This window comes from Devosia litorisediminis, from assembly GCF_018334155.1.
Classification (GTDB): domain Bacteria; phylum Pseudomonadota; class Alphaproteobacteria; order Rhizobiales; family Devosiaceae; genus Devosia; species Devosia litorisediminis.
Genome location: NZ_JAGXTP010000003.1, coordinates 56159 through 169692, shown reverse-complemented (window position 1 = coordinate 169692; position 113534 = coordinate 56159). Strand labels below are relative to the sequence as shown.

Genomic DNA, 113534 nt, shown 5'->3' with positions numbered 1-113534 from the left:
GGGCGGTTTCACCGACGCGATAAGCGGGCTTGTCGAGCGCCACCTGCAGCGTGTCGGGCGTGTCCGACCCCGCATCGGCATAGTAATAGCCGGCATAGAAATCATAGCTCGAGGACGTGGCGCCGGGGGCGGTGCTGGTGACTTCGATCTGATAGCGTCCCCAATCGACATTGGCGCCGATGGTTGCCGGACCATCCTGAGGCGTATCGAGCGTGCCGCTGGCGACCGTGCGGGTTGTCGTGATGGGTTCCCACTGCCAGGCGCTGCCATTGCGGTACCACTGATAGGTGGTTTCGAGACGCGACAGGGTCCAGTTCAAGCCGGTCTTGGCCACGGTCTCGCCCTGCGGTGATACCGCGATAATGTCGAACTGCGCTTCGCTACCCGATGACAGACCGCTGGGGTCGGCGAACACCGGCTTGATGCCGATGCGGTCGGTATCGGCCATTACGGGTCGGGACAGGCTGCGCTCAATGGTGCGGCCATTGGTGTCGACCAGGCGCAGCAGAATCTGGGCCTGGAGGGGGCGCGTGGTGGTCTGGACGGCCGGCAACACGACTTCAGCCACGGCGTGACCGGATTGATCGGTGGTGCCGACAACGCCAAGGGGTTCGCGCGTGGTCTCCATGGTGTCGTCGAGGCGGCCAAAGGTGTAGCCGGGGAAGCCTTCGAGCGTCTTGACCGGACGGATCACCGCATCGGCCTCGATGTCCAGATCAGGCGCGGTGGCGCCATAGAGATATTTGGCCGCGACGCTGATTTCGGTCACTTCATCGGTGACCAGCGGGGCCTGGTCGGTGGTGCTCAGCACAAAGGCCAGCCGTTCGGGCTCGAAATCCTCGACCAGAAAGCTGGTGCTGGCCAGCGCATCGGCATTGGGGTCCGAATAGAGCCGCAGCGTCCAGGAGCCGCGCATGGCACCCTCGACCATGGGCAGGGCGGTGAAATAGCCACCAGCTCCCTGATCGCTGAGCAATTGCGTGCTGGCCACCACGCCATCGGGGCGCTCGACTTCCATGGTCAGCGGCAGGCCGGACACGGCCGCGGCGCGATCATCGCGCAACAACGCAGTCAGGAACACGGTTTCGCCGGGGCGATAGACGCCGCGTTCGGTGGTGGCGAACAGGTCGAGCGGGCCAGGTGAAGGACGGCCTTCGACACCGCGATCGGTCAGGTCAAAGGCGGGTTTGGAGAGGTCCAGAAAGGCATAGTCGCCATCGGTCGTTTCAGCGACCAGCAATTGCGGGGCCGCGCCACCGGTGCCGCGGGCGAGACCGGGGGCAAACCGGGCCCGGCCCGTCTCGTCGGTGGTGGCTTGGCCAAGCACGTCATTATTGACCGCAATCAGCCGCACGGTTGCATTGGCCACGGGTTGGGCGTCGGTCAGGCCACGCACAAAGGCATGCACACCGTCATCGCCGGCAATGCTGGTCAGACCCAGATCGGTGATGATGAACCACTGGGTCGCCTTCTCGCTCCAGTATTCGTCGTCGACCTCGCCCTTGATGCGGGCGGTGACGACATAGGCACCGGGTTCCATATTGCCCAGCGCGTCGGCAACGGGAATGGCGGTGGTGGTCAGGATATTGGCCTGACCGCGCGCCAGATCGATTTCGCCGCTCCAGACCTGCTGGCCGACGCGGTCGGCAATGTCCTGGGCGCCATAATCGGTCAGATTGCCCTGAAAAATGCCATCGCGCACGGCAGCGGCAACGCCGCGGTCGCCAATGCGGTAGATTTGCAGTTCGGCCGTATCGGCATTGATCGAGGTGATGGGCAGACCGCCACCCAGACCGGCGGGCATGACATAGGCATTATTGGCAAAGCCGACAAAGGGCGAACGGTCGGGCACATAGATGTCGAGATCGACCTCCTTGCCCAGCGTCTCGCCATCGGCCGAGGGCAGGCCGGCGCGCAGCTTGATGGCATAGCGGCTGCCATGGCTGACGCCCTCCACGCAGATCTGGTCGGCTTCGGTTTCAACCGAGGTCTGGGGCGCATTGGCTACCACGACATAAGCGGACAGATCTGTGCTGCCGAGCGGATCGGAAAACACCGCGCAGATGCGGGGGGCCGCGGCCTCGGCATCGACCACATGATTGACGACGCGGAAGCCATGCTGGGCGACGACGTCTTGCAGATGGGCAGCGACATCATCACTGGGCCACAGTTGCTGGCTCAGACGGTAGGTGGCAATCACCTCGCGCCAGCGCCCACCATATTCCATGCCATTGGCGAGCGCCCGCAGGGCCAGGGCGCGGGCATCGGTCTCCTCGGCCCGCAAAAAGGCATTGAGCGCGGCCGAGACGGCGGTGCGCGCCAGATCGCCGCTATTGTCATTGTCGGCGCCGGCAACGGCTTCGGCGCGGGTCAGGGTGGCAATGGCCAGCGCCTGCCAGACATGGGCGGCATTGGGGTTGATCGCCAGCGCCTGGCGATAGGCGGTGATGGCACCGGCGGGGTTCTGTGCGGCGCTGGCGGCATCGCCATCGGCGACCAGATCGGCGTAACCCACCTTGGGCGGTGGCGCATCGGTCTGGGGCAGTTCATTGGCAAAGCGGCGGGCGGCGTCGATCAGGTCCTGGGCCGGGAAGGGGATTTCGGACTGGCGGATGGCGCTCAGGGCAGCCGGGGAGGGCGCGTGTTCGATTGTACCGGATACCGCGCCCTTGAAGGCGGTGGGTTCGCCAACAGCGCCCTTGAGGAAGCACCAGTTGGATTTCTGGTTGAAGGTGAAGGCCTGGCAGATGCGATCATCGGCACAGCTGGCGCTGCAGGCGTCCAGATCGGTATTTTTAAGGATGGCATAGTCATAGCCGGGCAGGTCAGAATCCTGCAGCAGGGTGATTTTGGGGTCGGCAGCCTGCGCTTGGGCCATACCCAGAGCCAGGATCAGTGCAGCACCCATAAACCGGATAACGCCAAGACCGTGCCGCATGCTGCCCTCCCAAGCTTCATTTGACTGGCGGGGACGATACGCCCGCCCCCATGCCGAGTCCACACACTGCCCCATGCTGGTTTTGGGGTGATGACAGTGGTTTGACACGGGGGCGGCGTGCGAAGCAATTGACCCGCAGGGCTTGGGAGGCATTGCGTGTTGGTTTATGAAATGTTCTCGTCTGGCCGGTGATTCAGACGCAAGCGGGAGAATAGGGATGGAATATCGGTATCTGGGCCGCTCGGGCCTGAAAGTCTCGGTGCTGACCATGGGCACCATGACCTTTGGTGGCTCTGAACGGGTGGGCCATACCGACCAGGCCGATGCCAATCGGCAGATCGATCTGTGCCTGGATGCCGGGATCAATCTGCTCGACACCGCCAATGTCTATAATGCCGGGGTCTCCGAGGAGATGATCGGGGTGGCGTTGCGTGAAAACGGCCGCCGCGAGCGCGCGCTGGTCGCTACCAAGGTGCGCTTCAATATGGGCGATGGCCCCAATGAAGGGGGCCTGTCGCGCCACCACATCATTGCCCAGGCCGAAGCCAGCCTGCGCCGCCTCAAGACCGATGTGATCGATCTCTATCAGGTGCATGAATGGGATGGTCAGACCCCGGTTGATGAGACCATGGCGGCGCTCGACACGCTCGTGCAGCATGGCAAGGTGCGTTATATCGGCTGCTCGAACTATTCGGGCTGGCACATCATGAAGGCACTCCAGGCTGCCGATAAGCGGCAGGCCGAGCGTTTTGTCAGCCAGCAGATCCATTACACGCTGCATTCGCGCGAAGCCGAATATGAGCTGGTGCCGATCAGTCAGGATCAGGGGCTGGGCATGCTGATCTGGTCGCCGCTGGCCGGTGGTCTGCTCTCGGGCAAATATCGCCGCGATGGCGGCCCTCAAAGCGGGCGACATGTCGGTGGTTTCCGCGAGCCCCCGGTTTATGACTGGGACAAGCTCTACGACATTGTCGACGTGATCGTGGCGATTGCCGATGCGCGCGGCGTGTCCGGCGCGCAGGTGGCGCTGGCCTGGACATTGGGTCGCCCCGGTGTCACCTCGGTGATTATTGGCGGGCGCAGCCAGGCGCAGTTCGAGGACAATCTGGCTGCCGCCGATCTCAAGCTGAGCGCCGAGGAACGCGCCCGGCTTGATGCGGTCAGCCAGCCGCCACTTATCTATCCCTACTGGCATCAGACCTTTACGGCCAATGACCGTCTGGGCCCGGTCGATGCCGATCTCCTTGCCCCCTATGTGGAAGAGTTCAAGCGTGGCTGATTTTCTGTTTGCGCCGCATGCGCCCGTCAGTGTGCCGATTGCCCGTGGCGGCCTGTTCGCCGTGCGCCGGGTCTATTGCGTTGGCCGCAATTATGCCGAGCATATCGTCGAAATGGGCAATGATACGCGCGAGCCGCCATTCTTCTTTGCCAAGCCGGCCGATGCGGTTGTGGTGGGCGGCGCGGCCATGCCCTATCCGCCCCAAACGAGCGATCTGCATCATGAGATCGAGCTGGTTGTTGCCATTGGCAAGGATGGCAGCGACATCGCGGTGGGCGATGCGCTGAGCCATGTCTATGGCTATGCGGCGGGGCTGGACATGACGCGGCGTGACCTGCAGGCCCAGGCCAAGAAGGCCGGACGCCCTTGGGAAATGGCCAAGGCCTTTGATTGTTCGGCGCCCATCGGCACCATCGAGCCAGCCCAAACCATCGGCCATCCCGACAAGGGCGCCATCACGCTGTCGGTCAATGGGGTGGAGCGCCAGCGTGGCGATCTGGGCGATCAGATCTGGAGCGTGTCCGAAGCCATCGCCTATCTCAGCGGCTTCGTGACGCTCAAGGCTGGCGATCTGATCATGACCGGCACCCCGGCCGGGGTTGGCGCGGTGGTGGCAGGCGATGTTCTCGAGGGCCAGATTGCCGGTGTCGGCAGCGTGCGGACGACGATCGGCTGATGACGGTTTGGTCTCCCCAGCAGGACGCGGCCCTGGTCGCGGTATCGGAATGGCTCAAGGACCGCGACGGCCCGCAGGTGTTCCGCCTGTTCGGCTGGGCGGGCACCGGCAAGTCGACGCTGGCGGTGCATCTGGCCCAGGATGTGCGCAAGGTGCGGTTTGCCGCTTTTACCGGCAAGGCGGCGCTGGTGATGCGCAAGCGGGGCTGCAAGGGCGCCCAGACCATTCACAGCCTGATCTATACGCTGGTCAGCGAGAAGGAGGGCGAGCCGCGCTTCGTGCTCGATGATGAAAGCCCGGCAGCCGATGCCGACCTGATCGTGATCGACGAGGTCTCGATGGTCGACGAGCAATTGGGTAAGGATCTGCTCAGCTTCGGGGTCAAGATTTTGGTGCTGGGCGATCCGTTCCAGCTGCCGCCGGTACAGGGCGCAGGCTTTTTCACTGCTGACGAGCCTGATGTGATGCTCACCGAAATCCATCGCCAAGCGGCGGACAATCCGATCATTCATCTGTCCATGCAGGTGCGTGAAGGCGGGTTTCTTGAGCGCGGCAGCTATGGCGAGTCCATCGTGGTGGGGCGCGAAAATGTCGACCGCGATGCCGTGCTGGAAGCCGATCAGGTGCTGGTGGGCCGCAACAAGACGCGGCTGCAATACAACGACCGGTTACGCGAACTGAAGGGGCTGCCCTTCCACGAGCCCGTGCTGGGCGATCGCATGGTCTGCCTGCGCAATAATGCCCGCAAGAAGCTGCTCAACGGGCAGATCTGGATTGTCACCGAAGCGACGCGGCGCACCAATGGCAAATGGAGCCTGCTGCTGGGGGCCGATGAGGGCAAGGGCGAGGCCAAGGTGCTTACGCACAAGGCGTTCTTTTCGGGCGAAGAGGATGCGATGAGCTGGCCCGAACGGCGGCAGTTCGACGAGTTCACCTTTGGCTATTGCCTGACCGTGCACAAGGCGCAGGGTAGCCAGTGGGACAGCGTCTATCTGTTCGATGAGAGCTTTGTGTTCCGCGAAGAGCGGGCGCGCTGGCTCTATACCGGCATCACCCGCGCCGCCGAAAAGATCACCGTGGTTTCCTAATCCTGCGTGCTGACCGCGTCGGTGGTCCATTCGGCGCTGGTGTTCTGGTCCAGTGCATTGGCCCAGACATAAACGTTCTGCGGATTGACCGCGCCAAAGATGGTGGCAAAGGCGGTGTCGGCGGCGTCACGGCCACAGGCTATGCGCACCATGCCGTCAAGCGTGGCCATCCGCGTTGGGTCGAACAGATACCAACGGTCGCCCAGATAGGCTTCAAACACCGCGTGAAAATCCTGCGGTTCGAGCTGCCAGGCGTAGCAGCTGACAAACCGCGCCGGGATGCCCAGGGCGCGGCAGAAGGTAATGCCGAGATGGGCGAAATCGCGGCACACGCCAGCGCGCGTCGAGAACGTGCCGGCGGCGGTGGTGGCGCTGTCGCTGGTGCCAAACTGGTAATCGACTTCGGCATTGATCCAGTTGCAGATTTCCACCACGCGGCCAAAGCCAGGCGCGATATTGCCGAATTCGCGGACGGCGAACCGGGCCAGTTGGTCCGAGGGGCAATAGCGTGACGGATTGAGGAAGGGCAGGGTTTCGAGCGGCAGCGTGGCCACTGGTACCTCACCGATAAAGGCCGGTGCGCGGTGCAGCGGATCGAGCTCGATCTCGGCAGTATAGCGAACATGCAGATAGCCGGGCGGTGCGGTCAGCCGCAGATAGCGATTGCCGCTTTCATGGGCGGTCTTTTCATCGGCCGTGACATTGGGCGAGATCACCAATTGTTCGTTGAGCACCTGCTGGCGCCCGCCGCGCATGGCTTCAATATTGAAGATCAGCGTAGCTGTCTCGAGCACGTCATAGCCGACTTCGCATCCCAGAGATAAACGCACGGCGCATCCTTTATGGTCGGGTGTCAAACGCGGCACCAACGATCTGGTTCATCGAGCCGGCCAAATAGTTGGCTTGAGGATGCAGGCCCGACCAACTCAGCTTGGACCAGTGCGGGCGCAGAACAAAGACAATCTTGCCAGATCGCCGCAATCTTGACCGCTTGTGCGGCCAAGTCAGTCGAATTGCTTAACTTTCGGTCCGCCGTGCCGCTTGCGCATGGGGAACGGATACTCCATTTTATCACTAGAGATTTAGCGGCAACGCTTTTTCAACGCACGCAGGAGACAAGATGCACCACGACACCCCCCTGATCACTACGATCGTCGCGGGTCTGGTGCTGGCCTATATCTTCGGCATGATTGCGCATCGGCTCAAGATGCCACCATTGGTGGGCTATCTGTTCGCAGGCGTGCTGGCGGGTCCCTACACACCCGGATTTGTCGCCGATCAGGCGCTCGGCGCCGAGCTGGCCGAGCTGGGTGTCATCCTGCTGATGTTTGGTGTGGGCCTGCATTTCTCGCTCAAGGATCTGATGAGCGTGCGCGCTCTGGCCATTCCGGGTGCGCTGGCACAAATCGCGCTGGCGACCCTGCTGGGGCTGGGTCTGGCGCTGATCCTGGGTTGGGGCGTGGGGGCCGGCATTCTGTTCGGTCTGGCGCTGTCGGTCGCTTCGACCGTGGTGTTGCTCAAGGCATTGCAGGATCGTCGCCTGATCGAGACCGAACGCGGTCGCATCGCGGTGGGCTGGCTGATCGTGGAAGATCTGGCCATGGTGCTGGCGCTGGTTCTGGTGCCCGCCATTGCCAGCCTGGGCGGCAATGACAGTGGCGTGCATGATCCATTCGTGTCCTTTGTCAGCCGCATGGCCGGGATTGAGCTGGGTATCTGGGGCGTACTCAGCCTGACCCTGGTCAAGGTCGCGGCCTTTGTCGGCTTCATGCTCATTGTCGGACGCCGGATCATTCCATGGGCGCTGCATGGCACCGCACACACCGGCAGCCGCGAACTGTTCCGTCTGGCGGTGCTGGCCATTGCGCTGGGCGTGGCGCTGGGTTCGGCACTGCTGTTTGGCGTCTCGCTGGCGCTGGGTGCCTTCTTTGCAGGGATGATCCTGTCGGAAAGCGAATTGTCTCATCGTGCGGCGCAGGAAACCCTGCCGCTGCGCGACGCTTTTGCCGTGCTGTTCTTTGTGTCGGTCGGCATGCTGTTCGATCCCATGATCATCATCACCAACCCCCTGCCGGTGCTGGCCACGGTGTTCATCATCATTATCGGCAAGTCTGCCGCGGCGTTCGGCATTGTGCTGCTGTTCAAGCGGCCCATCGCCACCGCGCTGACCATTTCGGCGTCGCTGGCGCAGATCGGTGAATTCTCGTTCATTCTGGCCAGCATGGGCGTGGCGCTCGCCATTCTGCCGCGCGAGGGACAGGATCTGATCCTGGCCGGTGCGCTGATTTCCATCGTGCTCAACCCGGTGGTGTTCTGGGCCATTGATCTGGCCAAGCCAAAGCTGGAAGCCAAGTCGGCGCGCCGCAAGGCCGCGCGCGCCGAGCGCAATGGCGAGCGGATTGAACCTGATAGTGTCGAGCCCACCGAAGCGGTTGCCAGCGAAGAGGTCACCGAGGCCGATGTGCTCGAACTGGTCGAAGAAGATGTCATCGAGCCATCGCAAAAGACCGGCCACACCGTCCTGGTGGGCTTTGGTCGCGTGGGCAAGGTGGTGGGCGAGAGCCTGCATAGCGCTGGCGCGCCGCTGGTGCTGATCGAAGACACCGACCATTTCGTGGCGGTGGCGCGCGAAATGGGCATTGAAACCGTGCTGGGCAATGCCGCCAGCGAACAGGTGCTCGAGCTGGCCAATCTGGCGGCGGCGGAATGCCTGCTGATCGCCATTCCAGACGGCTTTGAAGCCGGTACGGTGTGCGAAGTGGGGCGCAAGCTCAGCCCCTCGATCCGCATTATTGCGCGGGCGCATTCAGCTGAAGAAGAAGAGCATCTGCGCAGCCTGGGCGCGGATGTGGTGATCATGGGCGAGCACGAAATCGGCATGGGCATGCTGGCCTGGCTGCGCGGCGAGCGTGTCGCGCCGGTTGTGGCCGAGGCGGTGGTTGTCGAGCCCAAGCTGGCGCCGGTCGATAATCTGCTGGCGAAGGCGGCCACGACACCTGCCGCGGTGGCTTCTGCCGTCGCCACCACCGATGAGAGGGAAACGCCTGAAACAGCAGAACGGACGACCGAGACTGAGCCTGAAGGCGAAATCCCCGTGCTCGAAGCTGTTGTTGTCGATGATGTCATCGAGCTGGCGCCCCCGGCCGAGCAAGCCGACACACCAGCGTCCCAGGACGATGCTGCCGAAGTCACGGTGGACGAGGTCGGCGCGGACGCGGCAGCGGAACTGGATGAGCAGAAGGCCGATGAGGTCAGCGAAGGCGGCCCGGCACCCGCAAGTGAGGATGCCGATACCGCTGAAGACGGGGTGGCGCCAGAGGTGCAGCCCGAGCCCAAGAGCTGACAGCTTGCGGGCGGGCAATGTTGGCTGGCGCTGTATTTTGGCGCAAGCTGGAGGGGTGCGCCGCGTCAGGGCGCAAGGAGTAGTTTGGTTAGATGATTTCGCAAAAGGCCAAATACGCGCTGCGGGCGCTGGTATCGCTGGCACGCGTGGATCGTGGTGAGACCATGATGATTGGCGAGATTTCCAAGGCGCAGTCGATCCCCAAGAAATTCCTCGAACAGATCCTGCTTGAACTCAAGCGGGCCGGGTTCGTCGCCAGCCGGCGGGGCCGCTCGGGGGGGTATGAACTGATCAAGGCGCCCGAGGAGATCATGTTCGGCGAAGTGCTGCGCCTGATCGACGGGCCCATCGCGCCGCTGCCCTGTCTGTCCAAGATTGCCTACAAGAAATGCGCCGATTGCCAGGACGAGGGTGCCTGCGAAATCCGCCACGTCTTCGAGCGCGTGACACTGGCCACTCGCGCCGTGCTCGACAGCACCACACTGGCCGATTCCCTGCGGCTTGAGGATTTGCCGGTTTAGGTTTTGGCGCTGTCGTGCGCAAAGCATGCGGCCCATTCGGCGCTGATGCCGTCGGCCAGGCGGGCGGTCTGGGGCTTTAACTGATCGGCCAAAGCCGGGTTGCGTCCGAGTGCATTGAGCACGCCGCGCAGCGCCGTTTTGGGATCGGCCGCCAGTTTCTCATAGGTGATGGCATGCGGGGTAATGCCATGTCTGGCAAACCAATTGTTCCAGGCATGGTCATCGGCCTGAGCCGCAGCGATGAAGCCTTGCAGTGCCGCAAAGTCATAAACTGGCTGTCCGGGCGTGTCGCTGCCCTCGCGCACACTGCCATCGGCGGCGCGGTGCCACAGCCCGCTCTGCTCGGCCTTGAGCCGGGAGATGGCCTGAGCCAGTTTGTCGCCGCGTGACAGGTGCAGATAGGTTACCGACCCCAAGGCGGCTTCAAGCAGGCCTCGATCACGGGATTGATCGGGGTAAATCAGCGCGAGCCGGGACAGGAGTTCGGCCAGAGACCCATACATTAGGCGCAGGCCAAAAGTGCCCGTGCCATTGCTGGCGTAACGCTTGAGGGCCTCGAGATAGGCGCGCTCAAATGCGGGGCCGTCCGGCAGGCCAGCAGGCACCTGCATCTGGTCAGCCCAATAGGTGATGTCCTGAGCGCGATAATATGATGCGGGGCGACCGGCGACGTGTGTTGCGGTCAGCAAATCACACAGCATGGTGCTGCCCGAGCGCGGTGTGGCGCAGATGATGTAGGACGATGCCGACATGGCGTTATCCTTTCTGTCTGCATCCGAGATCAAACTAGCCCACCAGACCAGCGAGGCCGTCGAGCATGGCGCGGCGCATCTCCGGATTACTCCAGAGCACGAAGCCGCCAATGATCAGGGCGGCCAACACCGCCAGACCCACGACCTTCTTGAGCAGCGAGAATGCCAGCCAGACGACGAACAGCCCGGCCAGACCAAGGCCGATCAACGTCATATCATCTGTGGGCATTACCAATATCCTGAATAGTTGGCTGTCGCGCGCTAGCCGAAGACGACGGTCTTCTTGCCGTTGAGCATGACCCGGTTTTCCAGGTGCAGCTTGACGGCGCGGGCCAGCACGCGGCTTTCGATGTCGCGACCGGCGGCCACCAGATCCTCGGCACTCATGGCGTGGGTGACGCGAGCGGTTTCCTGCTCGATGATCGGGCCTTCATCGAGATCGGGGGTCACATAATGCGCGGTGGCGCCGATGATCTTGACGCCGCGCTCATGGGCCTGGTGATAGGGCTTGGCGCCCTTGAAGCTGGGCAGGAACGAATGATGGATGTTGATGACCTGCCCGAACAGCCGGGTCGACAGGTCATTGGAGAGCACCTGCATATAGCGCGCCAGCACCACCAGATCGGCCCCGGCCTTCTGGATGATCTCGAGCACCTGCGCCTCCTGGGCGGCCTTGGTGTCCTTGGTCACAGGCAGCAGGTGATAGGGGATGCCGGCGTCCTCGGCGATCTTGCGCGCATCGGGGTGGTTGGAAATGATCGCGGCGACGTCCGCATCGAGCCAGCCCACGCGAATCTGGTAGAGCAGATGGAGCAGAGTGTGGTCAAATTTGGAGACCAGAATGACGATACGCTTGCGCTGGCTTTCGCCCACCAGGCTGGTCTTCATGGAAAACCGTTCAATCGGCGCCTTGAGCGCGCGTTCAATGGCGTCGCGGCCCACGCCCTGGGGCGCGGTAAAGGCCAGGCGCATGAAAAAGCGGCCGGTTTCGCGATCCCAGAACTGGTTGGATTCAGCGATATTGGCGCTCAGCGCGGCCAGCTCGGTGGTAACCGCGGCGACGATGCCGGGGCGATCGGCGCAGGACAGGGTCAGGACAAAATTGGCCGCGGACATTGTGCAAACTCCAGAAATCTCGCCAGCGGTATCAATGGCTTGGGCGCTCGCGTCAAGGGTGCACGTCGGGGCAGGCGCGCCGATGCGAAAAAGGGCCGCCCTTGCGGACGGCCCTTTCCGAGCTTAACGGCCTCGAGTGCCGAGGAGATGGGTGCTAGTCGAGATCACTCCCGCTCGCTACCAAATATCCAAGACCTGCTTCGAGAACCACAACCTCAAAAGACACTGGATCACCTCCTATTCGTTCGTTGAACATGAGGGGATGGTGCGCCGATTTTTCGCGTCTGTCTAGAGCGGCGACTTTTTGGGACGACTGCGCAATTGCACCAGGGTTGCGGCGAACACGCCCAGCGCCACCAGACCGATAATGATGGTGGCCAGTGCGTTGACGTCGGGCGACACCCCCAGCTTGACCTTGGAGAAGATCACCATTGGCAGGGTGGAAGAGCCGGGGCCCGATACGAAGCTGGCGATCACCAGATCATCAAGCGAGAGTGTAAAGGCCAGCAGCCAGCCCGAAATTAGCGCCGGGGCGATGATGGGCAGGGTGATGTCAAAGAATACCCGGACCGGGGTGGCGCCCAGATCCATGGCAGCTTCTTCCAGGCTGAGATCGAGATCGGAGAGGCGCGACTGCACCACGACGACCACATAGGCCATGCAGAATACCGAATGGGCGATGATGATGGTCATCAGGCCGCGCCCGGCAGGCCAGCCAATGGCGCTTTCCATGGCCACAAAAAGCAACAGTAGCGCCAGGCCGGTGATCACGTCGGGCATCACCAGCGGGGCCGAGACGGTGGCCGCCAGGGCGGTGCGCCCGCGGAAACGGCGGAAGCGGACCAGCGCAACGGCACACAGCGTGCCCAGCACCAGCGCAATGGTGGCAGCGGTGAAGGCCACCTGAATGGAGAGCCAGGCGGCGTCGATCAGCTGTGGATCGGCGAAGACCTCGGCGTACCATTTGGTCGAAAAGCCCGACCACACGGTCACCAACCGGTTCTCGTTGAACGAGAAGATCACCAGCGACATGATCGGCGCGTACAGGAAGGCAAAGCCCAATACGGTAGCGGTGAGGAGCAGGCCGTTGCGGCGCATCAATTGGCCCTTTCCTTGTCCAGCGTGCTGTCCTGTGCCCGCTGCAACAGCATGATCGGGATCACGACAACCACCAGCATGGCGATCGCCACGGCAGCCGCGCGCGGCCAGTTGGAATTGGCGAAGAACTCGTCCCACAGGACGCGCCCGATCATCAGCGTGCCGGGCCCGCCGAGCAGGGAGGGAATGACGAATTCGCCGATGGCGGGAATGAAGACCAGCATGGAGCCGGCAATTATGCCGGGTATGGAGAGCGGCAGGGTGATCGAGAGGAAGGTGCGCCAGGGCCTGGCGCCCAGATCGGCGGATGCCTCGAGCAGGGCGCCGTCCAGCTTCACCAGATTGGTGTAGAGCGGCAGGATCATGAAAGGCAGATAGGTATAGACGATGCCGACATATACAGCGAAATCGGTCTGCATCATCACCAACGGCTCGATGCCAAACAGGCCCAGAAACTGGTTGATGACACCATTGCCGCGCATGAAGCCGCTGAGCGCATAGACCCGCAGCAGGAACGAGGTCCAGAATGGCAGGATAACCAGCATGAGCAGGATATTGCGCCACTGATCGGGGGCGCGCGCCACCGTATAGGCCATCGGATAGCCAATGAGCAGGGCGATGATGGTGGAGATCAGCGCGATTTTGATCGAGCTGAGATAGGCCGCGACATAGAGCGCGTCAGTGAACAAATAGAGATAGTTGTTCAGGTGCAGCGTCAGCTGCAGCGTGCCGTCTTCATTAGTCAGCAGCGGCGAATAGGGTGGGCGCCCGAACTGCTTGACGGTCAGCGAAATGCCGAACACCACCGCCAGCGGCACCAGAAAGAACAGTGTCAGCCAGATGGCGGGGGCAAAAATCACAAGCGCCCGGCCGGACAGGCCCATGGCCGCCAGCGTGCGTTCAACACCGGACCAGACACGGCGCTTGGGCAGCGGTGTATCGCCCTCAAAGCTGCTCATACCGTCAGCACCGAACCAGAACTGTCGCCCCAGGTCACATAGACCTGCTCATCCCAGGAGATGGCGTCGGGGTTGGATCGGGTGGTGTTGGTCTGGGTCACGCGCAGGCGTTTGCCGCTCTGCAGCACCACGCGATAGACGCTGACATCGCCGAGATAGCCAATATCCTCGACCACGCCCTGGGTGACATTGGCGCCATGGGCGTTGTCGGGTTTTTCGCGGCTGAGCATCAGTTTTTCGGGGCGAATGGCCCAACTCAGGCGCTGGTCGGGGGCGCATTCCACGCCGTGGCCGACATAGATATCGCAGCCCAGTTCTTCGGAGCGGATGCGGATATAGGCGTCCTCATCCTCGGTAACCACGCCGTCAACCAGATTGACCGAGCCGATAAAGCCGGCCACGAATTTGGAGTTGGGGAATTCGTAGATGTCGGTGGGCTCACCGATCATGGCGATTTCGCCCTGGTTCATCACCCCGATGCGGGTGGCCAGGCTCATCGCCTCTTCCTGATCATGGGTCACCACGATGAAGGTAACGCCAAGTGTCTCCTGGATCTTGACCAGTTCGAACTGGGTTTCCTCGCGCAGCTTCTTGTCGAGCGCGCCAAGGGGTTCATCGAGCAGCAGCAGTTTGGGGCGCTTGGCCAGCGAACGGGCCAGCGCCACGCGCTGGCGCTGGCCGCCGGACAGCTGGTGCGGTTTGCGCCGACCATAATCAGCCAGCTTGACCAGGCTGAGCAGTTCAGCGACGCGGTCATTGATTTCGGCGCGGGGCAGGCCATCGCGCTTGAGGCCATAGGCAATATTCTGCTCGACATTCATATGCGGGAACAGCGCATAGGACTGGAACATCATGTTTACGGGGCGGTTATAGGGCGGGACATGAGACATGTCCTGACCGTCGATTTCGATGGTGCCGGCGCTGGGTTCTTCAAAGCCGGCCAGCATGCGCAGCAGGGTCGATTTGCCCGAGCCCGATCCGCCCAGCAGGCAGAACAGTTCGCCCTTATAGATATCGAGCGAGACGTCGGACACGGCGAACACGTCGCCAAACCGCTTGGTGACATTGGCGATGCGGACGAAGGGTTTGGCATCGCTTTTGCGCCAGGGGCGGGTATCAGCGGCGATTTCGGGCTTTTTGGCCATGTCAGTCCTGGTGGTGGAAGCGGGGCGAAGTTGTGGCTTCGCCCCGTTTGCAGTGAGCGCTTACAGACCGGTCTTGATGCGGGTCCAGGAGCGGGTCATCAACTCGCTGAATTCAGGCGAGGTGGCCTTGCGCGGGTAGAGCTTGGCGGCGACATCGGCAGGTGGGTAGATCGCCGGATCGTTCTTGATCTCGTCATCAATGAACTCGACAGCGGCCGCATTGCCCGAGGCATAGAACACGTAGTTGGTGTTGGCTGCGGCCACTTCGGCTTTCATCATGTAGTCGATGAACTTGTGGGCGTTGTCGGGGTGTGGTGCGTCACCGGGAATGGCGAACAGGTCGAACCACTGCAGCGCGCCTTCCTTGGGAATGAAGTAGGCCACTTCAACGCCCTGGGCAGCTTCGGCAGCGGCATCGCGGGCGATGAACACGTCGCCGGAATAGCCCACGGCCAGGCAGATTTCGCCATTGCCCAGATCGTCAATGTACTGCGAGGAGTGGAAGTAGCGGACATAGGGGCGCACGCCCTGCACCAGCTCTTCGGCCTTGGCCAGATCGTCAGCACTTTCCGAATTGGGGTCGATGCCCAGATAGTTCAGTGCCGCGGCAAAGATCTCATTGGGTGCGTCGAGCATGGCAATGCCGCAATCGGCCAGCTTGGCGGCCAGTTCGGGCTTGAACACGATATCCCAGGTGTCGATGGGCTGATCGGCGCCCAGCGCTTCGGTAACCTTGCCAACATTGTAGCCAATGCCGGTGGTGCCCCACATATAGTCGATGGAGTGGGCATTGTCGGGGTCATGGGCGGCGGTGCGCTCCATCACGCCGGGGTCCATATTGCCCAGATTGGTCAGCTTGGACTTGTCGAGTTCCTGATACAGGCCCGCCTGCACCTGGCGCTCCAGGAAGAAGCCGGAGGGGACCACGATGTCATAGCCCGAATTGCCGGCCAGCAGCTTGGCTTCGACGACTTCATTGTTGTCGTAGACGTCGTAATTGACCTTGATGCCGGTCTCCGCCTCGAAATTGGCGATGGTGTCTTCGGCGATATAGTCGGACCAGTTGTAAACGTTGAGGACGGCTTCTTCCTGGGCCAGCGCGGGGCTGGCGACCATGAGGGCGCCGAGGGCAAGTGCGAGCGACTTGTTCATCTGGACGGGAGCTCCTGTTGGGGTCGTTTTGGTCTTTTTGGTTTTGGGTGTGCGGCACAGGCGTGCGGCTGGGCGTTGGTCCACCCCACCGGGGCAGACAGGCTCGAAAAGCCAGGGCTTATCTTTCAAGGCCCGGCTGATGGGGCGCAAAATCACTCTGCGGTGCAGAAAAGGAGCGCTCGGAAGCGCTGGACAACTCGACTGAACGGGGCCCGGTGGGGGGCGCATATCGATCTGCGGCCATGGCAAGATCAACGATGAAGGTGTTCAGCGAAGTGCCCTTTCTCGGTTCGAGGTAAGCCAAAGCGTAAATTGAAATGCCCCGGTGGACAAGGGATTTACCGCCATGGTCTGGTAGGGGTTGACGCTTTGCCGCATCAGGGCGCAAAACCCGCGCCGACAAAGGCCCGCGGGCCTGCATGACCATAGCAGTGAAAAGCAATTATATGACCGCCAAGGCCTATCTTTCGATCACCCCTGAAGTTGCACAGGCATTGGCCGACGGTCAGCCCGTGGTGGCGCTGGAATCCACCATCATCACCCATGGCATGCCTTATCCGCAAAATCTGGAGATGGCCAAGAATGTCGAGGCGGTGATCCGCCAGAACGGCGCCATCCCGGCAACCATTGCCATCATGGATTCCAAGTTCTGTGTCGGGGTGTCGGGCGATGATCTGGAGCGGCTGGCGCTTGAAGGCGGCAAGGCTGCCAAGGCAAGCCGGCGCGATGTCAGCGCGCTGCTGGTCAAGGGCGCCATTGCCGGCACCACTGTTGCCACCACCATGCAGATTGCCGCGCTGGCGGGCATCAAGGTGTTTGCCACGGGCGGTATTGGCGGCGTGCATCGCGGTGCCGAAGAAACCTTCGATATTTCGGCCGATTTGCAGGAGCTCAGCCGCACGCCAGTGGCGGTGGTCTGTGCCGGTGCCAAGTCGATCCTGGATATCGCCAAGACGCTTGAAGTGCTTGAGAGCAATGGCGTGCCGGTGCTGGGTTATGGCACCGATGAATTCCCCGCCTTCTGGGCGCGTCAGAGCGGCCACAAGGTCGATCACCGGTTTGACGATGCCGCCGATATTGCCAAGGTGATTGCCCATCAGGTGGCGCTGGGCATGGGCGGCGTGCTGGTCGCCAATCCGATCCCCGAAGCCGATGCGCTTGAGCCCGCTGCCATTGAGGCGCGGATTGCCGAAGCCATTGCGGGCGCTGAAGCCGAAGGCGTCTCGCGCAAGGATCTGACGCCATTCCTGCTCAAGCGCATCTTTGAATTGACCGATGGCAAGTCGCTGGTCGCCAATATTGCGCTGGTGGAAAACAACGCCAAGGTTGCTGCCAGGATTGCGGTGGCCCTGGCAGCAGACGCGGCATGAGCGGCAAAATTCTGGTCGTCGGGGATGTGATGACCGATGTCATCGTGGTCCCCGAAGGCCCTATGGTCAAAGGCAGTGACCGGCGCGCCACCGTGCGCAGCCGGCCCGGTGGGTCGGGCGCCAATCAGGCGGTCTGGCTGGGTGCCATGGCGGCCGATGTGGTGTTTGCCGCGCGGGTCGGGCAGTCCGACCGGGCCATGTATGAGAACTATTTCCGCGGGCTCAGCGTGGTGCCGGTACTGGCCGGTGACGCCGAGCAACCCTCGGGCGTGCTGGTGACCATTGTCGATACCGATGGCGAGCGCAGCTTCCTGACCGACCGGGGCGCCAATCTCAATCTGAGCGCCGATGATCTGCCCGACAGCCTGCTCGACGAGGTCAGCATGATCATGGTGTCGGGCTACAGCTTTTTTGCGCCCGGCCCGCGTGCGGCGGTGCAGTCGCTGTTTGCCGCCGCCAAGGATCGCGACATTGCTATCGCGATTGATCCCGCTTCGGTGGGGTTTCTGGCAGAGGTTGGCGCTGATCAGTTTCTGGACTGGACGAACGGGGCTGACTGGCTGTTTGCCAATGCCGATGAGGCGGCCCTGCTGACCGGGCTGGATGATTATCAGGCGCAGATGGTGGCGCTGGGCGCCCACTATGGGAATGTCGTGATCAAGCGTGGACGGGATGGTGCGGCGCTGGGCGGGCAGGCCGGTCTGCGCGTCGAACTGCCCGCGCCCAGCGTCACCGTGGTGGATTCCACCGGGGCGGGCGATGCGTTTGCGGCGGGCTTTCTGGCGGCGCTGCTCGATGGCGAAGATGAAGCCTCGGCAATGGCCGAAGGCATCGCTTCGGGGGCCAAGGCCGTGCAGACCATTGGCGGCCAGCCGGGCTAGCCAAATCCCTGGGCCACCGTTACATCTGCGGCCAATCGAGGGAGACAGATATGAGCGGCAAGAAAGTGCGTTGGGGCATTCTGTCCACGGCCAATATCGGCATGGCCAAGGTCACGCCCGGCATCCAGAAATCAGCGCATTCCGAGGTGGTGGCGATTGCCTCGCGCGATTTGGGCAAGGCGCAGGCGGCAGCCGACAGGCTGGGCATTGCCAGGGCCTATGGCTCCTATGAGGAGCTGTTCGCCGATCCGGAAATCGACGCGATCTACAATTGCCTGCCCAATCATCTGCATGTGCCCATGACGGTGGCGGCGGCCAAGGCGGGCAAGCATGTGCTGTGCGAAAAGCCCATCGCGCTGAACGCGGCCGATGCCGAAGCCCTGCGCGAGTGTCCGGCCGACCGGATTGTGCTCGAGGCCTTCATGGTGCGGTTCCATCCGCAGTGGGAGCGCGCCCGCGCGATCATTGCCTCAGGCGAGCTGGGTGATATCCGCTCGATCAATGCGGTGTTCACCTATTTCAACGCCGACCCCAATAATGTGCGCAACAAGGCCGATATTGGCGGTGGCGGCATCATGGATATTGGCTGCTATCCGATCACCGCGGCGCGCTATCTGTTCGAGGCCGAGCCGACGCGCGTGGTGTCGCTGATCGAGCGCGATGCCAATTTCGGTACCGACCGGCTGGCCAGCGTGATGGCCGATTTCGGCGGCGGGCGGCAGCTCAATTTCACCTGCTCGACCCAGACCGTGCCGCATCAGCGGGTGCAGGTGTTCGGGTCCAAGGGCAAGCTCGAGATCATCATCCCGTTCAATGCGCCCGCCGATACGCCAACGGCGATCACGGTCGATACTGCCGCGGCGCTTGATGGCTCGCTGGCGCGGCGCGAAATCCTGCCGGCGGTCGATCAATATACCGCGCAGGCCGAAGCCTTCGCGCTGGCCGTGCTGGGCGAGAAGCCGCTGGCCTGGGGGATTGAGGATGCGATTGCCAGCATGAAGGTGATCGACGCGATCTTTGCCAGCGAAAAGAGCGGCGGCTGGGCGAACGTCTAGGCGATCTCGGGGGCAATCAGCCGTTCGCACAGCATCATAATGCCGGCGCGGACGGCGGCTTCGTCGATCAGCTTTTGCGCCACGCCATAGCAGGCGGCCTGGACCACACGGCTCAACTCGGTGGGTTCGGCCACCCCGGCCGCGCGCAGGGCATCGACGATCTGCGCATTGGTATTGGTATCGAGCGCGCGCAGGCGGTCCGAGATGCGGCCATGGCTGCTGAACAGTTCCTGGGCGAAGGGCGAGCCCTCAACGATGGCGGCGATGACGCCATATTTGCCGGCCATGGCGGCGCCGATGCGCCGGGGCAGCGGGCCCGGCCCGGCCATGCCGGCGTCAAAGGCCTCGGTCAGCGCCCCGGTCAGTTCATCGAGAATGCCGGCGAACACGGCTTCCTTGTCGGGATACTGGGCGTAGAGCGTGGCCTTGGCGATGCCGGCCTGGCGGGCAATGGCTTCCATGGTGGTGCCGCGCAGGCCATCGCGCAGCATCAGAAAACGCGCTGCATCAAGGATGCGACGGCGTTTTTCGGCAGCTCTGGCATCGGCGGCGGCACTCAAAATAAAGGCGCTCCACTTGAACGAACTGAACGAATAACATATCTATCGTTCAATTGATAACGGAGACTGACATGTCTGATCGCGTTTTGCTCACCGGGGTTTCCGGCTTTCTGGGCGGCCATGTCGCTCTCCAATTGCTCAATGCTGGCTACACCGTTCGCGGCAGTGTGCGCAAGCTGGCCAAGGCCGACAAGGTCCGCGCCACGCTGGCCAGGGCGGGTGCCGATATCTCCCGGCTGGAATTGGTGGCGCTAGACCTGCTCAGCGATGATGGCTGGGCCGAGGCGATGGTCGATGTGCGCTATGTGCAGCATACCGCCTCGCCCTTCGTGCTCAACACACCCAGCGATCCGCAGGAGCTGATCCGCCCCGCCGTCGAAGGCACGCGCCGCGCCATTGCTGCGGCCCTGGCGGCCAAGGTCGAGCGCATTGTGCTGACCTCCTCGATTGCCGCGATCCAGTATGGCCAGAGCGATACCAGCCGCGCCTTTACCGAGGCCGACTGGAGCAATGTCGACAGTCCCCATATCGGCGCCTATGCCCAGTCCAAGACGCTGGCCGAGCGCGCCGCCTGGGAGATGATGGAGGCCGCCGGTCGGCATGATGATCTGGCGGTAATCAATCCGGCGGGGATTTTCGGGCCGCTGCTCGATGAGGATCCCGGCACGTCTTCAATGCTGGTGCAGCGCCTGCTCGATGGCAAGTTGCCTGCGGTGCCCAAGCTGGCCATGTCGATGGTGGATGTGCGCGATGTGGCGGCCCTGCAGGTTGATGCCATGACCAACCCGGCAGCGGGCGGGCAGCGCTGCATCGCCTCGGAGGGCACCTATATGATGGCCGAAGTGGGCAAGATGCTGGTTCCAGCCTTTCCCGATCGCCGCGTGCCCACGGCCGAGCTGCCCAATTGGGTGGTACGCATCGTGGCGCTGTTTGATCGCGATGTGCGCGACAACATGCATGAAATGGGCACCGTCAAACATGTCGATGGCAAACGCGGCAGCGAACGCCTCGGCCGCCCCCTGATCGGCACCGACGTGTCCAGCATCGCGACGGGCAAGAGCCTGGTGGAACACGGGCTGGTCTAGCATCGAAACGCAGCTGCAACGCGGAATGGCGTCAGGGTGACACTCCCGGCCATCCCCTTGCAGGGCACAACCGCGCGGTTCTATCATCTTGCCTGTGTGGGGCTGTAGCTCAGTTGGGAGAGCGCGTCGTTCGCAATGACGAGGTCAGCGGTTCGATCCCGCTCAGCTCCACCATGTTTCACAGATCATGGCAAAGCACCGTACTACTGCGGCCAGTTTTTGAGAGGGCGGTCGATGTCGGAGTTCGTATCATGGCGGGACTACTGGATATTTGCATCGGACGTTATCCAAAAACGTCGGTTCTTGCGAACTGATAGAGGAGAAGCCTTCCTAGCTGCAGTCACGGAGAGCAGCAAGAAACGAGTCAACTTGATGCCAGCCGGCACGGAGCTTTGGCGGGCGCAACGTGGATGCAACTATGCACCTGATTCTGACAGTGGAACAGAAAGACCAGTTCCGTTCCCTGCAGAACGTATGAAGCCTCTCGCCGATAGGGCGCAAGAAGGACGAGTGAACCCAAAGGGAATTGCGTGCCTATATCTCGCAAATGGTCCAGACACAGCCATTTCGGAAACACGTGCGGGCATAGGCGAGCGTGTCTCGCTTGCCAACTTTAGGACGAAGGCCGATTCGCGGCTTGTTGACTGTATTCACCAGCAGGAAGAGCCCCTCTATCTTGATGAGCCAGACAGTGCGTCGAAGGAGCGTGCTGTTTGGTCATATATGAACCGGGCATTCTCAAGCCCGGTTGGCCGCGCTGAAGATCGGGCCGACTATGCGCCAACCCAGGTACTCGCAGAAGTCTTCAAGGGTCTTGGCTTTGACGGGATCATCTATAGGAGTGCGTTTGGAACAGACGGGTACAATCTCGCACTATTCGACCTGGACTCCGCAGACCCTGTGGGCAGATGGGTCTACAGGGTCGATGATGTAGCATACAAAGTCTCAATCGACCGCTAGGAGAACTGGCGTCCTCAGTCTTCAGCAGGAATCGCGATGCAAGCTTATTGCCATCGCCCTCACCGCGCCTTCATCTGCCGATCCAGCCCCTCTGAAATCACCGCCTTCATCGCCACGCGTGCTTCTTCGGCGTCGCCGGCCTGAATGGCTTGGGCGATGCGGCTATGGGCCTTGACGGTAGCGGCCATGGCCGTGGGGTCCTTGATGGGCGAACTGATGGTGAAGGCGGCGGTCAGGGCCAGCTCGACCAGCGTGCTGATCGAGGCCATGAAGGGGTTGGCCGAGGCCTGGGCGACGGTGCGGTGGAATTCGAGATCGGTGCGGGCAAAGTCTTCGGGCGTGGTGGTTTCGCCCATCGCCCTTGCGCAGTCGATCAGCGCCTGCGCCTGCTCATCGGTGCGGCGCAGCGCGGCCAGCGCGGCGGATTCCAGCTCCACCCCGATGCGGATTTCGGCCAGGCTGCGCAAAAAGGCTTCATCCGGCCCGGTCTCGAAATGCCAGGCCAGCACATCGGAATCGAACAGGTTCCAGCGGGCGCGCGGCAGCACGCGGGTGCCGATGCGGGCGCGGGCCTCGATCATGCCCTTGGCGGCCAGCGTTTTGAGCGCTTCGCGCAGCACGGTGCGCGAGACGGCAAAGCGCTGCAGCAATTCGGCATCGGATGGTAGAATGCTGCCCTCGGGAAAATCGCCGCCGACAATGGCCACGCCGAGCTGCCAGAGCACCTGGGAATGCAGATTGCGCATGGGCACGCGGCCGGCGATCGAGGCGATCAAATCACCCGATGTTCGTGGTCGCGCGGTGCGCAGTGTCATGCCGGTATCCTCCGCCCGATGGGGCGGTTGACCTAAGCATGGTGCCATTAGTGTTACAATATGAATTGCCGCCTTGCCCTGCCCTAAGGCATGCAGGCTCTGGACAGCGTCATGCGGCTTGGCCAAGGGTAGCGGCAAAAAGGAATCGCCCCCATGACCGACCATGTCACACCCGATCAGATCGACGCCGTTCTGGCCCATGTCGATGCCGGGCTCGATAGCAGCCTTGAGCGGCTTTATGCGCTGCTGCGCATCAAATCGATCTCGACCGATCCCGCCTTCAAGGCAGAATGCCAGCAGGCGGCCGACTGGATTGTCGGCGAGCTCAAGACCATTGGTTTTGATGCGGCCGCGCACGCCACCGAGGGGCATCCGGTGGTCTGGGCCAGGGGCCCCGAGCAGACCGGCGCCCATGTGCTGTTTTATGCTCACTACGATGTGCAGCCGGTTGATCCGCTCAATCTGTGGCACAGCGATCCGTTCGAGCCGGTGCTGAAAACCGATGCGCAGGGCCGCAAGATCATCGTGGCGCGGGGCGCCTCCGATGACAAAGGCCAGATGATGACCTTCATCGAAGCCTGCCGCGCCTGGCAGGCGGTGACCGGCAGTTTGCCGGTCAAGATTTCGCTGATGCTCGAAGGCGAGGAAGAAAGCGGCGGCAAGAACCTGCCGCCCTTCATGGAAGCCCACAAGGCGCAATTGGGCGCTGCCGATATCGCGCTGGTCTGCGACACCGATATGTGGGACCGCCAGACCCCCTCGATCACCACCATGCTGCGCGGCATGGTGGGCGAAGAGATCGAGATCACCTGCGCCAACAAGGATCTGCATTCGGGCATGTTCGGCAATGCCGCACGCAATCCCAACCAGTTGCTGGCCGAGATCATCGCCAGCCTGCGCGCGCCCGATGGCAGCGTGACGCTGGAAGGGTTTTATGACGACGTCGCCGAGGTCAGCCCCGAGATCAAGGCGCAATGGGCGTCGCTGGGTTTTGACGAGGCCGCCTATATGGGCGAAGCGGGGCTGTCGATCCCCGCTGGGGAAGCGAACCGCAGCCTGCTCGAAATGCTGTGGGCGCGCCCGACCTGCGAAATCAACGGCATGAGCGGGGGCTATACCGGCGATGGTTTCAAGACCGTCATTCCGGCCAAGGCCAGCGCCAAGATTTCGTTCCGGCTGGTGTCGGGCATGGACCCCGACAAGATCCGCGCCGCCTTCCGCAGCCATGTGCAGGCGATGATCCCGGCCGACTGTTCGGTCCGGTTCACCAGCCATGGCGGCGCGCCCGCCATCACCGTGCCCAGCGATGGCACGCATTTGCAGCAGGCGCTGAACGGGCTCAGCAGTGAATGGGGCAAGCCTGCGGTGATCACCGGCTCGGGCGGTTCAATCCCGGTGGCCGGGGATTTCAAGCGCATTCTGGGGCTCGATACGCTGCTGATCGGTTTTGCCCAGATCGACGATGCGATCCACAGCCCCAATGAAAAATACGATCTGGCCAGCTATCACCGCGGCATCCGCTCCTGGGTCCGCGTGCTGGCGGCTTTTGCCGGCTGATTGTCTGGCTCTTGCTGGAGAGAGGCGGCCTAGCCCCGATCTCTGCGCATCCACCGAACGCCACCTCCCCCTTGATGGGGGAGGCCGGGAGGGGGTGCCCGCTTCACCCGGTTACGCGATGTCAGGCGAACATCAGCGCCAGCATGGCGATGACCGCCGGTACGGTCTGGATGAACAGGATCTTCCGGCTGGCGGTGGCGGCACCAAAGATGCCGGCAATGGCAATGCAGGCCAGAAAGAACATCTGGATCTGCCAGGCAAAGCCGGGCAGCGGATAAATCAGCCCCCAGATCAGCCCGGCGGCAAGGAAGCCGTTATAGAGACCCTGATTGGCCGCCATTGTCTTGGTCTGAACCGCAAAATCGGGCTTGAGGCCAAATGCCTTGGCAGCGCGCGGCGTGGTCCACAAAAACATCTCGAGCACGAGAATGTAGATGTGCAGCAGCGCAATCAGGGCGACGAGAAGCGTGGCGATCAAGCTCATGGGACAGGCCTTTTGTGGGGCGTGACGCCGATCGAGCCGAGCGGCGTCCAGAGGGGATTGGCCTCCCTCATCTCACGCCGGCACGGCTCAGAGCAAGCGCGTGAGACCTAATGGTCTTCCTGCGCGTCGGCAGTACCCAGCAGCCAGTAGCCCGCGGCCTTGACATATTCAGGGTCAAAGCCACGGTCGTCGGTCAGGTGCGCACGAACCGCCTTGCTCATGGAGGCCTCGCCCGCGACATAGGCATAGGCGACCCCATCGGGGAAGCTGGTGGCCTTGATGCGGTCCAGGATCAGGCTGGTGCTGCCCGCCGGGGCGCCGTTGCGATAGACATAGCTCAGGCTGACATCGGCAGCGCCGGGGAAGGGCTGGTGTTCGTCCGGGTTGTCCACCTCGATCACCGCGATCACCCTGGCATCCTGGGGTAGCTCGGCAATGCGACGGGCCAGCGCGGGGATGGCGGTTTCATCGCCCGCCAGCAGATACCAGTCAAACGCGGTCGGCACGATCAGCGAACCGCGCGGGCCCCCGATCACCAGCTTGTCGCCCGGACTGACCTGCGCGGCCCAACTCGAGGCAGGGCCATCGCCATGCAGCACGAAATCAATATCGAGGGTGCCGGCACCGACATCATATTGGCGGGGGGTGTAGTCGCGCATTTCGGGGCGCTCGCCCTCGGCGAATTCGGCACCGCGCGGGCCGATCGGCACGATCTTGGGTTCAACGCCCTCGGGAAAGAAGAACGCCTTGATGTGGTCGGCATGGCCGGGCGCGGCAAAGCCGGTCATGTCACCCTTGAAACTGATGCGGCGCATTGTGGGGGTGATGTCGGTCACGCCGGTCACTTCGAGCAGGCGCATACGGGTTTCGTGGCGAACGCGCTGGGGTGCGCGCGGATCAGAGGTCACATCCATGGCTTGTATCCTGATTAATTTAGTCAGGATTTAGCGGTGGCGGAACGGAAAATCAAGGCATGTGCCGTTCGATGCGCACAGTGTGTGCACCAGTTCGGCCCTGATGCTACATCAATCCGAGCATGGCATCCTGCGCCTGGCGCAGCGCAAACAGCCGCGTGGAGGTGTCCGGCTGGCTGTTGAACTGGGTCAGCAACTCGCCCTTTTTGACCGCCGCAGTGACCTTGCCGCCCTCGAGCAAACCGACCGGAACGGCCCTGGCAGCGCGGCTGTCGGTGATGGTCATGGTGTAGCTGCGATAGCAGGTTTCCCCAATGGCATCAAAGGTTTCGCCTGCCTTGAGGTCGCGCTTGGCGACCGCGCAGACCTCGGCAACCGGGCTGGGCAGCGGCACCATGTCGGGCTTGCCATGCAGCATGATGCGGGCGCAGGTCAGCGGCACTTCCAGGCTGGTCAGATGATAGGGCCGGAAGAAGGCATAGTATGGCCCGTGCCCGATATGGAGATCATCCATCCGCTCGATGATCCGCGGATGCTCCGCCTTGACGATCACGAACACGCCCGGCGCGACGCCCTTGCCGACGGTAAAATCGACCACGCCGCTCTTGTTGAGAATTCCGCCATCTGCCTTTGGAATCAACACCTTGGCCATGTCGTCGCGGTCTGTTCTGGGGCCGTGCATGCCCGGTACGTCGGGCACCAGCCCGGTGGCATTGGCGATGGCGGCCATCTCGACCATGGTCTTGGAGCCATCGACAAACTCGACCAGCATGCGCGGGTTCATGTTCCGGCGCGTCGCCTCGGCGCGGTAGTCATCGGGTACCGCATCATGCTTGAGCGGGTTGTTCTTGCCCTTGCCGGCGGCGACGATGGGCAGACCCAAAGCGCTAACAAATTCAATCAGTTCCATGCAGGAGCTGGGTTCATCACCCGCGCCGACCGAATAGACAACACCAAGCCGATCGGCCTGTGCCTTGAGATAGGGGCCGATGGTGACATCGGCTTCGACATTCATCATCACCAGATGCTTGCCGTGTTCCATGGCCAGCAAATCGTAGTCGGCAGCCACGCCGGGCTTGCCCGTGGCGTCGATGACAACATCAATGTTGGGCGTGGTGACCAGAGTTTCGGCTGAGGTGATGGCGATCTTGCCCGCTTCGATGGCGGCAGTGGCCTGGCTGGGCGAGTCCGCCACGCGGCCTTTTGAATCCTCGCCATAGGCAATGGTCATGGCATCCAGCGCGGTGTGCGGGCGGCGGGTGGCAATGGCCGCCATCTCGATGCCCTGCATCAGCGACATCTGGGTGACCAGGTCGGTCCCCATTTCGCCGGACCCGATAACCCCCACGCGAATCGGCTTGCCGGAGTCGGCGCGCTGGGCAAGTTCGCGCGCCAGGCCAGTGAGGGCGATTGGATTGGTCATGGTGGGTCCGTTCTCGTCTCGTGCCCCTGCGTTACCCCTCAGCCGAGGATCAAGGCAAGTGAAACAGCAGGTTAAGAAGTCAGCGCGCCAGAGGAGAATGAAATCTCCCGCAGCGGAACTTTATTGTCAAAATGACCATATTGCGTGGGTTGAGCGCACCCCGGCTGGGCAATTTTAGCACTTCTTAAACCGTTCGAGTGGAAACTGAGGCTTGGAGAAACCTCCCGGGGCACACGTAAGACATGAGCACTAAGGCCGATAACACCATCGCATTGCCAGCGGTCATCGACCTTGATTCGCTTGACGGCATCAGGGACGGGCTCCTTGACGCCATCGAAACGGGCCCGGTGACGATCGCAGCGAGCGCGGTTGAGCGTGTCAGCACAAACGCGCTGTTCATGCTGATCAGCGCGGCTGAGACGGCCCGGAGAAACCATTTCGAGTTCGCTATTGAACAGCCGAGCGCGGCCATGACCAGCGCAATTGAGCGTCTGGGCCTTGGCGCTCAGTTTTCGGAAATGATGAGAGGATGACGACTTTGCGGGTTCTAACCGTGGACGATTCGAGGACTATCCTCGCCATGCTGCACCATACCTTGAGCAATGCGGGATTTGAGGTCCTGCAAGCTGAAGATGGCCAGCAGGGTCTTGATGTACTCAAGACTGAAACCGTTGATGTGGTGATCACCGACATCAACATGCCGGTGATGGATGGTATCGAGTTCATCAAGAATGTCCGGGCAACCGGTAATCACCAGAGCTTGCCGATCCTGATCCTGACGACGGAAACGTCGCAGGACAAGCGTGATCAGGGCAAGGCAGCCGGAGGGACCGGCTGGATCGTCAAACCATTCGATCCTGAAAAGCTGATCTCCGTCATTCACCGCGTGGTGCACTAACAGCAAGCCCAGAACGGTTGGACTTTCCCGTATGAGCGATCTCGACGACTTCAAAGCCACCTATTTCGACGAATGCTCCGAGCTCCTCAACGAGCTGGAAGAGCAATTTGCTGCGATCGAGGCGGGCGAACGCGATGCGGACCGGCTCAATGCGGTGTTCCGTGCCATCCACTCGATCAAGGGCGGTGCCGGGGCATTCGGCTTCTCGGCGCTGGTGGGCTTTGCCCATGCCTATGAAACCCTGCTCGATTATGTGCGCGATGGCCGGGTTGAGCTGACCGATGATGTGGTGGTGCTGTGCATCCGCGCCAATGACATCATCGCTGACCATGTCAATGCAGCTCAGACCGGGGAAGCCCTGGCGGCTGACTACGGCATGGAAGAAAAGAACCGTTTTGATGCCCTGGCGCGTGGCGACAAGGGCGAAGACGAAGATCTCGGCGGCGAGATGGTCGAGGAATTCGACCTCGATTTCACCCCCGTGATGGTCAATCTTGGTGGCGATGACGCCGCTGAAGACTCGGCGGACGAAACGGCCATGGCGCTCGATAGCGACCTGACCAGTGCGCTCGACGAGACGCCGATTGCAGCCGAACCGACTGCTGGCGTTGCAGACGAAGTGGCGCCCGATGACGCCTTTGATGCGTCGCCGATGCAGATTGAATCGGGCCATTGGGAAATCAAGTTCACCCCGCATCGCGCGCTTTATGCACGGGCCAATGATCCGCTGCTGCTGTTCCGCGAACTGGCTGTGCTGGGCGAATTTCACGTGCGCGCTGTTCTTGGCGACGTGCCACCGCTTTCCGATTTCGAACCGTTTGCCGTTTATTGCAGCTGGGAAATCACGCTGGTTTCTTCGACGCTGAACGAAGCCATGATCCGCGAGGTCTTCGAGTTCGTCGAGGGCGATTGCGATATCTCGGTGGCGCAGCTTGGTGCCAGCGTCATGCTGGATGTCGAAGATGAAGAGGCCAGTTTGCCAGACGCAGAAGCGCCGGCACAAGCGGCCGATCCGGCCAATGATGCCGATGATCTGCTTGCGCTTGCCGATGATGAAGTCGCCGGCCTGCTTGATTTCGATCAGGAGGAGACGCCAGAGCCGACACTGGCCGCGACCGCTCAGGACAGTTTTGAGGAGCCACCGGCTCTCAGCTTTGCCGAACTGGCGGCCTCGATTGCGCCGACACCGGTTGCCAAGGCGCCGCCGCCACCAAAGCCCGTTGCACCTGCTGCCCCGGCCTCGGCCGAAGGCGAGGAAAGCAGCGGCCGCAGCGTTGGCGTGCAGTCAATCCGCGTTGATCTGGACAAGGTTGACCGTGTGGTGAACATGGTCGGTGAACTGGTGATCACCCAGTCCATGCTGACCCAGCAGATGGATGAGAATTTGCGCGTGCGCTACACCGAACTGGTGCGCGGGCTCGAAGTGCTGGCCCAGACCACGCGTGGTCTGCAGGACTCGGTGATGGCGATCCGCGCGCAGCCGGTCAAATCGGTGTTCTCGCGCATGCCCCGCCTGGTGCGTGAGCTGGCCACTAAGACCGAAAAGAAGATCAAGCTCGAGACGATCGGTGAGAACACCGAAATCGACAAGACGGTGATCGAGCAACTCAGCGATCCGCTGACCCACATGATCCGCAACTCGGCTGACCACGGCATTGAGAGCCCGGAAAAGCGCGCGGCCAACGGCAAGAGCGAGATCGGCACCATCCGGTTGTCAGCCGAGCAGGCTGGCGGCAATATTCTGATCATCGTCGAGGACGATGGTGGTGGCATTAATCGTGAGCGCGTGCTGCAGGTTGCACGCGACAAGGGCATTGTGGCGCCGGATTCCAATCCATCCGAGGAGCAGATCGACCAGTTGATCTTTGCCCCGGGCTTCTCCACTGCCAGCGAAGTCAGCGATCTGTCCGGCCGTGGCGTCGGCATGGACGTGGTGCTGAGCAATATCAAGAAGATCGGTGGTTCGGTGCATGTGCGCAGCTGGACTGGCAAGGGTACGCGGATGACGCTGCGCCTGCCGCTGACGCTGGCTGTGCTCGATGTCATGCTGGTGCGGGTGGGTGGCAGCCCTTATGTGGTGCCGCTGTCCTCGATCGTGGAAACCATTCAGTGCTCGCGTGCCAGCTTTGAGCGCGTGCCCAGCGGTGGTCAGGTGCTGCAGGTTCGGGGCGAATACGTTCAGGTCATCGATCTGGTCGAGCGCTTCGAGCTGGTCTCCGATACACCCGAAGAGAACCGCTTTGTGGTCCTGTGCGAAGCTGAAGGCAGCCACAAGGTTGCTTTGGTGGTCGATGACATCATTGGTCAGCAGCAGGTCGTTATCAAATCTCTGGAAGAGAACTTCCAGAGCGTGGAAGGCGTCGCCGGCGGCACAATCCTGGGTGACGGCAATGTTGCACTGATTGTTGACGTTCAGGGCCTAAAGTCCACGATAGTGCATAAGAATGCAGCCTAAGGGCTGATTGTAAAAGTGTAGGTCGTCCAGAACAGGCGACAGAAAGGCTAGAGAATATGGAAGCGCTTGGTATGCGCGACGAAATCGGCGACAAGGCCGCCGTCGCCGCTCACAATTCCCTGCAGTTGATCGCTTTCTCGATCGGCGAACAGACTTATGGGGTGGAAATCACCACAGTGCGCGAAATCCGCGCCTGGAATGGCGCTACGCCGCTCCCCAACACCCGTGAGTTCGTTCGTGGTGTGATCAATCTGCGCGGCACCATCGTGCCGATCTTTGACCTGCGCGCCCGCTTTGGCGACGGCCCGACTTCGCCCACCAAGAACCACGTTGTGGTGGTGATGAGTGTTGGCGACAAATGGGTTGGCATTCTGGTCGACGCCGTCAGTGATATCCTGACCGTGTCGCGCGATGACATCCACAATGTCCCCGAAGGTAATTCGGTTGATACCGAATTGCTCAACGGCATTGTCACCCACGACAGCCGCATGGTTGGTCTGATCGATCTGCACGCAGTGGTCAGCGGCGCCAAGCTGGACGGCTAGTCCGCCCGATATTCGTGATTGTGTTGAAGGGCGCCGCGAGCGCCCTTTTTCGCGTCTGGCCAATGCGGACCCAAAACGCTTTTTACCGCGACGCGGCAGCGGCCGGGTGCGGTGGATCAGTCTGGTAATGTGGGGAAGGTGGGCCCTGGTACGTATCGCGGCGGCAAATCAAAAACCAGATCAGCCATTCCGGATAGGCGGTGGGCGGTGCCAGCGCGGCTGGCAGACAGATCAGAACAGCTCGGCGTCGCCGTGGTTCTGGTGTGCCGCGATGCCCGAAAGCGAGGGGACGCGAAGTTCGTCAAGCGTCAGGGTCGACCAGATTTCGTTATAGACACTCTCGGGGGCCGATGCTGGCAGCAGCGCAAATTGCCGCGTCGCCAGCGCCATGTTGTGGCACCTTTGCTCGATGCGATCCTGACCCTGCAATGCTGTGATGATGACCGCAACGGCATCGCGCACCGAGGGGTCCTTGTTGAGTTTGCCATCAGCAAGAATCTCGAGAGCCTCGGTGATGCCTTCCAGCATCGAAGCCGATTGGCGCGCGGTCTCGTCGAGTTCTTTGGCGAGTTTATGCAGTGACATACAATCTTTCCCTAGCCCTGAGGTCGCAGACTAACGCGGGATTCCTAAAGCAGTTCTTGCAAAGGACCGTTCTTATTTCGTCCTTGGTCTTTGTGGTTAGCGATTGGCTAACGAGTTTACCGCTACGATCGGAACAATAAGGACCACTGGGGTACGAGCGCGATAGATGGCACTGGCGAATTCATTACCGCCCGAATTTGATCGCGGCGTGGTCACAACCGTCCATCAGGGCGACTGTCATGTTTCCAACGCAACGGACCTGACGTTCTCCACGGTGTTGGGTTCGTGCATCTCTGCCTGCGTGCGCGATGTTGTCGCCAATGTGGGTGGGATGAACCACTTCCTGCTCGCCGAACAGTCCGGAGCCGCCAAGGATCGCTACGGCGCATCGGCGCGCTATGGTGCGTTCGCCATGGAGCAATTGATCAACAAGGTGCTCAGCCAGGGCAGCGGCCGCAAGGGAAACCTGGAAATCAAGGTGTTTGGGGGCGGCAAAATCAATGCGGCGCTCGACGATGTCGGGCTCAAGAATATCGAGTTCGTGCATGAGTTTCTGGCAGCAGAAGGTTATACGGCTGCCAGCAAGGATCTGGGCGGCACCTACGCGCGTCGCGTATTGTTCAAGCCACATTCGGGTCGCGCCTTCGTCAAACGCCTGGATAGCGATTCCGGTGCCAATGTGGCGCGCGAGGAAATCGCACTGGCCAAGCGTCGTGTGGTCATTCCGGCACCGGTGGACGATATCGAATTGTTCTGATTGTCGCGCTGGTTGCCCTCCGAGGCAGACCGCGCGCCCTTCGTTTTCCAAGTTATGGCACTAAACGGGTCAGCGGCAATTGTCGCTGGCCCGTTGTTGTGTCTGACCCGGGCTGTATCAAAATGAGCCAAGTGTTCAGCTTCTGACAATCTGCGTTAGCAAAGCCTTTCAAGCAGGTGCCGGCCGATAGATTTGGTTAACCATTGCGCGCGTATGGTTGTTCATGTTGCCACGCGCCCTGCCAACCCCTGTTTCAGGCATGTCATGCCCAGCCTGCGTCTAGTCCTGATATCCGCCGCGATCTGGCTTGGTGCCGGCGCGCTGGGGCTTGGCTTCGCTGGCGCATTCGAGCCTGGCTGGCAGCAGATCAGCTTTGTTGCGGTGCTGGTGCTGATTGCTGTGGTGGCAAGTCTGGCAGTTGCGATCCGTGCCGATATGGCTGCAGCCAATGCGCTGGCCGCCATTACCCGCGCGGCAGGTCTGGCAGAACGCGCGGGCGAGGTGCTGTCCATGGGCGAGATCGTTACTCGCCTGGGCACGCGTCTGGAGCGGGCACATCAGTTCAAGCTGGCAGTTTCGGCCATTCACCAGCCTCTGGTGGTGGTTGATGAAGGCGGGCAGATAGTGGTGGCCAGTCTGGGCATTACGCGGCTTGTTCGCGAAGCCGTCGAGGGGGCGTCACTCGATGCCCTGTTTGGCGAGGGCTATCTCAGTGCGGGTGGTGGCGCGCCCGAGCAAAGCCTGGTGCTGCTGGCCGATCAGCGTTTCGAGGTGCGGCGCCATCCTTATGCAGCGAAACGATTTTTACTTGAGTTTATTCCCGCGGGCACTTTTGTGCAGGACGATGATCTTGATGCCTTTGTTGGGGCGCTGGGCAGCGGCCAGACCGGCTTTCGATTCGAGGCCAAAGCCGTGGCTGCCAACCCGGCGCTGGCAGCGCTCAATGGTGGGCTGGCCGAACTTGATGGCGGGCTGCATCAGCTTGAAAGCCTGATCAGGGCGGGTGGCGAACTTCCCGACGCGCTGGATGGGCCCTTGGGCGCCCTGGCGCAGCAGATCGACGACTTCGCCCGTTCGATGGATGATCAGCTCGAGCAGGAACGCCAGACGCGGGTGCGTCTCGAGGCGAGGCTGGTGCAGATCGGGCAACTGGTCGAGCGGTTTGAGACGCGCATGGCCGCGATCAATGGTGCGGCGGCCGATAATCTCAGCGATGCCCAGGAGGCCAATGCGGCGCTCAAATCGGGCGGTGCGCAACTGCAGCGCGCGCGCACGATTGGCCATAATGCACACAACCTGGTGGGCGCCGCCGATCAATCTGCCCAGCAGACCCATCTGGTGGTCAGCGAGGTCGACAGAATGACCAGCGAAATCGACAAGATGGTGCAGGCGATCGAGGACGTTTCTTTCCGCACGAACCTGCTGGCGCTCAATGCTGCGGTGGAGGCTGCGCGGGCTGGCGAGAAGGGCGCGGGGTTCGCTGTTGTTGCCGACGAAGTGCGCCAACTGGCCCAGCTGATCAACCGTTCGGCCAAGGATATCCGCGCCGTGGTCAGTCGAGGTCGTGTTCAAGCGGAAAATGGGGTCAATGAATCCAAGACCTTACAGAAAATGATTGCCGATCTTGAGGTCCATTTACGCAATCTAAGTAATGAAACCGACACTATTACAACGACCCTGAGCCTGGGCGAGACGGCGATGAGCCGATTGAGTGGGCGAATGGGGTCGTTCGGCGACGTCGCTACAGTCGAAACCCGACCGCAGCGACGCGCGAGCGCTTAGACAGGCGTCCAGTAGGGGCGTCTGGGGCAATTGGGGTAGTCTGTATGGAACAGGGGGAAATCTCCCTTAGCGAACGTGAATTCGCGCGGATCAAAGGCCGCGTGTATCAGGTCGCGGGAATATCGCTGAGTGATGCCAAGCGCACGCTGGTCATCTCACGCTTGTCCAAGATTGTGCGCGCGCTGGGTCTGCCCAGTTTTGACGCCTATATCGATTTTCTCGAGCGCAAGGGAACGGCCCAGGAAGGCCAGGAATTCGTCAATGCGCTGACCACGAACCTGACGCGCTTTTATCGCGAAGACCATCACTTCGATCATCTGCGCAAGCATATCGAGGCGCTGGTGGCATCCAAGCCACGTGGCAGCCGTCTGCGTATCTGGTCCGCCGGATGCTCGACCGGGCAGGAGCCCTATACGATCGGTATGGATCTGCTGGGGGCCTTTCCCGAGCTCAAGCGCTGGGACTTCAAGATACTGGCCACCGATATTGATACGGCCGTGATCGAGAAGGCCGCGCGGGGCATCTATCCCGAAAATGAACTCAACGGTCTGTCGCGTGAACGCGCCGCGCCGTTTGGCAAGCCGGGAGACGGGACCATCGTGATCCCCGAGGCGGTGCGCAATCTGGTGTCGTTCAAGCCGCTCAATCTGATCGGGCCTTGGCCGATGAAAGGGCCATTCGATGCCGTGTTCTGCCGCAATGTGGCGATCTATTTCGACAAGCCAACGCAGGGCGAAGTGTTCGGCCGGTTCAGCAAGCTGATGGCGCCCGAAGGCTATCTCTATATCGGCCACTCGGAGAATCTGGGCTCGGGTGGTGATGGGTTCCGTCTGGTTGGCAAGACCATCTACCAATCCAAACTGAAACTGAACAAGCAGGAAGCGGCATGAGCATCAAGGTCCTTGTCGTCGACGATTCGGCGCTAATCCGTGAAGTCCTGACGCGCATGCTGTCGCGTGACGGGGACATTGAGGTGGTGGACACCGCCACCGATCCCATTGATGCGCGCCAGAAGATCAAGGACCTCAATCCTGATGTCGTGACGCTCGATATTGAAATGCCCAATATGAACGGGCTGCAGTTTCTCGAAAAGCTGATGCGGTTGCGTCCGACACCGGTAATCATGGTGTCGACCCTGACCAAGAAGGGGGCCAGCGAGACCCTGCTGGCGCTTGAACTGGGCGCGGTCGATTTTGTGGCCAAGCCCAGTGCCGAGTTTGCTGGCGGTATCGAGGCGTTTGGTGTCGGTCTGCGCGAAAAGATCCGCGCCGCCGCCAAATCCGATGTTCGTGGTCGTTCAGCCAGCCGGGCCGAGCCGCCCAAGCTGGCCGTCAAAACGGCCGCGGCGCCAAATGGTGCGCTGATTGCAATCGGGGCATCGACCGGTGGCGTTGAGGCCATCCGTGCCGTTCTCTCGCAAATGCCTGCTGACTGTCCGCCAATCGTGATCGCCCAGCACATGCCGCCAGGCTTTACCGGTCGCTTTGCGGCGCGCCTGGATGAAGTATGCGCGATCAAGGTGATTGAAGCCGAAGACCGCATGCCTTTGCTGCCGGGCCATGCCTATGTGGCCAAGGGCGATTTCCACCTGCGGGTGGAGCGTTCCTCAGGCCAGCTCAAATGTCGCCTGACCCAGGACGAACTGACCTCGGGCCATCGCCCCAGTGTCGACATCCTGTTTGAGTCAGTGGCCAAGACCGTGGGCAATATGGCCGTCGGGGCCATCCTGACCGGTATGGGCCGCGATGGGGCGCGGGGGCTCAAGCTGATGCGCGATGCCGGCGCCTACACTGTTGGCCAGTCCAAAAGCTCGGCCCTGGTGTACGGAATGCCGCGAGTCGCGTTCGAAGAAGGGGCCGTCGTCGAGCAGGCGCCGGTCGAAGATATTGCGAGCCGTCTGGCTAACGCCTTGGTACGGCTCAAATCTGCAGCGTAAGGGCCAGGGTATACAATCACTCAATGCGGATTGAGAGATTTGTAACGCTTCTTGCCTAGTGTTTGATGCAAGCCCGGGGTTGGTATTTCCCCGGCACCAGGAAGGTGAATTCGAACATGCCTAAAGCCAGCGCAGTCAGTGTTCTCATCGTCGATGATCAGCAGTCCATGCGCGGTATCTGCAAGTACATCCTCACGCAGCTCGGCTTCAAAGACATCATTGAGGCCAAGAGTGGCCGTGATGCCTTGGGAAAGCTCGAAAAAGCCAATGTCGATCTGATCATTTCCGACTGGAACATGGAAGACATTGACGGGCTGACCCTGCTCAAGGTGATCCGCAAGCATCCGCGTACTCAGGGCATGCCATTCATCATGGCAACGGGCCGTTCCGACAAGGAGCAGGTCAAGGAAGCCATTACGTGTGGCGTGAACAATTATATCATCAAGCCATTCGACGCTTCGACCATGAAGAAGCGTATCGAGGCCGTGATCGGGGCACTGAGCTAGTTCAGCAGCCGCGCCTACTACAAGCCTGAAGTTGAGCCCCCGCCCCCCACAAGGGTCGGGGGCTCAACTGTTTTCGGCTGCTTCGCCGCGCGTAAGAAGTGGTTAATGGAGCAGGAGTATCGTTTCCACAGATCGGCCTGATCCGGTCTGGGGAGGACTGCCGCTATACCCGTCAATTGCCGATGGGGCCCGATGACGCGATTACGCGCCGGGCATGGCAGTCATTGAGGAAAGCTGGAGTGTTCAATGGGATTTCTGCCACAGTTGAAGATCGCCCAAAAGTTGCCACTGGCGCTGGTCGGGTCGGCCTTGTTGGTCAGCGTTGGCGTGGGGATCGCCAGTTACCTGATTGGATCGGCAACGGTCGATCAATTGTCGCGGCGGCAGATCGATACCATTGCCCGAAATTCAGCCTCCGAGCTTGAAGCCTATTTCAGCAGCATTGCCGAGGATCTGGTGATCACCGCGACCACTGAATCCACGCAGACGGTCCTGCGCGACTTTAACATTACCTGGGGTCAATTCCTGACGGCAAAGCCGCCACAGGAACCCAAAGATGCGCTGCAGATGGCCTACATCACCAACAACCCTGACCCGGAGCAGCGCGAACTGCTCGATGTCTCGCTCGAGACCAAGCGGACCAATTACGACTTTGCACATTCCAAGGTGCACCCGGCATTCCGGCGCCAGCAGGATGCGCGTGGCTATGCCGACCTGATGCTGATCGATCCCGATGGCAATTTGATCTATTCGGTCAAGAAACGCGACGATTTCGCCACCAATCTGGCGAGCGGTGATGGCGCCGCGTCCGGTCTTGGTCGTGCTTACCAAGCTGCAGCTGCCATGACTGAAGCAGGGCAGGTGGCGTTTGTGGACTTCTCGCCCTATGCCGCGGCAGCCGGGGCGCCGGAAAGCTTTGTGGCGACACCTGTTTTCAACAACCGCGACAAGCTGGTTGGGGTGCTGGCGGCGGCCCTGTCGACGGCCTCGGTTGATGCGATCATGGCCAAGTCTGATGGGTTGGGTGAAACCGGCGAGAGCTTCTTTGTCGGTGCCGATTATCTGATGCGTTCGGATTCCCGTTTTTCCGATACGCCAGACGCCCTGATCACCAAGTTCGAGAACCCCGTGATCACAACCGCGCTTGGCGGTACCGCAGCCAGCGGCGTGTCGAGCGATTATCGCGACATGAATTTGATCCTGACGGCTCAGCCGCTCAGTTTTGGTGGGGTTAACTGGGCCGTGGTGACGGCAATCGGCGAGGACGAGGCCTATGCCCCGATCACCGATATGCGCAACATGATGCTGGCCATTGGTGGCGGCCTGTTGGCTATTGCTGCCATTGCCGGGTACTTCTTTGCCCGCTCGGTCAGCGGCCCGATCAGCCGGCTGACCACGACCATGGAAACACTGGCCGAGGGTGATCTGGCCGCCGAGGTGCGCGGGGCAAACCGCACTGACGAAATTGGCGCGATGGCCCGCGCGGTCGAAGTGTTCCGCGAGAATGGTTTGAAAGTCGCGCAGATGACGGAGGCCGAAGCGGCCCAGATCGTGCGCAGTCAGGCCGAGCGCGCCGCCATGATGCAGGACTTGCAGCGCGCCTTTGGTGCGGTAGTCGATGCGGCCATTGCAGGTGACTTCAGCAAGCAGGTGGACGCTCAATTCCCCGATGATGAGCTCAATACGCTGGCTCGCTCGGTCAATAATCTGGTGGCCACGGTCAACCGCGGCGTTGGCGAAACCGGCGACGTTCTCGCCGCCCTGGCCAATACCGATCTGACGCAGCGCATGACGGGTGATTATGAGGGGGCGTTTGCCAAACTCAAGGTCGACACCAATGCGGTGGCCGACAAGCTCACTGAAGTGGTGGGCCAGCTCAAGGATACCTCGCGGACGCTCAAGGCCGCCACGGGCGAAATCCTCAGTGGTGCCAACGATCTGAGCGAGCGGACCACCAAGCAGGCTGCCACGATTGAAGAAACTTCGGCGACCATGGAGCAGCTGGCAGCAACAGTGCTGGCCAATGCCGAGCGGGCCAGCGAGGCTTCCACAGTGGCGTCGAGCGTGACACGCACCGCCGAAGAGGGTGGTCAGGTGATGCACCAGGCCACGGAGGCCATGGCGCGCATCACCGATAGCTCGGCCAAGATCTCCAATATCATCGGCATGATCGACGACATCGCCTTTCAGACCAATCTGCTGGCGCTGAACGCCTCGGTGGAAGCAGCCCGTGCTGGTGACGCAGGCAAGGGATTTGCTGTGGTGGCCGTGGAAGTGCGGCGCCTGGCGCAGTCGGCGGCTTCGGCCTCGGCGGATGTAAAGGTGCTTGTCGAGCAGTCGGCGAACGAAGTGCAGGGCGGCTCGCGTCTGGTGGCCGATGCGGCGGTCAAGCTGGAGTCCATGCTCAGCGAAGCGCGGTCCTCCAATGCGCTGATGAACGGAATTGCCAAGGAAAGCCGCGAACAGGCCTCCTCGATTGACGAGGTCAATACAGCGGTCCGCACTATGGACGAGATGACCCAGCACAATGCGGCTCTGGTCGAGGAGATCAATGCCGCCATCGAGCAGACCGAAGCGCAGGCCACCGAACTGGACCGCATCGTGGACATTTTTGCCATTGATGAGGCATCGGCCAAACAGCACAGCCGGGCGCCAATGGCACCTGCGGGTCAGGCGGCCCCGGGCAATGGTTTTGCCGAAGGCGCACGCGGGCTGCAGAACAAGCTCAAATCGGTGGCCAAGTCATACCTGTCCAACGGCAGCGCTGCGGTGGACCGCGACTGGAATGAATTCTAGGGGCGCATAACTGGAGATCACGTAACGGGGCCCGCGGGCCCCGTTGTCATGACGGCCTTTGCAACCGGTTTCGGGCGGCAACCTGACGTTAAGAACCCTTGGCTTAACTTGTCTACCATACAAGTCGACGTGTTTTTTCGTCGGGGGGAGCGAGACGTTTTATGAAAGCCATTTCCGGATTTTGGGGTAACATCAAGCTGACAACGGCGATTGCCGGGCTGGTGTTGATGAGCATCACGGTCACCATCGTGGCCTATTCGGTCAACGGCTATTTTGATCTGCGCAAGCAGTCGGTCAATCAGATGATCGCGCAGCAGGACGCCAATTTGCAGGTGGCCGGCACGATCCTGGAAAAGCGCCTGTCCGGGTCGGTTGTCACCTGGGCCGAGGACGGCTCCATTGAGGCGTTCCAGACCTACAACATCCCGTTCTTCCATGATACTGGCGCCATCGACTCGGTGACGCGCATCACCGACGGTGAAGCCGTGATCTTCGGGCTCGACACCGAGACCAATCAGTTCATCGCCAAGTCCACCAGCTTTGAAGCCGAAGACGGCTCGCGGGTGATTGATTTTGCGCTCGATACGAGTTCGCCCGAGCACGCAGCACTGGCGGCCGCTGAACCCTATTTCGGCACAGTGACGATGCAGGGTACCCGCTTCTTCGGCGCTTTCGAGCCTATCAGCAATCTCAAGGGTGATCTGCTGGGCGGTTTCTTTGTGGGCAGTGATGCAGCACTCGCCGAGGCCGCCGCCAATAGTGCCGTGCCCGGCATGGTGGTGATGGGGCTGGTCCTGATCGCGGTGATGGGCGCAATTTGTCTGGTGATCACACGCCTGCTGATGCGCCCCATTCCCCGAATCGCGGCAGCCATGGAGTCCATTGCTGATGGCGATTTTGCCACCGAAGTGCCCTATGTGACCCGCGGCAATGAGCTGGGCGCCATGGCCCGTGCCGTTGAAGTGTTCCGGGCCAATGGCCTTCGGGTGAGCGAAATGACCGAGGCCGAGGCGGCACGGATCATCGCCGATCAGAAAGATCGTCAGGCGATGATGACCGAGTTGCAGTCCGCCTTCGGTCAGGTGGTTGATGCCGCCGTCGCCGGCGATTTCAGCAAGCAGGTGGAAGTCGAATTCCCCGATCCCGAACTGAACGGACTGGCGCGCAGCGTCAATTCGCTGGTCAAGACATTCAATCGTGGTGTGGTGGGCATCGGCCAGGTGCTGGGCGCATTGGCCAATACCGATCTGACCCACCGCATGGAAGGCGAGTATGAGGGCGCCTTTGCCACGCTGAAATCGGACGTCAATGCCGTTGCCGACAAGCTCAATGAAGTGGTTGGCCAGTTGCGCGAGACCTCGGGTACGCTCAAGACAGCGACCGGAGAAATCCTCAGTGGCGCCAATGATCTGAGCGAGCGCACCACCAAGCAGGCTGCCACAATCGAGGAAACCTCCGCCACTATGGAGCAGCTCGCGGCCACGGTTCTGGAAAACGCCCGCAAGGCCGATGAGGCCAGCCGCAAGTCGCAGACTGTTTCGCACACCGCTGAAGAGGGTGGTGCGGTGATGAGCCAGGCGACCGGCGCAATGGAAAAGATCACCAGCTCGTCGGGCAAGATTTCCAACATTATCGGCATGATCGACGACATTGCCTTCCAGACCAATCTGCTGGCTCTGAACGCCTCGGTGGAAGCGGCCCGTGCTGGCGACGCCGGCAAGGGCTTTGCCGTGGTGGCCGTGGAAGTGCGTCGCCTGGCACAATCAGCGGCCTCGGCTTCGGCTGATGTGAAGGTGTTGATCGAGCAGAGTGCCAGCGAAGTTGCTGGCGGCTCCAAGCTGGTGGCCGATGCCGCTGGCAAGCTAGAGGCCATTCTTGAAGGCATTCGTGAGAACAGTCTGGTGATGGAAGGGATTGCACACGACAGCAAGGAACAGGCGTCTTCGATCGAGGAAGTCACTGTTGCCGTGCGGCAGATGGATGAGATGACCCAGCACAATGCGGCGCTGGTCGAGGAGATCAATGCCGCCATTGAGCAGACCGAAGCGCAGGCCGTCGAGCTTGACCGGATCGTTGACGTGTTCGCTGTTGGTGATGATGGCATCCGCCACGTGCGTGCGCCAGAACGCCATCGCGCGTCCGAGCGCCGTGTTGAAGCGACCCCGGTGCGGCAGAAGGCGGCGGCCAAAGCCTATCTCAGTCATGGCAGTGTGGCCATTGATCAGGACTGGAACGAGTTCTGATAGCACCCAGCAACCAAAACGACTTCAAGGGCGCCCACTGGGCGCCCTTTTGACGTTCACGCCAAGTCGATCTGCCGCGCGATGCAGACGTTGCGACGAAAGACCAAGATGAAAACAACTCCAGGTACGACTGAATTGCGAAATGCAATCGTTTGCGGCGCGTTGTGGACAACGAACAGTTAATGCCTGTGTCGTATTTTGCGGTCTGAGGGTTTAATCTACGGGCGCTGTCGAGCGCCGTTTCAGCCCGGTCCGGGGGGGATTTGACATGCGTAAATTTAGCCAGATTTTTGGCAATATCAAAATGACCACAGCAATTGCGGCGCTGGTCATCACATCCATCATTGGCTCGATTGCCGTTGTCTCGGGGGCGATCTATCTCAATCTTCATGCCCAATCGGTCGTCGACAGCGAATTGCAGCAGGATTCCAATCTGGCCGTTGCTTCGACAATTCTGGAGCGGCGTATTTCCGGCTCGGTGCTGAACTGGGCCGAGGACGGGACGATTGATGGCTTCCAGAGCTGGGCCATCCCGCCATTCTACGACAGTGAAATCATTGACTCGGTGACGCGTGTCACCAAGCAGGATGCCACCATTTATGTGCTGGATTCAGCCGCCAACACCATGGTCAGCAAGACCACCAGCCTGACTGCCCCTGACGGCGAGCGCGTCGCGGATATGGTGCTCGATGAAGGCAACCCGGCCTATGCGCCGCTGATGGCTGGCCAACGCTATGTTGGCGAACTGAGCGTCAACGGGGTCGAGTATTTTGGGGCCCTGCAGCCGATCGAGAAAATGAGCGGCGAAATCATGGGTGCCATATTTGTTGGCACGCCAATGGCTGCGGTGCAGGCGACGGCAAATGGTGTGCTCACGCTGATCCTGATCGTGGGCGGTGCGGTTACCGTGGCGCTCAGCCTGGTGGGGCTTGTGGCCTCGCACCTGATCACCCGATCCATTCCACGCCTGGGCGGTTCGATGGATGCGATTGCCGAAGGCAATTTCGAGGTTGATGTTCCCTATACCGAGATGGGCAATGAAGTGGGCAATATGGCTCGCGCCGTCGAGGTGTTCCGCCAGAACGGGTTGCGCGTCAGCGAAATGACCGAGGCCGAGGCGGCCCGCATTATCGTGGACCAGGAAAACCGCCAGAAAATGATGAGCGAGCTGCAGGACGCCTTTGGCGTGGTGGTGGACGCCGCCGTCGCGGGCGATTTCACCAAGCAGGTCACCGTCGAATTTCCCGATCCGGAGCTGAACGGGCTGGCCTCGGGCGTCAACAATCTGGTGTCGACGTTCAATCGCGGTGTGGCGGAAATGGGTGAGGTGCTTGGCGCCATGGCCAATACCGACCTGACCGAACGGATGGAAGGCGACTATGAAGGCGCGTTTGCGACCCTAAAGACCAACATCAATGCTGTCGCTGACAAGCTGACCGAGGTGATCAGTCAGCTGCGTCATACATCGGGCTCGCTCAAGACGGCGACCGGCGAGATACTGTCGGGTGCCAATGATCTGAGCGAACGCACCACCAAGCAGGCCGCGACAATCGAGGAAACCTCGGCTGCCATGGAACAGCTGGCGACCACTGTGCTCAAGAATGCTGATCGGGCCAAGGAAGCCAGCAGCAATGCGGCGCAGGTTACCCGTACCGCTGAAGAAGGCGGCGAGGTGATGGACAACGCGACGCTGGCCATGGAGCGGATCACCGAATCCTCGGGCAAGATCTCCAACATTATCGGCATGATCGACGACATCGCCTTCCAGACCAATCTGCTGGCGCTGAACGCCTCGGTTGAAGCGGCCCGCGCTGGTGATGCGGGCAAGGGCTTTGCCGTGGTGGCCGTGGAAGTGCGCCGTCTGGCGCAGTCGGCGGCCAGCGCATCGAGCGAAGTCAAAGTGCTCATCGAGCAGTCGGCGGACGAAGTCAGTTCTGGCTCAAGGCTGGTCAGCGATGCTGCCGGCAAGCTGCGCAGCATGCTTGAAGCGGCCCGTGGCAATAACAGCCTGCTGGAATCGATCTCCAATGACAGCCGTGAACAGGCGTCAGCGATCGAGGAAGTGACCACCGCGGTGCGGACCATGGACGAGATGACCCAGCACAATGCGGCACTTGTCGAGCAGACCAATGCGGCGATTGAGCAGACCGAGGCGCAGGCAACCGAGCTGGATCGCATCGTGGAGGTGTTTCAGATCGGACCCCTGCAGGGTCAGGGCGCGCAGCGCGAGCCGCAGGACGCGCGGGCCCTGCAGAACCGTCTGGTCTCTGCTTCTCCTCATCTGGGTACACACGGCAATGCCGCCCTGGCAGAGGATTGGGACGAAATCTGACCGCTCCAACAATTGCACGATGATCGTCCCCGTTATGCCTCAGGCATGGCGGGGATTTTCTTTTGAGGCCAAGTCTTTCGGAATTATTTGTTTTTTGCCAGCACGATAGAGCGCTGCTTGCGCGCGCTAGCCGTATTAAACACTCAGTTAATCGGGACCTGATAATTTTGCACATTAATTAGGCGCGACACTTGAGTGCAGCGCGCAGGTTTTAGGGCAAATGGTATGATCAAGCGCGTTGGCCAATTCTTTGGCAATATCAAGTTGACCACCATGATCGCTGCTTTGGTGATTTCAGCGATTATCGTTTCGGTGTCGGTTGTTTCGGCGGCGATATACATCAATCTGAGCGCGTCGACCAATGATACGGCGATGGCGCAGCAGATCACCAATCTCAAGGCGGCGGCAACCATTCTTGAGGGCAGTCTGCCGGGCGCAGAAGTGCAATGGGCCGAGAACGGCGATCTTGCCGGGATCCAGACCTGGAGCATGCCGCGCCGCTTTATCGATAACGGGCTGGTGGATTCCATCGCCCGGGTGACAGGCGAGGCTGCCACGATCTTTGGCTGGGATGAAACCGAGCAGGATTTCATCCGCATGACCACGACCATTGAAGATGCCGCTGGCGAGCGCATTCTGGGTACGCCGCTGGGCAAGGATGGTGCTGTCTATAAATCGATGATGGAAGGCGTCACCTATTTCGGCGAGGCTTCGATTGTCGGGCGCCCCTATTTTACCGCCTATCAGCCGATCCTTGATCAGGGTGGCGTGGTTTCGGGCATCCTGTTTGTTGGTATCGACAAGGCTGCGGTTGAAGCGGTGATCTACGATACGCTCAACGTCTTGCTGGTGGTTGGCTTGGCCGCGCTAGTGGTGCTTGGCGCGATTGGCTACATGCTCTCGCGCCTGATGATGGCGCCGGTGCCACGCCTGGCAAAGACCATGAAAATTGTTGCCGATGGCGATTTCGCTGCCGAAGTCGCCTATGCCGACCGCGGCAATGAAATTGGCGAGATGGCCCGGGCCGTCGAGATATTCCGTCAGAACGGTCTCAAGATGAGCGAAATGACTGAAGAAGAGCGGGCCGCCTCAGTGCGTCGCCGCGAAGAGCGGACGGACATGATGGTGGCGCTGCAGGCGGCGTTTGGCGAAGTGGTCGATGCCGCTATTGCGGGCGACTTTTCCAAGCGCGTGCATGCCCAGTTCCCCGATGAGGAGCTCAACTCGCTGGCGACCAGCGTTAACAGCCTGGTTGAGACAGTGGATCGCGGTATTGGCGAGACCGGCACAGTGCTCGGCGCCCTGGCCAATACGGACCTGACCAAGCGCATGACCGGCACCTATAACGGCGCCTTTGCGCGGTTGCAGACCGACACCAATGCGGTAAGCGAAAAACTCACCGAGGTGGTTGGCAATGCCAAGCAGATTTCGGGTGCGCTCAAGCAGGCCACGGGTGAAATCCTTTCGGGTATGAACGATCTGAGTGAGCGGACCACCAAGCAGGCCGCGACCATTGAGGAAACCTCGGCCGCCATGGAGCAATTGGCTGCGACGGTATCTGAAAATGCCCGCATGGCCGAAGACGCCAACAGCAAGGCACAGACAGTGTCAGGCAGTGCGACCCAGAGCGGCGAGACAATGGCTGAGGCCAATGCGGCCATGGAGCGGATCACCAATTCGTCGGCCAAGATCTCCAACATTATCGGCATGATCGACGACATCGCTTTCCAGACCAATCTGCTGGCGCTGAACGCCTCGGTGGAAGCGGCACGGGCTGGCGATGCCGGCAAGGGTTTTGCCGTGGTGGCCGTGGAAGTGCGTCGTCTGGCGCAGTCGGCCGCCAGCGCATCGGCCGACGTCAAGGCATTGGTGGAGCAGAGCGCCAGCGAGGTTTCCGGCGGCTCCAAGCTGGTGTCCAATGCGGCCAACCAGCTGACCGCCATGCTCGATGCTGTCAACGAGAACGCAGCGCTGATGCAGGCCATAGCCAAGGCCAGCCGCGACCAGGCTTCGGCCATTGACGAGGTGTCGGTTGCTGTGCGGACCATGGATGAAATGACCCAGCACAATGCGGCGCTGGTTGAGCAGACCAATGCGGCGATTGAGCAGACCGAGGCTCAGGCCAGTGAACTGGACCGGGTCGTGGATGTGTTCACCATCGTGGAGGGTACGGCGCGACCGGTGGTCCGCAACTCCAGGACAGATACAGTGGCGCCGACGGGCATCGTGGACAAGGTCCGTTCGGCGGCGCAGTCCTATCTCAGCAATGGCAATGCGGCGATCGCCAAAGACTGGAACGAGTTCTGATTACCCTACATATGACTGCACGAATTATGGGCGCCGCGAGGCGCCCATTTTTTTTGCCCTATTACCACGTGGTTTACCCAGCCTTAATACCGCCGTGGAATATTTAGCAAGATGAATTTCATGATCCTACTGACCAAGTAACCTCCCGGTATGAAGGCAGAGTAGGCGGCAGCGGTGCCGAAGACTGGAGAACAGCATTGACACAATTATTCACTGGCAGCATTGGACGCCGCCTTTCCAGTCTTCTAATTATGTTTGCCCTGGGTTTGACGGGTATCGTGGCCTACCAGCTGGTCTCCCTGCGCTCCAATCTCGGTGACTTCAAACGCACCGAAATTCAGAGCGTGGTGCAGGCCGCCGTCGGTGTTGTTGAGAGCTATTACGCCCTTGCCGAGAGTGGCACTTTACCTGTCGAAACAGCCCAGAACGGTGCACTCGATGCGCTGCGCAGCATGCGCTACCAGGGTGATGAGTACCTGTTTGTCGACAACTATGACTACATCAATGTCATGCATGCCTATCAGCCGGCCAAGGAAGGCACTGAACGTCGCGACGTTACCGACGGTAACGGTAAGCGCTACATGGAAGAGATGATCAACGGCGCCAAGGCCGACGGCAGCTACTTTGTGAACTATGCGTTCAAAGACAAGGATGGCGTGTTCAAGGACAAGGTAACCTATGCTCAGGCGTTTGAGCCCTGGGGTTGGACGATTGCCTCGGGTGTGTTGTTGACCACGGTTGATACCATCTTCTGGGAATCTGCTCTGACCAGTGCGGGCATCGCAACGGGTGTGATGGTACTCGTACTGGCGTTGGGATGGTTGATCGGACGCTCAATCAGCAAGCCAGTGGCAATGCTGACCACCAATATGGAACGGCTTGCTAATAATGACTTCGATATTGATCTCGAAGGCGACAAACGCGCCGACGAAATCGGCAATATGGTGCGCGCCGTTGCGGTGTTCCGTGAACAGGGGCTCAAGGTCAGTCAAATGACCGAAGCCGAAGCTGCCCGCATTGTCGCCGACGAAGCGCAGCGCCGGACCATGATGACCGAGTTGCAGGGTGCCTTTGGTGATGTGGTGGACTCCGCGATTGCGGGCGATTTCACCAAGCGGGTGGATGCGGAATTCCCGGATCCCGAACTGAACACGCTGGCAGGCAGCGTCAACAGCCTGGTGGCGACAGTCGAGCGTGGTCTGAACGAAACGGGCCACGTGCTCAAGGCTTTGGCCAATACCGATCTGACCGAACGCATGACCGGTGACTACAAGGGTGCCTTTGCGGCGCTGCAGTCTGACACCAATGCGGTGGCTGATCGGTTGACCGATGTGGTTGATCGTCTGCGCAATACTTCGCAGTCGCTGCGTACGGCAACGGGCGAGATCCTGGCCGGTGCCAATGATCTGAGCGAACGCACCACCAAGCAGGCTGCTACCATTGAAGAAACCTCGGCCGCCATGGAACAGCTGGCCAGCACCGTGCTGCAGAATGCCGATCGCGCCAAGGATGCCAGCGTCAATGCGAGCAAGGTCACCCAGACTGCCGAAGAGGGTGGTCAGGTGATGGAAAAGGCCAACCAGGCCATGACGGCGATCGAGACCAGCTCGGGCAAGATCTCCAACATTATCGGCATGATTGACGATATCGCCTTCCAGACCAATCTGCTGGCGCTGAACGCTTCGGTTGAAGCGGCACGGGCTGGTGATGCAGGCAAGGGCTTTGCCGTGGTGGCCGTTGAAGTGCGCCGTCTGGCGCAGTCGGCGGCCTCGGCTTCGGCTGATGTGAAGGTGCTGATCGAACAGTCGGCTGGCGAAGTGGATCTGGGTTCGCGCCTGGTGTCGGATGCGGCAGCGCGACTGACCAGCATGCTGGATGCGGCCCGCGCCAATAACCAGCTGATGGAAGGCATTGCCCGCGAAAGCCGCGAACAGGCCTCGGCCATTGAAGAGGTCACCGTTGCCGTCCGGTTGATGGACGAGATGACCCAGCACAATGCGGCGCTGGTGGAAGAAACCAATGCGGCCATCGAGCAGACCGAAGGTCAGGCGAGCGAGCTCGACGAGATCGTAGCAGTATTCACCACTGCCGGCTCATCAGCCAAGCGCGTCACGCCCAAACTGGCACCTGCAAGCAAGGCGCCACCGAGGGCGGAGGCGCCGGTCCGCAAGGCCGCAGCGCAATATCTCAGCCACGGCAACGCTGCAGTGTCCACGGACTGGAACGAGTTCTAGGGTCGGTCCAGACCAGAGCATTTTCAGTGGGCGCCGACAGGCGCCCACCTTTTTTTTGCGGAGAGCCAGAGTTTACCGGGATTTAAGGCGGATTCGATAAATTGTTCCCGAGGGGAAATTTAAACGTCGGTGTTCAGCCGGTTCGTGTCAGTTGCGACCCTTGTCGTGAATGTCGCCGACTGCGGTGGGCCCTCGCAACTCAAAGTCTGAACCGAATGCCAAAACTCAGTATCGTCAGCCGAATTTATGCTTTGGTGGCGCTTTCGCTCGTCACCCTGGGCCTGATGGCCTTCATGGGCACCAGCCAGCTCAACTCCACGCGCGAAGATCTGCGCCATGCCGAGCTGGAATCCATCACCGAGGCGGCGATGTCGATCGTCAAATCACAGTACGAACTGAGTGAGTCTGGCGCGGTCAGCGTCGAGCTTGCCCAGGCCACCGCAAAGGAAGCCGTACGCGCCATGCGCTATCGCGGCACCGAATACCTGTTCATTTTTGATGATGCTGGCCAGTTGGTGATGCACCCAATCGCTCCGCAATTGGAGGGCACCAGCCAGCTTGAGCTGGAAGACCCCACCGGCAAGCGGTTCTTCGCCGAGATCCTCGCCAAGACCAAGGCCAACGGCACCGCGTTTGTCGATTATCTCTATACCCGTGGGCAAGAGGAAGAACCTGTCGAAAAGGTGACCTATGCGTCCCATTTCAAGCCCTGGGGCTGGTCGATCGCGACCGGTATCTACGTCGATGATCTTAAGGAAGCTGCCTTGGAAACCAATGTGATGCAGGGCGCCATTGGCGGCAGTATCTCGTTGATTGTTCTGCTGGTAGCCGGGTTGATCGGACGCTCGATCACCAAGCCACTCTCAAAGCTGACCAAGACCATGCGCTCGCTGGTGGCCGGTGACTTCAGTGTTGAAGTTGAAGGCCAGACACGCGGTGACGAAGTCGGCGATATGGCGCGGGCGGTGGAAGTGTTCCGTGAGAATGGCCTGAAGGTTAGTGAGATGACCGAGGCGGAAGCGGCGCGTATTGTCGCCGACGAAGCCCAGCGCCGCACCATGATGACTGAATTGCAGGGCGCCTTTGGTGAAGTTGTGGATTCCGCGATTGCTGGTGACTTCAGCAAGCGCGTGAACGCTGAATTCCCCGATCCCGAGCTGAACACGCTGGCGGGCAGCGTCAATAGCCTGGTGGCGACCGTCGAACGCGGTCTGGACGAAACCGGTCACGTGCTCAAGGCACTGGCCAATACCGATCTGACCGAACGCATGAGTGGTGAATATCAGGGCGCTTTTGCTGCCCTGCAGTCTGACACCAATGCGGTGGCTGATCGCCTCACCGATGTGGTGGATCGCCTCAAGAGCACCTCGCAGTCGCTGCGCACGGCAACAGGCGAAATCCTGGCTGGTGCCAACGATCTGAGCGAGCGCACGACCAAGCAGGCGGCGACCATCGAGGAAACCTCTGCGACCATGGAACAGCTGGCCAGCACCGTGCTGCAGAATGCTGATCGCGCCAAGGATGCCAGTGCCAATGCCAGCGCAGTTACCCGTACCGCTGAGGAAAGCGGCGAGGTGATGCAGAAGGCCAATGAGGCGATGACGGCGATCGAAACCAGCTCGGGCAAGATCTCCAACATTATCGGCATGATTGATGACATCGCCTTCCAGACCAATCTGCTGGCGCTGAACGCTTCGGTTGAAGCGGCGCGCGCTGGTGATGCGGGCAAGGGTTTTGCCGTGGTTGCTGTCGAAGTGCGCCGCCTGGCGCAGTCGGCAGCGGCCGCATCGGCTGACGTGAAGGTGCTGATCGAGCAGTCGGCTGGTGAAGTCGGCCTGGGTTCGCGTCTGGTTTCCGATGCAGCTGGTCGTCTGACCAGCATGCTGGAAGGCGCTCGCGCCAATAACCAGCTGATGGAAGGCATTGCCCGCGAAAGCCGCGAACAGGCCTCGGCCATTGAAGAGGTCAATGTCGCTGTCCGGCTGATGGACGAGATGACCCAGCACAATGCGGCACTGGTTGAAGAAACCAATGCGGCAATCGAGCAGACCGAAGGTCAGGCGAGCGAGCTCGACCAGATCGTGGCGGTGTTCACGACGGCGGGCTCGTCCGCTCAGCGGATGGCGCCAAAGCCAACTGCCGCACCAAAGGGAGCGCCTCGCGCTGCCGCGCCTGCCCGCAAGGCTGCCGCGCAGTATCTCAGTCACGGCAACGCAGCGGTTTCGGCCGACTGGAACGAATTCTAGACTGATCGAAAATTTGACCTGACGGGCGGCGGTTGTGGATATCCACAGCCGCCGTTTTTCGTTTGTTTTGTGATGGTTGGCTGACAAAGCTGAAAGCGCTTCGTTAACCAATAGCTGAGTAGAGTTTTAGACGACATGACCGCGGAGAGGAGCTGCGGGCATGCCTTGTTACAAGGCAGTATTGCCGCAACTCCGGAAGTCTCCATGCCCCAGTTGAAACTTGCCTTCAAATTGCCCGCCATGGTGGTGATCATCGCTTTGGCGACAGGTGCCGGTCTGGGTCTGGCGGCCTATTTTGCTGGCAATGCCATTGTCACTCAGCAGGCTGAGCAGCGTCTGTCGGCGGCCGCGTCAAATGCGACGTCGGCGCTGTCGGCCTATCTCAAGGAAGTCTCCGAGGATCTGACGCTGTTTGCGGGGCGTGCCGAAATCGCTGCCAATATCGATCTGTTCTCCGGCGCCATGCGCTCGCTCAAAGGTCAGGGTGAACCGACTGAGCTGCTGCAGGATGCCTATATTACGCAGAACCCAAACGCCGCTGGCGAACGCCTGCTGCTCGATAGTTCGGACAAGTTGCCGGTCTATGATCTGCACCACCGCGCGCTGCATTCCGATTTCCGCGACTTGCTGCTCAAGCGCGGCTACTACGACATTTTCCTGTTTGATACCGATTTCAACAATGTCTATTCGGTCACCAAGGAAGCCGATTTCGGCACCAATTTTGCCGAGAACGGTGGGCCATGGGCTGAATCTGGATTGGGCAAGGTGGTGCGCGCCGCCATGGCCGCAGAGGCCGGTCAGGTCTTCCTGACCGATTTTGCGGCCTATGGTCCGAGTGCGGGAGCGCCAGCAAGCTTTATCGCGACGCCGGTTTACGATCAGGGCTGGCTGATCGGGGTGATCGCCTATCAAATGTCCTCAACCCGTATTGGCGCGGTGCTGAACCGTACGCAGGGGCTTGGCGAAACCGGTGAAATGTTCCTGGTTGGCCAGGACAATCTGGTGCGCAATGACGCGCCGGGCACGCCTGAGAATGACGTGTTTACGCTCAAGCTCGAAGGCTCTGCGGTCACTGCGGCCCTTGGGGGCACGGCGGCAATGGCGCCGCTCGAGCATCATCAGGGCGCTGCCTATGTGGCGGCCAGTGAACCGCTGAGCTTTGGCGGCGTTGACTGGGCTGTCGTGGCGCTTGAAAGCCAGGCCGATATTGCGGCGCCTTCGGCGGGTCTGCGCAATACCATGCTGGGGATTGGCGCGATCATGCTGGTGCTGGCGGCCATTGTGAGCGTGCTGCTGGCCCGCACCATTACCCGGCCTGTTTCGCGCCTGACGGATGCCATGGCTGAGATTGCCGATGACAAGTTCGAGCTGGTCGTGCCCGGTCTCGAGCGCGCCGATGAGCTGGGCTATATGGCTGAAGCGGTCGAAGTGTTCCGCAGCAATGGCCTCAAGATGCGCGATCTGCGCGCGGCCGAGCTGGACATGAGCGACGAACGCGCCGGTCAGGTGCGGGTTATCCAGAATCTGCAGCGCGATATCGGTGTTGTGGTCAGTGCTGCGATTGATGGCGACTTTTCACAGCGTCTGGCGGCTGATCAGACTGACGCCGATCTGCGCCAGCTGGCCAGTAACGTCAACGCGCTGGTCGATACGGTCGACCGTGGTCTGAATGAAACCGGCACCGTGCTGGCGGCACTGGCCCGTGCCGACCTCAGCGTGCGGATGCATGGCGAGTACAAGGGTGCTTTTGGTCAGCTCAAGTCGGACACCAATGCCGTGGCCGAGCAGCTGAGCGATATCGTCATGCAATTGCGTGACACCTCGGGTGCACTCAAGACGGCGACAGGTGAAATTCTATCCGGTGCCAATGATCTTTCCGAGCGCACGACGCGTCAGGCAGCGACTATTGAAGAAACCTCAGCGGCGATCGAGCAGCTCAGCCGCACCGTGCTGGACAACGCCAATGAGGCCGATGCGGCCAGCCGTCAGGCACATTCGGTTTCCGGCGATGCGGAAGCCAGTGGCGCGGTGATGGGGCAGGCGACGGCCGCGATGGATCGCATCACGCAGTCTTCGGCCAAGATTTCCAACATTATCGGCATGATCGACGATATCGCTTTCCAGACCAATCTGCTGGCGCTGAACGCGTCGGTTGAAGCGGCCCGCGCTGGCGATGCCGGTAAGGGTTTTGCCGTGGTGGCGGTGGAAGTGCGGCGTCTGGCACAGTCGGCAGCGTCCGCTTCGGCTGACGTCAAGGCACTGATCGAACAGAGTGCTGTCGAAGTCGATGGCGGGTCGCGTCTGGTGGGTGATGCCGCTGAACGTCTGGTGGCAGTCCAGGAAGCGATCAAGTCCAACGCCCTCTTGCTGCAGGGTATCGCCCGCGCCAGCCGCGAGCAGGCGTCCTCGATCGACGAAGTCACGGTCGCGGTGCGGCAGATGGACGAAATGACCCAGCACAATGCGGCGCTGGTTGAGGAAACCAACGCGGCCATCGAGCAGACCGAAGCCCAGGCCAGCGAGCTCGATCGGGTGATCAGCGTGTTCACGCTGGAGCCACGGGTTGGTGATGAACATGGCTACGCACCGCCACCGCGCCTCAAATTTGCCTCGGGTGGCTAATCACCAGCGCGCGTTCTGAACGACTTAAAGGGTGCCTTGGGCACCCTTTACTTTTGTCTGCTACCGGCGCCTTCACTGAACATTAACCACGCTGCAATAGCTTTCATGGTGGACGCAGATCTTATCGCTGCGCAGGTCGCCCTGCGCTTACGGATCGATCGTTCATGCTCAATCCAATGCCGATACAAGCCAAAGCCCACCGGACAGTATTTCGTCCGGCGGCCCGTCATGACGCGCTGGCGGCGCGGATCCTATTTCATAGCTATTCGATTTTCTTGGACCGGTTGACGCGCCAGTGCTTGTCGGCGGCCGGGGGCTGGAGGGCCTGTAATGAATGGACTTTTTTCGCGTATCAACAATGACGAACGCGCCAAGGTTGACGCGATCATGCGCAGCCAGGCGGTTATCGAATTCCAGCTGGATGGGACGATATTGAGCGCCAACGAGAATTTCCTCGGCGCGCTTGGCTACAGGCTCGATGAGATCGTCGGCAAGCATCACCGCATGTTTGTTGATCCAGACGATGCGAAATCAGCAGCGTACAAGCAATTCTGGAGTGATCTGGCAGCGGGAAAGTTCCAGTCTGCAGCCTATAAGCGGATTGCCAAAGGTGGCCGCGAGATCTGGATTCAGGCGACCTATAACCCGGTTCTGGACAAGGCGGGCAAGCCGATCAAGGTCATCAAGTTCGCCACCGACATTACGGAACAGACCAACCGCGCCGCAGACCATGAAGCGCAGATTGCGGCCATCTCGCGCGTACAGGCCGTGATCGAGTTCAATCTTGATGGCAGCGTGCGCAACGCCAATGAGAATTTTCTCCAGACGGTGGGTTATGGTCTCACCGAAATTGTTGGCAAGCACCACAGCATGTTTTGTGACCCAGGCTACGCCAAGTCGCCGGAATACAAGCAATTCTGGGAGCGATTGCGTGCCGGCGAATATGTGGCGGCCGAGTTCCAGCGCTTTGGCAAAGGGGGGCGGGAAGTCTGGATCCAGGCGTCTTACAACCCGGTCCTGGATGCACGCGGCAAGCCGGTCAAGGTGATCAAGTTTGCCACTGACATCACGGCCCGCAAACGCGATGAACGCATCTGCGGTGAACTCACCAGCAGTCTGACCAAGATGGCGGAAGGCGATCTGACGGGGCGGATCGATACCCAGTTCTCGGGCCAGTTCGAGCAATTGCGATTGGCCTTCAACCAGTCGCTGATGCGTCTGACCGATATTGTCGTCAGTCTGCGTGGGACATCGAGGGCACTCAAGACCGCGACCAGCGAAATTCTCAGTGGTGCCAATGACCTGTCTGAACGCACCACCCGGCAGGCAGCCACAATTGAGCAGACATCGGCCTCGGTTGAGCAGCTTTCGGCTGTCGTGCTCGACAATGCCAAACGGGCAGCTACGGCTAGCCAGAAAGCACGAGACGTTTCGAGCAATGCCACCCAGGGCGGCGCGGTTATGAAGGATGCCAATGGGGCAATGGCGGCCATTGAGCTAAGTTCAGGCAAGATCTCCAACATTATCGGCATGATCGACGATATCGCCTTCCAGACCAATCTACTGGCGCTGAACGCGTCGGTTGAAGCGGCGCGTGCCGGTGATGCCGGCAAGGGCTTTGCGGTGGTGGCTGTCGAAGTGCGCCGGCTTGCGCAATCGGCAGCTGATGCGTCCAACGACGTCAAAGCACTGATCGAGGCGAGCGCCAAAGAGGTCTCGACTGGCTCGCGGCTAGTTGGTCAGGCCGCCGAGAAGTTGCTCGATATTCTGAACGGGGCGCAGGAAAGCTCAGCGTTGATCGATTCCATCGCGCAGGCCAATCAGGCGCAGTCGTCCTCTTTGGACGAGGTCTCGATTGCGGTACGTCAGATGGACGAAATGACCCAACACAACGCTGCACTGGTCGAGCAGACCAATGCGGCGATCGAGCAGACCGAAGCCCAGGCCAGTGAGTTGGACGTTATCGTCGACGTTTTCAAAATGGCTGACAGTGCCCGCTCGGCTTCACGCAAGCCACGCTCGATCGCGGCATAGGCAGGGCAGATGCCAACCGGCGCTGTTGCTGACAGGTCTTGTCAGCAGCGGCGTTGGAGGGTGAGATGCGGTCAGTAGCGCCGCGTTCCGTCCAAGCCGGGAGCACCTGTCATGCTGACCACTGTTGTCGACCCGGTCTATTCCGATGATTTTGCCTGCCTGGTGGCGCCGCTGCCGCCCGCCATCATTGAGCGAACGGCGCGACTGGTTGCAGTGATCGCCGCCCATCCGGGGTTGAGCGGCAAGGTGATGAAGGGCTGGAAGTCGGTCAATTTCCGTCACGCGATTGCAGGGCATGTCTGTTCGGTGTTTCCCCACGATGATCGGGTGTCGCTGTATTTCGAACATGGGCGCCAACTCGACCGGGCAGAGGGGTTGCTGGAAGGGGACGGGCTCAGGAAGGGGCGCTATCTGCGGCTGATGCCCGATGATGACATTCCCGTCGATGCCATCGGCATTCTGCTCAGCGAAGCCATTGCCCTGTTTGCCTGAAGCTGCTTGAACAGCGTCATACGCTGGAGGATGGCATGGCAAAGATTGGTCTGGTGGCGCATGACGACAAGAAGGACGAATTGTGCGTCTGGGCGGCGCGTCACAAAAGGAAGCTCTCCGAGCACCAATTGTGGGGCACCGGTACAACCGGCAGCCGGATCATCGAAGCCACGGGTCTGCCGGTAGGCCTGCTCAAGAGCGGTCCACTGGGCGGCGATCAGCAATTGGGTGCGATGATTGCCGAGGGACGGCTGGACGTTCTGATCTTCTTTATCGACCCGCTATCGGCTCAGCCGCACGATGTCGACGTCAAGGCACTGACCCGCCTGGCGACCCTTTACGACGTGATGTGTGCCAATAATGAAGCCACTGCCAACGCTGTGCTGGCGTATCTGTGACCACAACCCCCCGGTTTGCGCTGGCTTTAGGTTGACCGTTTGTCCGCCTTATGAGCAGATGCCGCAAAATCGCCCGGATTAAACCGGGCACCCTTGGCTTCAGGAATCGGGACGGATTTGGTGTCCTCTGACTTGGTTATCGACGTTCGCAACGTCACGAAACATTTCGGCGGCCTCACCGCCGTCAACAATTGCTCGCTCTCGGTGCGGCGCGGATCAGTCACCGGACTGATCGGGCCCAATGGCGCGGGCAAGTCCACGTTGTTCAACATCGTGGCCGGCAATATCGTACCTGATGAAGGCGCGGTGATCTTTGACGGCGCTGATGTAACCGGCCTGGCGCCGCATGAGCTATTCCGCACCGGCATGCTGCGCACCTTCCAGATTGCGCATGAGTTTTCCAATATGACGGCGCTGGAAAACCTGATGATGGTGCCCGGCGATCAGCCTGGCGAGTATCTGGGCAATGCCTGGTTCCGTCCCGGCATTTCCAAATCGCGCGAGACCGAAGTGCGCAAGAAAGCGCTCGACGTCATCGACTTCCTCAAGCTGGGCCATGTGCGCAACGAGCTGGCAGGTAATCTGTCGGGCGGGCAGAAGAAGCTGCTTGAGCTGGGGCGCACCATGATGGTGGACGCCAAGGTGGTGCTGCTCGACGAGGTGGCCGCTGGCGTCAACCGCACGTTGCTTAATGATCTGGCAGCCAATATCGAGCGGATGAACCGCGAGCTGGGCTACACCTTCTTTGTCATCGAGCATGACATGGATCTGATCGGGCGGCTTTGCGACCCAGTGATCGTGATGGCGCAGGGTGAGAAGATCGCCGAGGGCCCGATGGCCGAAATCCGCGCCAACCCGGCCATTGTCGAGGCCTATTTCGGCACCCCGGTGGAGACTGCGTAATGGCGTTGATTGAACTCAAGCACGTCGTTGGCGGGTATGGCGGCGCGCCGATCCTCAATGGCGTGGACATGGCTATCGACCAGTCCGATATCGGCGTGATCGTGGGGCCCAATGGCGCGGGCAAGTCCACCACGCTCAAAGCAATCTTTGGCCTGCTCAAGGTGACTGGCGGAACGATTGAATTTGATGGCGAGGATGTCGCCAATTCGCTGCCCGACAAGCTGGTGCCCAAGGGGCTGAGCTTTGTGCCGCAGGAAAAGAACGTGTTCACCTCCATGAGCGTGGAAGAAAACCTTGAAATGGGTGCCTTCACACGGCGGGACAGTTTCGCCGAGACCATGGAATGGGTCTACGAGATGTTCCCCGTGTTGGCCGAGAAGCGGCGCCAGCCAGCGGGCGAACTTTCAGGCGGACAGCGGCAGATGGTGGCCATGGGCCGCGCTTTGATGAGCAAGCCGCGTCTGCTGATGCTCGATGAACCCTCTGCGGGCCTATCACCGCGCTATGTCATCGAAATTTTCGAGACCATTGTGCGCGTCAATGCCGAAGGCGTCGGCATCCTCATGGTCGAGCAGAATGCGCGCCAGGCGCTGGCATTTGCCTCCAAGGGCTTCGTCCTTGCGGGCGGGCAAAACCGTTTCACCGGCACGGGGGCTGAACTCATCGCCGATCCCGAAGTCGCCAAAAGTTTCCTCGGGGGCTGAGCCGTGACCGAATTTATCTTCTTTCTCAATCAGGTGGTGATTTCCGGCGCCGTGCTGGGCTGCATCTATGCGCTGGGCGCGGTGGGGATCACGCTGATTTTCGGCATTCTGCGGTTCGCCCATTTTGCCCATTCCGAGCTGATGACGTCAGGCGCGTTCTTTGCCTTTCTGCTGGCCGGGCTGTTTGCCAGTTGGGGTATTGTTACGCCCATTCCAACCGGCTTCGTCGTGCTGCCGCTGGCCATGGCGCTGACGGCTCTGCTGGCTCTGGGGATCGACAAGGGCTTTTATGCGCCGTTGCGCAAGCGGGGCGCCAAGCCCGTCATCCTGCTGATCGCCTCGATCGGCGTGACGCTGATGGTGCAGGGCCTGATCCGCCTGTTCTTTGGTGCCGGCAGCTATTCGTTCTTTGAAAACGAGAGCAAGGAAATCTTCCGCATCGATACCAGCTTCCTGGGGTCCACCCGGCCTCTGGTGATGACCGAGCCTCAGGTGCTGATGATCGTGGTCACCATCATCTCGGTGCTGGCGCTGCATCTGTTCCTGACGCGCTCGCGTCTGGGCAAGGCAATGCGCGCCATGGCAGACAATGCCGATCTGGCCCAGGTGTCAGGCATCAACACCGCGCTGGTCGTGCGGGTAACGTGGATCGTGGCGGGCGCTCTGGCCTGTATGGCTGGAACCATGCTGGCGCTGGACGTGACGCTGAAGCCCGATCTGGCCTTCAACATCATCATTCCAATCTTTGCCGCGGCCATCGTTGGTGGCCTTGGTCAGGCCTATGGCGCCATTGCCGGTGGCCTGCTGATCGGCTTTGCGGAATCGCTGGCGGTGTTCAACTGGACCATGGTGCTGCGGCCGCTCAACGGGGTGCTGCCGGACTGGCTGCAATTGCCCAATACGCTGGCGCTGGTGCCGACTGAGTACAAGCTGACCGTCGCCTTCGTTATTCTGGTGGTTGTGCTGCTGGTGCGCCCCACGGGTATCTTCAAGGGAGCCTCGTCATGATGCGGCGTTCGCTGACCCTGTTTGCCGGCCTGTTCGTGTTGATCCTGGTGATCGGCTGGATGATGGGCCTGCCCTTCACCTCAAGCCGGCTGGTGGAAGCCACCGCCTACTCGCTGATCGCGCTGGGCCTGAATATCCAATGGGGTTATGGCGGGCTGTTCAACTTCGGCATTATGGGTTTTCTGATGCTGGGCGGGTTTGCCGTCACCTTCATCTCCTATCCCATCAATCCTGATTTCTGGGGCTCGGATGGCCCCATGATGCTGGGCCGGGCAGCGCTCGCATTCGGCGCCGGTGCCTTGCTGATCTATGGCGCGCGGCAGAGCCATCGTCTTGGCGTGCGCGGCGGCTGGAAGACTTTTGTGACCGTGCTGGCATGGTTTGTTGCCTATTGCGTCTATCGTAGCCAGATCGACCCGGCAGCGGCCTATATTGAAGACACGGCGGGCTTTGTCGGCGGCCTTGGCATCAATCCGGTCGTTGGCTGGCTGTTCGGTGGCGTCCTTGCTGCTGGCGTGGCTTATATCGTGGGCAAGATCGCGCTGGGTCTGCGTACCGACTATCTGGCCATTGCCACGATCGGCATTTCGGAAATCATCCGTGCGCTGATCAAGAACATGGACTGGCTGACCCGCGGTACGCTGACCGTGTCGCCGGTGCCCTGGCCCACGCCATTGCCACAGGATTATCAGGCCAGTGGTGTTGATCAGATCAGCGCGCTGCTGCTGGCGCGCGGTGGCTATCTGGCGCTGGGGCTGGTGGTGCTGGCCGCAGTCATCTGGCTGGTGTCACGTGCCTATGCAGGTCCCTGGGGCCGCATGATGCGGGCCATTCGTGACAACCACATTGCTGCAGCGTCGATGGGCAAGAATATCAAGGCGCGGCAGCTCGAGATCTTCATCCTTGGCTCGGTGCTGATGGGTATCGGCGGAGCCATGCTGGTCAGCTTTACGCAGATATTTGATCCGTCGAGCTATCAGCCGATCAACCACACCTTTCTGATCTGGGTCATGATCATTGTCGGCGGTGCTGGCAATAATTGGGGCGCGGTCTTTGGTGCGGTGCTGATCTGGATGGTCTGGGTGATTTCCGAACCCCTGGCCAAGGCGATCTTTGAGACCGTCAGCTTCTGGTCCACCAGCATGGGCTGGCCCGAGATCCCGGAAATCGAGTCACGCTCAGCGCAGATGCGGGTGTTCGTGCTGGGGCTGGTGATTACCATCGCCCTGCGCTACGCGCCAAAGGGTCTGATCCCCGAACAGGTGCGGCGCGAGGGCTAAGGCCCTGGCGCGCCCGCTACGCGCGGGCACTCACCCAAAGCCAGCTCGTTGGCAGCTTGTCATAGCCGCTGCCAGGGCGTGCGCTGATGCTCAGGCTTTGCCAATTGGCGGCCGCTTGGAAGTGGCTCTCAAGCGTGGCTTGGTCGGGATAGTTGTAATAGCGCCCGAACTTATCACGACCTTCGCCAGTACCGGCCTTGAAGCTGGAAACAAACAATCCGCCTGGTTTGAGGGCGCGGTGAATCCGCGTCAGATCCTCGGTGAGTTCATCTGCTGGTGCGTGCAATAGGCAGGCATTGGCCCAGACCCCGTCGTAGCAGGCGGTCGCTGCCAATTGATCAAAGCGCATAATGGAGACGGGCTGGCCGATACGGCGTTCCGCCTCGGCGGCCAGTTCTGGCGAGCCGTCGGTAGCATCAATCGCGATGCCCTGGCCCAGCATGAAAGCGGCATCGCGGCCCCCGCCTGTGCCCAGTTCAAGAACCTTGGCGCCAGTGGGCAATGCGACAATGAAATCACGCAGGTTCTGGTCGGGCTCGTCCGAGCCATGCTGGGCATAGGCTGGCGCGGTCTCGGCATAAAACTTCAGCGTTTGGGCGTCTGCGATGACCTTGCTCCAAAACAAAAGGCCCGGGCTTACTGCCCGGGCCTTCGTATTCATACAGGTTGATCGGAATTAGTCGATCAGGCCCTTTTCGACGAACTTGCCGCCTTCAACGGTGAGCTCGACAATGATGCCGTCAACGTCGCCTGCTGCGTCAAAATCGAGAACGCCACCGGCGCCTTCATAGTCGATGTCGGTGCCGGCCTTGATCAGCTCGACAGCCTTGCTCCATTCGCCGGGCAGGATCTTTTCGCCGGGTGCGGAAGCAACTTCACGCAGGGCAGCGGAGAGACCTTCGCGCGAAGCCGAACCGTTCTTCTCGATGGCCAGAGCCATCAGGAAGGCCGCGTCATAGGCCTGTGGGGCATAGGTTGCGTTGGCGGTGAAGCCGTCGCTATCGAAGCCGTTATAGATGTCGACGGCTTCGCCGCTGGGGGCGCCAGCGCGGGTTGCGATCAGGCCATCAACCGAAGCGGCGTCGATGCCGGTGAGCAGGTCGTCGCCAACCATGCCGTCGCCACCGATATAGGTGGTGAAGTTGCCGGACTCGACTGCCTGACGCAGGATCGTGTTACCCGAAGAGTTGGCATAGGCCAGGATCACCAGGTTCTGCGAGGCAACGAGGTTGCCCAGCTCGGCGCGGTAGTCAGCCTTGCTGTCTTCGTGGGAAACGTTGGCTGCAACAGTACCGCCACCGGCGGTGTAGGCAGCTTCCAGCGCTTCAGCGAAGCCCTTGCCGTAGTCGTTGTTCACGTAGGTGACGGCAATGTCGGTGATACCCTTGGCCAGCAGCAGGTTGGCCAGCTTCACACCCTGGAGCGCGTCCGAAGGGGTGGTGCGGTAAACGAGGTCGTTGTCCTCAAGGGTGGTCAATGCTGGTGCGGACGATGCTGGCGAGATGAACACTACGCCGCCGGACAGACCCGAACCGTTGAATGCGCCAATAGTTTCGCCGGTGCACAGAGCACCCACAATACCGGTGACGTTGTCGGTGTTGATCAGCTTGTCGGCAGCAGCCGCAGCAGCGGTTGCGTCGCATGCGCCGTCAGCGGAGATCAGGTTCAGTTCGCCGCCCAGGATACCGCCCTGTTCGTTGACCTGCTTCACGACCAGTTCAGCACCAGCGAAGATAGGTGGAGTCAGCGATTCAATGGGGCCGGTGAAGCCGCCGATGAAACCGATGGTCGCGCCGGTGTCCTGTGCGATGGCTGGCGCTGCTGCAACCAGAGTGGTAGCGGCCGCGGCCAGGGTCAGCGTTTTCTTGAGATTGAACATGTACGTCCCTCTGCTTGGTTGTTCCGTGGAGCGGCCCTTGCTTGGACCGTCTTGCCAGGCGAAACAACGCGTAAAAGGGGGCGCAACCCGCGCCCCGCTGGGCAGACTGTTGCACATATCGGGCTGGTGAGTCACCGGGTATCGCGCTGATATCGGCGTGGTCGTTGCTGTTGCTTAACGGGGGCGCTTTTTGCATAGATTGAACTGTTGAAGGGGAGCGCGTGGTGCACACAGCAGGCCGAACGAAGTTTGTCGCATTGCTGTTGCTGGGTCTGATGAGCGCGCCGGCGCTGGCGCAGTTCACCGTGCTCGATCAGGCGCAGGACAATCTGGGGTCGGGCGTGACCGACACCAGCACGCCGCCGCCCTGCGGAACCCAGACCATCAGTATCGCCAGTATGAACTGGCCGTCGGCGCAATTGCTTGCCGAAATCCATGCGCAACTGCTCGCCGAGACATACGGGTGTGCTGTGCGCGTGACGCCTGGCGATCTGGCGTCGACCGGCTCGTCCATGGGCTCAAGCGGACAACCGGCCGTAGCCCCGGAGATGTGGCCAACCCGCGTCGCCGATGTGTGGAACACGGGTATCAGTGCGCAGATGTTGCGCCCCGCGGCCTCCACCTATGTCGAGGCAGGTTTTGAGGGCTGGTTTGTCGCCAATGCGATTGTGCAGGCCCGCCCGGCCTTGCAGCGCGCAGCCGATCTGGCGGCGGTGCTGCCCATGCTCAATGCTGGCCGTAAAGTGCAGTTCATTTCCTGCCCGGCGGACTGGGCCTGCGCCGTGATCAATCGCAATCTGCTCGCGGCCCATGGGGTGAGCGAAATGGTGAAACTGGTCGAGCCGGGAAACCGGTTCGAGATGGACTCCCTGATCGCCGAAGCAGTCAGCCTGCGTGAGCCAGTGCTGTTCTATTACTGGCAACCCAACGCGGTTCTGGCGCAGCTGGATCTGTTTGCGCTCGATATGGGCGAGTACGATGCCGAGGCTGCCAAATGCCTGGCGCAGCGAGTTTGTGCGACGCCGCAGCCCAGTGCCTTTCCGCCGGAGACCGTTCTGGTAGCGCTTAGCGAGTGGGTGTTCACCGACATTCCGGCGATCGCGGGCTATTTTCAGCGCAGCAGCCTGCCGCTGGCCGAGATGAACGCCTTGCTGGCCCAGCTCAATGCGCCGGGCGCGACGGTGGCCAGTGTGGCCGAGAGATTTGTCGCAGAACGCGACGATATCTGGCGAAACTGGACAGGGGCTGGCGCGCCATAATGGTCAAGAGCGGCCGGCGGGCAGATGTCATCGCTGTCATTGCTCTGTCACAGAGCGCGGCTAGTTTGTCTGGTTCTGTAGCCGTTTCCGTGTAACTGTTTGGTAAATAACGGCTTTTATTGTATGACTTTACGGATTGTTCACCTCTGAGGGCCAGTTTTGCGGTGGACCCGGCTGTATCGGGCCGGACCGGATAAGTTTGCCATGCGCCGCAACCCTGCGCTTTCCAGAATTCTCGACGGCTATCGCAGTATCGCGATCGTGGCCGCGATGGTGGTCATTGCCATTTTTACGGGCAGCGTGATGGCGCTGCTGGGCATGATGCCCAGCGTGGGCGTGACACTGCCGGTTGCCTCGCTGATGTGTGGTGTGCTGCTGCTTGGGCTGCTGGCGGGCGGGCACCGCATGGTGCGACTGCGCATCGCGGCGGCCAGCCAGGCGTCCTATGATGTTCTGGCCTCGGTGCACCGCGATGCGTTGACGGGGCTGGCAACCCGCTCGTTCTTTCTCGAAACGCTGAACAACGAAGTCTATCATGGTTCCAAGCGGGCGGTGGGCTATCTGCAGCTCGACATGGACAATCTGAAAATTCTCAATGATAGCGCGGGTCACGGTGCCGGTGATGCGGCGCTGGTGCATCTGGCGGCAACCATTCGCGAAATGCTGCCCGATGCGCTGGTTGGCCGGCTGGGTGGCGATGAGTTCGGCATTGCGGTGTTCGGGCATGACAATCGTCCGGCGCTGCGCCGGCTAGGCGAAGAACTGCTGCGGCGGCTGGAGCGGCCCGTTGGCATTGCGGGGCGCCCGGTGCGCCTGGCTGCCACGATCGGGATTGCCCTTGCCCCGCTTGATGCCACCGATGTCGACGAGCTGATCTCCAAGGCAGATCTGGCGCTCTACAAGGGCAAGCGCAGCGGTCGCAATGTGGTGGTGCCATTTGATCCCGACATGCTGGGCGACGAGCGTCATCGGCGTTTTGTCGAACGAGAATTGCGCGCCGCGCTGCTGCTTGACGAGCTTGAGCTGTATTATCAGCCGGTGTTTGATGCAGACCGCAAGGTCCGCTCGCACGAGGCGCTGGTGCGCTGGCGCCACCGCGTGCGTGGCATTATCTCGCCGGCCCAATTCATTGCCATCGCCGAAGAGAGCGATCTGATCGACAAGGTCGGCGAATGGGTGGTACGGCGGGCCTGCATTGATTTACCGCAACTGGGCACGCCGGTGGCGGTCAACGTGTCGCCAGCGCAATTGCGACATGCCGATTTTGCGCCCCGCTTCGCCGCCCTGCTGGCACAAAGCAATACCGACCCCGCCAGCATCATTGTCGAGATCACCGAGACCGTGCCTTTGCAGGCCAGGGGAATCGAACTGGCCAATGTCGATGCGCTGCGGGCGCTGGGCGTGCGGATTGCCATTGATGATTTCGGCGCTGGCCACGCCAGCCTGCAATATCTGCGCAGCTTCAGTTTCGATGTGATCAAGATAGATCGCACCTATGTGTCCAATCTGGGTGATAGCCGGATCGACGCCATCATTGTTTCGGCCATCTGTGACATTGCGCGATCACTGCCCGTTGATGTGGTCGCCGAAGGGATCGAGACCGAGGAGCAGTTCGCCCTGCTGCGCGAGGCGGGCTGCACGCGGTTCCAGGGTTTTCTGCTGGGACGGCCGCGTCCGCTGGACGAACTGCACGTCGCCAGCGCTGCCTGATCATCCCTTTGCCAGTCACAAGTTGACAGCTTGGCGACAGCTTCTGCGTTGTCGCAGTTGCGTCACGTGCCAGCGCACGGATATAAGGGGCTGGGGAAGCCTTTGCTGGCAACGGGAGTAGTGACTTGGACTTGAAGCGGATCAACGATCACGTCAGCGTATCGGGGCAAATTCGGCCCGAGGACGTCGCAGCGCTCAAAGCCGCGGGTTTCGTCGCCATTGTCAATAATCGCCCGGACGGGGAATCCCCCGACCAACCGGCAGGCGCCGAAATCGAAGCGGCAGCAAAAGAGGCCGGAATGGCCTATCACAGCATTCCGCTGGGACGCGAAGGCGTCTCTCCCGAAATGGTAGAACAGACCAAAGCTGTGCTCGAGGGGAGCGCAGGGCCGGTGTTCTGCTATTGTCGATCGGGAACGCGTTCGACCACCCTGTGGGCGCTGAGCCAGGCTGGACAGCGTGATGCCAGTGAGATCATCGCGCAGGCGGCTGATGCCGGCTACGATATGAGCCATCTCGCAGGCCATCTGAGCCGCCGTTAGATATCTTTTTTCGCCGGCGCAGGCGGGAAACCGTCCGTGCTGGATGCATATAGCTGAGCCGGACCGTCAAGGTCCTCCACCCCTCCTGCTCGGACGGACATAAATGACCATCAAGAAAATTCTCGTCGCCAATCGCAGCGAAATCGCCATTCGCGTTTTCCGCGCCGCCAATGAACTTGGCCTCAAGACGGTGGCCGCCTATGCCGAGGAAGACAAGCTGGCGCTGCATCGGTTCAAGGCCGATGAAGCCTATCTGATCGGCAAGGGCAAAGGGCCGGTCGAAGCCTATCTGCAGATTGACGAATATATCCGTATTGCGCGGATTTCAGGCGCAGATGCGATCCATCCCGGCTATGGCCTGCTCTCGGAAAGCCCCGAGTTTGTTGACGCCTGCGAAGATGCGGGCCTGATCTTTATCGGCCCCAAGGCGCAGACCATGCGCGATCTGGGCAATAAGGTCGCTGCCCGCAACATGGCCATCGCCTCTGATGTACCCGTGGTGCCGGCCACGGAGCCACTGCCCGACGATCCGGCCCTGATCAAGTCAATGGCCGCCGAGATCGGCTATCCGCTGATGCTCAAGGCAAGCTGGGGCGGCGGTGGTCGCGGCATGCGCCGAATCATGGACGAATCCACGCTGCTTTCGGAGGTGTCCGAGGGCAAGCGCGAGGCCAAGGCGGCGTTCGGCAAGGACGAGATGTATCTCGAAAAGCTGGTCGAGCGGGCCCGCCATGTCGAAGTGCAGCTGATCGGCGACGATCATGGCAATCTGGTGCACCTGTTCGAGCGCGACTGCTCGGTGCAGCGACGCAATCAGAAGGTGGTCGAGCGCGCGCCGGCCCCCTATCTCAGCGACGAAGTGCGCAAGGATCTGACCGATGCCGCGGTGCGGCTGGGCAAGGCGGCCAATTATCGTGGCGCCGGCACGGTCGAGTTCCTGATGGATGCCGATACCGACAAGTTCTACTTCATTGAAGTGAACCCGCGCATTCAGGTCGAGCACACCGTCACCGAAGAGGTCACCGGTATCGACATCGTAAAGGCGCAGATTCATCTGCTTGACGGTGCCGTGATCGGCACACCAGAGTCGGGCGTGCCCGATCAGGCAGACATCAGGCTGAACGGCAATGCCATCCAGTGCCGGGTGACGACCGAGGATCCCGAAGAGAACTTCATTCCCGATTATGGCCGCATCACCGCCTATCGCGGCGCGACCGGGTTCGGCGTGCGGCTCGATGGCGGCACGGCCTATGCCGGTGCCATCATCACCCGGTTCTACGATCCGCTGCTCGAAAAGGTGACCTGCTGGGCGCCGTCGGCCGAAGAGGCGATCGCGCGTATGCACCGCGCCCTGCGCGAATTCCGCATTCGCGGCGTGTCGACCAATCTGGCGTTCCTTGAGAACATCATCACCCATCCCGACTTTGTCGAGAACCGCTACACAACGCGTTTCATCGACACCACGCCCGAGCTGTTCAACTTCAAGCCGCGCAAGGATCGTGCGACCAAGCTGCTCAGCTATATCGCGGATGTGACGGTCAATGGTCATCCCGAAGTGCGTGACCGGCCCCGCCCGCCTGCCGAGGCAGCCGAACCCATGGTGCCCGAATTTGGCGTGCTGACCGAGATCGATGGTAGCCGCCAGGTGCTTGAGCGTGACGGTCCGGCCGGTCTGGCGCAGTGGATGAAAGACCAGTCGCGGGTGTTGATCACCGACACCACCATGCGCGACGCGCATCAGAGCCTGTTGGCCACGCGCATGCGCAGCTTCGATATCACGCGCATTGCCCAAGCCTATTCGAACGGCCTGCCCAATCTGTTCAGTCTGGAATGCTGGGGCGGGGCGACGTTCGACGTGTCGATGCGCTTCCTCAACGAAGACCCCTGGGAGCGCCTGGCCAAGGTGCGCGAAGGCGCACCCAATATCCTGACCCAGATGCTGCTACGTGGCAGCAATGGCGTGGGCTACACCAATTATCCCGACAATGTGGTCAAGTACTTCGTAGCTCAGGCAGCCAAGGGCGGTGTCGACATTTTCCGCGTGTTCGATTGCCTGAACTGGGTCGAGAACATGCGCGTCTCGCTCGATGCGGTGGTCGAGGCCGGCAAGGTGGCCGAGGGCGTCATCTGCTATACCGGCGACATGCTGGACCCCGATCGGGCCAAGTATGATCTGAAATATTATGTCCGTCTGGCCAAGGAGCTGGAAAAGGCTGGCGCGCATGTGCTGGGCCTCAAGGATATGGCGGGTCTACTAAAGCCTGCTGCGGCCAAGAAGCTGATTGCGACGCTGCGCGAAGAAATCGGTCTGCCGATCCATCTTCATACCCATGACACTTCGGGTGCGGCGTCAGCCACGGTGCTGGCAGCGGTAGATGCCGGGGTTGATGCGGTCGATGTGGCGATGGACGCACTGAGCGGTACGACCAGCCAGCCAACGCTCGGCTCGATCGTGGCAGCGCTGCGTGACGGTGACCGCGACCCGCTGCTGGACGCCGGGGCCATTCGCCAGATCTCGTTTTATTGGGAAGCGGTGCGGACGCAGTACCGCGCCTTCGAGAGTGATCTCAAGGGCGGCGCGTCGGAAGTCTATCTGCACGAAATGCCCGGTGGTCAGTTCACCAATCTCAAGGAACAGGCCCGCTCGCTGGGACTGGAAACGCGCTGGCACGAAGTCGCCCAGACCTATGCTGACGTCAACCAGATGTTCGGCGATATCGTCAAGGTGACGCCAAGCTCCAAGGTGGTGGGCGACATGGCTCTGGCCATGGTGTCGGCCGGCCTCAAGCGTGCAGATGTGGAAGACCCCAATCGCGACATCGCCTTCCCCGATTCGGTCGTGGGCTTTTTTGCCGGTGATCTTGGACAGCCTCCAGGCGGCTTTCCGCAGGCGCTGCAAAAGAAGGTACTCAAGGGCAAGGAAGCGCTCACCGAGCGCCCGGGCTCCTATCTCAAGGATGTTGATCTTGAGGCCGAGCGCGCCAAGGTCGCCGAGGAAGTGGGTCATGAGATCGATGATTACCGGCTCGCCTCCTATCTGATGTACCCCAAGGTCTTCACCGATTTCGAGAAGACCCAGGAGCTTTATGGCCCCACCGAGGTGTTGCCGACGCCGGTCTATTTCTACGGGCTGAGCGAGGGCGACGAGATCCTGGTCGATATCGAGAAGGGCAAGACGCTGGTCCTGCAATATCTCGGCCGGGCGCCGACCAACGATAAGGGCGAAGTGCGCGTGTTCTTTGACCTCAATGGTCAGCCGCGCACCATCGTGGTACCCGATCGCCTCAAGGCCGGGGATATCAAGGTGCGTGCCAAGGCGGCGCTGGGCGATGCCAAGCAGGTGGGGGCCCCGATGCCGGGCGTTGTCTCGTCCTTGCACGTCAAGGAAGGCCAGAACGTTGCGGCGGGCGATGTGATCTGCTCGATCGAAGCGATGAAAATGGAAACTGCCATTCATGCCGAGACGGATGGCGTGGTCGCCGAAGTGCTGGTCAAGCCGGGCGATCAGATCGACTCCAAGGACCTGCTGGTCCGCTTTGAATAGACAAAAGGCCCGGAGAGATCCGGGCCTTTTTCCTGTCAGCGGGCGTTGAGCTTGACGCTGATACTGCCGTCGCTTTCGAGCACCAGAAACTGCACGTCGGCGATATCGCGTCCCCCCTGGGCGCGCACCACGCTGAGCGCTTCGTCGCGCGTGACGCGTTGACTGGTCAGGGCCGATTGGCAGAAGCGGCCGTCCTTGGCCAGCAGGGTGGGCTCGCTGCGTACGATCTGGGCAAAACGACTGGAGCGGACCGAAAAGAAAGTCACGAGGAACTGGGCAAAGATCAGCAGGGCCAGTGCGACGGCTCCTTCGGCCAGCGAGATCGATTCCTGGAGCAGAATTGCCGACAGGGTCGAGCCCAGAGCCACGGTGACGACAAGATCAAAGGCATTGAGCTTTGCCAGCGTGCGCTTGCCCGAAATGCGCAGGAACAGCACCAGCACGATATAGGCCAGCGTGCCGACGATCAGGGTCCGCACGATATCCTGCATGTCCTGAAAGAACATTTCTGACCAATCCATGGCGGCCTCCGCTGCAAAAACAAAAGGACACCGGGTGAGCGGTGTCCTTTGTATGCAACGTCAGATCGTCGGGATGGTTCAGTCCGGCAACGGCCCGTTTCTAGCGGCGGCGCGCGGTGCCATCGATAGTGGGGCCGTTGCGGTCATTACGCTCGCGGTGATCGGCGCGGGCCTTGATGGGCAGGCGCGCCACGATCCAGCTGACCATCAGCGGCACCAGAATGATGTCATCAACCCAGCCCAGGAACGGGATCAGATCGGGAATCAGATCAAACGGGTTCACCAGATAGAACGCCACGAACGCAGTGGCGGCCTTGAGGTAGAACGGTGTTTCGGGGGCAAAGAAAGCCTGCCAGAGTTGGACAACTTCCTTGCGGAACAGAACGATACGGGGGAGGAGCGTTTTGAACATGATCTATAAATGGTCAGTGCTGGCGCAGGTTCAAGATCGCGCTGATCACATTATTGCATATCAAAGACTGATGAGCCCGAGTGGCGCTCTTCGTTGCGATCACGCAAGCGTAACATTGCTCTTCTAGCCTCGGCAGCCTATCTCTCCGGTGAGAAAAGCAAGAGGTGTTTGATGGCTGGCCCGGCAATGCGCAGGCAATCAATTGGTGTCAATGTTGGCGGCGTGATGGTGGGCGGTGGTGCCCCCATTGTCGTGCAGTCCATGACCAATACCGATACCGCCGATATTGATGCGACCGTCAAGCAGGTCATGCAGTTGTCGCGCGCCGGCTCGGAAATCGTGCGCATCACGGTGGACCGCGACGAGTCTGCGGCGGCCGTGCCGATCATCCGCGACCGGCTGGCGGTGCTGGGCTATGACGTGCCGCTGGTGGGTGACTTCCACTATATCGGCCACAAGCTGCTGACCGATCACCCAGCCTGCGCCGAGGCGCTGGCCAAATATCGCATCAATCCGGGCAATGTCGGCTTCAAGGCCAAGCGTGACACGCAGTTCTCGACCTTGATCGAGCTGGCGCTGAAATATGACAAGCCGGTGCGCATTGGGGTGAACTGGGGTTCGCTCGATGAAGAACTGCTCACCAGACTGATGGATGAAAACGCCGCGGCCGGGAGCCCGTTGGGTGCTGCTGCCGTGCAGCGCGAAGCAATCATTCAGTCGGCGCTGATGTCAGCCCAGCGCGCCGAAGAGATCGGGCTGGGCCGCGACAAGATCATCCTGTCCACCAAGGTCAGCGATGTGCAGCATCTGATTGCGGTCTATCAGGATCTGGCGGCACGTTGTGACTATGCGCTGCATCTGGGCCTGACCGAGGCTGGCATGGGCACCAAGGGTGTGGTGGCGTCCTCGGCCGCGCTGGGCATTTTGCTGCAGCAGGGCATTGGCGACACGATCCGGATTTCGCTGACGCCCGAGCCGGGTGGTGATCGCACCACCGAGGTCAAGGTGGCGCAGGAATTGCTGCAGACCATGGGCTTCCGCCAGTTCGTGCCGGTTGTGGCAGCGTGCCCGGGTTGCGGCCGCACCACCTCGACCACCTTCCAGTCGCTGGCCAAGGATATCGAAGAGCATCTGTCGAGCTCGATGCCCGAGTGGAAAGAGCGCTATCCCGGCGTCGAAACGCTATCGGTGGCGGTAATGGGCTGCATCGTCAACGGCCCCGGGGAATCCAAGCACGCCAATATCGGCATTTCACTGCCGGGCACGGGCGAGACACCTGCTGCACCTGTGTTTGTCGACGGCCAGAAGGTTGCCACGCTGCGCGGGGCCGATGTGGCGGATCAGTTCAAGGTGATGGTAGCCGACTATATCGAAAAAAAGTTCGGCACCGGCGAACAGAGTGCCGCCGAGTAGCTACTCGGTCGGCACCGTCGGCGGCAGATCAGGCGCGTTTTGCGGCACCGGGTTGTTCTCCAGATCCGCGATCAGCGCTTTCATCTCGGCAATCTCGCGCACCTGCGCCTCGATAATGTCATCGGCGAGTTCGCGCACCCGCGGATCGCGGATATGGGCGCGACTGCTGGTCATGATGGCAATGGAGTGGTGCGGGATCATGGCTTTCATATAGTCGATGTCGCTGACGGTTTCCTGGCTGCGGACCAGCCAGAGCGAGCCGGCAAACACAGCAATGGCGCCCACGAAAATGGCGATATTGGCGGTACGATTCTTGTACATTGCGAGCATGAACGCGAGCATGATGATCGCCATGACGGCGCCCATGAGCAGCGCCATCCACATGCGGGTCTGGCTGAACAAAATATGATCGAGCGCGAAGGTGTTGAGGTACATCAGGCCGAACATGACAATGGTGGACACCACGATCATGGCGGCAAAGCGCATATAGGACATGGGCGTTCTCCTTGTTGGTGACCCAACGAGTGAGTGCGCGCTTGGTTCAGTCCCTAGGGACCACACCTGACCAGCTAGCCGGTCGTCAGCCTGTCGCGACCGCTCGATTTGGACGTGTAGAGCAGCTGATCGGCCCGGTCGTAGATGGTGTCGAGGTCTTCGCCAGAAGTTGGGCTGGTGGCGCCGATGCTGATGGTGAGGGGGGCAGCCTCGCCGGGTGACAGAGCGATATCGCTGACGCGCCCGCGCAATGCCTCGAGCACGGGGCGGGCACGGTTCATATTGCAGTCGTAAAGCAGCAGGGCGAATTCCTCGCCGCCAAGGCGGGCTGCCATATCCATGGGGCGGCGTGCCGCCTGGTGGATCACACTGGCCACCTGGCACAGTGCACTGTCGCCAGCGGCGTGGCCGAAGCGGTCGTTGAACGCCTTGAAGTGATCGATGTCGATAATGGCCAGGACGATCTCATGGCCGTTGCGGGCGGCATGGGCAATGGCAGTATCGGCGTGGCGCTCAAACAGGCGTCGATTGGCCAGATCGGTCAATGGATCGGCCTGGGCTTGCCGCGAGAGAATCGCCGTGAGCAGGAACTGGTGACGATGCGCGCGCTCGCGCAGATAGGCGCCGACAGCGCCGACAGGGACAGCAATGAAAAGCATGACCACCTGCCCCAGATGCTGGGTGAACTGGCTGGTGTCGAGCCAGATAATACCTGCCAGTGTGGCGACCACAGCGGGGATCAGTGCGGCAATCAAAGCGGCGTAAAAGGTCATGGCCAGCGGCAGGAAGGCGGCCATCACAACAACTACCAGAGCCGTGTCAGCGGCCTCCATGCCATGCGATTTATAGATGACGGCATTAAGCGCGGCGATCAGACCGACAACCGAGAAGACCCAGAAGGCCACAACGCCCACCGGCAAGCGCTCACGCAGGGGCGTGGACACTGAAATCAGGGCCATGGCGAGCACGAGCAGGACACTCCAGCGGCCAATCAGCAGCAGCCACATATCGGCATAGGCTACACCCTGATTGAAAACGTCGAGCCGGATCAGGTCATAGACGACAAAGCCGGTCCAGATGAACAGGGCGAGCCAGGCGCAGATAATGGCGGGGCCAAGCTGCTCCCTGCCAAGGCTCTGTTGGTATTCGGCTTCAAGTGCCGGCTCGAACCGCAAGGCGCCAAACCCGTCGCTGAGTTGACGGGCATGGGCTTCATCTGGCGCTGGCTGAGACGCCAAAGCGTCCTGGCTGGTCAGGGATTGTAGCACGGCGTATCTCCACGCACCGACCACTGGACAGGTCGGAACGGGCACAAGCTATTGGCAGGGCATTGCCAACAGGTAAATTAGTGTTGTTCTTGAGGTGGTTGGCAGGCATCCACCCACTGATCGCCGCACAATTGGGCGAGCTGGTCGACCGACATGCGCACCGAGGCGTGGGTGTCGCCGCCCGCCGGTATCACCAGATCATAGACCTTGAGCGACACATCGAGCCGAATGGGGAGCGGACCAGGCAGACCAAAGGGGCAAACACCACCGACCCTGTGGCTGGTCAGTTGCTCGACCTCTTCGGCCCCCAGCATGCGCGGCCGCCCGCCAAAGGCAGCCTTGGACTTCTGATTGTCGAGCCGGGCGTCGCCACGGGTCACCAGCAACATCACCTCGCCGCCGATGCGAATGCACAGTGTCTTGGCGATCTGGCCGGGCTCGACGTCGTGCACGATCGCGGCGGTCTGCACGGTGGCGGTGGAATCGGTGGTTACCTCGACGGTGAGGTCGGGCGCGCGTTTGGCGAGGTCATCAGTGACGGATTGCAGGCTCATCGGCATACTTTCAGAACAGGCGGGCGAGGCGGTCTTGATAGTCCTCGCGCGTTTTGTAATGCACAGGCGTGGTCAGCGCCCGGCGCATGAAATCGGGATCGATCTCGCGTCTTCCGTCAAGCGCCATCATTTCGGCCACCGTGATGCGCTCACCAGCAAAGGGCTCATGGCGCACGGGCTCACCGGCATGGAAGGCGCCTTCCTTGATCACCCGGCAATAGGCGCCGGGGCGGCCTGCCTGATGAAAGCGCTTGGCGAATCTGGGGTCACCCATGCGGGCGGCAAAAACCATGCAGGGGGTGCGGTGTGAGGTCACCTCAAGCACCACTTCATCGATGATGAAGCGGTCACCAATGGCGACCTTGCGTCCTTCAACGCCGCCAATGGTCAGGTTCTCGCCGAACACGCCTGGGCCGATTTCGGCGTCCAGTTCCTTGGACCACCAGTCATAGTCGTCGCGAAAGTACAAATAGACCGCCTGATCCTTGCCGCCATGATGCTTGCGGTTGAGAATGGCGTCGCCAACAAGGCCGTCGCGGGTGATGGCGACTTCACCATCAATGGGGCGCTTGAAAATCCCGGTCTTGGCTGACTTGCCCGGAATGGGTTCGGGTTGACCGATATTGATGCTGGCAATGATGGCCATGGCTAGTTTTCCCGGCTGGCGAAATATCGCGCTGTTGCACGCAGCCCGTCGGCCTTGGGGCCAAAGGTGCGTAGCGCTGATAACGCCGATGTCACGGTATCGTTCAGGTGCTGGCGCGCACCGTCAACGCCCAGCGTGGTGACCAGGGTCTGCTTGCCCAGCGCTGCATCCTTGCCGGTGGCCTTGCCCATGGTGGCCGCAGAGGCCGTGACGTCGAGAATGTCATCGGCTAGCTGGAAGGCGCGACCGGCCGCCTCCGCATAGGCGGTCAGTACGGCGAGGGCGCGGGCGTCGGCCCCGCCCAATATGGCCCCCATGCGCACGCTGGCGCGGATCAACGCGCCGGTTTTCATGGCCTGCATGGTAGAAATATCGTCGCCGGAAAAGCCGCCCTGTTCTCCCTCGATATCGCGCATCTGGCCACCCACCATGCCGCCGCCGCCTGACCCCTGTGCCAGTTCACGCACGAGGGCGATGCGTACAGCCGGGTCGGGATGGCAGGCCTGGTCAGCCAGCAAATCAAAGGCGTGGGTCAGCAGCGCATCGCCGGCAAGAATGGCGGTGGCCTCATCGAAGGCCTTGTGTACCGTCGGGCGACCCCGGCGCAGGTCATCATCATCCATGGCGGGCAGGTCGTCGTGGATCAGCGAATAGCAGTGCACCATTTCAACGGCGAGCCCGGCTATCAGGGCGGCATCGGCGGGCACGTGAAAGATCGCGGCGGCCTGACGAACCAGCAAGGGGCGCAGGCGCTTGCCGCCTTCCAGGCTCCCATGGCGCATGGCTTTGACCAGTGTATCGGCGGCCGGACCCGGCCCCGAGAGCTGGGCAACGCTGAGCCGGGTGCCTAGCACTATTTCCACGGCCTTGGCGCAATCGGTCATGTCGGCAGAAAAATCATACATGTGCTGTTGCTAGCCGGTTTGGTGGCGGGGCGGCAAGTCACCTGAGCAAGTCAGCGCACTGCACGAGCTTCATGGCTGTCCAAAGCCGATAATTGTGCCTTTCGTGCGCCTATCTTGATGGCTATGGAATGGCCATGGCACGACGCAAACTCAAAGGCATCTGGGCGCTGCTGCGCAATCTGGGCATTGCGCTGGCCGTGGTGATTGCCATGCCGATCGTGCTGACGCCGCTCTATCTGGTGGTAAACCCGGTTTCGGTGCCCATGGCCTCACGGCTGCTGACGGGGCGGCCGATGGACCGCCAGTGGCGCAATATTGATGACATCTCCGACCGGCTCAAGGCGTCGGTGATCCTGTCCGAGGATGGGCAGTTCTGCCGCCACTGGGGTGTCGATGTAGGGGCGCTGCGCGATGAGGTCGAGCGCTTCATGGCGGGTGAAGATGCGCGTGGCGCCTCCACCATCACCATGCAGGTGGCACGCAATCTGTTCCTGTGGAACCGGCAGAGCGTGGTGCGCAAGGCGCTCGAAGTGCCGCTGGCGGTCTATATAGATCTGGTGCTGCCCAAAAAGCGCATCATGGAAATCTATCTCAATATCGCTGAATGGGGCCCTGAGGGGCAATTCGGCATTGCTGCGGGGGCCGAGCGCGCCTTTGGCATTGAGCCGCAAAACCTGGACTGGCGCACGGCCACACTGCTGGTGACGGCGCTGCCCAATCCAATGTTGCGGCAGCCCGGGCGACCCTCGGCAGGCATGGTGCGAATTGCGGGCATTATCGAGACCCGGGTGCGCGAGTATGGTGCGCGCGCCAGTTGTGTAGGCAAGGACGGGCAATTGGCGCTATAAGGCTGGTGTCGGGTGCCTGTTTGCACTCTTGTTGGATTTGTCGCGCGGAGTCGCCAACAACCCTCTAGCCAAGGGGCCAGAGTTGCTCTATAGAGCCCACCAATCCCTTCAGAGATAAGTCTCTGGGCCGCTCATTGGCGGCGCAACGATATTGAATTCGGAGTACCGACCATGGCAGTGCCAAAACGAAAGACCTCGCCGATGAAGCGCGGCTTCCGCCGCTCGGCCGACGCTCTTGCGAACCCAACCTATGTCGAAGACAAGGATTCGGGCGAGCTGCGCCGTCCGCATCACGTCGACCTCAAGACCGGCATGTATCGCGGTCGTCAGATTTTTGAAGTCAAGAAGTAGTTCTTGAGCCTGGCAGCGCCATGCGCTCCCTTCTGATATGCAAACGGCCGATCCTGTAACGGGGTCGGCCGTTTTTCTTTGCCTTGCCGCCATGAGGAGCGGCCCAATTTTCCGGAGTTTGCCATGACGATGCGCGTTGAATCGGACACTATGGGCACCATCAATGTGCCTGCCGACAAGTATTACGGCGCCCAGACGGCGCGCAGCCTGGCCAATTTCGATATTGGCGGCGAAAAGATGCCCAAGGAAATCGTCACCGCGTTCGGCATTCTGAAAAAGGCCGCGGCACTGGCCAACCACAAGCTGGGCCTGCTTGATGAAGCCACACGCGATCTGATCGTTGCGGCGGCTGACGAAGTCATTTCGGGCAAGCTCGAAGCCCATTTCCCACTGGTGGTATGGCAGACCGGTTCGGGCACGCAGTCCAACATGAACGTCAATGAGGTGATCTCCAACCGCGGCATCGAAATGGCCGGTGGCACCATGGGGTCGAAAAAACCAGTGCACCCCAATGACCACGTCAATATGAGCCAGTCGTCCAACGATACCTATCCAACCGCCATGCACATTGCAGCGGTCGAGGCCGTCGAAGGTTATCTGCTTGAGCGCGTTGGCCTGCTGCGCGATACGCTGGCCGCCAAGGCCGAGCAATATATGGATGTGGTCAAGATCGGGCGCACCCATCTGCAGGATGCAACGCCGCTGACGCTGGGTCAGGAAATTTCCGGCTGGGTTGCCCAGATCGATTACGCGCTGGCCAATATCAAGGTGACGCTGCCCCAGCTCAAGGAACTGGCGCTGGGCGGCACGGCCGTGGGTACGGGTCTGAACGCGCATCCCGACTATGCCGTTGCGGTGGCTAAGGAGATCGCCACGCTGACCGGACGCGATTTTGTGACCGGTCCCAACAAGTTTGCCCTGCTGGCCGGCCACGATGCCTTTGTGGGCTCTTCGGGCGCCCTCAAACAGCTTGCGGTCGCTTTGATGAAGATTGCCAACGACGTGCGCTGGCTGGCCTCGGGCCCGCGTTCTGGTCTGGGTGAAATCACCATTCCGGAAAACGAACCCGGTTCGTCGATCATGCCGGGCAAGGTCAACCCGACCCAGTCCGAAGCCATGACCATGGTTGTGGCGCAGGTGATGGGCAATGACGCAGCGATTGGATTTGCTGCCAGCCAGGGCAATTTCGAGCTGAACGTGTTCAAGCCCGTGATCGCCTACAACTATCTGCAGTCGGTACGGCTGCTGGCTGATGCGGCCAAGTCGTTCAACGATCACTGCGCAGTGGGCATCGAACCGGATCGCGCGCGCATCAATGAACTGGTCAATAAGTCGCTGATGCTGGTGACCGCGCTCAATCGCAAGATCGGCTATGACAATGCCGCCAAGATCGCCAAGACCGCGCACAAGAATGGCACCACGCTGCGCGAGGAAGCCATCGCCCTGGGCCTGCTGACCGGCGAAGAGTTCGATGCCGAGGTCAAGCCAGAACAGATGGTGGGCCCGCTCAAACTCAAGAAGTAGAGCCCCCGTTACAGTCTTGAAATGCCGGAAGGGGCATGCGGGCGCGTCCTGCATGCCCTTTGCGCTTTCAGACAGGTCTGGCATGGTGCGCTGCCGCCAGTGGAGAGCCCTTCAATGACCGAGACCGTGATGATGCCCACCCATAATGCCCCACGCCGCAATGGACGTTTCATCCCGCCGCTGCTCAGCGTGCCGTTCGTACTCTATAACGTAGTGGCGTTTCTGTTCTTCGCTGGCGTGCCGCAGGGCTGGGAGCAGGGGTTGTTTCTGATCCCCATGGTGTCGGGCACGCCCTGGGCGATCACCGCCGGCGATTTCCTGCTGGTGGTTGGCATCATCATGCTGTTTTTCGAGGTGTTGAAATCCACCAATAGCGGGCGCAATTCCATTGTCGAGCATATGCTCTCAATGGTGCTGTTTGTCGCTTTCCTGGTCGAGTTCCTGCTTGTCGGCGCCGCCGCGAGTTCAGTGTTCTTCCTGCTCATGGTCATGGCGCTGATCGATGTTGTCGCCGGTTTCACCGTCTCGATCACCAGCGCCGGGCGCGATGTGACGATGAATTAGTCCTCAGGCCACAACCGTTTTCCGGTATCCAGCAGGCATACGCTTGACCGCGATGCTGGCGCCGCTGGCGTAGGCACCGATGGCGCCTTCGGCACTGGTGCGGCGGCGGGCGCGCTGGGGCGCCATATTGGCGCGCGCTGCCAGCAATTGACTGACAAAAGCAGCACCGGTCTGGGTGCGTTTGAGCGAAGGACGTGGGCGCGATGCTCCGATCAGCATGGGGAGCCCGGGTGTATGTGTCTCATTAACGGCCATAATCGCCTCGTTTGTCTCGAAACGGGCCGGAGTGTCTCAAAATGAAACAGAACAACTGGCCCTATACCCCCTAAGGGGCAATCGGTGTGCCAGATGATAACGGTTTGTTAATGATTGGGGATGCGAACGCTGGGCGTAGTTAACATTAAAGATTCGTGAACAAGGGCTTTGCAAAGCTGAAGACGCGCAAAAACGGCGCCCCGAAGGGCGCCGCTGGCAGGCTCAGATAGTGGAGCGGGTAGCGCTAGAAGTTGTCTTTGCCCTTGCGGATCGCGGCAAACACCTCGGCGGGGTCGGCGCCTTCAAGGCCATAGTGCCTGGCCAAAGCCGGCTCGTCGGCCCGCATGAAGGGGTTGGCGGCCTTGTCCTCACCCAGCGGGAAGGGAATTGTCGGCTTTCCAGCAGCCCGCAATGCTGCGACCTCATTGGCGCGCTTTTGCAGTGCGGTGTTGTCGGGGTCGACCGAGAGCGCGAATTTGGCATTGCTGGCGGTATATTCGTGCCCGCAATAGACGAGCGTGTCGTCGGGCAGGGCGCGCAGCTGCTTGATGCCTTCCCACATCGGGCCGGGCGTTCCCTCAAACATACGGCCCACACCCAGTGAGAACAGTGCGTCGGCACTGAACAGGTGCTTGCCGACAGGATCGTGGAAAACGATGTGACCCAGTGTGTGTCCGGGCGTGTCGTAAATGTCGAAGCTTGTTTCGCCCAGCGTGACCGTGTCGCCGCCGGCCACCAGTACATCGAGATCGGCAATCTTGTCCGCCTCGGCCTTGGGGCCCACCACGCGGGCGCCAAACTCGGCCTTGAGTTCGGGAATGGCTTCGACATGGTCGAGGTGGTGGTGGGTGATGAAGATATCGGTAAGATCCCAGCCGCGACGGGCCAGGGCCGCCTTGATGGCCGCGGTTTCCGGGGCATCGATGGCGGCGGTGCGGCCGCTCGCCGTATCGTGCACGAGATAGCCGAAATTATCGTCTCGCGCGCCAAAGACATCAACGATCACAGCCACTGCACTACTCCGAAAAAGAACCAATTGGTTGAAAGCTAGGGAGCGCGCGACGACATGACAACCAGCGATTAGACAAGTCCGGGGGAAACCGGCAGAGTTGTGATCATGACTGCAGACGTCAACCGCCTCATTGCCTTCTATAAAACGCCTCTTGGCCGGATCTGCCGGGCATTGGTGCGCGAGCAGGTCATGGGGCTGGCCGATGATGTGCGCGGCAAGCGCGTGCTGGGGCTGGGCTTTGCCACCCCCTATCTGCGCTTCACCCTGAGTACGGCCGAACGGGTGCTGGCGTTCATGCCCGCGCGGCAGGGCGCCTCGGCATGGCCGCGTGAGGGTCCGTCGCACACGGTGCTGTGCGATCCGCTCGAAATGCCGCTGACCGATGCAGCGATAGACCTGACCATCGCCATTCACGCGATGGAACATGTGGCAGATGCCGAAGAGCTGATGCGCGAACTGTGGCGGATCACTGCCCCCAATGGCGATCTCATCCTGGTGGTGCCGCGTCGGCGGGGCATCTGGGCGCAGCGGGACAATACCCCGTTTGGACAGGGCAATCCCTATTCGGGCGGACAGCTCGACAGATTGCTGCGCGAATTCGGCTTTGTACCGGTGGCGTGGCGCGATGGCCTGTTCCTGCCGCCGTTTCAGAGTTCGCTGGTGCTCAAGTCCACCCGGTTGTTCGAGCGTGTGGGTCGGCTGTTCGGGCCGGCCATGAGCGGGGTGATCTGTGTGCGGGCGCGCAAGCAGGCGTTCCCGGCGATTCCCCGCCGCAAACGCGCGGAGCGATTCGTTCGCGTGCCCGGCATGAGCGCGGCAACGGCGCGGCAGGGCTGAGGCGGGCGTGTCACTGTGCCGTTCCGGGACAATTAGCACCGATCTGGCAGCGCCATGTTCAGCCTTGATCCAAAAGGGGAACGAACAGGGGGCGAATCGAGCGTCGTGCATAAGTGCTCGTTCGTTCACGGCGATATATGGTGTGCTTGAATGGGGCCGACCACTTGAGCGGCTGTTTCGTTGCGCTGGATCCCGCCGCACAGCCGAAACCGGTTCATCTTGGTAACCAACCCCTTAATTTCGGGCAAAATCGGACAAAGATTGCTGTCTGGTTCCGTCTGAAAAGACGAATTAACTCAGCCCATTAACAGTTCAGGCCCACCAATTGGGGGCCTGAAAGCGATCTGTTAGCAAAACAGCGATTGACCGTCCCGAAGCGGGACTTGGCTGCGGCCTGTCGGGCGCTAGAAACGCATCCCGGTCAGCACCATGGAGAGATCGCCCATATTGGTGCCCAGCAGAACGCGATAGGGGATGAAATAGCCGGTCGGGCCCAGCGGGGCATACCAGATGATGATGCGATCACTGTCTGCCAGGTAATTGGTGATCTCGGAGCTGGTGAAGTGGCCCGAAACAGGGCTGTAGTCGACCGAGCACAGCACAACCGGGCCCTGATAGCCCGTGCGGGCCGAGGTTGCCTTGTCGGTGCCGGCAAAGCGCATGGCAATGTTGAAGCGTTCGACGCCGGTGAAAATGCCGACGCGACGATCGCATAGCGATTTGTCGAGCGCCCCGCCCTTGAAGACAAAGGCCGACAGAAAATCGCTGACCCCGGTCAGGTGCCGGCGCTCCAGCGGAACGCGGTCATAGTTATCAAGAATAGGCGGCTCGACCTTGAACGAGCCGACATCGCGACCCGAGAAGGTCACGTCCACATCGAAGGTGTCGCCATTGGCCCTGGTTTCAAGACTGAAGGCGCGGGCGGCCAGGCGATTGCTGGTGGAACTGCCCGAGGCGCTGGCCTTGGCCGTGCCGCTGGCAACCATGGCGCCCAGCCCGGCCACATTGGCCGACAGGTCCAGGCTGTAGCGCGACCCGTCATCGGTCAGGTCCACATTCATGGTGGCTATATTGATACCACCCAGGGTCAGCACATAGCCGGCCTTGGCGTCGATTTCGGCGGCGCTGGTGGGCAGGCTTGCGAACAGGGCCAGTGCGGCAAGGGTGGCAAATCTAAACTGGGTCAAGGTCGGGCGTCTCTGCAATGGGCGGCGCGAATCAGACTAGGGTTCGAAAGTGCCGTCTGGAATGGTCCTGTGCAAGCCGCTCGCGCTGGATTGAGCCCGCGTTTGTCTTGACGGGGCCCCGCATATTCTCTAAAGAGCCCCCAGATTTCAGGACAAGATAGGCCTGCTGCAGGACATGTTCCCGCAATACAGGCCTTTGCAACAGGATAGAAAACCATGGCACGGCGCTGTGAACTTACTGGCAAGGGCGTTATGGTTGGCAACAACGTTTCGCACGCTCTCAATCGTACCCGTCGCCGGTTCCTCCCGAACCTGCTGAACGTGACGCTGATTTCGGAGGCACTCAACCGCCCCGTCAAGCTGCGCATCTCGGCTTCGGCCCTGCGTACCGTTGAGCACCGCGGTGGTCTGGACGCCTTCCTGCTCAAGCAGAGCGACGACACCATGTCGACGCTGGCTCAGGGCCTCAAGAAGGAAGTTCGCGCAGCTCTGGCTGCCTAAGCGAACGCCTTCATCGACGAATTGACCGCGTGGGGTTATGCTCCACGCGGTTTTTGTTTTGTGCCAATCTCGGCACATCCCGCCCCGGTCTGATGCCGGTTCGCGGTTACATAGAGGTGCATTCTGATGCTGGCTCGTTTTTCGGTGGCTCTGGCCGCCATGGTTGCGGTTGTCGCGGCCTCAAATTTTCTCGTTCAGTTCCCGGTCGATATCCAGATGGGACCGATCCATCTCGGTGATATTCTCACCTGGGGTGCGTTTACCTATCCGGTAGCGTTTCTGATCACCGATCTGACCAATCGCACCTTTGGTCCGGCCCGGGCCCGCGTGGTTGTGATGGCCGGTTTTGCCGTTGCCGTGCTGATTTCGATCTATCTGGCAACGCCGCGTATCGCCATTGCCTCTGGCACGGCGTTCCTGACCGCCCAGTTCCTCGATATCTCGATCTTTGACCGGTTGCGCACCAGCGTGTGGTGGAAGGCCCCTGTGGTCTCCTCACTGATCGGCTCGGCGATCGATACGGTGATCTTCTTCTCGCTGGCCTTTGCGGCGCCCTTCGCGGTGCTCGACAGCCTGTTTGGCCGCGAAGATGGCTCGCTGGCCTTCCCCGCGCCGCTGCTGGGCGTTGGTCCTGAGGTTGAGCTGTGGGTGTCGCTGGGTCTGGGCGACTTCCTGGTCAAGCTGCTGCTCGCAGCACTGCTGCTGGTGCCCTATAAGAGCATCAGGGACTGGCTGGCCGGCCGTGAGGCCGTCGCAGCCTAGATCACAGGTAGGAGGCGGCTGAAGCGATCAGTCGCCTTCGCCGGGCGCTTCGGAGAAGTATTTCTCGAACTTGCCGGATTCGCCGTCCTTGTCCTTGGCCTCTGGCAGCGGATCGCGCCGCTCGGTCAGATTGGGCCAGACGGACGCAAACTTGGTGTTGACCTCGAGCCAGTGATCGAGCCCGCTTTCGGTATCGGGCTTGATGGCCTCTGCCGGACATTCAGGCTCGCACACGCCGCAGTCGATGCACTCGTCGGGGTGGATCACCAGCATGTTCTCGCCCTCATAGAAGCAGTCCACAGGACACACTTCCACGCAGTCGGTGTACTTACAGGCGATGCAGTTATCGGTGACGATGTAGGTCATCTAGGCGGCAATCCCGAACAGGAGCCCGGTCCGCACAAGGGGTCGCGGCGGGGCAAGTCTCAACAGTCCGGTGCTAAACTTTTTTTCCGTGCCCTGCAAGGCTGGCGGGTGGCAGGGTTTGGCGTGATTGGCACGCTAGAAGGCAAAATTTATCAAGCGCTTGGGCTGGGCCAATGCCGAAACACCAGATCTTCGGGGTCCTGACCCCTGGCGTCAGGGTCGTGCATGGCGCCCATGCGCCGGGCAAGCGCGATCGAGCGCGTATTGTCTTGGTCGATATAGCTGACCAGATTGGGTAACCCCAGATGCTCAAACGCCCAGTCGCGCAGCTCGACTGCTGCTTCGAAGGCATAGCCATGCCCTTCGTGGCCAGCATAGACAAACCAGCCCAGTTCCTTTTCGGGAAAAAGCGGGCCGTGATTGATGCCGACCTCGCCGACGCAGGCTCCGGTGGCGCGTCGCTCGATCATCAGGCAGCCATGGCCGAATAACTGCCATTGGGCCACATCATTGCAGAACATGCCCCAGGCGGCGCGCCCATCAAAGGGGCCGCCCATATAGCGTGCGCGCGGCGACGCCATCAGCTCAGCGTAGGCGTGGAAGTCCGTATGTACCGGCGGGCGCAGGATCAGCCGCTCGGTCTGCAGCGTGGGGATGGGTTTCATCGCTCATCCTGGGTGCCGCGCAGGCGGTCAGTCTCGCGCCGTTCCTTTTTGGTGGGGCGACCGGCGCCTTCATCGCGCGGAGCGATGGCAGCGTCATAGGGCGACAGTTCGGCTTTGGGCAGGGGTGGCGGGGAGAGGTCTTCGTAGAGTCCCTGAGCCTCGCTGGCTGGGCCGCGACGGGTGCCGGGATCAATGATGCGCCACACCGTGATACGATTGTGCAGTGACATGGTCAGCACATCGCCGGCGCCGACCTTGTAGTCGCTGCGCTGGGTGGGTTCGGAATTGATCCGGACACTACCTGCTTCGATGAATTTCTGGGCCAAGGTGCGCGATTTTATGGCGCGCGCAAAGAACAGGAACCTGTCGAGCCGCTCCTTGCGGGCGGCGGGCTCGACAGGCCCCCCCAATTGCTACTTGGCCTTGCCGTCGCGCAGGGCGGCAAGCTTGGCGAATGGGCTGTCGGGATCGAAAGCCTTTTCGCGCTTTTCTTCACGCGGCTGCTGGAACTTGGCGCGCTCACCCTTCTGGCTGTCGGGGCGGCGATTGTCGTTGCGACCACGCCCTTCGGGCTTGGCCTTGGGATTGAGGTGCTGGGCCTTGGTCAGGTCCTGCACTTCGCCCTCAGGGCGCCGCTTGGATGGCGTGCTGCGCTGACGCTCACCCTCGGGCCGGCGACGGCTTTCATGCCGCTTATTGTCCGGACGCTTGCCGCTGGGGGACCAGATCTCATCGTATTCTGGTTCTGCTGGGGCTGTCTCGCCTGCCGTTTCGGGCGCATCCTCGACAATGGTGGTGGCGGGAATGGGCGCCGTCTCAGCCAGTGTTGCGGGGGTGGTGACTGCCTCGAGAGGGGCCTCATGGGTGGCGTCTGTCGAGGCGGGATTGTCGGTCAGAGTTTCCTCAAGCGCCGGCGCTTCTGCGCTGGCCTCGGCAGGCACCACCGGCGCCGCAACCTTTGGCGTGCGTTTGACGCGATAGCCAAGCGAGCTCAGGATCGAGGCGAAATCTTCGCCCGAGCAGCCCAGCAGCGAGGTCATTTCCACGGTGACGCGGAAGCCGTTGCCCTCGGCTGCACCAGCGGGCAGGTCGCCCTGGCTGCGGGTTGGATCAAGCGCAATGAGCGGACGGATGATGTCAGCCAGACGTTCGAGAATGTCGACCCGGACGGCGCGCTTGCCAGCAACCTTGAAGCCGGCAATCTCATACAGGCGCGTATCGACTTCGGGATCGACCACAAAGCTGGTGCGGCCCGAGAGGACGATATGGGGAATGTCGGTCACGCCAGCCTGGCGGATGCCGCCATTCTTGAGCGCAAACAGAATCAGTGCCAGCTCGCGCGGGGCGGGCTTGAGCGAAAGCGGCAGATAGATGTGATAGGCGCCGAACTTGATGCCCAGCTTACGCATCTTGCCGCGGACGTCCTGATCGAGATTCTTGACCTCGTCGGCAACCTGCGGACGCGGGATCAGGCCCAGATGCTCAAACAGCTGGAACGCGATGCCACGTGCCGTGCCATCGAGATCAGCTGGAGCCTCAAGCGCCATGACGGGTTCGAGGATGGTGTTGACGTGGTGGCGCAGCCACAGGCCGAGACGATCCTGCACACGTTCCAGATCCGGACCGGTCAGGGTTTCGTCAGCCAGGATCAGAATGCGCGGCCGATAAAGGGTCTCGCCCTCGATCAGTTCGGCGACAATGTCGCCCTTCCAGCGCAGGCGACCGTCGGTGGCCAGCACAAATTCTTCATTGGGCGCGCCAGCCAGGCGTTCGGCCCGGTGGTGTATTTCGGGCGCCACCACTTGATCGGCGGCGGCGCGCAGACCCTTGGTGTCGGCGTCGCCATCATTGCGCGCCAGGGTGAAACGGAAGCCTTCGAGCGTGCCGATGAGGTGGCCTTCCAGCCGTACTTCGCCGCGCTCATTGATCTCGGGAGATGCCATACGTTTGTCTTTCAGGTGACGAAGCAGCACGCTGGTGCGCCGATCGACGAAGCGTTGAGTAAGCCGCTCGTGCAGCGCATCACTCAGTCGGTCTTCAATGTCTCGGGTCTTTTCGCGCCAATGTGAAGGGTCTGCAAGCCAGTTTTTGCGGTTCGCGACGAAGGTCCATGTTCGGATCTGCTTGATCCGGTTGCTCAAAGTGTCGATGTCGCCGCTCGCATTGTCGCAAAAGCGGACCTGCTCGGCAATCCAATCTGCGTTGACCTTACCATGCTTGACTAAGTCAGAGTAAATACGGGTAACGATTTCACCGTGATTGCCCGGTGAAATGCCCTGATAATCAGGGATTTGGCAACATTCCCAGAGCAAACGCGCGCCGTCCAGCCCACGCGCCAGTTTGCCGGCTTCATTGCGTGAGACAAATTCGAGCGCGCGTTGATCCTTGGCGATGGGCACACGGGCCAATGTGCGGGTGTCCGACGTCGCTTCGAGACTGTTGAGCAAGGCGGGGATCGACGAATAATCCAGCCGATTGTTGCGCCATTGCAGCACTTTGACGGGCGCAAAATCGTGGGTTTCGAGCGCCACGACCATTTCTTCGTCGAATCCCTGGGTCCCGCCGGTCACGCCAAAGCTGCCATTGCGGGCGTGACGACCGGCGCGGCCGGCGATCTGGCCGAGCTCGGCGGCGGTCAGTGGGCGGCTGGTATGGCCATCAAACTTGCTGTCATCGGCAAAGGCCACGTGGTGGATATCGAGATTGAGTCCCATCCCGATGGCGTCGGTGGCGACGAGAAAATCAACATCGCCATTTTGATAGAGTTCAACCTGAGCATTACGGGTGCGCGGGCTCAGGGCGCCCATCACGACTGCTGCGCCGCCACGCTCGCGACGGATCAGTTCGGCAATGGCGTAAACCTGTCGCGCCGAAAAGGCGACAATGGCCGAGCGTGCCGGCTGGCGCGAAATCTTCTTGGAGCCCGAATAGGTCAAATGGCTGAAGCGGGGGCGGTCAATGATCTGGGCATGGGGCAACAGGCTGCGGATCACTGGCGCCATGGTGGCGGCGCCCAGCAGCAAGGTTTCGTACATGCCGCGCGCATGCAGAATGCGGTCCGTAAAGACGTGACCGCGGTCAAAATCGGTTGCGGTCTGGATTTCGTCAATCGCCAGACAATCCACACGGATATCGGTGGGCATGGCCTCGACCGTGCAAACCCAATAGCGCGGCTTGGCGGGAACGATACGTTCCTCCCCGGTAATTAGCGCCACCGATTGCTCTCCCACCCGTTCAACAACGCGCTGATAGACCTCGCGCGCCAGCAAGCGCAAAGGAAGGCCAATCATCCCGGTGGGATGGGCCAACATGCGTTCAATGGCAAAATAGGTCTTGCCGGTATTGGTGGGGCCAAGGATCGCCTTGACGGATTGGGCGGGCGCGGAGGTCATTTCGCATCAATGTAAGGGGTCGTTGCGACACTTGCGAGTGGTTCACGCAAATGTCCCAAGAAAGGACAGCATACAGGACCTTTGTGTGGCAGGTCTTAAGTCTTGGAACAAGGGGCGAACGAAACGGAACCGAATCGGCGCGAATCGGATAATCCGGCTTCGTTCACGGCTAGGGGTGGTGGGTGTGCAGCGCCAGCACACACAAGAGCCGTCGAGTTGGGCTGAAATGACACAAAGACGGCCCCGATTGTCTTCAACTTCCCTTACAGCTGGTAAAGATCGGGCTCTTAGCGGTGTTTGTGACCAGAAGCTTAACGGCACTGCGCCGGATTTTTCTGCGGCGTTTTTGCCTGTACGCCCGCCATTGCTGGGCTGGTTGCGACCATCTTCATCATAAAGCTGATTGACGTCCTGTTCCGGGACAGGCGCCTGGTGGTGCTGCAGGGGAGCGGACGCGACGAGAAGCGCTTTGCCATCTTGGTGCAGTTTGACTATGGTCCGCGCGGTTTTTCAGCCCAGAAATGGCATCATGTCAGACGATATTCGCCCCGTCCCGCAGCCCGGTATTCTTGATATCGCGGCCTATCTTCCCGGCAAGTCAGGCGCAGCGGGCAGCAATGCCGTCAAGCTGTCGGCCAATGAGTCCCCGCTTGGCGCCAGCCCCAAGGCAATTGAGGCGTTCCAGTCGGCAGCAGCGCAGCTGGAGATCTATCCCGAAGGCTCCTCCAAGATCCTGCGCACGGCACTCTCGGAAGTCCACGGCGTGGATGCGGACCGCATTGTGTGCGGCAATGGCTCGGACGATCTGCTGCATCTAATTGCCCAGTGCTATCTGGGCGAAGGCGATGAGGCGGTGATGAACCGCTATGGGTTTTCGGTCTATCCGATCATTACGCGGGCCGCCGGTGCGCGCATCGTTCTGGTCGATGAAATCAATTATACCGCCGATGTCGACGCCTTGCTGGCAGCGGTCACGGCCAAGACGAAAATCGTCTGGCTGGCCAATCCGAACAATCCCACAGGGACCTATGTCAGCGATGCAGAAGTGCGGCGGCTGCATGCCGGCCTGCGCCCCGATATCCTGCTGGTGATCGACAATGCCTATGCGGAATATGTGACTGCCGAGGATTACGACGTCGGCCAGAAGCTGGTGGCCGAGGCCAATAATGTGGTCATGGTTCGGACCTTCTCGAAGATGGGACTGGCAGCGGCCCGTATCGGCTGGCTTGTCGGTTCGCCCGAACTGGTCGATGTGCTCAACCGTGTGCGCGGGCCGTTCAATGTCAATCTGCCAGGGCAGTTGGCCGCGGCGGCAGCAACGCGCGACACTGAATTCACCGCGCGTCTGCAGGCGCACAATGCGCAGTGGCGTGACTGGATCGCCCAGGAGCTGGATTCAAACCACATGCATGTGGTGCCCAGCCAGGGCAATTTCGTGATGGTGCTGTTCCCCGACGCCGAACATGCCCGGCTGGCTTTCGACACATTGGCCGAGCGTGGGCTGATTGTGCGCGAGATCGGGCCGTCCTATGGCATTGAGGCGGGGCTGCGCATTTCCATTGGTTCAGAGCAGGCGATGCGTGGCGTTGTCGGCATTCTCAAGGCATTGGTCGAGATTTCATGAGCGTTCATTTTCGCAAGCTGGCCCTGATCGGCATTGGTCTGATCGGTTCTTCGATTGCTCTGGCCGCGCGGCGGCAGGGGCTGGTCGAGGTGATCTCCATTGCCACCCGCAAGCAGGATACGCTGGATGAGGCACGCGAATTGGGGCTGGGCGATATCTATACGCTTGATGCCGCCGAAGCCGTGCGCGGCGCCGATCTGGTCATCCTGTGCACGCCGGTGGGGGCTTATGAGAGCGTGATCAAGACGATTGCGCCTGCGCTAGAGCCGGGTGCCATCGTTTCTGATGTCGGTTCGGTAAAGGGCCATGTGATCAAGGCGCTGGCGCCGCACATCCCCGAAGGTGTCAGCCTTATTCCAGGCCATCCGCTGGCGGGCACCGAGCATTCGGGACCCGCAGCCGGGTTTGCCGAGTTGTTCACCGGGCGCTGGTGCGTGCTGACCCCGACCGAGGATGTCAATCCGGCACAGACCGAAAAGCTGGCAGCATTCTGGCGCGCCATGGGCAGCCAGGTTGAAGCCATGGACGCGGCTCACCACGACATGGTGCTGGCAATTACCAGTCATATTCCGCATCTGGTGGCCTACAATATAGTAGGCACGGTGGCCGATCTCGAAGCGGCGACGCAGTCAGAAGTGATCAAATTCTCGGCTTCGGGCTTCCGCGATTTCACCCGTATTGCCGCGTCCGACCCGGTGATGTGGCGCGACGTGTTTTTGACCAATCGCGATGCCGTGCTTGAAATGCTGGGGCGGTTCACCGAGGACTTGAGTGTGTTGCAGCGCGCCGTTCGGACAGGCGATGGCCCGGCGCTCGAAGCCATGTTCACCCGCACCCGCGCTATCCGCCGCTCGATCATTTCGGCGGGGCAGGAGACGGCTGCGCCAGACTTTGGCCGGCCGCATGAAGCGCCGCCAGCCTCGCCCCTACCGATTGTGCGCGAACATGGTGGCGGCGACGACGCCTAGGCAGGTGGAGGCCTAGTAGAGCGGGGGCAGGGCGGCGATGGGTATCAGACCCGAATAGATGCCGCCGGACCGGAAGTTGATCTGGTTGGCATAGGAGCCGTCAGGTGCCGGGGCGCCCAGTACCAGCGTGCGCCAGGGTTCTTCAAGCAGCGGACCGATACGTTCGGCCACCCCGGTCGAGGCAATGGTGATCTGACCATCGATCTGGCCCTGCGCGTCGAGTGCCAGCGCGCCCTCCGCATCCAGCGTCGAGCCGGCGTCAGTGCCGCGCACGGCGATGATCTTGAGCTGGCCATCGGCAGCCTGCAGGCTGGGCAGCAGATTGGGATCGCCCCAATTGCGCACATCGTCAGGCAGCCCGGACAGTTCGAGCTGCACTTCGGCATTGGTGTCGCTCAGGGTCAGGGCGGGATAGGCCAGATCATTGGCCAGCATGTAACCGGCCAGCGCAGCGGTCTGGCGCTGTGCGTCGTGCTGCTCGGGAATGTCAAACAGGTGCAACTCGACCAATGGGGTCGCCGCGATCTGGCTTTGGCCAAACAGCGTATCGGACCACACCACATCCCTGGCCGAAACCGATGCGCGGGCAATGCGCCAGTCGGACAGGCGCACACTGGCTTCGAGTGTCGACCAGGACACGCTATTGCGCGTGCCGGTAAAGGTGTCGCCCACCTGCAGCGGGCCAAGGGCTGAGGCCAGCATATGGGTGGGAGCATAGACGCGGACGGATGCGCGCAGGCCGGGCAGGTCGAACACCATGTCGCCGCTGACGATGCTGGCCTGGGTGCAGTCGGCGTCGAAACGGAAGGGAAAGCCACCCACATCCAGTGTCTGGCAGGTGATCTGCGGGCTGGTGATGCCGTCAGCCTGCGCCTGGGCGGCGATCTGCTGTTTGACCAGACCGGCCAGAACGAGCCAGGCAAGGCTCCAGGCCACGACGACGGCGAGCACGACACTGCCCAGAATGATGATTCGTTTCTTCATGGCTGGCACTCTTAGCGGTGGGGATGGCAAAGCGCTATCGCATCATGTGGCGCCGGGGTGGTGCAAACCGGGTCGCCCCTGAAATGCAGGGCCGCTATCGCTGGATGGCAATTGTCTTGGGCGGCAGGTTTGCCTAAGTTTCTGGTCAGGATATGGCAATGACAGAACACAGCGACGAGAACACAAACTGGGTCTTTGGCTACGGCTCCCTGATCTGGAATCCCGGCTTTCCTCATATTGGCGCGCAACAGGGGCTGCTGCGCGGCGCGCATCGCAGCCTGTCGATCGTTTCGCATCATCATCGCGGTACGGTGGAGCGTCCGGGCCTGGTGTTTGGTCTGGCGCGCGGTGGTTCATGCCGCGGCATGGCCTTTGAGGTGGCTCGGCATGACTGGGCCGATGTGCAGGCCTATCTTGAAGAGCGTGAACAGGTCACGGCGGTCTATCGTGATGTGACGCGGCCGGTGCATCTGGCCGACGGGCGGGCGATCCGGGCGCTGACCTTCGTGGTCGACGAGCGCCACGAACAGTTTGCCGGCAAGCTCAGCCTGGAGCAGCAATTGGCGATGGTGCGGGCAGGGGTTGGCCTGTCAGGGCGCAATATCGACTATGTGCTCAATACGGCGACGCATTTGCAGTCACTGGGCATAACCGACCGGCAATTGCAGGCGCTTGCAACAATGCTGCGCGAGGAAGAAGCCGCGGCGGCTTAGGCCGCCTGCGCTTCAGGGAGCGGTTCAGCGCCCTCGAGATCCCAGATTGTGGAAAGTCGTTCGGCATCGGCGCCGGGGGTCAGCAGGCGGAACACGCGATCTGCGCAATCAAGGGCCAGACGGAACCGGGAGCGGCTGAGTGGATCGTTGACCAGTTCGCTGGTCGAGCCCACCCACAGCACATGCGCCCCCTTGGCGATGATATAGAGTTCGGCATCACCCATGCAGAAATGGTCGATATTCTCGCTGGCCAGATCATAGGCGCGGCCCGAACGACCCTGCCAATGGCTGTGGCGGCCAAAATTGTGACTGACGACTTTGCTGTAGTTCCCGGCCATATCACGCCATCCTGATAGCGAGCATTGCATTAGAACAAAAATAGAACAAAATGCAATCTATGTCAAGCCCGGTGCAGGCTTGTATCTATATCTATGGTTCTGTTCGCTCCTGCCGTCAATATATAGTGCTTAGACGTCGGGTGTCGCGGCTTTCTTGAGGGCATCGAACTTGCTCCGAAGATCGGGCCCGATCGGGCGCGACAGACCTTGCGCTTCAGCCTTGAGGGCCAGTTCGTTGGACTGTGATTCGATGGCTTTTTTGAGTCGATCCATAAACACGTCGGGGGCCAGGCCCGCTTCAATGGCGGGCAGGAACTCAGCTTCGGCAGTGCCGGGCCAGATAACGGGGCTGTTGCGGCCCCAGAACAGGCCAGAATTGAGCGCTACGGGCACCACGGGCACATTGAGTTCCATATAGAGCCTGACGATTCCCTGGCGGTAGTCGGCGGGCGCCAGGGCAGCGCGGCGGGTACCCTCGGGGAAAATGACGATGCGGCAGCCGCGTTCAATGGCGGCGTGGGCCTGGCGCATCATGGAGGGGATGGCCTCGGCGCCCTTGCGGCGGTCAACCTCGATACAGTCGAGCGAGCGGGCAGCCCAGCCGAAGAAGGGAATGCGCATCAGCTCCTTCTTGACGATATAGGCCGGGCGACCGGTATAGGGGAACAGAGCAAAGACGTCCCAGTCGCTCTGGTGCTTGGCCGCGATGATGCAGCCGCCCTCGGGGATATTGTGCTGGCCGCTGACCTTGGTTTTGACGCCGGTGAGCCAGCGCAACAATTGCAGGCTGGAAGCGCACCAGTAGACCGCGATGGCCCAGCTGGCCTTGGTGCGGCCGGTGATCAGCGCAATGGTGCCCAGAATGATGGCGACGATCGCGGTTTGACCGATGAACAGCGCATAGAACACTGCGGTACGAATTGCCTGAATGACCACTCGAAAAATCTCCTTCGGCGTCCTGCCGCTGTCAGCGTCATAACGGGCAGAAGTGCTTTTGGCGAGGCGTTTGCTGGCGTTTGTGGCCAGAAGCGTCGTGGTTCAGGAGGTCTGGGCGAGGTAGCGCCGGACCGTGTGGCGCGAGGTTATGGCGGTCAGGGCAGCAATCACCGGGATGACGGCTGCAATCGAGATCATGCCATCAAGGCCCAGCGCAAAGCGCCCGAACAGCACGCCGACCTGGGTACCTGCTTCGCTGGAGAGCATATTGCCCGCAGCGGTGCCCACCAGAACGAAGAACAGCAATGCGGCGACCGCGCCAAGCAGGCCGCCCTGCAAGCCAATCGAGAGAAAACGCCCCTGAAATTCGCCAGCGATGAATTTGTTGGAGGCGCCAATATAGTGCAGCACGTCAACAATTTCACGGTTGGTCGCCATGGCGCCGCGGGTGGCAAAGATGATGGCGAGCACGGTCGCTGCGCCAATCAGCAGCAGCACCAGCAGGCCCGAGAGCACAATGGTGCCGGCCATGGTGTTGAGCTGCTGGCGCCAGACGGCGTGGGTATCGAGGCTGGCCCCGGTGACGGCTGCCAGATTGCGCTCGAGCCCGGCAATATCGGCATCCTGCGGGTCGGCGAGCTGCACCACGACAAGCCGGGGGATTTCGATCGCCGTCAGATCAAGCCCGGCGCCAAGCCAGGGCTCAAGCAGCTTTTCGCTCTCTTGCAGCGTCAGGGCGCGCGCCGAGGCGACACCTGGCGTGGCCTGCGCCAGCGAGACGGCGGTGCGCAGATTGGACTCCATCACTTCGCCCTCGACAGGACGGATCTGGATGGTCACTTCGCGACCGACATCGGCCGACCAGGCGATGGCAGATTTCTGGACCAGCACAACGCCACCCAGAGTGACCGCCGAGAGAAAGCCCATAATGGTGATCATCAGCAGCAGGGTGCGACCGGCGACGCTTTTTTCGGGGACGATGGGGGCGGCGCCGACGCGGCGTGGCAGCAGAGCCAGAATGCGCTCAATCATGAATGGCCAGCTCCCCATTGCTCAGCAGCATGCGTGGATAGTTGAACTTGTCGAGCAGCGGCAGTTCATGGGTGGCCAGAATGATGGTCATGCCCAGCGTCCGGTTGAGTTCGGCAAACAGGTGCACCAGCCGGCTCGACAGATCGGGGTCGACATTGCCGGTGGGCTCATCAGCCAGCAGCACTTTGGGCCGGGCGATCACGGCGCGTGCAATGGCGGCACGCTGTTTTTCGCCGCCCGAAAGCAGGGATGGCGGGGCGTTCATCCGTTCGCCCAGTCCCACCCATTCGAGCAGCTCGGTGACATTGGGGCGATATTCGCTCTCGGGCTGACCCAGCACGCGCAGTGGCAGCGCGACATTTTCAAATGTGGTCAGGTGATCGAGCAGGCGGAATTCCTGGAATACGATACCGATATGACGACGCATCTGCAGCAGGCGGTCCTGGCTGAGATCGCTGACGTCTTCGCCAAACATGGTGACGCGGCCGCGCGATGGCTTGAGCGAGAGCAGCAGCAGGCGCAGCAGGCTGGTCTTGCCGGCGCCCGATGGCCCGGTCAGGAAATGGAACGAGCCCGGCTCCACTGAGAAACTCAGGTCACGCAGTACCTCGGGGCCATTGCCATAGCGCAATCCCACATCGGAAAATTCGATCAAGATTGCAGGCTCCCACTTGCTCGGCTTGGTTCAGGCGAATCAGGCATTGGCCGCATCATAACAGCGGCGGTGGTCTGATGCGGCACGCGCACCTGCTTGGCCGCACCAAAGCGGCATAAATGTGGTGGATTTCGTGTGGCGGCAGCGAGGTTTGAGGAGTCTTAACACCCTGCCGCTAATTTGAACGACGTCATTCCCTTGTTCTGCGTCATCAGTCTGGCCTCATGATCATTTCCTGTCCCCATTGCCAGACCAAGTATCAGGTCACCTACGAGGCTATCGGCTCGGCTGGCCGCAAGGTGCAGTGCGCCCATTGCCAGCAGGCCTGGGACCAGGGCCCGATCCCCAAGGACGAGCCGCCGCCAGAGGTCAAAAAGGCCGAGCAGGCGATCAGTGAAGACGGTCTCGATGATGCCATGGGCGTCGAAGAAAAGGCTGCAGCGGCGCTGACGGCTGCCGCGGTTGCCGCCAAGGCTGAAAAAGAACGCGTGGCCAAGGCTGAAAAGGAAAAGGCGGCCAAGGCCGCCAAAACCAAAAAAGCCACCGATAATGAAGATTCCGCTCGCGGTCAGGCCGCGGCAGGCAAGCTTGATCCCGCCATTGTACGCAAGCGCCGCAAGGCGTTTTCGGATGGTGAGGATCGTGGTGCGGAAGAGCAGCCGCTGACCCGCTTGCGCCTGGCGCTGCGGATCGTTGGCGCTACTGCCCTGATCGGGGTTCTGGGCTTTGCCTATTTTGGCCGCGTCGAGGTGGTACAGCGCTTCCCCGCCATGGCCGGGGTTTATGACGCCGTCGGGCTGGGCATCAATGTGGTGGGGCTGGATTTTTCTGACGTCTCGACGCTGCAGACCCTGCGCAATGGCAAGGAAGTGCTGATTGTTTCCGCTCAGATCGTGGGTCGCTCGCCGACCCCGGTCAAAGTGCCCGCCGTGGTGGTGACCCTGCTGGGGCCGGATGGCGAAGGCGTTTATCAGTGGAGCGTTCAGCCTTCCGTGCGCGACCTGATGGCGGGCGAACGCTCGACATTTGATACCCAGCTCACCCTGCCGCCGGGCAATGCCTCGCGGGTCCGCCTCAGCTTCGCCGGCGGCTCAGGCGCCAAGGGCCTGTCCAGCGGCAAAGCGCCGACCCCGGCCGCTGCCAATCATGGCCCGGTTACAACTGATCCTGCTGCCGCCGATCATGGCGCGCCAGCCAATCCCGCTGCTGAAGCGTCTGCCGAAACCGATCACGGCGCCGCCGCCGCTCCTGCAAACGCCAGTTCGGAGCATCATTGATGGCCCGCATTCTTGTTGCTGAAGACGATCCCTCCGTTCGCGCCTTTGTGGTGAGCGCCCTGACCATGAAAGGCCATGAAGTCGTGGCTGAAGAGGATGGGGGGCTGGCTGCCGAGACTGCCGATGCGGAAAATGGCCGTTTCGATTTGCTGTTGAGCGATATCAAGATGCCCATCATGGATGGCATCGCCCTGGCGCTAGACGTCGCGGCCAAATATCCCGACATCATCATCGTGCTGATGACCGGTTTTGCCGATCAGCGCGAGCGGGCTCATGGGCTCGATGCGCTGATCTACGATGTGATCGTCAAGCCATTCACCCTGGCTGATCTGCTGGCCAAGATCGACGATGCCCTGGCCGGCAAACCGGTCGAGGTGCTGTCGCTGGGTCGGCAGGCGCGCGAGAGCTAGACCCAGTCGGGTACGCTATCCATGCCGATCAGTTCGTCCAGCGACTTGCGCGGGCGGATGACGTGGAACTTGTCGCCGTCCACCAGCACTTCGGGGATGAGCGGGCGCGAATTATAGGTCGAGGCCATCACGGCGCCATAGGCGCCAGCGCTCATGATGGAGAGCAGATCGCCTTCCTGAACCCCGGCAATGGTGCGCCCCTTGGCGAGGTAGTCGCCGGTTTCGCAGACCGGGCCCACAATATCGGCAGTGATCGGGGGCAGGTTCGAATAGGTCACCGGCACCACATCATGGTGGGCTTCATAGAGCGTGGGGCGCAGCAGATCGTTCATGGCCGCATCAACGATGATGAAGCTGGTGCTGCCTTCTTTGACGTATTCGACCTTGGTGACCATGATGCCGGCATTGCCCACCAGCAGGCGGCCCGGTTCGATCACCAGGGTGCAGCCGAGCTGGCCGATCTTGTCGCGGACCACCGAGGCATAGGCCTCGGGGTGCGGCGGGGCTTCCTGATCATGATGATAGGGAATGCCCAGACCGCCGCCGATATCGATGTGACGGATATTGTGACCATCAGCGCGCAGCTCGGTGACCAGTTCGGCCATCAGGCCAAAGGCATTGCCGAAGGGTTCCAGATCAGTGATCTGGCTGCCGATATGCATATCTACACCGACGGCCTCGACGCTGGGTAGCGCGGCGATGCGGGCATAGACCTCGCGGGCCCGGGCAAAGGGAATGCCGAACTTGTTCTCGGCCTTGCCGGTCGAGATCTTGGCGTGGGTGCGGGCATCGACATCTGGATTGATGCGCACCGAAACCCGGGCGGTCATGCCCATTTCCGAAGCGACCATGGAGAGGCGCTCAAGCTCGGGTTCGCTTTCGAGGTTGAAGCACTTGATGCCGGCGGTCAGGCCGCGGCGCATTTCGGTGATGGTCTTGGCGACACCGGAAAACACGATCATTTCGGGCTTGATGCCGGCCGCAAGGGCGCGTTCGAGCTCGCCCAGCGATACCACATCAGCGCCAGCGCCCTCCGAGGCCATCAGCTTGAGCACGGCCTGATTGGAATTGGCCTTCATGGCGTAGGCCAAAAGGGTGGGAATGCCCTCAAAGGCAGCTTTGACCACCCGGACATGGCGGCGCAGCGTGGCGCTGGAATAGACGTAAAAGGGCGTTCCGACCTTGTCGGCAAGTTCGCTCAGATTGACGTCTTCAGCATAAAGCGTGCCGTCACGGTGTTCGAAATGGTGGACCAAGGTGCTGCCCTCAAATGTGTCTGGTGCCCGCCATGGCCGGCGCGGCGCGCCAGGGATCATCGGGGGTGTTCAGGAAATTAGCGCCCGAGGTCTAAGGCAGACGGGCACAAAACGAAAGCAAGACTTATCGATCCGGCTCATAAGCGGCTTCGATCTGCTGGGCGACGAGCGCCTGCAACTGCCACAGATGGGGATCATGAATGCCCACATCCTCGAGATGCTTGACGGTTGAGTAGAGATACTCGGCCATCGATCCGCGATTGCCGACCGCCTTGGCGAGCACTTCGGCGATCTGTTCGGGGGACAGGCCGGTGACATAGCGACCGGAGTGGCGATCCATGCAGAAGGTCAGGGCGCGGATGGTTCGCTCGCCGGTGCGGGCATTGACCCAGCGGGGTGGAAAGGCCGAGGGCAGCCAGCCCATTTCGCGTTCCAGCAATTTGGTCATGCACTGAGCCAGCCGATCGGGTGGCAGGCGATAGAGCACGCCATTGCAGGCGCCGCCGCGATCGAGTGCCAGCATCAGACCAGGGTTCTGTTCGGAGCCGCGGAAGCGCGTGTTCCAGCCCAGACAGAAGGCGCGGTGCCAGCCATGGACCAGCGCGGTGCGCATTTCAACAAAATCGCAGGCCGGCTTCCAGATCAGCGAGCCATAGGCAAAGACCCAGACCTCGTCATTGGCGAAGGGCTCGGGTCCCAGCAACTGGGTCAGGGTCGCCGCATGGTCTTGGGGCGTTGCGCTGTGCATGCCCTGGGGCGGCGGCGGCATCTCGTCGGAAATGACGTCAGGCTGCAGATAGGCGACGTGACGCTCGGTGAGCTGCATCTGTCGCGTTCTGCCAGCCATAAGTTCGGATCCAAATCAGTCGGTTGCAGCTCAAAATATGCCGGGGCGCAGACTATGCAACCCCGCCATCACCATGGCCGCCATGCTTCTTGCGGGCGGGGGCCCGGGGTTCGTGCGGCTTGCCGGTCAGTTCGGTTTTCCAGCGCGCCGCCTGGATCAGCACATTGGCGGGCGCGGTGCCGCCATAGCTCTGGCGGGCCGCCACCGAAGCCTCGACAGTGAGCACCTTGTGGATGCGGCTATCGATGCGCTGGTCGATGGATTTGAAATCCTCAATGGTCAGCCCTTCCAGGCCGCAATCTTTCTTCTCGGCCAGTGCCACGACCTGTCCGGTAATGTGGTGGGCGTCGCGGAAGGGAATGTCGAGTTCGCGCACCAGCCAGTCGGCAATATCGGTGGCGGTCGAGAAGCCGGCAGTGGCTGAGGCGCGCATCTTGTCGCGATTGGCGATCATGTCGCCGACCATGCCGGTCATGGCAGCCAGCGACAGCGACAGGGAATCAAGGGCGTCGAAAGCGACTTCCTTGTCTTCCTGCATGTCCTTGGAATAGGCGAGCGGCAGTCCCTTCATCACGATCAGCAGCGAGTTCAGCGCGCCGACAATGCGCCCGATCTTGGCGCGCACCAGTTCGGCGGCGTCAGGATTGCGCTTCTGCGGCATGATCGAGGAGCCAGTGGTGAACTTGTCGGACAGTTTGACGAAGCCGAACTGGGCTGAGCTCCAGATCACCATTTCCTCGGCAAAGCGGCTCAGATGCATGGCGCAGATTGCGGCAGCGGCCAGCGTCTCCAGGATGAAATCTCGATCCGAAACGGCGTCCAGCGAATTGGCGGTGGGGCGATCAAAGCCGAGCTTTTGCGCGGTCATGTCGCGGTCGATCGGGTAGGGCGTGCCTGCCAGTGCCGCCGAGCCAAGCGGACTTTCATTGAGCCGCTTGCGCGCGTCGATCAGCCGGCCGGCGTCGCGGCCAAGCATTTCGACATAGGCCAGCAAATGGTGGCCAAAGGTCACGGGCTGGGCGTTCTGGAGATGGGTAAAGCCGGGCATGATGGTTTCGGCTTCGTCTTCAGCCTTGGTGGCCAGCGCCAGTTGCAGCGTCGAAATCTGGATGACCAGGGTATCGATGGTGTCACGCACATAGAGCTTGAAGTCGGTGGCGACCTGATCATTGCGTGAACGGGCCGTGTGCAGGCGACCGGCGGCATCGCCGATCTTTTCGCGCAGCCGGCTCTCGACATTCATATGAATGTCTTCGAGTGCCCGCGAGAACGTGAAGCTGCCGCCCTCGATTTCGGCGAGCACCTCGTTTAGACCGGCAATAATGCTGTCGCGGTCCTCCTGCGTCAGAATGCCCGTCTCGGCGAGCATTGTGGCATGGGCGATCGATCCGGCAATATCCTGGCGGAACAGGCGCTGATCGAAACCGATCGAAGCGTTGATTTCCTCCATGATGGCGTCGGGGCCAGTGGCGAACCGGCCGCCCCACATCTTGTTGCTCATCGAATACCTCGGAGACCTGTTATGACCGATACCCATGCGCCTCGCCCCGGAGCATCCAGCCGGGTTCGGCTGCTGGTCACGCTGGGGGTGGCGGGATTGGCGGTAGCTATAGCGACGTGGGTCTGGCTCGGCAATGCCGGGGTGGCCAAGGAATGCCCGGTGCAGCCAGAGGCGGCTGCGGCCATTGACGCGGCTGCTGTTGGTGAACTGGCAGCGCTGAATGGTACCGGCGAGGGGCGTGGCTATGCGAGCCTGAGCTTCAAGGATGCTGCGGGCGTCGATATGAGCATTGCCGACTTCAAGGGTAAGGCGCTGCTGGTCAATTTCTGGGCGAGCTGGTGCGTGCCTTGCCGCGAGGAGATGCCCGCGCTTGATGCGCTGGCGACCAAGTATAATTCGGACAGTTTCATGGTGCTGCCGATCAATCTCGATATTGGCGAGAACGGGCTGGCCAAGGCCGAAAAATTCCTGGCCGATAACGGGTTCGCCAACCTGCCGCTCTATGCCGATAACACATTTGCGGCCTTTGATCGTCTCAAGCAGCAAGCGGTCGCGGTTGGCCTGCCCGCGACGCTGGTTCTGGATGAGCAAGGGTGTGAACTGGCTGTGCTGCAGGGCCCTGCAGAATGGCATACGCCGGACGGCGAAGCAGTCGTTGAAGCGCTGCTGGCGCTGGCCAACTAGGCCAGGGCGATCAGGCCTGCTTGTCGATCTTGAGGCCCTGACCGGGTGGCGGCGGGGCCAGTGTGGCCTGTGTCAGGGTATTGAGCAGCTCGGACTGCATGTCGTGCTGCTTCTTGAACACGGCGATCTGGACGCTGTTCTGCGTCTGCGCGGTGTTCATGGCCAGCATTTGGGTCGAGAGATCGGCGTTCATACAAACCGCCTTTCATGGTTGTCCGGATACCCAGACTAGCGTTCAGGCGTAAACAAAGTTTTCGGCTGTGCTGGAAATTGCAGTGGTTTTGCTGCCCCCGCGCTTAACGCGTCCTTCACCATCCCGTCAGGATTGATCGCTGTGGGGGGAACCTTCACCCATTGCTTACATCTGCCGTTCCACAGTGCGCCAACGATTTGAAGTGGCGGGGGAGCCATGTTCGCACAAGCCATGTTCATCGCTCTGACGCAGAGCATCAGCCTGCTGGCGCTGATGGCGATTGCCTTTGGTGTGGTCGAGCGACAGGCATGGCCCCGCACCGTGAGATCGGTCGTTCAGGGCGCTATCTTTGGCATCGGCGCCGTGGCTGCGATCATGGCCCCGGCCCATATCGGCTCGGGCGTGATGGTTGATGCACGCGGCATCATTATCGGCTTTGCCGCTGCCTTTGGTGGCTGGCCGGCAGCCGTCTTGGCCATTGTGATTGGTGCGGGCTATCGGCTCTGGCTGGGTGGCATGGGCGCTGTTCCGGGCGCTGTCGGCATCGTCATGGCTGGCGTGCTGGGGCTGAGCTGGCGCTATTTCCTGCGCCCCAAGGCCAGCGTGCAGCCGCGCCATCTGGTGGTGCTGGGGCTGGTGGTGTCCTGCTATCTGCTGACCGGCATCGCCATGGGCTATGCAAGCATTTGGGGTCTGGTGAGCGTGATCGGCCCCTATATGGTGTCGACCTCGGTGGCCGGCGCGGTGCTGCTGGGCCTGTTCGTTGAACGCGAATTGCGCCAGATCAAGCGTGAGGAACAATGGAAACTGCGCGCGCTGACCGATCCGCTGACGGCGCTGCCCAACCGGCGCGGTTTTGAGCGCGGCATGAGCGGGCTGCGCACGTCCGACAAGGAAGCGGCGCTGATCGCCATCGATCTGGATCACTTCAAGCGGGTCAATGACACTTATGGCCATGCGGCGGGCGATTACGTGCTGCAGAAGGTGGCCCTGGTGCTGCGCGGCAGCCTGCGCAATCGCGACCTGCTGTCACGACTGGGCGGCGAGGAACTGGCCGTGCTGTTGCCCGAAACCGATCTGGAACTGGCGCAACTGATCAGTGAGCGGCTGCGCCGTGCCATTGAGAATGTCGAAATCCTCTGGGAAGGCACCTCCATTTCCATCACCGCCAGCTTTGGCGTAGCGGTGGCGCAAGGAACATTGCCGATGGACGAGATGTTCCAGCAGGCCGATGAGGCGCTCTATGCTGCCAAGCGGGGCGGTCGCAATCGGGTGGTGTTTGCTACCGGTGATGCGCTGGTTCTACCCGAAGCGGCAATGGTCGGGTCGGCGCCGCAAAAGCCCGCCAAGCCGTTTGTGGAACGTCGCCGCTCCAATGATGAGCCGCACGCGGCCTAGCGCCGCGCGCCTGGGCTTCAACCCTTTTTCACATCGCCATTATTGCCGGGCACCCAAAGCACGTCCTTGGTGCCATTGGCAATGGCCACGCGCGAGAGCACAAACAGCAGATCAGACAGCCGGTTGAGGTAGCGTACTGCCTCGGGATTGGTGTCGGGCTCGGCTGCGGCCAGCTCAACGGTAATGCGCTCGGCGCGGCGGGTTACGGTGCGCGCCACATGCAGCGCTGCCGACAGGGGCGAGCCGCCCGGCAGCACGAAGCTGGTCAGGGGCGTCAGGGTTTCATTGTAGATATCGATCTGCTTTTCGAGCGCCTCGGTCTGGACCGGACGAATGCGCAGCGAGGGATACTGGGCGTCCGCTTCATCGGCGCCCGGTGTTGCCAAATCGGAGCCGACATCGAACAGATCGTTCTGGACGCGGCTGAGCAGCTTGTCGATCTTGGGCTGGTTGGTCGAGTGCAGGCGGGCCATGCCGATACAGGCATTGGCCTCATCAATGGTGCCATAGGCTTCCACCCGCAGATCGTATTTGGGGCGGCGCGGGCCACGGACCAGACCGGTGGTGCCGTCATCGCCGGTCTTGGTGTAGATGCGGTTGAGCTTGACCATATCCGATTAGCCCTGTCCGCCGCCGCCAAAGAAGAACAGCGCGCCCATCAGCAGCACCAGGGCCACAGCCTGCCCCATAACCCGCAGGCGCATCAGCCGCTGGCTGGTATTGCCCGGTCCGCCCTTGAGCATGTTCCAAAGCCCCATGCCGAGCACGACGACCACAAAGATCAAGGCGAGGGCGATGGCGAGATTGAGCACGGTTTCCATGATAATCCTACTGATCAGTTTCTAGCTGTTCATATACGCAACGAGACCGTCAGCCAGAGCATCATAGATGGCACGAATTCGGTGCGAGGTGTACAGTTCCTTGTGTGTGGTAAGCCAGACGGGCAATGGCGGAATGGCCAAATCAACCGGCAGGGCGACCATTCCGGGCGTGTTGCGCACCAGATGGGCCTGGCCGAACCCTATACCGAGCCCGGACTTGATCAACTCCCACTGGTGCGGCTGATCGTCCGAACGCAGCGGAAAGTTGTCGAGCGATATCGTGTAACCGAGCCTTCTGGAATGGGCGATGATGGCGTCGGAGCTGTCAAAGCCAACGATGTCGTGCTGCCAGAAATCCTCGATTGCGGTGGGACGACCACGCCGCGCCAGATAGCGTTCATGGGCGGTTGCGATAATCGGGATATCACCCAGATGCCGGGTCACCAGTTCAAGCTGGGTGGGGCGGAACATGCGTATGGCAATGTCGGCCTCGCGCATCAGCAGGTTCTCCGAGGAATCGGAGGGAACCGTCTCGATGGCGATATGGGGATAGTGTGCGCGAATGCCGACCAGTATTTCGGGCAGCACATAATTTGAGATCATGGCGCTGGCGGTAATGCGGACTGTCCCGCGCGCCTGGGTCTGGGCGCCATCGGCTATCATGGAGGCTTCCGCCAGCGCGGTCTGGGCGCGGGTAATGGGTGCAAGAAGCTGCAATGCAGTCGCGTTGGGCTTGAGGCCGGACAGGCCGCGTTCAAACAAGGGCAGGTCGAGCTGGCCTTCGAGCGTTTCGATGTGCCGGCCAATCGTGGGCTGGCTCAGCTGCAGGGCGCGTGCGGCGCCCGAGAGCGAGCCGTGCTCGATCACTGCCGCAAAGCTGCGCCACAAGGACCAGTCTGGCTCTCTATTCATTTTTGAATATCAAATCTAGAAAAACGCCCAATCGCCATAAATAATTGTAAGGGGCATTGTCTGTTTCAGCAACCATGCAGGAGCAGAAAATGAGCAAGGGTAAAGTCACCGTTCTGGGCAGTAACGGTCATATTGGTCACGCGGCCATGCTGGCCTTTCGGGATGCGGGCTGGGATGTGACCGGGTTGGGCCGATCCAATCGCCGGCCAGTTGGCGGGACGCATTTCATTGCTGGCAATGCCGATCATCTCGGCGTTGTGCGCGATGCCATTGCGGATGCCGACGTCGTCGTGCACGCGCTGCACCTTCCCTATGATCAGTGGGGCAATGGCCGCGCCGAAGCGCAGTTGCAGGCGGTGATCAATGCGTTGGGTGATAGCGGCAAGACGCTGCTGTTTCCCGGCACGATCTATAATTACCGGGCCAATGACCGCACCGTTTCCCCCGCAACGCGGCAAAGCGCGGAAGCGCCGCGCGGCGAAATCCGAATCGCCCTGGAGGCCATGTTGCGCGCCGCCGCTGCAGAGCGCCGGTTTCAGGCGATCATTCTACGTGCCGGAGATTTTTACGGCCCGGGCAATCGGGGCGAGTGGTTCGAACAGGCCATGCTGATGAATCTGGGCAAGGGCAAGATCCATCATATGGGCGATCTGGCGCTGCGCCATAGCTGGGCCTATCTGCCCGATCTGGCACGCGCCTTCGTCGTGCTGGCAGAGCGCCGGGCAATGCTGGACGGTTTTGAAAACTTCCACTTTGCCGGGAACTGGATCTCACACGGCCAGATGATGGACGCGATTGCCCAGGCGCTGGACCGCCCGGTTACGGTGTCGCCAATGCCCTGGTGGGTGCTGCGAGCAATCGGGCTGGTCAATCCGGTGATGCGCGATATCTATCGCATGCGCTATCTCTGGCTCAACGAAATGGAACTGGTCGATCCCCGGCTCGATGCTATTGTCGGTCCCGATTTCGCAACCCCGTTCGGGGCGGCCGTTGCCGCCACAGTGGGGGAATTGATCGAGAGCCGGAAGGCTGCGTGAGGTGACGACCATGGAAAACCAGATCACCCCGTCTTTCGTCCTGTGGCAGCGTGCCGAGGGCGCGCTGGTGCTGATCGCGGCGCTGGTTGTGTTCTGGCATATCGATAGCGGCCTGGTCTGGTGGAGCGCAGTGCTGCTGTTCTTTGCGCCCGATCTGAGCTTTGCCGCCTATGGGCTGGGGCGCGGTGTCGGCGCAGCGATCTACAATCTGGTGCATGTCTATGCCTTTGGCCTGTTGCTGCTGGCCGCGGGGCAGGTGCTGGCAATGCCACTGCTGGCAGGGCTTGGGGCGCTCTGGCTTGCCCATTCAGGCTTTGACCGGGCGCTGGGCTATGGGCTGAAGTCAGCAGAGAGCTTCTCGAGCACCCATCTGGGGCGTATCGGCAGGCATCGCTGAGCGTGTTGCAGCGCTATAGCCCCAGGGCGCGGCGGACATCAGCGGGTGTCCAGCCCTGCTCACGCAGGCTCGCCAGCGATGGCGAGCCTTTTGATTTGGCCAGCTTCTTGCCGGCATCATCCAGGATCAACCGGTGGAAATTGTAGATTGGTGTGGGCAGGCCCAGCAGCATTTGCAGCAGTACATGCAGATCGGTCGCCGCTTCCATGTCGCGGCCCCGGGTGACGTGGGTAATGGCCTGGGCCGCATCGTCGACAACAACGCTGAGGTGATAGCTGGTCGGTGTGCCCTTGCGCTGCAGCACCACATCTCCCCAACGCTCGGGCTTGGCATAGCGGATTTGCGGACGATCGGTGATCAGCGGGCCAACCACCGAAAAGGTCAGCATGCCGGCACGCGCCATGGCGGCTTGACTGTCGAGCCGGAACTGGACCGGATCGCCGCGCTCAAGCCGTTCGATCTGCTCGCCCCGATCAAGGTGTCTGCAGGTGCCGGGATAAAGCGGCGCACCGTCGGGGTCGGTCTCGGTTGCGGCCTCGGCAATCTGGCTGCGTGAACAAAAACAGGGGTAGAGCAGGTCCGCATCGCGCAGAAGGTTGCCGGCGTCTGCATAGACATCCAGGCGCTCGGACTGCAGCATGACCGGCGTCGGCCAATCCAGACCCAGCCAGGCAAGGTCGGTATAGATGGCGTCGACAAATTCGGGTTTACACCGCTCGAGGTCGATGTCTTCGATCCGCAGCAAAGTGGTGCCACCCAGCGCTTCGGCGGCGCGCCAGGTCACCAGCGCCGAAAAGGCGTGACCCAGGTGCAGTCGTCCATTGGGGCTGGGGGCGAAGCGAAGAACGGGATTTTTGGATGGATGTTTCGACACAGACGCCTTCTAGCATGACGGCAATTGTCCCGTCACCGCGTCTGGATAGCGCGGCGGCGATTGCCGAGCATATCAAGCTGCTGGTTGCCATGGACCCTCGTCTGACACCGGTGTGGGAAAAGGCGGGCACCGTACAACCGCGCATCACGGCGCCGGGCTTTGCCGGCATCGCCAAGGTGATTTGCGGGCAGCAGGTGTCGGTGGCCAGCGCGCGTGCGATCTGGGCTCGGTTCGAACAATTGCCGGGCGCGCTGGAGCCACAAAGCTATCTAAGCCTGAGCGAGGAAATCGTGCGGGCCAGCGGCTTCTCGCGCAGCAAGTTTGCCACCGTGCGGGTGATTGCCGAGGCGATGGTGGCTGGCGCGCTGGATTTCGCGCATCTCGAAACCCTGCCGGCGGCCGAGGCGGTGGCCTATCTGACGGCGCACAAGGGCATCGGGCCTTGGACCGCCGAGGTTTATCTGCTGTTTTGCGCGGGGCACCCTGATGTGTTTCCAGCCGGCGATCTGGCGCTGCTCAAGGCGGTCGGCCATGGGCTCGGACTTGACGCTCGTCCGACGATCAAGGACATGATCAGCATCGCCCAGGACTGGACGCCCCACCGCTCGGCGGCGGCACTATTGTTCTGGCGCTATTTCGCTGTGCTGCGCGACCAAGAAGGAATTGCCCTGTGACCAAGCTCTCCGGCCCCATGCTGCCCCCCAAATCCGGCGGTGTGCCGACGCAGGCCGTGATCCTGCTGCACGGCTATGGCTCCAACGGCGCCGATCTGATCGGGCTGGCACCCTATTGGCAGGATATTCTGCCTGACGCCATTTTCATCGCGCCCAATGCCCCCGAGCGTATCGAGGGGCTGGCCGAGGGGTTTCAGTGGTTCGGCATCGACTTTGACGGCGATCAACTGGCCAGCCGGCAGACCGGCTGTGCCAAGGCGCGTCCGGTCCTGCTCGAATTTCTGACCGATCTGTGGGCCCAGACCGATATTGCGCCCCAACAGACACTGCTGGTCGGGTTCTCGCAGGGCACGATGATGGCGCTGCATGTGGGGCTGTCGCTGCCGCAACAATTGATGGGCATCGTCGCGTTCTCGGGCAGCTTCCTGCCGCCCGCCGAATTTGGTGCGTCTGAACTGGCCAGACCCCCGGTGTGCCTGGTGCATGGCGATGCCGATACGGTGGTTGCGCCCGAGCGCAGTGCCGAGGCCCAAACAGCGCTCAAGGCTGCTGGTGTGGCAGTGGACTATTACGTCAGCCCGAACACCGCGCATGGCATTTCCCCGGATGGGCTAGAGTTTGCCAGCAAGTTCATCGCCAGGATCGCCGGAAAATAACGACACGCTCCCCGCTTCACAGCCCTGACACAAAGGGCTTAGTATAAAGGGGATATGGACTTACTCGATTCCCTTTTCGGGAGACTCAAGTGACCATCCACGTGTCGCCTGAGGCCTGTCCCGCGCTGGTACTGAACGCCGACTTCCGGCCGCTCAGTTACTACCCCCTTTCGCTCTGGTCCTGGCAGGATGCGATCAAGGCGGTGTGCCTGGATCGGGTCAATATTGTCAGCCATTATGACACCGTGATCCACTCGCCCAGCTTTGAGATGCGCTTGCCCAGCGTGGTGTCGCTGCGCGACTACATCAAGCCGGCACGCAATCCGGCCTTTACCCGGTTCAACGTGTTCCTGCGCGATCGCTTCACCTGCCAGTACTGCGGTTCGCGCGAGGATCTGACCTTCGATCACGTGATTCCGCGCTCAAAAGGCGGGCAGACCACCTGGGAAAACGTGGTGGCCGCCTGCGCGCCGTGCAATCTGCGCAAGGCCAATCGTATGCCCAGCGAGATCAGGATGTTCCCGCATCAGGCGCCCTACCACCCCAGTGTGCACGACCTGCACAATAATGGCCGCTCATTCCCCCCCAACCATCTGCACCAGAGCTGGCTGGACTATCTCTATTGGGATATCGAGCTGGAGCCCTAGACCTTGCGGGTGTGGCGCATCTGGGCGACGATCGACACGATCAGCAGGGCCACCATGGCCAGCGAAATCAGCGCGTTGAAACCGGCCAGGGATATGCCCAGAAAGCGGAACTGCACGACGTCGCAGCCAATGACCGGGGTCATGTTGCTCAGCGCGTCGAAATCCATGGCATCGCCCACACCCGTGCAGGCGGTCGGGCCGGGCCAGAAGCCCCATTCGACGCCAGCGTGATAGCTGCCCATATAGACGCCCCAGGCAAAGATCGCGGTGACGATAGCCATGGCGACATACCACACTTTGAGCGGCAGGCGGTTCCATAGCACCAGCACGCCGAGCAGGATCGGCAGGCCAATATAGTAAGCCATGCGCTGCTCGAGGCAGAGTTCACATGGATAAAGCCCGCCAATGATCTGGCTGCCCCAGGCGCCCAGAATAGTCGCCAGACCCAGCACAAAGGCGAGCGCTGCCGATTTCTTGTCGAGCGGGTGGAGGATCGATGCAGCCATGGAACGGGTCTTTCAGGTGACGCTTGAGACCCGCGCTGATTAGCCTGCGATTGCGGCAAAGGCCAGACGGGAACGCGGTTTTGATCAATCGCCGGGCAGGCTGATGCCCAGTGCCTGCCGCAGGGCGATGGCATTGGCGGGCGCGTGCAGCTTGTCCTCATGCACGAAATAGGCAAACACGTCGCCGCCCGCTGCGGTCCAGTCGCCAATGGTGCTTGCCCAGTCGGCAATGTCGGCCGGCTGATAACCGGTCGCAGCATTGTGGGCCGGGCCCTGCAGGCGGCAATAGGCGAAATCGGCGGTTAGCGCGCGGGCCGGGCTTTGCGCGGTGTCGGTAATCACTCGTGCCACATTGTGGCGGGCCAGCAGATCATTGACGGCGGGGTCGTCAAAGCTGGCGTGGCGCAGCTCGATGGCGTGGCGCAGTTGCCCCACATTGGTCGCGTCAAGATAGGGCGCATGCTTGATCCGCTCATCAGCCTTTTTGGCAAGCGCGATATAGTCAGGGATGGTGTGGGGCAGCATGGACAGGAAATTGTCCAGCACCTGGGCATCAAAGCTCAGATTGGGGGGCAATTGCCAGATGAAGGGCCCCAGCTTGTCCCCCATGGCCAGCGGGCCGGACGCCAGGAAATTGGCTAGCTCGATCTCGCAGTTCTTGAGCCGCCTGATGTGGGTGACCAGTTGCGGGCCCTTGAGCGAAAACACGAACCCCTCGCGGGTCTGCTCGGCCCATTTGGCAAAGCTGGCCGGTTTCTGGTTGCCGCGGAAGGTGGCGTTGATCTCGATGCTGCCCAGGCGCGAACTGGCATAGGCCAGCTCGTTTTTCTGCACCAGGCCATCGGGATAGAAGGTGCCGCGCCAGGGTGCGAACACCCAGCCTGCCGTTCCGGTGCGTGCGATGCCTGTCCTGCTCATGGGTCACCCTCTTGAATTGGCTCAGGCGCCATAGTGGCTAGTCCTGCGCCTTTCTCAAGGCATATTGGCCCAGCAAGATGCTGGCCAGCACGATGATCATGCCCAGTGCCTGGGGCAGGCTGAGCATTTCGTTGAGGATCCACCAGCCCAAAACTGTGGCGCTGAACGGGCTGAGAAACCCCAGTAATGACACCGCGCTTGGGTGCAGCCGCGCAATGCCGCGGATCCAGATCAGATAGGTCAGGGCGGCGCCGATCAGCCCCAGATAGGCCAGTCCCATCAGATTGGTCGGGGTGATGGTACCCCAGTCGGTGCTGGCCAGCGGCAGGAAAGGCAACAGCAGCAGGCCGCCGGCGGTTAATTGCCAGGCGGTGAAGGTCAGGGTGGATACCGGTGGCTTCCATTTGCGGCTGAGCACGGTGCCCAAGGCCATGGACGCCGAACCGAGCAGGCCGGCGGCGACGCCGACCATGTCAAGCCGGGCGGCTGGCGTCAGGATGAGCAGGGCGACGCCGCCAATGCCGATGGTGACGGCGATGACCGATAGCGCCCGGATGGGGGTGCCGAGCAAAACGCGGGCAGCAAAGATCACGATGAAGGGCTGCAGCGCGCCCATAATGGCCGCAACGCCACCGGGCAGGCGATAGGCCGCCACAAACAGCAGGCTCCAGAACAGGGCAAAGTTGAGTGCGCCCAGCACCAGCATGCGCCCGATCCAGCGACCTTGGGGCAGGTCCCGCACTAGGAGCAAGAGCAGCAGGCCCGCGGGCAGGGCGCGCAGTACCGCAATGGTCAGCGGGTCCAGATTGGGCAGCATCTGGGTGGTGACAATATAGGTGCTGCCCCAGATCAGGGGCGCGGCTGCGGTCAGGGCGATATCGGCGAAGCGGGTCATGGTACTTCCATTTATCTTGACCTCAAGATACATGGATTAATCTTGACATCAAGATAAATTCGGGATGGCATGTAGGCATGGATGATGTCGACAAAATCAGGGCGCAATGGGCCCGCCAATGCCCAGATCTGGATACCGCGCCCATGGGGCTGATCGGCCGTCTGGCTCGGGTATCGCAGCATATGTCACAGGCCATGGCGGCCAATTTTGCCGCTCACGGTTTGAGTAGTGCGGGTTTTGATGTGCTGGCGACGCTGCTGCGGTCCGGACCGCCCCACGCGCTGTCGCCGGGGCAGTTACTCGCCACCATGATGGTGACATCAGGCACGATGACCAATCGTATTGATCAGCTGGAAAAGAACGGTCTGGTCGCCCGCCAGCGCAGCCTCGCCGACAAGCGCAGCTATGCTATTGGCCTGACCGAGCGCGGGCGCGCAGCCGTCGAGGGCGTGTTGGCGGACCATGTCAAACTGCAGGCTGATCTGGTGGCGATATTGCCCGAGGACGAGCGGGCGCAACTGGACGGTTTGTTGCGCAGCTATCTGGCGCGCATTTGAGGGCAGGGGCCGCCAGAAAAAAGGGCTGGCCGAAGCCAGCCCATAGTTGGGTGTTGTGTTGACCCGATTTGGTCGGGCACTGACTAGAACTTGTAGTTCACACCTGCACGGACGACACCGAAGCGCTGGGTGATGTCCTGATTGCCGATGGGCAGGCCGTTATAGGTCTGGGTGCCCAGATCGACGTAAAGATACTCGGCCTTGACGGTGATCTTGTCGGTGGCTTGAGCTTCCAGGCCGACGCCCAGCGTCCAGCCCACATGGGTGGCGGATTGCGAGGTCACCACATTGGCCGGATCGGTCAGACTGGCGCTGCCCCGACCAGCTGCAATACCGCCGGTGACATAGGGCAGCACGGTGCCAAAGCTCATGCCGGCACGGCCGCGCACGGTGCCATAGAAATCCACACCAGATTTGAACTTGCCGGTGGCGCCCAGATCTTCTTCATAGCCGATCGAGGCGAACTGCAGGTCGCCTTCGGCGCCCAGCACGAAGCCGCCCATATCCATATTGTAGCCAGCCTGACCGCCCAGCTGCCAGCCGCCGGTATTGCGTTCGGTGGTAGCGCCACCAGCCACGTTCTGACGCGCGCCGGTGCCCCAGCCATAGCCAGCGTTCAGGCCAGCGTAAAAGCCGTCCCAGCCCGAGGCAGGGGAGGGGGAATACAGGGGGCTGGTGCCGCTGTTCCAGCTCAGATCAGCGGCGTGCGCTGCGGGGGCGAACAGCATCAGGGCAGCAATGGAAAGAGCCTGGCGCTTCATGGAAGACCTCGTCGGAAATCGCGTGATGAAATTTCCGCTAAAATGCGACGCGATCCATTAACGTTCAGGTAAGGAACACGGTTAACGCCACAGCGCCAAAGCATGGCTGCGATCACATTTATGCGCGCCGCGCAGAGCTGACGCAAAACCGGCGACGTGACCCATCAACGGCCGGGCATCTCAGAAACAGGGGGAGAATGGTGCCCTCCGCCGGACTCGAACCGGCACGCCTCGCAGCGGAGGATTTTGAATCCTCTGCGTCTACCATTCCGCCAGGAGGGCACGGAAAACTCTCTAACCCAGGTCGGGTTGCGCTGCAACTGGCTGTGTGCGGGTTTAAGCGGCGAGCAGCAGGCGGGCGAGATAGACACACAACACGCCGGTGGCCATGGCCGCAAACAGGTTGCGGGTCACGACATAGACCAAGGCGGTCGCGGCGGCAGCGATGATTTCGGCCGGGCTGCCGGTGACAAGCGCGGGTGCTACCAGGGCAGCGAGCACGGCACCGGGGATATGCTTGAGCCAGGCAGCGGCAAAGCCGTGCTGGGGCAGGCGATTGGCGAGCAGCAGGCCGCCGGCCTTAACCGCAAAGCTGACCAGCGCCATGCCGGCAATGGCGTAAAGGGCTTCGGGGCTAGTCCACATGACGCACCTTGTCGGCGATGGCGCCGGCCAGGCTGCCAACAATGCCGCCAATCAGGATGTGCCAACTGCCATCGAGCAGTCTGGCGGTGATGATAGCCGTCAGCGCGGCAACCGCCCAGGGCAACAGGTCGGCTCTGGATTTCCACATGCCCAGCAGCAGCACCAGAAAGGTGGCGGTAAAGGCAAAGTCGAGCCCAAAGCGGGCGGGGTCGTCAATGACCGAGCCCAGGATATGGCCGGTCATGGTGGTGGCCATCCAGCAGGCATAGGCCAGCGCGCCGCCGCCGAGCAGAAAGGCGACGCTCCCGCGCCCCTTTTTCATTTCCAGTACGGTCATGGCCCAGTTTTCATCGGTCACCAGCGCCATCATCAGGGCGCCCTTGAGGCCGGAGTCCGGCTTGAACAGCGGGCGCAGCGTGGCGGTGAGCAGCAGGTAGCGCAGATTGACGATCAGCGCGGCAAGGATCAGCGCCCCGATGGGCAGGGTGGCTGGTGTTGCCGTCCACAGATCCAGCGCCACGAACTGGGCGGCACCGGCAAAGACCAGCCCGCTCATCAACATGACTTCGAGCAGGCTCAGCCCGGCACCACGCGCCAGCACGCCCCAGACCATGCCATAGGCGGCCACAGAAATGATCACGGGGATGCAGGCGCGCGCACCAGCATAAAACTGGTCGGCAAATGTCTGGTCGGTCGGGGCGATGGCGCTCATGGGCCCAGCCATAGCGTCCCGGCGCGGTTCGCGCATCGCAAAATCGTGCCGGCGGCGATG

At 61.3% G+C, this 113534-nt stretch carries 108 protein-coding genes, 2 tRNA genes and 1 pseudogene (1 of these 111 cut by a window edge); 60 read left to right on the top strand and 51 right to left on the bottom strand.

Going from position 1 to position 113534, the window contains the following annotated elements; all coding sequences use genetic code 11:
* Nucleotides 1–2938, bottom strand: the 5' portion of a protein-coding gene (locus tag KD146_RS15875) for an alpha-2-macroglobulin family protein (protein WP_212659814.1). 2552 nt of this gene lie to the left of the window's left edge; 2938 of the gene's 5490 nt are visible here — the first part of the coding sequence; the start codon lies at nt 2936–2938; the stop codon falls past the left edge of the window.
* A gap of 217 nt (nt 2939–3155) precedes the next feature.
* Between KD146_RS15875 and KD146_RS15870 the strand changes: the two genes are divergently transcribed.
* From KD146_RS15870 to KD146_RS15860, 3 genes are read left to right on the top strand one after another with little or no spacing between them, the layout of a single operon-like run.
* The gene (locus tag KD146_RS15870; RefSeq protein WP_212659813.1) at nt 3156–4217 is read left to right on the top strand and encodes an aldo/keto reductase; all 1062 of its coding nucleotides are present in this window, start codon (nt 3156–3158) and stop codon (nt 4215–4217) included.
* Nucleotides 4210–4893: a fumarylacetoacetate hydrolase family protein gene (locus tag KD146_RS15865; RefSeq protein WP_282222269.1), complete on the top strand. Its 684-nt coding sequence runs from the start codon at nt 4210–4212 to the stop codon at nt 4891–4893. The genes KD146_RS15870 and KD146_RS15865 overlap by 8 nt, the downstream gene beginning before the upstream one ends.
* Nucleotides 4893–5981 carry an ATP-dependent DNA helicase gene (locus tag KD146_RS15860; RefSeq protein WP_212659811.1) on the top strand — a complete coding sequence of 363 codons (1089 nt, stop codon included), beginning with the start codon at nt 4893–4895 and terminating at the stop codon, nt 5979–5981. The genes KD146_RS15865 and KD146_RS15860 overlap by 1 nt, the downstream gene beginning before the upstream one ends.
* Here KD146_RS15860 and KD146_RS15855 read toward each other — a convergent pair.
* Nucleotides 5978–6811, bottom strand: coding sequence for a transglutaminase-like domain-containing protein (locus KD146_RS15855; RefSeq protein WP_212659810.1), 834 nt, complete (start codon nt 6809–6811; stop codon nt 5978–5980). The genes KD146_RS15860 and KD146_RS15855 overlap by 4 nt on opposite strands.
* A 290-nt stretch (nt 6812–7101) precedes the next feature.
* On the opposite strand from KD146_RS15855, the pseudogene KD146_RS15850 reads away from it, so the two are divergent.
* Both KD146_RS15850 and KD146_RS15845 read left to right on the top strand, forming a co-directional pair.
* Nucleotides 7102–8868: pseudogene (locus KD146_RS15850) on the top strand (cation:proton antiporter domain-containing protein); the annotation flags it as partial.
* Nucleotides 8869–9416: 548 nt separating this feature from the next.
* Entirely contained in the window at nt 9417–9845 is a 429-nt protein-coding gene (locus KD146_RS15845; RefSeq protein WP_212659808.1) for an RrF2 family transcriptional regulator, read from the top strand.
* Here the strand turns inward: KD146_RS15845 and KD146_RS15840 are convergent.
* The 7 genes from KD146_RS15840 to KD146_RS15810 all read right to left on the bottom strand — a co-directional run bounded on the left by KD146_RS15840 (nt 9842) and on the right by KD146_RS15810 (nt 16067).
* A complete protein-coding gene (locus KD146_RS15840; protein WP_212659807.1) occupies nt 9842–10597 on the bottom strand; it encodes a Stf0 family sulfotransferase in 756 nt (251 codons plus the stop codon). The two genes, KD146_RS15845 and KD146_RS15840, sit on opposite strands and share 4 nt — an antisense overlap.
* Before the next feature lie 34 nt (nt 10598–10631).
* Nucleotides 10632–10826: a hypothetical protein gene (locus tag KD146_RS15835; protein ID WP_212659806.1), complete on the bottom strand. Its 195-nt coding sequence runs from the start codon at nt 10824–10826 to the stop codon at nt 10632–10634.
* A 32-nt stretch (nt 10827–10858) separates the two neighbouring features.
* Entirely contained in the window at nt 10859–11713 is an 855-nt protein-coding gene (gene purU, locus KD146_RS15830) for a formyltetrahydrofolate deformylase (protein ID WP_212659805.1), read from the bottom strand.
* Nucleotides 11714–12001: 288 nt separating this feature from the next.
* Nucleotides 12002–12811 carry an ABC transporter permease subunit gene (locus KD146_RS15825; protein WP_212659804.1) on the bottom strand — a complete coding sequence of 270 codons (810 nt, stop codon included), beginning with the start codon at nt 12809–12811 and terminating at the stop codon, nt 12002–12004.
* Nucleotides 12811–13770 carry an ABC transporter permease subunit gene (locus KD146_RS15820; RefSeq protein ID WP_212659803.1) on the bottom strand — a complete coding sequence of 320 codons (960 nt, stop codon included), beginning with the start codon at nt 13768–13770 and terminating at the stop codon, nt 12811–12813. The genes KD146_RS15825 and KD146_RS15820 overlap by 1 nt, the downstream gene beginning before the upstream one ends.
* Nucleotides 13767–14915 carry an ABC transporter ATP-binding protein gene (locus KD146_RS15815; protein ID WP_212659802.1) on the bottom strand — a complete coding sequence of 383 codons (1149 nt, stop codon included), beginning with the start codon at nt 14913–14915 and terminating at the stop codon, nt 13767–13769. Before KD146_RS15815 ends, KD146_RS15820 begins: the two co-directional genes overlap by 4 nt.
* 60 nt (nt 14916–14975) lie before the next feature.
* Nucleotides 14976–16067 carry a polyamine ABC transporter substrate-binding protein gene (locus KD146_RS15810; protein ID WP_212659801.1) on the bottom strand — a complete coding sequence of 364 codons (1092 nt, stop codon included), beginning with the start codon at nt 16065–16067 and terminating at the stop codon, nt 14976–14978.
* 446 nt (nt 16068–16513) lie between these two features.
* On the opposite strand from KD146_RS15810, the gene KD146_RS15805 reads away from it, so the two are divergent.
* Genes KD146_RS15805 through KD146_RS15795 form a run of 3 tightly spaced genes read left to right on the top strand, consistent with a single transcriptional unit; the run spans nt 16514 to nt 19373 of the window.
* Complete coding sequence (locus KD146_RS15805) at nt 16514–17437, top strand: pseudouridine-5'-phosphate glycosidase (RefSeq protein ID WP_212660075.1); 924 nt, start codon at nt 16514–16516, stop codon at nt 17435–17437.
* Complete coding sequence (locus KD146_RS15800; protein ID WP_212659800.1) at nt 17434–18318, top strand: carbohydrate kinase family protein; 885 nt, start codon at nt 17434–17436, stop codon at nt 18316–18318. The genes KD146_RS15805 and KD146_RS15800 overlap by 4 nt, the downstream gene beginning before the upstream one ends.
* A 50-nt stretch (nt 18319–18368) precedes the next feature.
* Nucleotides 18369–19373 carry a Gfo/Idh/MocA family protein gene (locus KD146_RS15795; RefSeq protein ID WP_212659799.1) on the top strand — a complete coding sequence of 335 codons (1005 nt, stop codon included), beginning with the start codon at nt 18369–18371 and terminating at the stop codon, nt 19371–19373.
* On the opposite strand, the gene KD146_RS15790 is transcribed toward KD146_RS15795, so the two are convergent.
* Nucleotides 19370–19933 carry a TetR/AcrR family transcriptional regulator gene (locus tag KD146_RS15790; RefSeq protein ID WP_212659798.1) on the bottom strand — a complete coding sequence of 188 codons (564 nt, stop codon included), beginning with the start codon at nt 19931–19933 and terminating at the stop codon, nt 19370–19372. The genes KD146_RS15795 and KD146_RS15790 overlap by 4 nt on opposite strands.
* Nucleotides 19934–20004: 71 nt before the next feature.
* On the opposite strand from KD146_RS15790, the gene KD146_RS15785 reads away from it, so the two are divergent.
* The 3 genes from KD146_RS15785 (at nt 20005) to KD146_RS15775 (ending at nt 21978) form a co-directional block, all read left to right on the top strand.
* Nucleotides 20005–21018 carry an SDR family oxidoreductase gene (locus KD146_RS15785; RefSeq protein ID WP_212659797.1) on the top strand — a complete coding sequence of 338 codons (1014 nt, stop codon included), beginning with the start codon at nt 20005–20007 and terminating at the stop codon, nt 21016–21018.
* Between the two features lie 98 nt (nt 21019–21116).
* Nucleotides 21117–21192: transfer RNA gene (locus tag KD146_RS15780), tRNA-Ala, on the top strand.
* A 60-nt stretch (nt 21193–21252) separates the two neighbouring features.
* The gene (locus KD146_RS15775) at nt 21253–21978 is read left to right on the top strand and encodes an RES family NAD+ phosphorylase (RefSeq protein ID WP_212659796.1); all 726 of its coding nucleotides are present in this window, start codon (nt 21253–21255) and stop codon (nt 21976–21978) included.
* A gap of 59 nt (nt 21979–22037) precedes the next feature.
* On the opposite strand, the gene KD146_RS15770 is transcribed toward KD146_RS15775, so the two are convergent.
* Complete coding sequence (locus KD146_RS15770; protein ID WP_212659795.1) at nt 22038–22793, bottom strand: FadR/GntR family transcriptional regulator; 756 nt, start codon at nt 22791–22793, stop codon at nt 22038–22040.
* A gap of 153 nt (nt 22794–22946) precedes the next feature.
* On the opposite strand from KD146_RS15770, the gene KD146_RS15765 reads away from it, so the two are divergent.
* A complete protein-coding gene (locus KD146_RS15765) occupies nt 22947–24350 on the top strand; it encodes a M20/M25/M40 family metallo-hydrolase (RefSeq protein WP_212659794.1) in 1404 nt (467 codons plus the stop codon).
* A 121-nt stretch (nt 24351–24471) separates the two neighbouring features.
* Here KD146_RS15765 and KD146_RS15760 read toward each other — a convergent pair whose 3' ends face one another.
* The 3 genes from KD146_RS15760 to KD146_RS15750 form a co-directional block, all read right to left on the bottom strand.
* A complete protein-coding gene (locus KD146_RS15760) occupies nt 24472–24828 on the bottom strand; it encodes a DUF1304 domain-containing protein (protein ID WP_212660074.1) in 357 nt (118 codons plus the stop codon).
* A 113-nt stretch (nt 24829–24941) separates the two neighbouring features.
* Nucleotides 24942–25748 (bottom strand): siderophore-interacting protein, encoded by an 807-nt coding sequence (locus KD146_RS15755; protein ID WP_212659793.1) that lies wholly within the window; start codon nt 25746–25748, stop codon nt 24942–24944.
* A 106-nt stretch (nt 25749–25854) separates the two neighbouring features.
* A complete protein-coding gene (locus KD146_RS15750) occupies nt 25855–27171 on the bottom strand; it encodes an NAD(P)H-dependent oxidoreductase (RefSeq protein ID WP_212659792.1) in 1317 nt (438 codons plus the stop codon).
* A gap of 242 nt (nt 27172–27413) precedes the next feature.
* Here KD146_RS15750 and KD146_RS15745 point away from each other — a divergent pair, with 242 nt between their 5' ends.
* From KD146_RS15745 to KD146_RS15730, 4 genes are read left to right on the top strand one after another with little or no spacing between them, the layout of a single operon-like run.
* The gene (locus KD146_RS15745; protein WP_212659791.1) at nt 27414–27704 is read left to right on the top strand and encodes an STAS domain-containing protein; all 291 of its coding nucleotides are present in this window, start codon (nt 27414–27416) and stop codon (nt 27702–27704) included.
* Nucleotides 27701–28069, top strand: a complete 369-nt coding sequence (locus tag KD146_RS15740) for a response regulator (protein WP_212659790.1) — start codon at nt 27701–27703, stop codon at nt 28067–28069. Before KD146_RS15745 ends, KD146_RS15740 begins: the two co-directional genes overlap by 4 nt.
* Before the next feature lie 31 nt (nt 28070–28100).
* The gene (locus KD146_RS15735; RefSeq protein WP_212659789.1) at nt 28101–30524 is read left to right on the top strand and encodes a chemotaxis protein CheA; all 2424 of its coding nucleotides are present in this window, start codon (nt 28101–28103) and stop codon (nt 30522–30524) included.
* Between the two features lie 56 nt (nt 30525–30580).
* The gene (locus KD146_RS15730; RefSeq protein ID WP_212659788.1) at nt 30581–31069 is read left to right on the top strand and encodes a chemotaxis protein CheW; all 489 of its coding nucleotides are present in this window, start codon (nt 30581–30583) and stop codon (nt 31067–31069) included.
* A 231-nt stretch (nt 31070–31300) separates the two neighbouring features.
* On the opposite strand, the gene KD146_RS15725 is transcribed toward KD146_RS15730, so the two are convergent.
* A complete protein-coding gene (locus tag KD146_RS15725) occupies nt 31301–31654 on the bottom strand; it encodes a hypothetical protein (RefSeq protein WP_212659787.1) in 354 nt (117 codons plus the stop codon).
* Between the two features lie 166 nt (nt 31655–31820).
* Between KD146_RS15725 and KD146_RS15720 the strand changes: the two genes are divergently transcribed.
* From KD146_RS15720 to KD146_RS15630, 19 genes are all read left to right on the top strand, one after another.
* Nucleotides 31821–32411 (top strand): chemotaxis protein CheD, encoded by a 591-nt coding sequence (locus KD146_RS15720; RefSeq protein WP_212659786.1) that lies wholly within the window; start codon nt 31821–31823, stop codon nt 32409–32411.
* 264 nt (nt 32412–32675) lie between these two features.
* Complete coding sequence (locus KD146_RS15715; RefSeq protein WP_212659785.1) at nt 32676–34193, top strand: methyl-accepting chemotaxis protein; 1518 nt, start codon at nt 32676–32678, stop codon at nt 34191–34193.
* Nucleotides 34194–34237: 44 nt separating this feature from the next.
* Nucleotides 34238–35083 (top strand): CheR family methyltransferase, encoded by an 846-nt coding sequence (locus KD146_RS15710; protein ID WP_212659784.1) that lies wholly within the window; start codon nt 34238–34240, stop codon nt 35081–35083.
* Entirely contained in the window at nt 35080–36129 is a 1050-nt protein-coding gene (locus tag KD146_RS15705; RefSeq protein WP_212659783.1) for a protein-glutamate methylesterase/protein-glutamine glutaminase, read from the top strand. The genes KD146_RS15710 and KD146_RS15705 overlap by 4 nt, the downstream gene beginning before the upstream one ends.
* A gap of 116 nt (nt 36130–36245) precedes the next feature.
* A complete protein-coding gene (locus tag KD146_RS15700) occupies nt 36246–36635 on the top strand; it encodes a response regulator (protein ID WP_212659782.1) in 390 nt (129 codons plus the stop codon).
* A gap of 246 nt (nt 36636–36881) precedes the next feature.
* Nucleotides 36882–39431 carry a methyl-accepting chemotaxis protein gene (locus tag KD146_RS18285; RefSeq protein WP_249327927.1) on the top strand — a complete coding sequence of 850 codons (2550 nt, stop codon included), beginning with the start codon at nt 36882–36884 and terminating at the stop codon, nt 39429–39431.
* 161 nt (nt 39432–39592) lie between these two features.
* Nucleotides 39593–41674 (top strand): methyl-accepting chemotaxis protein, encoded by a 2082-nt coding sequence (locus KD146_RS15690; protein WP_249327926.1) that lies wholly within the window; start codon nt 39593–39595, stop codon nt 41672–41674.
* A gap of 268 nt (nt 41675–41942) precedes the next feature.
* A complete protein-coding gene (locus tag KD146_RS15685) occupies nt 41943–44006 on the top strand; it encodes a methyl-accepting chemotaxis protein (RefSeq protein WP_249327925.1) in 2064 nt (687 codons plus the stop codon).
* 225 nt (nt 44007–44231) lie between these two features.
* Complete coding sequence (locus KD146_RS15680; RefSeq protein ID WP_249327924.1) at nt 44232–46313, top strand: methyl-accepting chemotaxis protein; 2082 nt, start codon at nt 44232–44234, stop codon at nt 46311–46313.
* Nucleotides 46314–46591: 278 nt separating this feature from the next.
* On the top strand, nt 46592–48547 hold the full coding sequence (locus KD146_RS15675; RefSeq protein ID WP_212659781.1) for a methyl-accepting chemotaxis protein: 1956 nt from the start codon (nt 46592–46594) through the stop codon (nt 48545–48547).
* A 215-nt stretch (nt 48548–48762) separates the two neighbouring features.
* Nucleotides 48763–50793: a methyl-accepting chemotaxis protein gene (locus KD146_RS15670; RefSeq protein WP_212659780.1), complete on the top strand. Its 2031-nt coding sequence runs from the start codon at nt 48763–48765 to the stop codon at nt 50791–50793.
* A gap of 204 nt (nt 50794–50997) precedes the next feature.
* Nucleotides 50998–53415 carry a methyl-accepting chemotaxis protein gene (locus tag KD146_RS15665; protein WP_212659779.1) on the top strand — a complete coding sequence of 806 codons (2418 nt, stop codon included), beginning with the start codon at nt 50998–51000 and terminating at the stop codon, nt 53413–53415.
* 330 nt (nt 53416–53745) lie between these two features.
* Complete coding sequence (locus tag KD146_RS15660; protein WP_212659778.1) at nt 53746–55449, top strand: methyl-accepting chemotaxis protein; 1704 nt, start codon at nt 53746–53748, stop codon at nt 55447–55449.
* A gap of 111 nt (nt 55450–55560) precedes the next feature.
* Nucleotides 55561–55941, top strand: a complete 381-nt coding sequence (locus KD146_RS15655; RefSeq protein WP_212659777.1) for a DUF1801 domain-containing protein — start codon at nt 55561–55563, stop codon at nt 55939–55941.
* Nucleotides 55942–55976: 35 nt separating this feature from the next.
* Complete coding sequence (locus tag KD146_RS15650) at nt 55977–56339, top strand: methylglyoxal synthase (RefSeq protein ID WP_212659776.1); 363 nt, start codon at nt 55977–55979, stop codon at nt 56337–56339.
* 120 nt (nt 56340–56459) lie between these two features.
* Entirely contained in the window at nt 56460–57242 is a 783-nt protein-coding gene (locus KD146_RS15645) for an ABC transporter ATP-binding protein (protein WP_212659775.1), read from the top strand.
* The gene (locus KD146_RS15640) at nt 57242–57946 is read left to right on the top strand and encodes an ABC transporter ATP-binding protein (RefSeq protein ID WP_212659774.1); all 705 of its coding nucleotides are present in this window, start codon (nt 57242–57244) and stop codon (nt 57944–57946) included. The genes KD146_RS15645 and KD146_RS15640 overlap by 1 nt, the downstream gene beginning before the upstream one ends.
* Before the next feature lie 3 nt (nt 57947–57949).
* Nucleotides 57950–58954 carry a branched-chain amino acid ABC transporter permease gene (locus KD146_RS15635; RefSeq protein ID WP_212659773.1) on the top strand — a complete coding sequence of 335 codons (1005 nt, stop codon included), beginning with the start codon at nt 57950–57952 and terminating at the stop codon, nt 58952–58954.
* Nucleotides 58951–60234 (top strand): branched-chain amino acid ABC transporter permease, encoded by a 1284-nt coding sequence (locus KD146_RS15630; protein ID WP_212659772.1) that lies wholly within the window; start codon nt 58951–58953, stop codon nt 60232–60234. The genes KD146_RS15635 and KD146_RS15630 overlap by 4 nt, the downstream gene beginning before the upstream one ends.
* 16 nt (nt 60235–60250) lie before the next feature.
* Here the strand turns inward: KD146_RS15630 and KD146_RS15625 are convergent, their stop codons facing one another.
* On the bottom strand, nt 60251–60895 hold the full coding sequence (locus KD146_RS15625; RefSeq protein ID WP_212659771.1) for a class I SAM-dependent DNA methyltransferase: 645 nt from the start codon (nt 60893–60895) through the stop codon (nt 60251–60253).
* A gap of 15 nt (nt 60896–60910) precedes the next feature.
* Nucleotides 60911–62113 carry an ABC transporter substrate-binding protein gene (locus KD146_RS15620; RefSeq protein ID WP_212659770.1) on the bottom strand — a complete coding sequence of 401 codons (1203 nt, stop codon included), beginning with the start codon at nt 62111–62113 and terminating at the stop codon, nt 60911–60913.
* Between the two features lie 221 nt (nt 62114–62334).
* On the opposite strand from KD146_RS15620, the gene KD146_RS15615 reads away from it, so the two are divergent.
* The 4 genes from KD146_RS15615 (at nt 62335) to pyc (ending at nt 69168) form a co-directional block, all read left to right on the top strand.
* Nucleotides 62335–63372, top strand: coding sequence for a glycine betaine ABC transporter substrate-binding protein (locus tag KD146_RS15615; RefSeq protein ID WP_212659769.1), 1038 nt, complete (start codon nt 62335–62337; stop codon nt 63370–63372).
* A 204-nt stretch (nt 63373–63576) separates the two neighbouring features.
* The gene (locus tag KD146_RS15610; RefSeq protein ID WP_212659768.1) at nt 63577–65082 is read left to right on the top strand and encodes a putative bifunctional diguanylate cyclase/phosphodiesterase; all 1506 of its coding nucleotides are present in this window, start codon (nt 63577–63579) and stop codon (nt 65080–65082) included.
* Nucleotides 65083–65207: 125 nt separating this feature from the next.
* The gene (locus KD146_RS15605) at nt 65208–65624 is read left to right on the top strand and encodes a protein tyrosine phosphatase family protein (protein ID WP_212659767.1); all 417 of its coding nucleotides are present in this window, start codon (nt 65208–65210) and stop codon (nt 65622–65624) included.
* A 103-nt stretch (nt 65625–65727) separates the two neighbouring features.
* Nucleotides 65728–69168: a pyruvate carboxylase gene (pyc, locus tag KD146_RS15600; protein WP_212659766.1), complete on the top strand. Its 3441-nt coding sequence runs from the start codon at nt 65728–65730 to the stop codon at nt 69166–69168.
* A 35-nt stretch (nt 69169–69203) separates the two neighbouring features.
* Here the strand turns inward: pyc and KD146_RS15595 are convergent, their stop codons facing one another.
* Complete coding sequence (locus KD146_RS15595) at nt 69204–69689, bottom strand: DUF421 domain-containing protein (protein ID WP_212659765.1); 486 nt, start codon at nt 69687–69689, stop codon at nt 69204–69206.
* Between the two features lie 100 nt (nt 69690–69789).
* On the bottom strand, nt 69790–70101 hold the full coding sequence (locus KD146_RS15590) for a YkvA family protein (protein ID WP_212659764.1): 312 nt from the start codon (nt 70099–70101) through the stop codon (nt 69790–69792).
* A gap of 171 nt (nt 70102–70272) precedes the next feature.
* Between KD146_RS15590 and ispG the strand changes: the two genes are divergently transcribed.
* Complete coding sequence (gene ispG / locus KD146_RS15585; protein WP_212659763.1) at nt 70273–71514, top strand: flavodoxin-dependent (E)-4-hydroxy-3-methylbut-2-enyl-diphosphate synthase; 1242 nt, start codon at nt 70273–70275, stop codon at nt 71512–71514.
* Here ispG and KD146_RS15580 read toward each other — a convergent pair whose 3' ends face one another.
* The 5 genes from KD146_RS15580 to KD146_RS15560 form a co-directional block, all read right to left on the bottom strand.
* Entirely contained in the window at nt 71515–72009 is a 495-nt protein-coding gene (locus tag KD146_RS15580) for a DUF305 domain-containing protein (protein ID WP_212659762.1), read from the bottom strand.
* A gap of 74 nt (nt 72010–72083) precedes the next feature.
* Entirely contained in the window at nt 72084–73277 is a 1194-nt protein-coding gene (locus KD146_RS18525) for a GGDEF domain-containing protein (RefSeq protein WP_212659761.1), read from the bottom strand.
* 77 nt (nt 73278–73354) lie between these two features.
* Nucleotides 73355–73831 carry a YbaK/EbsC family protein gene (locus tag KD146_RS15570; RefSeq protein WP_212659760.1) on the bottom strand — a complete coding sequence of 159 codons (477 nt, stop codon included), beginning with the start codon at nt 73829–73831 and terminating at the stop codon, nt 73355–73357.
* Nucleotides 73832–73841: 10 nt separating this feature from the next.
* Nucleotides 73842–74477, bottom strand: a complete 636-nt coding sequence (locus KD146_RS15565; RefSeq protein ID WP_212659759.1) for an MOSC domain-containing protein — start codon at nt 74475–74477, stop codon at nt 73842–73844.
* Nucleotides 74478–74479: 2 nt separating this feature from the next.
* Complete coding sequence (locus KD146_RS15560) at nt 74480–75382, bottom strand: polyprenyl synthetase family protein (RefSeq protein WP_212659758.1); 903 nt, start codon at nt 75380–75382, stop codon at nt 74480–74482.
* Between the two features lie 134 nt (nt 75383–75516).
* Between KD146_RS15560 and KD146_RS15555 the strand changes: the two genes are divergently transcribed.
* The 4 genes from KD146_RS15555 (at nt 75517) to KD146_RS15540 (ending at nt 78669) form a co-directional block, all read left to right on the top strand.
* Nucleotides 75517–76230, top strand: coding sequence for a transglycosylase domain-containing protein (locus tag KD146_RS15555; protein ID WP_249327923.1), 714 nt, complete (start codon nt 75517–75519; stop codon nt 76228–76230).
* Between the two features lie 171 nt (nt 76231–76401).
* Nucleotides 76402–76581 (top strand): 50S ribosomal protein L32, encoded by a 180-nt coding sequence (rpmF, locus tag KD146_RS15550; protein WP_212659756.1) that lies wholly within the window; start codon nt 76402–76404, stop codon nt 76579–76581.
* 123 nt (nt 76582–76704) lie between these two features.
* Nucleotides 76705–78105, top strand: a complete 1401-nt coding sequence (fumC, locus tag KD146_RS15545; protein WP_212659755.1) for a class II fumarate hydratase — start codon at nt 76705–76707, stop codon at nt 78103–78105.
* Nucleotides 78106–78219: 114 nt separating this feature from the next.
* Nucleotides 78220–78669: a hypothetical protein gene (locus tag KD146_RS15540; protein WP_249327922.1), complete on the top strand. Its 450-nt coding sequence runs from the start codon at nt 78220–78222 to the stop codon at nt 78667–78669.
* Between the two features lie 3 nt (nt 78670–78672).
* On the opposite strand, the gene KD146_RS15535 is transcribed toward KD146_RS15540, so the two are convergent.
* Together KD146_RS15535 and gloB are read right to left on the bottom strand one after the other, a co-directional pair.
* A complete protein-coding gene (locus KD146_RS15535; protein WP_212659754.1) occupies nt 78673–78888 on the bottom strand; it encodes a hypothetical protein in 216 nt (71 codons plus the stop codon).
* A 280-nt stretch (nt 78889–79168) separates the two neighbouring features.
* Nucleotides 79169–79936, bottom strand: coding sequence for a hydroxyacylglutathione hydrolase (gene gloB, locus KD146_RS15530; RefSeq protein ID WP_212659753.1), 768 nt, complete (start codon nt 79934–79936; stop codon nt 79169–79171).
* A 105-nt stretch (nt 79937–80041) separates the two neighbouring features.
* Between gloB and KD146_RS15525 the strand changes: the two genes are divergently transcribed.
* The gene (locus KD146_RS15525) at nt 80042–80773 is read left to right on the top strand and encodes a class I SAM-dependent methyltransferase (protein ID WP_212659752.1); all 732 of its coding nucleotides are present in this window, start codon (nt 80042–80044) and stop codon (nt 80771–80773) included.
* 404 nt (nt 80774–81177) lie between these two features.
* On the opposite strand, the gene KD146_RS15520 is transcribed toward KD146_RS15525, so the two are convergent.
* Complete coding sequence (locus KD146_RS15520; RefSeq protein WP_212659751.1) at nt 81178–81960, bottom strand: DUF3108 domain-containing protein; 783 nt, start codon at nt 81958–81960, stop codon at nt 81178–81180.
* A gap of 216 nt (nt 81961–82176) precedes the next feature.
* On the opposite strand from KD146_RS15520, the gene rpmB reads away from it, so the two are divergent.
* Together rpmB and KD146_RS15510 are read left to right on the top strand one after the other, a co-directional pair.
* Nucleotides 82177–82461 carry a 50S ribosomal protein L28 gene (rpmB, locus tag KD146_RS15515; RefSeq protein ID WP_212659750.1) on the top strand — a complete coding sequence of 95 codons (285 nt, stop codon included), beginning with the start codon at nt 82177–82179 and terminating at the stop codon, nt 82459–82461.
* A gap of 126 nt (nt 82462–82587) precedes the next feature.
* Nucleotides 82588–83223, top strand: coding sequence for a VUT family protein (locus KD146_RS15510; RefSeq protein ID WP_212659749.1), 636 nt, complete (start codon nt 82588–82590; stop codon nt 83221–83223).
* A gap of 27 nt (nt 83224–83250) precedes the next feature.
* Here the strand turns inward: KD146_RS15510 and fdxA are convergent, their stop codons facing one another.
* From fdxA to KD146_RS15490, 4 genes are all read right to left on the bottom strand, one after another.
* The gene (fdxA, locus tag KD146_RS15505) at nt 83251–83589 is read right to left on the bottom strand and encodes a ferredoxin FdxA (RefSeq protein WP_212659748.1); all 339 of its coding nucleotides are present in this window, start codon (nt 83587–83589) and stop codon (nt 83251–83253) included.
* A gap of 152 nt (nt 83590–83741) precedes the next feature.
* Nucleotides 83742–84254, bottom strand: coding sequence for a GNAT family N-acetyltransferase (locus KD146_RS15500; RefSeq protein WP_212659747.1), 513 nt, complete (start codon nt 84252–84254; stop codon nt 83742–83744).
* Complete coding sequence (locus KD146_RS15495; protein ID WP_212659746.1) at nt 84251–84664, bottom strand: RNA-binding S4 domain-containing protein; 414 nt, start codon at nt 84662–84664, stop codon at nt 84251–84253. Before KD146_RS15495 ends, KD146_RS15500 begins: the two co-directional genes overlap by 4 nt.
* Nucleotides 84665–84667: 3 nt before the next feature.
* Nucleotides 84668–87646: a helicase-related protein gene (locus KD146_RS15490; RefSeq protein ID WP_212659745.1), complete on the bottom strand. Its 2979-nt coding sequence runs from the start codon at nt 87644–87646 to the stop codon at nt 84668–84670.
* A 529-nt stretch (nt 87647–88175) separates the two neighbouring features.
* On the opposite strand from KD146_RS15490, the gene hisC reads away from it, so the two are divergent.
* Nucleotides 88176–89270 carry a histidinol-phosphate transaminase gene (hisC, locus tag KD146_RS15485; protein ID WP_212659744.1) on the top strand — a complete coding sequence of 365 codons (1095 nt, stop codon included), beginning with the start codon at nt 88176–88178 and terminating at the stop codon, nt 89268–89270.
* Nucleotides 89267–90238 (top strand): prephenate/arogenate dehydrogenase family protein, encoded by a 972-nt coding sequence (locus KD146_RS15480; RefSeq protein ID WP_212659743.1) that lies wholly within the window; start codon nt 89267–89269, stop codon nt 90236–90238. Before hisC ends, KD146_RS15480 begins: the two co-directional genes overlap by 4 nt.
* A 12-nt stretch (nt 90239–90250) precedes the next feature.
* Here the strand turns inward: KD146_RS15480 and KD146_RS15475 are convergent, their stop codons facing one another.
* Nucleotides 90251–91222, bottom strand: a complete 972-nt coding sequence (locus tag KD146_RS15475; RefSeq protein WP_212659742.1) for a DUF2125 domain-containing protein — start codon at nt 91220–91222, stop codon at nt 90251–90253.
* Between the two features lie 158 nt (nt 91223–91380).
* Between KD146_RS15475 and KD146_RS15470 the strand changes: the two genes are divergently transcribed.
* Entirely contained in the window at nt 91381–91935 is a 555-nt protein-coding gene (locus KD146_RS15470; RefSeq protein ID WP_345790837.1) for a gamma-glutamylcyclotransferase, read from the top strand.
* Here KD146_RS15470 and KD146_RS15465 read toward each other — a convergent pair.
* The 4 genes from KD146_RS15465 to ftsE form a co-directional block, all read right to left on the bottom strand.
* On the bottom strand, nt 91932–92273 hold the full coding sequence (locus KD146_RS15465) for a hypothetical protein (protein WP_212659740.1): 342 nt from the start codon (nt 92271–92273) through the stop codon (nt 91932–91934). The two genes, KD146_RS15470 and KD146_RS15465, sit on opposite strands and share 4 nt — an antisense overlap.
* Before the next feature lie 129 nt (nt 92274–92402).
* Nucleotides 92403–93209, bottom strand: coding sequence for a lysophospholipid acyltransferase family protein (locus KD146_RS15460; RefSeq protein WP_212659739.1), 807 nt, complete (start codon nt 93207–93209; stop codon nt 92403–92405).
* A 102-nt stretch (nt 93210–93311) separates the two neighbouring features.
* Nucleotides 93312–94241: a cell division protein FtsX gene (locus KD146_RS15455; RefSeq protein ID WP_212659738.1), complete on the bottom strand. Its 930-nt coding sequence runs from the start codon at nt 94239–94241 to the stop codon at nt 93312–93314.
* Entirely contained in the window at nt 94234–94896 is a 663-nt protein-coding gene (gene ftsE / locus KD146_RS15450; RefSeq protein WP_212659737.1) for a cell division ATP-binding protein FtsE, read from the bottom strand. Before ftsE ends, KD146_RS15455 begins: the two co-directional genes overlap by 8 nt.
* Nucleotides 94897–95120: 224 nt before the next feature.
* Here ftsE and KD146_RS15445 point away from each other — a divergent pair, with 224 nt between their 5' ends.
* Together KD146_RS15445 and KD146_RS15440 are read left to right on the top strand one after the other, a co-directional pair.
* Nucleotides 95121–96173, top strand: coding sequence for an MJ0042-type zinc finger domain-containing protein (locus KD146_RS15445; protein ID WP_212659736.1), 1053 nt, complete (start codon nt 95121–95123; stop codon nt 96171–96173).
* Nucleotides 96173–96583 (top strand): response regulator, encoded by a 411-nt coding sequence (locus KD146_RS15440; protein ID WP_212659735.1) that lies wholly within the window; start codon nt 96173–96175, stop codon nt 96581–96583. The genes KD146_RS15445 and KD146_RS15440 overlap by 1 nt, the downstream gene beginning before the upstream one ends.
* Here KD146_RS15440 and lysA read toward each other — a convergent pair.
* The 3 genes from lysA to argH all read right to left on the bottom strand — a co-directional run bounded on the left by lysA (nt 96580) and on the right by argH (nt 100187).
* Complete coding sequence (lysA, locus tag KD146_RS15435) at nt 96580–97839, bottom strand: diaminopimelate decarboxylase (protein ID WP_249327920.1); 1260 nt, start codon at nt 97837–97839, stop codon at nt 96580–96582. The two genes, KD146_RS15440 and lysA, sit on opposite strands and share 4 nt — an antisense overlap.
* Nucleotides 97840–97963: 124 nt before the next feature.
* Nucleotides 97964–98686, bottom strand: a complete 723-nt coding sequence (locus KD146_RS15430) for a gamma-glutamylcyclotransferase (RefSeq protein ID WP_212659733.1) — start codon at nt 98684–98686, stop codon at nt 97964–97966.
* A 52-nt stretch (nt 98687–98738) separates the two neighbouring features.
* Nucleotides 98739–100187: an argininosuccinate lyase gene (gene argH / locus KD146_RS15425; protein ID WP_212659732.1), complete on the bottom strand. Its 1449-nt coding sequence runs from the start codon at nt 100185–100187 to the stop codon at nt 98739–98741.
* 21 nt (nt 100188–100208) lie between these two features.
* On the opposite strand from argH, the gene KD146_RS15420 reads away from it, so the two are divergent.
* Nucleotides 100209–100871, top strand: coding sequence for a TlpA family protein disulfide reductase (locus tag KD146_RS15420; RefSeq protein ID WP_212659731.1), 663 nt, complete (start codon nt 100209–100211; stop codon nt 100869–100871).
* Between the two features lie 10 nt (nt 100872–100881).
* Here the strand turns inward: KD146_RS15420 and KD146_RS15415 are convergent, their stop codons facing one another.
* Nucleotides 100882–101064 carry a putative motility protein gene (locus tag KD146_RS15415; RefSeq protein WP_212659730.1) on the bottom strand — a complete coding sequence of 61 codons (183 nt, stop codon included), beginning with the start codon at nt 101062–101064 and terminating at the stop codon, nt 100882–100884.
* A 216-nt stretch (nt 101065–101280) separates the two neighbouring features.
* On the opposite strand from KD146_RS15415, the gene KD146_RS15410 reads away from it, so the two are divergent.
* Complete coding sequence (locus KD146_RS15410; RefSeq protein WP_212659729.1) at nt 101281–102462, top strand: GGDEF domain-containing protein; 1182 nt, start codon at nt 101281–101283, stop codon at nt 102460–102462.
* A gap of 17 nt (nt 102463–102479) precedes the next feature.
* Here the strand turns inward: KD146_RS15410 and KD146_RS15405 are convergent, their stop codons facing one another.
* The 3 genes from KD146_RS15405 to KD146_RS15395 are packed head-to-tail and all read right to left on the bottom strand — an operon-like array spanning nt 102480 to nt 104195.
* Complete coding sequence (locus tag KD146_RS15405; protein WP_212659728.1) at nt 102480–103073, bottom strand: cob(I)yrinic acid a,c-diamide adenosyltransferase; 594 nt, start codon at nt 103071–103073, stop codon at nt 102480–102482.
* Nucleotides 103074–103079: 6 nt separating this feature from the next.
* Nucleotides 103080–103283 carry a twin transmembrane helix small protein gene (locus tag KD146_RS15400; RefSeq protein WP_212659727.1) on the bottom strand — a complete coding sequence of 68 codons (204 nt, stop codon included), beginning with the start codon at nt 103281–103283 and terminating at the stop codon, nt 103080–103082.
* A gap of 21 nt (nt 103284–103304) precedes the next feature.
* Nucleotides 103305–104195: a LysR family transcriptional regulator gene (locus KD146_RS15395; protein ID WP_212659726.1), complete on the bottom strand. Its 891-nt coding sequence runs from the start codon at nt 104193–104195 to the stop codon at nt 103305–103307.
* An 89-nt stretch (nt 104196–104284) separates the two neighbouring features.
* On the opposite strand from KD146_RS15395, the gene KD146_RS15390 reads away from it, so the two are divergent.
* The gene (locus KD146_RS15390; RefSeq protein WP_212659725.1) at nt 104285–105232 is read left to right on the top strand and encodes an NAD-dependent epimerase/dehydratase family protein; all 948 of its coding nucleotides are present in this window, start codon (nt 104285–104287) and stop codon (nt 105230–105232) included.
* Between the two features lie 10 nt (nt 105233–105242).
* A complete protein-coding gene (locus KD146_RS15385; RefSeq protein WP_212659724.1) occupies nt 105243–105629 on the top strand; it encodes a DUF4260 domain-containing protein in 387 nt (128 codons plus the stop codon).
* 13 nt (nt 105630–105642) lie between these two features.
* Here KD146_RS15385 and gluQRS read toward each other — a convergent pair whose 3' ends face one another.
* Nucleotides 105643–106503, bottom strand: a complete 861-nt coding sequence (gene gluQRS / locus KD146_RS15380; RefSeq protein ID WP_212659723.1) for a tRNA glutamyl-Q(34) synthetase GluQRS — start codon at nt 106501–106503, stop codon at nt 105643–105645.
* A gap of 14 nt (nt 106504–106517) precedes the next feature.
* Between gluQRS and KD146_RS15375 the strand changes: the two genes are divergently transcribed.
* From KD146_RS15375 to KD146_RS15365, 3 genes are all read left to right on the top strand, one after another.
* A complete protein-coding gene (locus tag KD146_RS15375; protein WP_212659722.1) occupies nt 106518–107177 on the top strand; it encodes a DNA-3-methyladenine glycosylase family protein in 660 nt (219 codons plus the stop codon).
* On the top strand, nt 107174–107833 hold the full coding sequence (locus KD146_RS15370) for an alpha/beta hydrolase (RefSeq protein ID WP_212659721.1): 660 nt from the start codon (nt 107174–107176) through the stop codon (nt 107831–107833). Before KD146_RS15375 ends, KD146_RS15370 begins: the two co-directional genes overlap by 4 nt.
* A gap of 89 nt (nt 107834–107922) precedes the next feature.
* Nucleotides 107923–108480: an HNH endonuclease gene (locus tag KD146_RS15365; protein WP_212659720.1), complete on the top strand. Its 558-nt coding sequence runs from the start codon at nt 107923–107925 to the stop codon at nt 108478–108480.
* Here the strand turns inward: KD146_RS15365 and KD146_RS15360 are convergent.
* The 3 genes from KD146_RS15360 to KD146_RS15350 all read right to left on the bottom strand — a co-directional run bounded on the left by KD146_RS15360 (nt 108477) and on the right by KD146_RS15350 (nt 110799).
* A complete protein-coding gene (locus KD146_RS15360) occupies nt 108477–108986 on the bottom strand; it encodes a disulfide bond formation protein B (protein WP_212659719.1) in 510 nt (169 codons plus the stop codon). The two genes, KD146_RS15365 and KD146_RS15360, sit on opposite strands and share 4 nt — an antisense overlap.
* Nucleotides 108987–109070: 84 nt before the next feature.
* Nucleotides 109071–109904 (bottom strand): DUF72 domain-containing protein, encoded by an 834-nt coding sequence (locus KD146_RS15355; protein WP_212659718.1) that lies wholly within the window; start codon nt 109902–109904, stop codon nt 109071–109073.
* Nucleotides 109905–109941: 37 nt separating this feature from the next.
* Nucleotides 109942–110799, bottom strand: a complete 858-nt coding sequence (locus KD146_RS15350) for an EamA family transporter (protein ID WP_212659717.1) — start codon at nt 110797–110799, stop codon at nt 109942–109944.
* A gap of 77 nt (nt 110800–110876) precedes the next feature.
* Here KD146_RS15350 and KD146_RS15345 point away from each other — a divergent pair, with 77 nt between their 5' ends.
* Nucleotides 110877–111356, top strand: a complete 480-nt coding sequence (locus KD146_RS15345; RefSeq protein ID WP_212659716.1) for a MarR family winged helix-turn-helix transcriptional regulator — start codon at nt 110877–110879, stop codon at nt 111354–111356.
* Nucleotides 111357–111439: 83 nt separating this feature from the next.
* On the opposite strand, the gene KD146_RS15340 is transcribed toward KD146_RS15345, so the two are convergent.
* From KD146_RS15340 to KD146_RS15325, 4 genes are all read right to left on the bottom strand, one after another.
* Nucleotides 111440–112117 (bottom strand): outer membrane protein, encoded by a 678-nt coding sequence (locus tag KD146_RS15340; protein ID WP_212659715.1) that lies wholly within the window; start codon nt 112115–112117, stop codon nt 111440–111442.
* Between the two features lie 198 nt (nt 112118–112315).
* Nucleotides 112316–112399: transfer RNA gene (locus tag KD146_RS15335), tRNA-Leu, on the bottom strand.
* Between the two features lie 54 nt (nt 112400–112453).
* Nucleotides 112454–112762: an AzlD domain-containing protein gene (locus KD146_RS15330; protein WP_212659714.1), complete on the bottom strand. Its 309-nt coding sequence runs from the start codon at nt 112760–112762 to the stop codon at nt 112454–112456.
* Nucleotides 112752–113474: an AzlC family ABC transporter permease gene (locus tag KD146_RS15325; protein WP_212659713.1), complete on the bottom strand. Its 723-nt coding sequence runs from the start codon at nt 113472–113474 to the stop codon at nt 112752–112754. Before KD146_RS15325 ends, KD146_RS15330 begins: the two co-directional genes overlap by 11 nt.
* Between the last annotated feature and the right edge of the window lie 60 nt (nt 113475–113534).

What these genes read in the sequence shown, in the direction of transcription:
- KD146_RS15400 (WP_212659727.1), bottom strand. Translation starts at nt 103,283, where the DNA reads ATGGAAACCGTGCTCAATCTCGCCATCGCCCTCGCCTTGATCTTTGTG.
- KD146_RS15730 (WP_212659788.1), top strand. Translation starts at nt 30,581, where the DNA reads ATGGAAGCGCTTGGTATGCGCGACGAAATCGGCGACAAGGCCGCCGTC.
- KD146_RS15845 (WP_212659808.1), top strand. Translation starts at nt 9,417, where the DNA reads ATGATTTCGCAAAAGGCCAAATACGCGCTGCGGGCGCTGGTATCGCTG.
- KD146_RS15735 (WP_212659789.1), top strand. Translation starts at nt 28,101, where the DNA reads ATGAGCGATCTCGACGACTTCAAAGCCACCTATTTCGACGAATGCTCC.
- KD146_RS15445 (WP_212659736.1), top strand. Translation starts at nt 95,121, where the DNA reads ATGATCATTTCCTGTCCCCATTGCCAGACCAAGTATCAGGTCACCTAC.
- KD146_RS15415 (WP_212659730.1), bottom strand. Translation starts at nt 101,064, where the DNA reads ATGAACGCCGATCTCTCGACCCAAATGCTGGCCATGAACACCGCGCAG.
- fdxA (WP_212659748.1), bottom strand. Translation starts at nt 83,589, where the DNA reads ATGACCTACATCGTCACCGATAACTGCATCGCCTGTAAGTACACCGAC.
- KD146_RS15570 (WP_212659760.1), bottom strand. Translation starts at nt 73,831, where the DNA reads ATGAGCCTGCAATCCGTCACTGATGACCTCGCCAAACGCGCGCCCGAC.
- rpmB (WP_212659750.1), top strand. Translation starts at nt 82,177, where the DNA reads ATGGCACGGCGCTGTGAACTTACTGGCAAGGGCGTTATGGTTGGCAAC.
- KD146_RS15815 (WP_212659802.1), bottom strand. Translation starts at nt 14,915, where the DNA reads ATGGCCAAAAAGCCCGAAATCGCCGCTGATACCCGCCCCTGGCGCAAA.
- KD146_RS15340 (WP_212659715.1), bottom strand. Translation starts at nt 112,117, where the DNA reads ATGAAGCGCCAGGCTCTTTCCATTGCTGCCCTGATGCTGTTCGCCCCC.
- pyc (WP_212659766.1), top strand. Translation starts at nt 65,728, where the DNA reads ATGACCATCAAGAAAATTCTCGTCGCCAATCGCAGCGAAATCGCCATT.
- KD146_RS15500 (WP_212659747.1), bottom strand. Translation starts at nt 84,254, where the DNA reads ATGAAACCCATCCCCACGCTGCAGACCGAGCGGCTGATCCTGCGCCCG.
- KD146_RS15870 (WP_212659813.1), top strand. Translation starts at nt 3,156, where the DNA reads ATGGAATATCGGTATCTGGGCCGCTCGGGCCTGAAAGTCTCGGTGCTG.
- KD146_RS15705 (WP_212659783.1), top strand. Translation starts at nt 35,080, where the DNA reads ATGAGCATCAAGGTCCTTGTCGTCGACGATTCGGCGCTAATCCGTGAA.
- KD146_RS15510 (WP_212659749.1), top strand. Translation starts at nt 82,588, where the DNA reads ATGCTGGCTCGTTTTTCGGTGGCTCTGGCCGCCATGGTTGCGGTTGTC.
- fumC (WP_212659755.1), top strand. Translation starts at nt 76,705, where the DNA reads ATGACGATGCGCGTTGAATCGGACACTATGGGCACCATCAATGTGCCT.
- KD146_RS15355 (WP_212659718.1), bottom strand. Translation starts at nt 109,904, where the DNA reads ATGAGCAGGACAGGCATCGCACGCACCGGAACGGCAGGCTGGGTGTTC.
- hisC (WP_212659744.1), top strand. Translation starts at nt 88,176, where the DNA reads ATGTCAGACGATATTCGCCCCGTCCCGCAGCCCGGTATTCTTGATATC.
- KD146_RS15465 (WP_212659740.1), bottom strand. Translation starts at nt 92,273, where the DNA reads ATGGCCGGGAACTACAGCAAAGTCGTCAGTCACAATTTTGGCCGCCAC.
- KD146_RS15630 (WP_212659772.1), top strand. Translation starts at nt 58,951, where the DNA reads ATGATGCGGCGTTCGCTGACCCTGTTTGCCGGCCTGTTCGTGTTGATC.
- KD146_RS15840 (WP_212659807.1), bottom strand. Translation starts at nt 10,597, where the DNA reads ATGTCGGCATCGTCCTACATCATCTGCGCCACACCGCGCTCGGGCAGC.
- KD146_RS15795 (WP_212659799.1), top strand. Translation starts at nt 18,369, where the DNA reads ATGAGCGGCAAGAAAGTGCGTTGGGGCATTCTGTCCACGGCCAATATC.
- KD146_RS15825 (WP_212659804.1), bottom strand. Translation starts at nt 12,811, where the DNA reads ATGCGCCGCAACGGCCTGCTCCTCACCGCTACCGTATTGGGCTTTGCC.
- KD146_RS15720 (WP_212659786.1), top strand. Translation starts at nt 31,821, where the DNA reads ATGGCACTGGCGAATTCATTACCGCCCGAATTTGATCGCGGCGTGGTC.
- KD146_RS15330 (WP_212659714.1), bottom strand. Translation starts at nt 112,762, where the DNA reads ATGTGGACTAGCCCCGAAGCCCTTTACGCCATTGCCGGCATGGCGCTG.
- KD146_RS15740 (WP_212659790.1), top strand. Translation starts at nt 27,701, where the DNA reads ATGACGACTTTGCGGGTTCTAACCGTGGACGATTCGAGGACTATCCTC.
- KD146_RS15410 (WP_212659729.1), top strand. Translation starts at nt 101,281, where the DNA reads ATGTTCGCACAAGCCATGTTCATCGCTCTGACGCAGAGCATCAGCCTG.
- KD146_RS15775 (WP_212659796.1), top strand. Translation starts at nt 21,253, where the DNA reads ATGTCGGAGTTCGTATCATGGCGGGACTACTGGATATTTGCATCGGAC.
- KD146_RS15650 (WP_212659776.1), top strand. Translation starts at nt 55,977, where the DNA reads ATGGCAAAGATTGGTCTGGTGGCGCATGACGACAAGAAGGACGAATTG.
- KD146_RS15595 (WP_212659765.1), bottom strand. Translation starts at nt 69,689, where the DNA reads ATGGATTGGTCAGAAATGTTCTTTCAGGACATGCAGGATATCGTGCGG.
- KD146_RS15710 (WP_212659784.1), top strand. Translation starts at nt 34,238, where the DNA reads ATGGAACAGGGGGAAATCTCCCTTAGCGAACGTGAATTCGCGCGGATC.
- KD146_RS15555 (WP_249327923.1), top strand. Translation starts at nt 75,517, where the DNA reads ATGGCACGACGCAAACTCAAAGGCATCTGGGCGCTGCTGCGCAATCTG.
- KD146_RS15325 (WP_212659713.1), bottom strand. Translation starts at nt 113,474, where the DNA reads ATGAGCGCCATCGCCCCGACCGACCAGACATTTGCCGACCAGTTTTAT.
- KD146_RS15475 (WP_212659742.1), bottom strand. Translation starts at nt 91,222, where the DNA reads ATGAAGAAACGAATCATCATTCTGGGCAGTGTCGTGCTCGCCGTCGTC.
- KD146_RS15785 (WP_212659797.1), top strand. Translation starts at nt 20,005, where the DNA reads ATGTCTGATCGCGTTTTGCTCACCGGGGTTTCCGGCTTTCTGGGCGGC.
- KD146_RS15685 (WP_249327925.1), top strand. Translation starts at nt 41,943, where the DNA reads ATGCGTAAATTTAGCCAGATTTTTGGCAATATCAAAATGACCACAGCA.
- KD146_RS15750 (WP_212659792.1), bottom strand. Translation starts at nt 27,171, where the DNA reads ATGACCAATCCAATCGCCCTCACTGGCCTGGCGCGCGAACTTGCCCAG.
- KD146_RS15535 (WP_212659754.1), bottom strand. Translation starts at nt 78,888, where the DNA reads ATGCTGATCGGAGCATCGCGCCCACGTCCTTCGCTCAAACGCACCCAG.
- argH (WP_212659732.1), bottom strand. Translation starts at nt 100,187, where the DNA reads ATGAGCAACAAGATGTGGGGCGGCCGGTTCGCCACTGGCCCCGACGCC.
- KD146_RS15625 (WP_212659771.1), bottom strand. Translation starts at nt 60,895, where the DNA reads ATGAATACGAAGGCCCGGGCAGTAAGCCCGGGCCTTTTGTTTTGGAGC.
- KD146_RS15350 (WP_212659717.1), bottom strand. Translation starts at nt 110,799, where the DNA reads ATGACCCGCTTCGCCGATATCGCCCTGACCGCAGCCGCGCCCCTGATC.
- KD146_RS15610 (WP_212659768.1), top strand. Translation starts at nt 63,577, where the DNA reads ATGCGCCGCAACCCTGCGCTTTCCAGAATTCTCGACGGCTATCGCAGT.
- KD146_RS15690 (WP_249327926.1), top strand. Translation starts at nt 39,593, where the DNA reads ATGAAAGCCATTTCCGGATTTTGGGGTAACATCAAGCTGACAACGGCG.
- KD146_RS15765 (WP_212659794.1), top strand. Translation starts at nt 22,947, where the DNA reads ATGACCGACCATGTCACACCCGATCAGATCGACGCCGTTCTGGCCCAT.
- KD146_RS15820 (WP_212659803.1), bottom strand. Translation starts at nt 13,770, where the DNA reads ATGAGCAGCTTTGAGGGCGATACACCGCTGCCCAAGCGCCGTGTCTGG.
- KD146_RS15590 (WP_212659764.1), bottom strand. Translation starts at nt 70,101, where the DNA reads ATGTTCAAAACGCTCCTCCCCCGTATCGTTCTGTTCCGCAAGGAAGTT.
- KD146_RS15805 (WP_212660075.1), top strand. Translation starts at nt 16,514, where the DNA reads ATGACCGCCAAGGCCTATCTTTCGATCACCCCTGAAGTTGCACAGGCA.
- KD146_RS15390 (WP_212659725.1), top strand. Translation starts at nt 104,285, where the DNA reads ATGAGCAAGGGTAAAGTCACCGTTCTGGGCAGTAACGGTCATATTGGT.
- KD146_RS15385 (WP_212659724.1), top strand. Translation starts at nt 105,243, where the DNA reads ATGGAAAACCAGATCACCCCGTCTTTCGTCCTGTGGCAGCGTGCCGAG.
- KD146_RS15430 (WP_212659733.1), bottom strand. Translation starts at nt 98,686, where the DNA reads ATGGCTGGCAGAACGCGACAGATGCAGCTCACCGAGCGTCACGTCGCC.
- KD146_RS15860 (WP_212659811.1), top strand. Translation starts at nt 4,893, where the DNA reads ATGACGGTTTGGTCTCCCCAGCAGGACGCGGCCCTGGTCGCGGTATCG.
- KD146_RS15680 (WP_249327924.1), top strand. Translation starts at nt 44,232, where the DNA reads ATGATCAAGCGCGTTGGCCAATTCTTTGGCAATATCAAGTTGACCACC.
- KD146_RS15345 (WP_212659716.1), top strand. Translation starts at nt 110,877, where the DNA reads ATGGATGATGTCGACAAAATCAGGGCGCAATGGGCCCGCCAATGCCCA.
- KD146_RS15580 (WP_212659762.1), bottom strand. Translation starts at nt 72,009, where the DNA reads ATGTCCTATATGCGCTTTGCCGCCATGATCGTGGTGTCCACCATTGTC.
- KD146_RS15540 (WP_249327922.1), top strand. Translation starts at nt 78,220, where the DNA reads ATGACCGAGACCGTGATGATGCCCACCCATAATGCCCCACGCCGCAAT.
- KD146_RS15405 (WP_212659728.1), bottom strand. Translation starts at nt 103,073, where the DNA reads ATGGTCAAGCTCAACCGCATCTACACCAAGACCGGCGATGACGGCACC.
- KD146_RS15700 (WP_212659782.1), top strand. Translation starts at nt 36,246, where the DNA reads ATGCCTAAAGCCAGCGCAGTCAGTGTTCTCATCGTCGATGATCAGCAG.
- purU (WP_212659805.1), bottom strand. Translation starts at nt 11,713, where the DNA reads ATGTCCGCGGCCAATTTTGTCCTGACCCTGTCCTGCGCCGATCGCCCC.
- KD146_RS15745 (WP_212659791.1), top strand. Translation starts at nt 27,414, where the DNA reads ATGAGCACTAAGGCCGATAACACCATCGCATTGCCAGCGGTCATCGAC.
- KD146_RS15770 (WP_212659795.1), bottom strand. Translation starts at nt 22,793, where the DNA reads ATGACACTGCGCACCGCGCGACCACGAACATCGGGTGATTTGATCGCC.
- KD146_RS15725 (WP_212659787.1), bottom strand. Translation starts at nt 31,654, where the DNA reads ATGTCACTGCATAAACTCGCCAAAGAACTCGACGAGACCGCGCGCCAA.
- KD146_RS15655 (WP_212659777.1), top strand. Translation starts at nt 55,561, where the DNA reads ATGCTGACCACTGTTGTCGACCCGGTCTATTCCGATGATTTTGCCTGC.
- KD146_RS15835 (WP_212659806.1), bottom strand. Translation starts at nt 10,826, where the DNA reads ATGCCCACAGATGATATGACGTTGATCGGCCTTGGTCTGGCCGGGCTG.
- KD146_RS15755 (WP_212659793.1), bottom strand. Translation starts at nt 25,748, where the DNA reads ATGGATGTGACCTCTGATCCGCGCGCACCCCAGCGCGTTCGCCACGAA.
- ispG (WP_212659763.1), top strand. Translation starts at nt 70,273, where the DNA reads ATGGCTGGCCCGGCAATGCGCAGGCAATCAATTGGTGTCAATGTTGGC.
- KD146_RS15620 (WP_212659770.1), bottom strand. Translation starts at nt 62,113, where the DNA reads ATGTTCAATCTCAAGAAAACGCTGACCCTGGCCGCGGCCGCTACCACT.
- KD146_RS15395 (WP_212659726.1), bottom strand. Translation starts at nt 104,195, where the DNA reads ATGAATAGAGAGCCAGACTGGTCCTTGTGGCGCAGCTTTGCGGCAGTG.
- KD146_RS15665 (WP_212659779.1), top strand. Translation starts at nt 50,998, where the DNA reads ATGCCCCAGTTGAAACTTGCCTTCAAATTGCCCGCCATGGTGGTGATC.
- KD146_RS15660 (WP_212659778.1), top strand. Translation starts at nt 53,746, where the DNA reads ATGAATGGACTTTTTTCGCGTATCAACAATGACGAACGCGCCAAGGTT.
- KD146_RS15455 (WP_212659738.1), bottom strand. Translation starts at nt 94,241, where the DNA reads ATGATTGAGCGCATTCTGGCTCTGCTGCCACGCCGCGTCGGCGCCGCC.
- rpmF (WP_212659756.1), top strand. Translation starts at nt 76,402, where the DNA reads ATGGCAGTGCCAAAACGAAAGACCTCGCCGATGAAGCGCGGCTTCCGC.
- KD146_RS15640 (WP_212659774.1), top strand. Translation starts at nt 57,242, where the DNA reads ATGGCGTTGATTGAACTCAAGCACGTCGTTGGCGGGTATGGCGGCGCG.
- KD146_RS15715 (WP_212659785.1), top strand. Translation starts at nt 32,676, where the DNA reads ATGCCCAGCCTGCGTCTAGTCCTGATATCCGCCGCGATCTGGCTTGGT.
- KD146_RS15375 (WP_212659722.1), top strand. Translation starts at nt 106,518, where the DNA reads ATGACGGCAATTGTCCCGTCACCGCGTCTGGATAGCGCGGCGGCGATT.
- KD146_RS15480 (WP_212659743.1), top strand. Translation starts at nt 89,267, where the DNA reads ATGAGCGTTCATTTTCGCAAGCTGGCCCTGATCGGCATTGGTCTGATC.
- KD146_RS15810 (WP_212659801.1), bottom strand. Translation starts at nt 16,067, where the DNA reads ATGAACAAGTCGCTCGCACTTGCCCTCGGCGCCCTCATGGTCGCCAGC.
- KD146_RS15420 (WP_212659731.1), top strand. Translation starts at nt 100,209, where the DNA reads ATGACCGATACCCATGCGCCTCGCCCCGGAGCATCCAGCCGGGTTCGG.
- KD146_RS15440 (WP_212659735.1), top strand. Translation starts at nt 96,173, where the DNA reads ATGGCCCGCATTCTTGTTGCTGAAGACGATCCCTCCGTTCGCGCCTTT.
- KD146_RS15565 (WP_212659759.1), bottom strand. Translation starts at nt 74,477, where the DNA reads ATGGCCATCATTGCCAGCATCAATATCGGTCAACCCGAACCCATTCCG.
- KD146_RS18285 (WP_249327927.1), top strand. Translation starts at nt 36,882, where the DNA reads ATGGGATTTCTGCCACAGTTGAAGATCGCCCAAAAGTTGCCACTGGCG.
- KD146_RS15670 (WP_212659780.1), top strand. Translation starts at nt 48,763, where the DNA reads ATGCCAAAACTCAGTATCGTCAGCCGAATTTATGCTTTGGTGGCGCTT.
- KD146_RS15800 (WP_212659800.1), top strand. Translation starts at nt 17,434, where the DNA reads ATGAGCGGCAAAATTCTGGTCGTCGGGGATGTGATGACCGATGTCATC.
- KD146_RS15560 (WP_212659758.1), bottom strand. Translation starts at nt 75,382, where the DNA reads ATGTATGATTTTTCTGCCGACATGACCGATTGCGCCAAGGCCGTGGAA.
- KD146_RS15360 (WP_212659719.1), bottom strand. Translation starts at nt 108,986, where the DNA reads ATGGCTGCATCGATCCTCCACCCGCTCGACAAGAAATCGGCAGCGCTC.
- KD146_RS15490 (WP_212659745.1), bottom strand. Translation starts at nt 87,646, where the DNA reads ATGACCTCCGCGCCCGCCCAATCCGTCAAGGCGATCCTTGGCCCCACC.
- KD146_RS15470 (WP_345790837.1), top strand. Translation starts at nt 91,381, where the DNA reads ATGACAGAACACAGCGACGAGAACACAAACTGGGTCTTTGGCTACGGC.
- KD146_RS15525 (WP_212659752.1), top strand. Translation starts at nt 80,042, where the DNA reads ATGACTGCAGACGTCAACCGCCTCATTGCCTTCTATAAAACGCCTCTT.